The sequence below is a fragment of the Mycobacterium heidelbergense genome (assembly GCF_050205645.1).
In the GTDB taxonomy this organism is placed as follows: Bacteria; Actinomycetota; Actinomycetes; order Mycobacteriales; family Mycobacteriaceae; genus Mycobacterium; species Mycobacterium heidelbergense_A.
The window spans coordinates 55,132-137,688 of the sequence record NZ_JBNMQT010000013.1 but is presented as its reverse complement, the minus strand read 5'-3'; the positions used below and the strand labels follow the sequence as shown (position 1 = coordinate 137,688).

Annotated in this window: 80 protein-coding genes and 2 pseudogenes (1 of these 82 only partly in view); 48 read left to right on the top strand and 34 right to left on the bottom strand. The window is 67.4% G+C overall.

The features are described from left to right. The 12 genes and pseudogenes from ACQI5H_RS16695 to ACQI5H_RS16640 all read left to right on the top strand — a co-directional run. Positions 1-439 (top strand): annotated as a pseudogene (locus tag ACQI5H_RS16695) (DUF6779 domain-containing protein); the annotation flags it as partial. 113 nt (positions 440-552) lie between these two features. Beyond that, entirely contained in the window at positions 553-1,461 is a 909-nt protein-coding gene (locus ACQI5H_RS16690) for a Rossmann-like and DUF2520 domain-containing protein (RefSeq protein WP_427080448.1), read from the top strand. Positions 1,462-1,466: 5 nt separating this feature from the next. Further along, positions 1,467-2,387 (top strand): pantoate--beta-alanine ligase, encoded by a 921-nt coding sequence (gene panC / locus ACQI5H_RS16685; protein ID WP_427080447.1) that lies wholly within the window; start codon positions 1,467-1,469, stop codon positions 2,385-2,387. Beyond that, positions 2,387-2,806 carry an aspartate 1-decarboxylase gene (panD, locus tag ACQI5H_RS16680; RefSeq protein WP_427080438.1) on the top strand — a complete coding sequence of 140 codons (420 nt, stop codon included), beginning with the start codon at positions 2,387-2,389 and terminating at the stop codon, positions 2,804-2,806. Before panC ends, panD begins: the two co-directional genes overlap by 1 nt. Before the next feature lie 2 nt (positions 2,807-2,808). Further along, positions 2,809-3,633 carry a type III pantothenate kinase gene (locus ACQI5H_RS16675; RefSeq protein ID WP_427080437.1) on the top strand — a complete coding sequence of 275 codons (825 nt, stop codon included), beginning with the start codon at positions 2,809-2,811 and terminating at the stop codon, positions 3,631-3,633. Positions 3,634-3,726: 93 nt separating this feature from the next. Next, positions 3,727-5,223: a lysine--tRNA ligase gene (gene lysS, locus ACQI5H_RS16670; protein ID WP_427080436.1), complete on the top strand. Its 1,497-nt coding sequence runs from the start codon at positions 3,727-3,729 to the stop codon at positions 5,221-5,223. Positions 5,224-5,341: 118 nt separating this feature from the next. After that, positions 5,342-5,680 carry a histone-like nucleoid-structuring protein Lsr2 gene (lsr2, locus tag ACQI5H_RS16665; RefSeq protein WP_076064105.1) on the top strand — a complete coding sequence of 113 codons (339 nt, stop codon included), beginning with the start codon at positions 5,342-5,344 and terminating at the stop codon, positions 5,678-5,680. A gap of 300 nt (positions 5,681-5,980) precedes the next feature. Then, the gene (gene clpC1 / locus ACQI5H_RS16660; RefSeq protein ID WP_427080435.1) at positions 5,981-8,515 is read left to right on the top strand and encodes an ATP-dependent protease ATP-binding subunit ClpC; all 2,535 of its coding nucleotides are present in this window, start codon (positions 5,981-5,983) and stop codon (positions 8,513-8,515) included. A 69-nt stretch (positions 8,516-8,584) separates the two neighbouring features. Further along, positions 8,585-8,965 (top strand): YbjQ family protein, encoded by a 381-nt coding sequence (locus tag ACQI5H_RS16655; RefSeq protein WP_076064108.1) that lies wholly within the window; start codon positions 8,585-8,587, stop codon positions 8,963-8,965. Between the two features lie 135 nt (positions 8,966-9,100). Next, entirely contained in the window at positions 9,101-9,304 is a 204-nt protein-coding gene (locus ACQI5H_RS16650) for a CbtB domain-containing protein (protein WP_076064109.1), read from the top strand. A 9-nt stretch (positions 9,305-9,313) separates the two neighbouring features. Next, on the top strand, positions 9,314-10,099 hold the full coding sequence (locus ACQI5H_RS16645; RefSeq protein ID WP_427080434.1) for a CbtA family protein: 786 nt from the start codon (positions 9,314-9,316) through the stop codon (positions 10,097-10,099). Next, a complete protein-coding gene (locus ACQI5H_RS16640) occupies positions 10,096-10,647 on the top strand; it encodes a histidine phosphatase family protein (protein ID WP_427080433.1) in 552 nt (183 codons plus the stop codon). The genes ACQI5H_RS16645 and ACQI5H_RS16640 overlap by 4 nt, the downstream gene beginning before the upstream one ends. Positions 10,648-10,650: 3 nt before the next feature. Here the strand turns inward: ACQI5H_RS16640 and ACQI5H_RS16635 are convergent, their stop codons facing one another. Both ACQI5H_RS16635 and mhuD read right to left on the bottom strand, forming a co-directional pair. Beyond that, complete coding sequence (locus tag ACQI5H_RS16635) at positions 10,651-12,018, bottom strand: Cpe/LpqF family protein (protein ID WP_427080432.1); 1,368 nt, start codon at positions 12,016-12,018, stop codon at positions 10,651-10,653. Beyond that, on the bottom strand, positions 11,993-12,310 hold the full coding sequence (mhuD, locus tag ACQI5H_RS16630) for a mycobilin-forming heme oxygenase MhuD (protein WP_076064116.1): 318 nt from the start codon (positions 12,308-12,310) through the stop codon (positions 11,993-11,995). Before mhuD ends, ACQI5H_RS16635 begins: the two co-directional genes overlap by 26 nt. Before the next feature lie 63 nt (positions 12,311-12,373). Between mhuD and ACQI5H_RS16625 the strand changes: the two genes are divergently transcribed. Then, the gene (locus ACQI5H_RS16625) at positions 12,374-13,138 is read left to right on the top strand and encodes an alpha/beta fold hydrolase (protein ID WP_427080431.1); all 765 of its coding nucleotides are present in this window, start codon (positions 12,374-12,376) and stop codon (positions 13,136-13,138) included. 5 nt (positions 13,139-13,143) lie between these two features. Here ACQI5H_RS16625 and ACQI5H_RS16620 read toward each other — a convergent pair whose 3' ends face one another. Beyond that, on the bottom strand, positions 13,144-14,043 hold the full coding sequence (locus ACQI5H_RS16620) for an A/G-specific adenine glycosylase (protein WP_427080430.1): 900 nt from the start codon (positions 14,041-14,043) through the stop codon (positions 13,144-13,146). Here ACQI5H_RS16620 and ACQI5H_RS16615 point away from each other — a divergent pair. Further along, positions 14,042-14,659 (top strand): carbonic anhydrase, encoded by a 618-nt coding sequence (locus tag ACQI5H_RS16615; protein ID WP_427080429.1) that lies wholly within the window; start codon positions 14,042-14,044, stop codon positions 14,657-14,659. The genes ACQI5H_RS16620 and ACQI5H_RS16615 overlap by 2 nt on opposite strands. Before the next feature lie 114 nt (positions 14,660-14,773). Beyond that, positions 14,774-15,580, top strand: coding sequence for a hypothetical protein (locus ACQI5H_RS16610; protein ID WP_427080428.1), 807 nt, complete (start codon positions 14,774-14,776; stop codon positions 15,578-15,580). A gap of 6 nt (positions 15,581-15,586) precedes the next feature. Here ACQI5H_RS16610 and disA read toward each other — a convergent pair whose 3' ends face one another. The 3 genes from disA to ACQI5H_RS16595 are packed head-to-tail and all read right to left on the bottom strand — an operon-like array spanning position 15,587 to position 18,698. Further along, positions 15,587-16,669: a DNA integrity scanning diadenylate cyclase DisA gene (gene disA, locus ACQI5H_RS16605; protein ID WP_427080427.1), complete on the bottom strand. Its 1,083-nt coding sequence runs from the start codon at positions 16,667-16,669 to the stop codon at positions 15,587-15,589. A gap of 35 nt (positions 16,670-16,704) precedes the next feature. Beyond that, the gene (gene radA / locus ACQI5H_RS16600) at positions 16,705-18,123 is read right to left on the bottom strand and encodes a DNA repair protein RadA (RefSeq protein WP_427080426.1); all 1,419 of its coding nucleotides are present in this window, start codon (positions 18,121-18,123) and stop codon (positions 16,705-16,707) included. Positions 18,124-18,182: 59 nt separating this feature from the next. Beyond that, the gene (locus tag ACQI5H_RS16595; RefSeq protein ID WP_427080425.1) at positions 18,183-18,698 is read right to left on the bottom strand and encodes a hypothetical protein; all 516 of its coding nucleotides are present in this window, start codon (positions 18,696-18,698) and stop codon (positions 18,183-18,185) included. Between the two features lie 292 nt (positions 18,699-18,990). Between ACQI5H_RS16595 and carD the strand changes: the two genes are divergently transcribed. The 9 genes from carD (at position 18,991) to ACQI5H_RS16550 (ending at position 29,003) form a co-directional block, all read left to right on the top strand. Next, on the top strand, positions 18,991-19,479 hold the full coding sequence (gene carD / locus ACQI5H_RS16590; protein ID WP_003419482.1) for an RNA polymerase-binding transcription factor CarD: 489 nt from the start codon (positions 18,991-18,993) through the stop codon (positions 19,477-19,479). 15 nt (positions 19,480-19,494) lie between these two features. After that, positions 19,495-20,169 (top strand): 2-C-methyl-D-erythritol 4-phosphate cytidylyltransferase, encoded by a 675-nt coding sequence (gene ispD, locus ACQI5H_RS16585; RefSeq protein WP_427080424.1) that lies wholly within the window; start codon positions 19,495-19,497, stop codon positions 20,167-20,169. Continuing rightward, positions 20,166-20,654: a 2-C-methyl-D-erythritol 2,4-cyclodiphosphate synthase gene (gene ispF / locus ACQI5H_RS16580; RefSeq protein ID WP_427080423.1), complete on the top strand. Its 489-nt coding sequence runs from the start codon at positions 20,166-20,168 to the stop codon at positions 20,652-20,654. Before ispD ends, ispF begins: the two co-directional genes overlap by 4 nt. A gap of 93 nt (positions 20,655-20,747) precedes the next feature. Then, complete coding sequence (locus tag ACQI5H_RS16575; protein WP_427080422.1) at positions 20,748-21,008, top strand: hypothetical protein; 261 nt, start codon at positions 20,748-20,750, stop codon at positions 21,006-21,008. A gap of 99 nt (positions 21,009-21,107) precedes the next feature. Further along, positions 21,108-22,517, top strand: a complete 1,410-nt coding sequence (gene cysS, locus ACQI5H_RS16570; protein WP_427080421.1) for a cysteine--tRNA ligase — start codon at positions 21,108-21,110, stop codon at positions 22,515-22,517. 9 nt (positions 22,518-22,526) lie between these two features. Beyond that, positions 22,527-23,453, top strand: a complete 927-nt coding sequence (gene rlmB, locus ACQI5H_RS16565) for a 23S rRNA (guanosine(2251)-2'-O)-methyltransferase RlmB (protein ID WP_427080420.1) — start codon at positions 22,527-22,529, stop codon at positions 23,451-23,453. Next, positions 23,454-24,428 carry a glycerophosphodiester phosphodiesterase gene (locus tag ACQI5H_RS16560; protein WP_427080419.1) on the top strand — a complete coding sequence of 325 codons (975 nt, stop codon included), beginning with the start codon at positions 23,454-23,456 and terminating at the stop codon, positions 24,426-24,428. Positions 24,429-24,576: 148 nt separating this feature from the next. Continuing rightward, positions 24,577-27,771 (top strand): adenylate/guanylate cyclase domain-containing protein, encoded by a 3,195-nt coding sequence (locus ACQI5H_RS16555; RefSeq protein ID WP_427080418.1) that lies wholly within the window; start codon positions 24,577-24,579, stop codon positions 27,769-27,771. 2 nt (positions 27,772-27,773) lie between these two features. After that, positions 27,774-29,003 (top strand): glycosyltransferase, encoded by a 1,230-nt coding sequence (locus ACQI5H_RS16550; RefSeq protein WP_427080446.1) that lies wholly within the window; start codon positions 27,774-27,776, stop codon positions 29,001-29,003. A 3-nt stretch (positions 29,004-29,006) separates the two neighbouring features. Here the strand turns inward: ACQI5H_RS16550 and ACQI5H_RS16545 are convergent, their stop codons facing one another. After that, complete coding sequence (locus ACQI5H_RS16545; RefSeq protein WP_427080417.1) at positions 29,007-30,248, bottom strand: SLC13 family permease; 1,242 nt, start codon at positions 30,246-30,248, stop codon at positions 29,007-29,009. A 134-nt stretch (positions 30,249-30,382) separates the two neighbouring features. Between ACQI5H_RS16545 and ACQI5H_RS16540 the strand changes: the two genes are divergently transcribed. Continuing rightward, positions 30,383-31,708 (top strand): MFS transporter, encoded by a 1,326-nt coding sequence (locus ACQI5H_RS16540; RefSeq protein WP_427080416.1) that lies wholly within the window; start codon positions 30,383-30,385, stop codon positions 31,706-31,708. On the opposite strand, the gene ACQI5H_RS16535 is transcribed toward ACQI5H_RS16540, so the two are convergent. From ACQI5H_RS16535 to ACQI5H_RS16505, 7 genes are read right to left on the bottom strand one after another with little or no spacing between them, the layout of a single operon-like run. Beyond that, positions 31,610-32,527 carry an MBL fold metallo-hydrolase gene (locus tag ACQI5H_RS16535; RefSeq protein WP_427080415.1) on the bottom strand — a complete coding sequence of 306 codons (918 nt, stop codon included), beginning with the start codon at positions 32,525-32,527 and terminating at the stop codon, positions 31,610-31,612. The two genes, ACQI5H_RS16540 and ACQI5H_RS16535, sit on opposite strands and share 99 nt — an antisense overlap. After that, entirely contained in the window at positions 32,527-33,285 is a 759-nt protein-coding gene (locus tag ACQI5H_RS16530) for a LamB/YcsF family protein (RefSeq protein ID WP_427080414.1), read from the bottom strand. The genes ACQI5H_RS16535 and ACQI5H_RS16530 overlap by 1 nt, the downstream gene beginning before the upstream one ends. 57 nt (positions 33,286-33,342) lie before the next feature. Continuing rightward, positions 33,343-33,756: a Fur family transcriptional regulator gene (locus tag ACQI5H_RS16525; RefSeq protein ID WP_083667303.1), complete on the bottom strand. Its 414-nt coding sequence runs from the start codon at positions 33,754-33,756 to the stop codon at positions 33,343-33,345. A 24-nt stretch (positions 33,757-33,780) separates the two neighbouring features. Further along, positions 33,781-34,671: a metal ABC transporter permease gene (locus ACQI5H_RS16520; protein WP_427080413.1), complete on the bottom strand. Its 891-nt coding sequence runs from the start codon at positions 34,669-34,671 to the stop codon at positions 33,781-33,783. Then, positions 34,668-35,579: a metal ABC transporter permease gene (locus ACQI5H_RS16515; RefSeq protein WP_427080412.1), complete on the bottom strand. Its 912-nt coding sequence runs from the start codon at positions 35,577-35,579 to the stop codon at positions 34,668-34,670. Before ACQI5H_RS16515 ends, ACQI5H_RS16520 begins: the two co-directional genes overlap by 4 nt. After that, a complete protein-coding gene (locus ACQI5H_RS16510) occupies positions 35,576-36,460 on the bottom strand; it encodes a metal ABC transporter ATP-binding protein (protein WP_427080411.1) in 885 nt (294 codons plus the stop codon). The genes ACQI5H_RS16515 and ACQI5H_RS16510 overlap by 4 nt, the downstream gene beginning before the upstream one ends. Next, positions 36,461-37,369: a metal ABC transporter solute-binding protein, Zn/Mn family gene (locus tag ACQI5H_RS16505; RefSeq protein ID WP_427080410.1), complete on the bottom strand. Its 909-nt coding sequence runs from the start codon at positions 37,367-37,369 to the stop codon at positions 36,461-36,463. It abuts the gene before it with no gap. Between the two features lie 317 nt (positions 37,370-37,686). On the opposite strand from ACQI5H_RS16505, the gene ACQI5H_RS16500 reads away from it, so the two are divergent. The 3 genes from ACQI5H_RS16500 to ACQI5H_RS16490 all read left to right on the top strand — a co-directional run bounded on the left by ACQI5H_RS16500 (position 37,687) and on the right by ACQI5H_RS16490 (position 40,517). Further along, positions 37,687-38,589 carry a permease gene (locus ACQI5H_RS16500; RefSeq protein ID WP_427080445.1) on the top strand — a complete coding sequence of 301 codons (903 nt, stop codon included), beginning with the start codon at positions 37,687-37,689 and terminating at the stop codon, positions 38,587-38,589. After that, entirely contained in the window at positions 38,590-39,318 is a 729-nt protein-coding gene (locus ACQI5H_RS16495) for a TIGR03943 family putative permease subunit (RefSeq protein ID WP_427080409.1), read from the top strand. 119 nt (positions 39,319-39,437) lie between these two features. Then, positions 39,438-40,517, top strand: a complete 1,080-nt coding sequence (locus ACQI5H_RS16490) for a LacI family DNA-binding transcriptional regulator (protein WP_427080408.1) — start codon at positions 39,438-39,440, stop codon at positions 40,515-40,517. On the opposite strand, the gene kstR is transcribed toward ACQI5H_RS16490, so the two are convergent. Beyond that, a complete protein-coding gene (kstR, locus tag ACQI5H_RS16485; RefSeq protein WP_170874547.1) occupies positions 40,514-41,113 on the bottom strand; it encodes a cholesterol catabolism transcriptional regulator KstR in 600 nt (199 codons plus the stop codon). The two genes, ACQI5H_RS16490 and kstR, sit on opposite strands and share 4 nt — an antisense overlap. A gap of 272 nt (positions 41,114-41,385) precedes the next feature. On the opposite strand from kstR, the gene ACQI5H_RS16480 reads away from it, so the two are divergent. Both ACQI5H_RS16480 and ACQI5H_RS16475 read left to right on the top strand, forming a co-directional pair. Further along, on the top strand, positions 41,386-43,512 hold the full coding sequence (locus tag ACQI5H_RS16480) for an acyl-CoA dehydrogenase family protein (RefSeq protein WP_427080407.1): 2,127 nt from the start codon (positions 41,386-41,388) through the stop codon (positions 43,510-43,512). Positions 43,513-43,627: 115 nt separating this feature from the next. After that, the gene (locus ACQI5H_RS16475; protein ID WP_427080406.1) at positions 43,628-44,494 is read left to right on the top strand and encodes a hypothetical protein; all 867 of its coding nucleotides are present in this window, start codon (positions 43,628-43,630) and stop codon (positions 44,492-44,494) included. Between the two features lie 72 nt (positions 44,495-44,566). On the opposite strand, the gene ACQI5H_RS16470 is transcribed toward ACQI5H_RS16475, so the two are convergent. Both ACQI5H_RS16470 and ACQI5H_RS16465 read right to left on the bottom strand, forming a co-directional pair. Continuing rightward, positions 44,567-45,103 (bottom strand): hypothetical protein, encoded by a 537-nt coding sequence (locus ACQI5H_RS16470; RefSeq protein WP_427080405.1) that lies wholly within the window; start codon positions 45,101-45,103, stop codon positions 44,567-44,569. 30 nt (positions 45,104-45,133) lie between these two features. Continuing rightward, a complete protein-coding gene (locus ACQI5H_RS16465; protein WP_427080404.1) occupies positions 45,134-46,216 on the bottom strand; it encodes a 2Fe-2S iron-sulfur cluster-binding protein in 1,083 nt (360 codons plus the stop codon). A 147-nt stretch (positions 46,217-46,363) separates the two neighbouring features. Between ACQI5H_RS16465 and hsaA the strand changes: the two genes are divergently transcribed. Genes hsaA through hsaB form a run of 4 tightly spaced genes read left to right on the top strand, consistent with a single transcriptional unit; the run spans position 46,364 to position 49,892 of the window. Next, positions 46,364-47,548: a 3-hydroxy-9,10-secoandrosta-1,3,5(10)-triene-9,17-dione monooxygenase oxygenase subunit gene (gene hsaA, locus ACQI5H_RS16460; RefSeq protein ID WP_427080403.1), complete on the top strand. Its 1,185-nt coding sequence runs from the start codon at positions 46,364-46,366 to the stop codon at positions 47,546-47,548. A 3-nt stretch (positions 47,549-47,551) separates the two neighbouring features. After that, complete coding sequence (hsaD, locus tag ACQI5H_RS16455; protein WP_427080402.1) at positions 47,552-48,424, top strand: 4,5:9,10-diseco-3-hydroxy-5,9,17-trioxoandrosta-1(10),2-diene-4-oate hydrolase; 873 nt, start codon at positions 47,552-47,554, stop codon at positions 48,422-48,424. Further along, positions 48,424-49,326: an iron-dependent extradiol dioxygenase HsaC gene (gene hsaC / locus ACQI5H_RS16450; RefSeq protein WP_427080401.1), complete on the top strand. Its 903-nt coding sequence runs from the start codon at positions 48,424-48,426 to the stop codon at positions 49,324-49,326. Before hsaD ends, hsaC begins: the two co-directional genes overlap by 1 nt. Positions 49,327-49,328: 2 nt before the next feature. Next, positions 49,329-49,892 carry a 3-hydroxy-9,10-secoandrosta-1,3,5(10)-triene-9,17-dione monooxygenase reductase subunit gene (gene hsaB / locus ACQI5H_RS16445; RefSeq protein WP_076128562.1) on the top strand — a complete coding sequence of 188 codons (564 nt, stop codon included), beginning with the start codon at positions 49,329-49,331 and terminating at the stop codon, positions 49,890-49,892. 260 nt (positions 49,893-50,152) lie between these two features. Here the strand turns inward: hsaB and ACQI5H_RS16440 are convergent, their stop codons facing one another. Next, the gene (locus ACQI5H_RS16440; RefSeq protein ID WP_427080400.1) at positions 50,153-50,599 is read right to left on the bottom strand and encodes a hypothetical protein; all 447 of its coding nucleotides are present in this window, start codon (positions 50,597-50,599) and stop codon (positions 50,153-50,155) included. A gap of 124 nt (positions 50,600-50,723) precedes the next feature. After that, positions 50,724-53,891 carry a Kelch repeat-containing protein gene (locus ACQI5H_RS16435; protein WP_427080399.1) on the bottom strand — a complete coding sequence of 1,056 codons (3,168 nt, stop codon included), beginning with the start codon at positions 53,889-53,891 and terminating at the stop codon, positions 50,724-50,726. 134 nt (positions 53,892-54,025) lie between these two features. Between ACQI5H_RS16435 and ACQI5H_RS16430 the strand changes: the two genes are divergently transcribed. Next, complete coding sequence (locus tag ACQI5H_RS16430) at positions 54,026-54,856, top strand: arylamine N-acetyltransferase family protein (RefSeq protein ID WP_427080398.1); 831 nt, start codon at positions 54,026-54,028, stop codon at positions 54,854-54,856. Here the strand turns inward: ACQI5H_RS16430 and ACQI5H_RS16425 are convergent. Genes ACQI5H_RS16425 through fadD3 form a run of 5 tightly spaced genes read right to left on the bottom strand, consistent with a single transcriptional unit; the run spans position 54,853 to position 60,595 of the window. Further along, entirely contained in the window at positions 54,853-56,019 is a 1,167-nt protein-coding gene (locus ACQI5H_RS16425; protein ID WP_427080397.1) for a pyridoxal phosphate-dependent aminotransferase, read from the bottom strand. The genes ACQI5H_RS16430 and ACQI5H_RS16425 overlap by 4 nt on opposite strands. Next, positions 56,016-56,975: an acyl-CoA dehydrogenase IpdE2 gene (gene ipdE2, locus ACQI5H_RS16420; RefSeq protein ID WP_427080396.1), complete on the bottom strand. Its 960-nt coding sequence runs from the start codon at positions 56,973-56,975 to the stop codon at positions 56,016-56,018. Before ipdE2 ends, ACQI5H_RS16425 begins: the two co-directional genes overlap by 4 nt. Then, on the bottom strand, positions 56,972-57,907 hold the full coding sequence (locus ACQI5H_RS16415; RefSeq protein ID WP_427080395.1) for an acyl-CoA dehydrogenase family protein: 936 nt from the start codon (positions 57,905-57,907) through the stop codon (positions 56,972-56,974). Before ACQI5H_RS16415 ends, ipdE2 begins: the two co-directional genes overlap by 4 nt. After that, on the bottom strand, positions 57,904-59,049 hold the full coding sequence (locus ACQI5H_RS16410) for an acyl-CoA dehydrogenase family protein (protein WP_427080394.1): 1,146 nt from the start codon (positions 59,047-59,049) through the stop codon (positions 57,904-57,906). Before ACQI5H_RS16410 ends, ACQI5H_RS16415 begins: the two co-directional genes overlap by 4 nt. Before the next feature lie 10 nt (positions 59,050-59,059). Beyond that, entirely contained in the window at positions 59,060-60,595 is a 1,536-nt protein-coding gene (gene fadD3 / locus ACQI5H_RS16405) for a 3-((3aS,4S,7aS)-7a-methyl-1,5-dioxo-octahydro-1H-inden-4-yl)propanoate--CoA ligase FadD3 (RefSeq protein ID WP_427080393.1), read from the bottom strand. Between the two features lie 46 nt (positions 60,596-60,641). Between fadD3 and ipdE1 the strand changes: the two genes are divergently transcribed. The 4 genes from ipdE1 (at position 60,642) to fadA6 (ending at position 64,910) form a co-directional block, all read left to right on the top strand. Next, a complete protein-coding gene (ipdE1, locus tag ACQI5H_RS16400; protein ID WP_076128577.1) occupies positions 60,642-61,790 on the top strand; it encodes an acyl-CoA dehydrogenase IpdE1 in 1,149 nt (382 codons plus the stop codon). Then, positions 61,787-62,575, top strand: coding sequence for a (5R,7aS)-5-hydroxy-7a-methyl-1-oxo-2,3,5,6,7,7a-hexahydro-1H-indene-carboxyl-CoA reductase (gene ipdF / locus ACQI5H_RS16395; protein ID WP_427080392.1), 789 nt, complete (start codon positions 61,787-61,789; stop codon positions 62,573-62,575). The genes ipdE1 and ipdF overlap by 4 nt, the downstream gene beginning before the upstream one ends. Positions 62,576-63,058: 483 nt before the next feature. After that, positions 63,059-63,661, top strand: coding sequence for a TetR family transcriptional regulator KstR2 (gene kstR2, locus ACQI5H_RS16390; RefSeq protein WP_427080391.1), 603 nt, complete (start codon positions 63,059-63,061; stop codon positions 63,659-63,661). 88 nt (positions 63,662-63,749) lie between these two features. Then, entirely contained in the window at positions 63,750-64,910 is a 1,161-nt protein-coding gene (fadA6, locus tag ACQI5H_RS16385; RefSeq protein WP_427080390.1) for a steroid 3-ketoacyl-CoA thiolase FadA6, read from the top strand. A 72-nt stretch (positions 64,911-64,982) separates the two neighbouring features. Here the strand turns inward: fadA6 and ipdC are convergent, their stop codons facing one another. From ipdC to echA20, 4 genes are read right to left on the bottom strand one after another with little or no spacing between them, the layout of a single operon-like run. Continuing rightward, entirely contained in the window at positions 64,983-66,053 is a 1,071-nt protein-coding gene (gene ipdC, locus ACQI5H_RS16380; protein ID WP_427080389.1) for a (3aS,4S,5R,7aS)-5-hydroxy-7a-methyl-1-oxo-octahydro-1H-indene-4-carboxyl-CoA dehydrogenase, read from the bottom strand. Positions 66,054-66,102: 49 nt separating this feature from the next. Beyond that, complete coding sequence (gene ipdB, locus ACQI5H_RS16375; protein WP_427080388.1) at positions 66,103-66,849, bottom strand: cholesterol ring-cleaving hydrolase subunit IpdB; 747 nt, start codon at positions 66,847-66,849, stop codon at positions 66,103-66,105. After that, a complete protein-coding gene (gene ipdA / locus ACQI5H_RS16370) occupies positions 66,846-67,730 on the bottom strand; it encodes a cholesterol ring-cleaving hydrolase subunit IpdA (RefSeq protein ID WP_427080387.1) in 885 nt (294 codons plus the stop codon). The genes ipdB and ipdA overlap by 4 nt, the downstream gene beginning before the upstream one ends. Further along, positions 67,727-68,485: a (7aS)-7a-methyl-1,5-dioxo-2,3,5,6,7,7a-hexahydro-1H-indene-carboxyl-CoA hydrolase gene (echA20, locus tag ACQI5H_RS16365; RefSeq protein ID WP_076128591.1), complete on the bottom strand. Its 759-nt coding sequence runs from the start codon at positions 68,483-68,485 to the stop codon at positions 67,727-67,729. Before echA20 ends, ipdA begins: the two co-directional genes overlap by 4 nt. Before the next feature lie 95 nt (positions 68,486-68,580). Between echA20 and ACQI5H_RS16360 the strand changes: the two genes are divergently transcribed. After that, complete coding sequence (locus ACQI5H_RS16360) at positions 68,581-69,339, top strand: SDR family oxidoreductase (RefSeq protein ID WP_427080444.1); 759 nt, start codon at positions 68,581-68,583, stop codon at positions 69,337-69,339. 25 nt (positions 69,340-69,364) lie between these two features. After that, positions 69,365-70,270 carry an SDR family oxidoreductase gene (locus ACQI5H_RS16355; protein WP_427080386.1) on the top strand — a complete coding sequence of 302 codons (906 nt, stop codon included), beginning with the start codon at positions 69,365-69,367 and terminating at the stop codon, positions 70,268-70,270. Here ACQI5H_RS16355 and ACQI5H_RS16350 read toward each other — a convergent pair. From ACQI5H_RS16350 to ACQI5H_RS16335, 4 genes are read right to left on the bottom strand one after another with little or no spacing between them, the layout of a single operon-like run. After that, positions 70,267-70,719, bottom strand: coding sequence for a nitroreductase family deazaflavin-dependent oxidoreductase (locus tag ACQI5H_RS16350; RefSeq protein ID WP_427080385.1), 453 nt, complete (start codon positions 70,717-70,719; stop codon positions 70,267-70,269). The two genes, ACQI5H_RS16355 and ACQI5H_RS16350, sit on opposite strands and share 4 nt — an antisense overlap. Before the next feature lie 2 nt (positions 70,720-70,721). Beyond that, positions 70,722-71,177 carry a nitroreductase family deazaflavin-dependent oxidoreductase gene (locus ACQI5H_RS16345; RefSeq protein ID WP_427080384.1) on the bottom strand — a complete coding sequence of 152 codons (456 nt, stop codon included), beginning with the start codon at positions 71,175-71,177 and terminating at the stop codon, positions 70,722-70,724. Positions 71,178-71,197: 20 nt separating this feature from the next. Beyond that, positions 71,198-71,584, bottom strand: coding sequence for a hypothetical protein (locus ACQI5H_RS16340; RefSeq protein ID WP_427080383.1), 387 nt, complete (start codon positions 71,582-71,584; stop codon positions 71,198-71,200). Continuing rightward, complete coding sequence (locus tag ACQI5H_RS16335; RefSeq protein WP_427080382.1) at positions 71,585-72,748, bottom strand: steroid 3-ketoacyl-CoA thiolase; 1,164 nt, start codon at positions 72,746-72,748, stop codon at positions 71,585-71,587. A gap of 160 nt (positions 72,749-72,908) precedes the next feature. Here ACQI5H_RS16335 and ACQI5H_RS16330 point away from each other — a divergent pair, with 160 nt between their 5' ends. From ACQI5H_RS16330 to ACQI5H_RS16300, 7 genes and pseudogenes are all read left to right on the top strand, one after another. After that, the gene (locus ACQI5H_RS16330; RefSeq protein ID WP_427080381.1) at positions 72,909-74,162 is read left to right on the top strand and encodes a cytochrome P450; all 1,254 of its coding nucleotides are present in this window, start codon (positions 72,909-72,911) and stop codon (positions 74,160-74,162) included. Next, entirely contained in the window at positions 74,162-75,181 is a 1,020-nt protein-coding gene (locus tag ACQI5H_RS16325; protein ID WP_427080380.1) for an acyl-CoA dehydrogenase family protein, read from the top strand. The genes ACQI5H_RS16330 and ACQI5H_RS16325 overlap by 1 nt, the downstream gene beginning before the upstream one ends. Beyond that, positions 75,166-76,329, top strand: coding sequence for an acyl-CoA dehydrogenase FadE29 (gene fadE29, locus ACQI5H_RS16320; protein WP_427080379.1), 1,164 nt, complete (start codon positions 75,166-75,168; stop codon positions 76,327-76,329). The genes ACQI5H_RS16325 and fadE29 overlap by 16 nt, the downstream gene beginning before the upstream one ends. Continuing rightward, positions 76,326-77,288 carry a bifunctional MaoC family dehydratase N-terminal/OB-fold nucleic acid binding domain-containing protein gene (locus ACQI5H_RS16315; RefSeq protein WP_427080378.1) on the top strand — a complete coding sequence of 321 codons (963 nt, stop codon included), beginning with the start codon at positions 76,326-76,328 and terminating at the stop codon, positions 77,286-77,288. Before fadE29 ends, ACQI5H_RS16315 begins: the two co-directional genes overlap by 4 nt. Then, a complete protein-coding gene (locus tag ACQI5H_RS16310; RefSeq protein ID WP_427080377.1) occupies positions 77,285-77,686 on the top strand; it encodes a MaoC family dehydratase in 402 nt (133 codons plus the stop codon). Before ACQI5H_RS16315 ends, ACQI5H_RS16310 begins: the two co-directional genes overlap by 4 nt. Continuing rightward, positions 77,686-78,855 (top strand): lipid-transfer protein, encoded by a 1,170-nt coding sequence (locus ACQI5H_RS16305; RefSeq protein ID WP_427080376.1) that lies wholly within the window; start codon positions 77,686-77,688, stop codon positions 78,853-78,855. The genes ACQI5H_RS16310 and ACQI5H_RS16305 overlap by 1 nt, the downstream gene beginning before the upstream one ends. A 130-nt stretch (positions 78,856-78,985) precedes the next feature. Beyond that, a pseudogene (locus ACQI5H_RS16300) lies at positions 78,986-79,830 on the top strand (DUF559 domain-containing protein). Positions 79,831-79,895: 65 nt separating this feature from the next. Here ACQI5H_RS16300 and ACQI5H_RS16295 read toward each other — a convergent pair. Beyond that, complete coding sequence (locus ACQI5H_RS16295) at positions 79,896-80,843, bottom strand: FHA domain-containing protein (protein WP_427080375.1); 948 nt, start codon at positions 80,841-80,843, stop codon at positions 79,896-79,898. A gap of 159 nt (positions 80,844-81,002) precedes the next feature. Further along, positions 81,003-82,557, bottom strand: partial view of a patatin-like phospholipase family protein gene (locus ACQI5H_RS16290; RefSeq protein ID WP_427080374.1) — the 3' portion only. It continues 200 nt past the right edge of the window; the window shows 1,555 of its 1,755 coding nt (coding positions 201-1,755); the start codon falls outside the window, past its right edge; the stop codon is at positions 81,003-81,005.

Here is an 82,557-nt window from a genome sequence, read left to right as displayed (position 1 = left end):
GTGGCTGCCGCCGGGCGCGCCGGGCAGCCACTGGGCCGGTGGCGATTCGCCCGGCCCGGCCGACGCGGGAATTCGGCGTGCCCGGCATTCCCACCCGGACGAGCCCCTGGACGGCTCGCGCGTCGAACACGAACTTTCCCAGCCGTACGGCGAGCCCGGTCGCCGCGCGCGCTCCCGGCATTCGGCGGAGTACCGCGACTTCGGCATCGGGAACTATGCGGCGACGAACGAGCCGCCGGCCACGCCGCCGCCACCACAAATGGCACCGCCACAACCGCCCGCGCACGCGCCGCGGCACGGGGGCACCGACCCGTCGGCCGAAGCGCAGCAGGGCACGGGCGAGGCACCGCCGTCGGGCGGCCACTCCGTCGCCGACCTGCTGGCGCGGCTGCAGGTGGAGCCGTCCGGTGGGGGCCGTCGGCGACGCCGGGAAGGCTGAGCTGAGGGCATCGTCACATTGGGGGCGGCCCAACCAATCGACTACAGTCTTAGTGACCGTCCGGTACCCAGTTGGGACTGGAACGAACGAAGAAATCAGTGAGGTCGTCTGCGATGGTGCAGTTCGACGGTTTGCGCCCGGCCAGGCTCAAGGTGGGGATCATCTCCGCGGGCCGGGTGGGCACCGCGCTGGGCGTCGCGCTGGAGCGCGCGGACCACGTCGTCGTGGCGTGCAGCGCCATTTCCCACGCGTCGCGGCAGCGGGCGCAGCGCCGGCTGCCCGATACCCCCGTGGTCTCGCCGCCGGATGTAGCGGCCGGTGCCGAGCTGCTGCTGTTGGCGGTTCCCGACAGCGAACTCGCCGGCCTGGTTTCCGGCCTGGCGGCGACGTCGGCGCTGCGGCCCGGCACGATCGTTGCGCACACGTCCGGCGCCAACGGCGTCGGCATCCTCGCGCCGCTGGCGCCGGACTGCATACCGCTGGCCATCCACCCGGCGATGACCTTCACCGGATCCGACGAGGACATCAGCAGGCTGCCCGACACCTGCTTCGGGATCACCGCGGCCGACGACGTCGGGTACGCGATCGGCCAATCCCTGGTCCTGGAGATGGGCGGCGAGCCGTTCTGCGTCCGCGAGGACGACCGCGTCCTCTACCACGCCGCGCTGGCCCATGCGGGAAACCACATCGTGGCCGTGCTCGCCGACGCGCTCGACGCGCTGCGCGCCGCGCTGCGCGGCAGCGAACTGCTTGGCCAACAAACCGTCGACGACCAACCGGGCGGCATCGCCGAACGCATCGTCGGGCCGCTGGCGCGGGCCGCGCTGGAGAACACCCTGCAACGCGGCCAGGCCGCGCTCACCGGACCGGTCGCGCGCGGCGATGCGGCCGCCGTCGCCCAGCACCTGGCCGCGCTGAACCGGGTGGACCCCGCGCTGGCCAACGCCTACCGGGTGAATGCGCTGCGCACCGCCCAGCGCGCCCACGCTCCCGCCGACGTCGTCGAGGTGCTGGCGCGATGAACCCGATGGCGCCGACCGCGTTCACGGCGGGCGAGCTCAACCTCTATTCGACGCCGCGCGACGTCACCGAGGTCAGTCGCGCGCTGCGCCACACCGGACGCCGGGTGATGCTGGTGCCGACCATGGGCGCGTTGCACGACGGGCACCTGGCCCTGGTGCGCGCCGCCAGGCGGGTGCCCGGCTCGGTGGTGGTCGTGTCGATCTTCGTCAATCCGCTGCAGTTCGGCGCCGGCGAAGATCTTGACGCGTATCCCCGCACGCTGGACGAGGACCTGGCGATGTTGCGCGGCGAAGGCGTCGAGATCGCGTTCGCGCCGACCGCTGCGGCGATGTATCCCGACGGCCTGCGCACCAGCGTGCAGCCGGGGCCACTGGCCGCCGAACTCGAGGGCGGCTCGCGGCCAACGCATTTCACCGGCGTGCTGACCGTCGTGTGCAAACTGCTGCAGATCGTGCGTCCCGACCGGGTCTTCTTCGGCGAGAAGGATTACCAACAGCTGGTCCTGATCCGGCAGATGGTGACCGACTTGAACCTCGACGTCGCGGTGGTCGGGGTGCCGACGGTGCGCGAAGGCGACGGGCTGGCGATGTCGTCGCGCAACCGCTACCTCGATCCTGCGCAGCGCGAACTGGCCGGCACGCTGTCGGCGGCACTGGTGGCCGCCGCGCACGCGGCGCCGATCGGCGCGCGGGCCGCGCTGGACGCCGCGCGCTCGGTGCTCGACGCCGTGCCCGCGATCGAGGTCGACTACCTGGAACTGCGCGACGCCGAGCTGGGCCCGCCGCAGGTCGGCCGGCCCGGACGCCTGCTGATCGCCGCCCGGTTGGGCGGCACCCGACTGCTGGACAACATTGCGATCGAAGTTGGAAATCTCGCCGGCACCGACGGGCCGGACGAACTCGCCCAATCACATTGGAGGAACTGATGTTTCGGACGATGCTGAAATCGAAGATTCACCGCGCCACGGTCACGCAGGCCGACCTGCACTACGTCGGTTCGGTGACCATCGACGCCGACTTGATGGACGCCGCGGACCTGCTCGAGGGCGAACAGGTAACCATCGTCGACATCGACAACGGCGCGCGGTTGGTCACCTACGCCATCACCGGCGAGCGGGGCTCCGGGGTGATCGGAATCAACGGCGCCGCAGCCCATCTCGTTCACCCCGGAGATCTGGTGATTCTGATCGCCTACGGGACCATGACGGACGCCGAGGCGCGTGACTACCGGCCGCGGATCGTCTTCGTCGACGCCGACAACAAGCCGATCGACCTCGGGCACGATCCGGCCTTCGTGCCGGATGACGCGGCCGAGCTACTCGATCCGCGAATGGGTGCACGGTAGCCGTGCTGCTGGCGATCGACGTCCGCAATACCCACACCGTTGTCGGGCTGCTGTCGGGCTCAAAGGAGCACGCAAAAGTCGTGCAGCAATGGCGTATTCGGACCGAATCCGAGGTCACCGCGGACGAATTGGCGCTGACCATCGACGGCCTGATCGGCGAGGATTCCGAGCGGCTCACCGGCGCCGTCGCCCTGTCCACCGTCCCGTCGGTGCTGCACGAGGTGCGGGTCATGCTCGACCAGTACTGGCCGTCGGTGCCGCACGTGCTTATCGAACCGGGGGTGCGCACCGGGATCCCGCTGCTGGTCGACAACCCCAAGGAAGTCGGCGCCGACCGAATCGTCAACTGCCTGGCGGCCTTTCACAAGTTCGGCCGGGCCGCCATCGTCGTCGACTTCGGATCGTCGATCTGCGTGGACGTGGTGTCGGCCAAGGGCGAGTTCTTGGGCGGGGCCATCGCACCCGGGGTACAGGTCTCGTCGGATGCCGCCGCGGCCCGCTCGGCCGCGCTGCGCCGGGTCGAGCTGACCGAGCCCCGGTCGGTGGTCGGCAAGAACACCGTGGAATGCATGCAGGCCGGTGCGGTGTTCGGCTTTGCCGGGTTGGTCGACGGCCTGGTCACGCGGATCCGGGCGGACGTGGACGGCTTTTCCGAGGACCTCGGCGACGACGTCGTGGTCGTGGCGACCGGGCACACCGCGCCGCTGCTGCTGCCCCAGCTGCACACCGTCAACCACTACGACGCGCACCTGACCCTGCAGGGCCTGCGACTGGTCTTCGAGCGCAACCGCGACGCGCAGCGCGGCCGGTTGAAGACGGCACGCTGAGCGCGCTCAACGCCTGTGCGTCCAGGGCGCCCTCGGCGCACACTGGTCGCCGTCAGCGCACACTCGAAGGCCCGTCATTTAAGCTGGCACGTCGTGAACTCTGCCGACGCAGCAGACCTTCCTGAGCAGTTCCGGATCCGCCGGGACAAGCGCGCTCGCCTACTGGCGGAGGGTCGCGAGCCCTACCCGGTGGCGATCGAACGCACCCACACCCTGGCGCAGGTGCGCGCCGATCATCCCGATCTGCCGATCGACACCGCGACCGACGACATCGTCGGTGTCGCGGGCCGGGTCATCTTCGCGCGCAACTCCGGAAAATTGTGTTTTGCGACACTCCAGGACGGCGACGGCGTCAGCCTGCAGGTGATGATCAGCCTGGACAAGGTGGGCCGCGAAGCGCTGGACGCGTGGAAGGCCGACGTCGACCTCGGCGACCTTGTCTACGTGCACGGCAATGTGATCAGCTCACGGCGCGGCGAACTGTCCGTACTGGCCGACTCCTGGCGGATGGCGGCCAAGTCGCTGCGGCCGCTGCCCGTCGCGCACAAGGAGATGAGCGAAGAGGCGCGGGTGCGGCAGCGCTACGTCGACCTGATCGTCCGCCCGCAGGCTCGCTCTGTCGCCCGCCAGCGGATCGCCGTCGTCCGCGCGATACGCGGCGCATTGGAACGGCGTGGGTTTCTCGAAGTCGAAACGCCTATGTTGCAGACACTGGCGGGCGGCGCGGCGGCGCGGCCGTTCATCACACATTCCAATGCTCTTGACATCGATCTGTACCTGCGGATCGCGCCGGAACTGTTCCTCAAGCGCTGCATCGTCGGTGGATTCGACCGTGTTTTCGAGCTAAATCGCGTGTTCAGAAACGAAGGTGCCGATTCCACGCATTCTCCGGAATTCTCCATGTTGGAGACCTATCAGACGTACGGAACGTATGACGATTCGGCAGTGGTCACCCGTGAGCTTATTCAAGAGGTAGCCGACGAGGCGATCGGCACCAGACAACTACCGTTGCCCGACGGCAGCGTCTACGACATAGACGGAGAATGGGCGTCCATACAAATGTATCCGTCGCTGTCGGCGGCACTCGGTGAAGAGATCACACCCGACACCACCTTGGATCGACTGCGCGCCATCGCCGATCGGCTCGGCGTCGAGATTCCCGACAATCGCGGCTACGGCCACGGCAAGCTCGTCGAGGAACTGTGGGAGCACGCGGTGGGCAACGCCCTCACCGCTCCCACCTTCGTCAAGGATTTCCCAGTCGAGACAACACCTTTGACGCGTCAGCACCGTAGCATCCCGGGCGTCACCGAGAAGTGGGACCTCTACGTGCACGGGGTCGAACTGGCCACCGGCTATTCCGAATTGACCGACCCGATCGTGCAGCGCGAGAGGTTCGCCGAGCAAGCCCGCGCCGCGGCCGCCGGCGACGAGGAGGCCATGGCGCTCGACGAAGACTTTCTCGCCGCACTGGAGTACGGGATGCCGCCCTGCACCGGAACCGGAATGGGTATCGATCGGTTGTTGATGTGTTTGACCGGACTGTCAATTAGGGAGACAGTTTTGTTCCCGATTGTTCGTCCGCACTGAAGTTCAACTGTGCGTCGTGCTTCCGGATTGAGTATGCTGCGTTCCTATGGCAGATTGATGGCGGGGATCTATCCAATCTGCTCAGCAACTGCTCAAGAAGAAATGCGAGGGTAATCTGATGGCGAAGAAAGTGACCGTCACCTTGGTCGATGATTTCGACGGTGCGGGCGCGGCCGACGAAACAGTCGAATTCGGGCTCGATGGGGTGACGTATGAGATTGACCTTTCTTCCAAGAATGCGGCAAAACTTCGCAGTGATCTGAAGCAGTGGGTAGCGGCCGGCCGCCGCGTGGGCGGTCGCCGTCGCGGCCGTTCCGGTTCCGGCCGCGGCCGTGGCGCGATCGACCGCGAGCAGAGCGCGGCGATCCGCGAGTGGGCCCGTCGCAACGGGCACAACGTGTCCACGCGGGGCCGCATCCCCGCCGACGTCATCGACGCCTTCCACGCGGCAACCTAGAAACGCAGTCCTCACCGGCGCCCGGCCGCAACCGCCGGGCGCCGGTTTCTTTCGCTGGTGGCGAAACGATCGCACGGGGGTTGGCGGAAACGATTTGGCGGTTTGCCGCGTTTCCTCAGTTACCGCTGTGTCGGCGGCGGGGAGATCGCCGGTAAAGGCCACGCGACCCCCGAACCGCGGGGAACCGCAAGGTTAGGAACCCTGGCAGGCCGACCATTACAGTGGATGGCAGGTACGCGAGTCCGGCTCCCACTGGCCGGAACTGAGGCTGTACCGAGGTGAGGGAGAGCAGGTAACCCGATGTTCGAAAGATTTACCGACCGTGCCCGCAGGGTCGTCGTCCTGGCGCAAGAAGAGGCCCGGATGCTCAACCACAACTACATCGGCACCGAGCACATCCTGCTGGGTTTGATTCACGAAGGCGAAGGCGTCGCAGCGAAGTCGCTGGAATCGCTGGGCATCTCGCTCGAGGGCGTCCGCAGCCAGGTCGAGGAGATCATCGGCCAGGGCCAGCAGGCGCCGTCCGGACACATCCCGTTCACCCCGCGCGCCAAGAAGGTTCTCGAGCTGAGCTTGCGCGAGGCGCTGCAGCTCGGCCACAACTACATCGGCACCGAGCACATTTTGCTGGGACTGATTCGTGAGGGCGAGGGCGTGGCCGCCCAGGTGCTGGTCAAGCTCGGCGCCGAGCTGACCCGGGTGCGCCAGCAGGTGATCCAGCTGCTGAGCGGCTACCAGGGCAAGGAGGCGGCCGAAGCCGGAACCGGTGGCCGCGGCGGCGAATCCGGCAGCCCGTCCACCTCGCTGGTCCTCGATCAGTTCGGCCGCAACCTGACGGCCGCCGCGATGGAGGGCAAGCTCGACCCCGTCATCGGCCGCGAGAAGGAAATCGAGCGGGTGATGCAGGTGCTGTCCCGGCGCACCAAGAACAACCCGGTGCTGATCGGCGAGCCCGGCGTCGGCAAGACCGCCGTCGTCGAGGGCCTGGCGCAGGCCATCGTGCACGGCGAAGTTCCCGAGACGCTGAAGGACAAGCAGCTCTACACACTGGACCTGGGTTCGCTGGTCGCCGGCTCGCGCTACCGCGGTGACTTCGAGGAACGCCTGAAGAAGGTCCTCAAGGAGATCAACACCCGCGGCGACATCATCCTGTTCATCGACGAGCTGCACACCCTGGTGGGTGCCGGTGCCGCCGAGGGCGCGATCGACGCGGCCAGCATCCTCAAGCCCAAGCTGGCCCGCGGCGAGCTGCAGACGATCGGCGCCACCACGCTCGACGAGTACCGCAAGTACATCGAGAAGGACGCCGCGCTGGAGCGCCGCTTCCAGCCGGTGCAGGTGGGCGAGCCGACGGTGGAGCACACCATCGAGATCCTCAAGGGTCTGCGCGACCGCTACGAGGCACACCACCGGGTGTCGATCACCGATTCGGCGATGGTGGCCGCCGCCACCCTGGCCGACCGCTACATCAACGACCGGTTCCTGCCGGACAAGGCGATCGACCTGATCGACGAGGCGGGTGCACGGATGCGGATCCGCCGGATGACCGCGCCGCCGGACCTGCGCGAGTTCGACGAGAAGATCGCCGAGGCCCGCCGCGAGAAGGAATCGGCGATCGACGCCCAGGACTTCGAGAAGGCGGCCAGCTTGCGCGACCGCGAGAAGACCTTGGTGGCCCAGCGGGCCGAACGCGAAAAGCAGTGGCGCTCAGGCGATCTCGACGTGGTTGCCGAGGTCGACGACGAGCAGATCGCCGAGGTGCTGGGCAACTGGACCGGCATCCCGGTGTTCAAGCTCACCGAGGCCGAGACCACCCGGTTGCTGCGCATGGAGGACGAGATCCACAAGCGGATCATCGGCCAGGAGGACGCGGTCAAGGCCGTGTCGAAGGCGATCCGCCGCACCCGCGCCGGGCTGAAAGACCCCAAGCGCCCGTCGGGTTCGTTCATCTTCGCCGGCCCGTCCGGTGTCGGTAAGACCGAGCTGTCCAAGGCGCTGGCCAACTTCCTGTTCGGCGACGACGACGCGCTCATCCAGATCGACATGGGCGAGTTCCACGACCGCTTCACCGCGTCGCGGCTGTTCGGCGCCCCGCCGGGGTACGTCGGCTACGAAGAGGGCGGCCAGCTCACCGAGAAGGTGCGGCGCAAGCCGTTCTCCGTGGTGCTGTTCGACGAGATCGAGAAGGCGCACCAGGAGATCTACAACAGCCTGCTGCAGGTGCTCGAGGACGGACGGCTCACCGACGGCCAGGGCCGCACGGTGGACTTCAAGAACACGGTGCTGATCTTCACGTCCAACCTCGGCACCTCCGACATCTCCAAGCCGGTGGGCCTGGGCTTTACCCAGGGCGGTGGCGAGAACGACTACGAGCGGATGAAGCAGAAGGTCAACGACGAGCTGAAGAAGCACTTCCGGCCGGAGTTCCTCAACCGCATCGACGACATCATCGTCTTCCACCAGCTGACCCGCGAGGAGATCATCCGGATGGTCGACTTGATGATCGGCCGGGTCGCCACGCAGCTCAAGAGCAAGGACATGGCGATGGAGCTGACCGACAAGGCCAAGGCGTTGCTGGCCAAGCGCGGCTTCGACCCGGTGCTGGGTGCTCGCCCGCTGCGGCGCACCATCCAGCGCGAGATCGAGGACCAGCTGTCCGAGAAGATCCTCTTCGAAGAGGTCGGGCCCGGGCAGATCGTCACCGTCGACGTCGACAACTGGGACGGCGAAAGCGCGGGCGAGGACGCGAAGTTCACGTTCACCGGAACCCGCAAGCCGCCGCCCGAGCCGGAGCTGCAGAAAGCCGGAGCGCACGCCGCGCCCGACACGCCGTAGCCATAGCGCAAACGGGTGGTTAGTCTCTGACGGGACTAGCCACCCGTTTCGGTTGTAAGGGGCCCGCCTGTGCTGATCGTGACCACCAACGACCTACCGGGCTGGGAAATCCAACGCGTATGCGGCGAGGTCTTCGGCCTGACTGTTCGATCCCGAAACGCGTTCTCGCAAATGGGCGCGGGCTTCAAGGCCATGTTCGGCGGCGAGCTGGCCGGCATGACCAAGAACCTCGCCGAGAGCCGCAACGAGGCGATGGGCCGGCTGATCGCCGAGGCGCGCAATCGCGGCGGCAACGCGATCGTCGCGATGCGCTTCGACACCACCGAGATCGGCGACGTGTGGACGGAGATCTGCGCCTACGGCACCGCGGTCCAGGCGGTGCCGATCACCGATGCGGCGAAGTACACGGCGAATCAGCTCGGCTACGGGGCCGCGCCCCCGCAGCAATGACGGCGGTTTACACTGTCGCTTGCCAAACGAGTGACGGAATCCGGTGAAAGTCCGAAACGGTCGCGCCACTGTGAAAGTCAGACCCGAAGCTCGTCGGACCTAAGCGGGACGCGATATCCCCAGAAGGAGTCAACTGTGTCCGATTCCACCGACATCCGGTCGATTGATTTATCGGCGGCAAGCGCCGCGCTGTGGCTGGCGGCGACCGTCTTCCTGGCGCTCTTGGCGCTCTACTTCGTCGGCGTCGATCAGGGCGCGGTGTCGCTGTTCGGCAGCGACTCCCACGTGCACGAGTTTGTGCACGACGCGCGGCATCTGCTCGGCTTCCCCTGCCACTGACGGCTCCTCGTGGAGAAGCGTCTGATCGCGCGCGGTCTCTTGGCCGGCGCGCTTGCCGCGGTGCTCGCGTTCCTCTTCGGCCGCCTGTGCGCCGAGCCCGTCATCGGCCGTGCGATCGCCTTTGAGGACGGCCGAACCGATGCCGAGCACGCGCACGGCGTGCACGAGCACGGCGCCGAGTTGTTCACCCGCGCGGTGCAGGCAAACGCCGGATTGGGTTTCGGCGTGCTGATTTTCGGCGTTGCGATGGGCGCATTGTTCGCCGCGCTGTTCTGCGTTGTCGCGACCCGCGCGAGAGGCATTGGGCCACAGTCGCTTTCGTTGCTGCTGGCCGCGGCCGCCTTCGCCGCGGTCTACCTGGTGCCGTTCGTGAAGTACCCGCCGAATCCGCCCTCCGTCGGGCAGGCGGACACGATCGGGGCGCGCACCGGCTGGTATCTGGTGGCGGTGCTGGTGTCGGTGCTGCTGGCGATCGCGGGGGTGTGGTTGGCCAGCCGGCTCACCGCCCGGCTGGGCACGCCGAACGGCTGGCTGCTCGCCGCCGGCGCCTACCTGGTGACGATCACGGTGGTGATGGTGTTGCTGCCGGCCGTGGACGAGACGCCCCAGCCGTTGCGTGACGCCTCGGGCGCGATCCTCTATCCCGGCTTTCCCGCCGATGATCTCTACGAGTTCCGGTTGGTTTCGCTGGGCACGCAGGCGGTGCTGTGGGCGACCATCGGCGTGGCGTTTGCGACGCTGGCGGGGCGGCTGCTGGGGGAGCGCGTCCGCAGCGCGTCGAGCACGGCGGCGTGACCGAGGTCGTCAGGCTGACCCTGGTCTCGCACGCGATGACCGACGCGATGGCGGCCGGGCGTTTTCCCGCCGACGAGCCGCTCAACGACACCGGGCGCCGCCTTCTCGAAAGCGTTGCCGCACTTGCGATCGCCCGCGATACGCGCCAGCTCACCGCGCCCGAGCGGCGGGCCCGCCAAACAGCGCAGTTGCTGGGCTTGCAAGCCACGACGGAGCCGCGGTTGGGCGATCTCGACTGCGGGCGGTGGCGCGGCGAGGCACTGGCGAACATCGGGCCCGCAGACGTCGAGGCGTGGCTGGGCGACCCGGCCCGTGCCCCGCACGGCGGCGAGTCGATAGCCGACCTGATCGCGCGGGTGCACGGCTGGCTGGGCTCCCTGACGGGGGACATGTCGCGCGCCGTGGCGGTGACACATCCGGCGGTGATCCGGGCGGCGATCCTGCTGGCCCTCGATGCGCAGGCGAAATCGTTCTGGCGCATCGACATTGCGCCGCTCAGCCAAACCGTTCTGCACTTCCGGGACGGCCGCTGGACGCTGCGGTTGTGAGGGTTATCGCGGTGCGATCAGCGCGAAGACCTGCTTGGCCACCTGCAAGAACCAGCCGGTCGCGGTCGGGCCATGATCGCGGGGCCAGTTCAACTGGAAGCTGACCACCCACGGCTGCCCTGTCTTGTCGACGGCGTACCAGCTGAACGTCAGGTCACCCGGTAGGCCGCCGGCCTTCGCGCCGATGTACGGCCAGACGTTGCGGTCGAGCTGGATACCCGATACGGCGGAAAGGATCTGCCTTACCGGGGCGGCCGCGCCCACGGCGTCGGCCTGCAGCGCCGCGTGGACTCGGCAGATGTCCTCCGCGTTGCCGTACCACTCCGCGCCGTAGCTGGAGGCCGGGGTGTGGGCGCGGTTGGGATCGGGTTGATAGGGAGCCGAATTCGCCTGCGTGAGCAGTCGAGCCCGGTCGTCCGGTGAACCCTGCTTCCACTGGTTGCGCAAATCAGGCTGGCCCCAGCCGACCGAGAACAGCTCGTACATAGTGGGGAAAGGCGTCATGCTTCCCGGATCGTGGTGGCCGGCCGTGGCGAGCGCTTCCTCGATCGCGCGCGTGCCCATCCGCCCGATCAGCAAGTCGGTCGCCATGTTGTCGCTGGTCGCGATCATCTTCTCGGCGGCCGTGCGAACCGAAACATGTGCTCCCGGAGGCAATTCCAAGCCCGAAGAACCGACGGCCCTGCTCTTGTCCGTGACCGTCAGCTGGTCATCCCACGACACCGTGCCGTTTTTCACGGCACCCGCCAGGGCGTGCAGCACGTACAACTTGAAAATCGATGCCAGCGGCAGGGATTCGCGGGTGTTGGTGCCCTGCACCGGGTCGCAGCGACCGTTGTCGACTTTGGAGACCTCGTAGGAGTAGCGGGCACCGGTCTTGCTCAACACCGCGTCGACGTCGTGCCATGACGTGACCGTCGGGGGTTGTGTCTCGAGGTCGAACCGGTCGACACGCCCGTCGTCGTCGGTGTGGATCCGGATGTCTTGTCGCGCACCGTAAGAGGAGATGAGATGCAGCGTGGCAACGCTCGCGCCGATGTCGACGCCCCCGAGGGTGAAGGGGCGATCCCACCACAACCCCTCCATCGTGGTTTCCACCGACTCGACCTTGTCGGGCGCGGCGAGTGTGCGCACACCGACCGGGCCGATGGGCCAGTCGGAGTTCAGCATGTCCAACGTCTGCTGCGCACGGATACCGGGGGGAGTCCGGGTGTCGATCTGCCGTCCCGGGTTCGCCGCGTTCGCCTGCGGCGAGGGTGAGGGCGCGCAACCCGGCGCCAGGGTGACCACCAGTGCTGCGGCGGCGCTCACCGCCGCCGCCCGGCGCCGCGCGGATGGCCGCTTGCTAGCCGGTCTTGTCGTTGGCGGCAACGTCCAGCACAACCTCGAATTCCAGCAGTGTCGCGCCTGTCGCCACGGGGTTGGCCCGGTGGCCGGCGTGGGCTTCGATGGCAGGCCCTTTCGCCCACGCCTGGAATGCTTCATCGGACTCCCAGTGTGTCACCACGAAGTAGCGGTCCTCACCCTTGACCGGACGCAGCAGCTGAAAGCCGAGGAAACCGGGCTGGTTCTCCACCGCGTGCGCGCGATGGGCGAACCGCTTCTCCAGCTCGGGGCCAGCGTCGGCGGGTACTTCGATTGCGTTGATCTTCACCACTGGCATTCCGCTAGGCTACCGCGGCCCCTCGCCCGTCGAACTCGAGGGCGGGACACGCAAGATGGTCTCATGCCCGGCGATCTGCTGACCTGCCACGGCGGCCAAGGCGCACCGTTGGTACTGGTGCATGGCCTGATGGGCCGGGGCACCACCTGGTCGCGCCAGCTGCCGTGGCTGACCCGTTTGGGCACCGTGTACACCTACGATGCGCCGTGGCACCGCGGCCGCGACGTCGACGATCCGTTTCCGATCAGCACCGAGCGGTTCGTGGCCGATCTCGGCGACGCGGTGAGCGGGTTGGGTGTACCGGCCAGGATGGTCGGGCACTCGATGGGTGCCCTGCACTCGTGGTGTCTGGCCGCGCAGTGTCCGGATTTGGTCTCGGCGTTGGTGGTCGAGGACATGGCCCCTGACTTCCGCGGCCGCACCACCGGCCCCTGGGAGCCCTGGCTGCACGCCCTCCCGGTCGAATTCGGTTCCGCGCAGGAAGTATTCGATGAATTCGGACCCATTGCGGGGCAGTATTTCCTGGACGCCTTCGATCGCACCCCAACCGGTTGGCGGTTGCACGGCCACACGTCGCGATGGATACAGATCGCCGCCGAGTGGGGCACCCGGGACTACTGGTCGCAGTGGCAGGCCGTGCGGGCGCCGGCGCTGCTCATCGAGGCCGGCAACTCGGTAACGCCGCGCGGCCAGATGCGCGCGATGACCCAAACCGATTCCGCGACAACGTATTTGGCGGTACCGCAGGCCGGCCATCTGATCCACGACGAAGCGCCGCGGGCATACCGCGAGGCGGTCGAGTCGTTCTTCGCCCGACTCGCCTCTTGACCCCGCTACCCTTCGCCGGCCAACGCGAAGCGGCCGTCGAGCGTCCGCGTTACCAGCCCGTCGGCGAGTAGCGAGTCCAGCGCCCGGTCGCGCTGACCGCAATCGGTCAGCCACGCCACGTCCAGCTGGGCGCGTGTGACCGGGGAATCGTTGGCCCGCAACACATCCAGCAACCGTCCGCGGACCTGACGGTCCGTTCCGGCGTAGGTTTGGACGCGGCGCGCGGGCCCCTGCGCCGGCGGGTATCCGGCATGCCGCCACGCGCACCGATCGAGGGGACACAGCCCGCATCGCGGGCTGCGCGCGGTGCACACCGTCGCACCCAATTCCATCAGCGCCACCGAAAACTTCGGCGCCGTGTCGTCGCGCGGCAGCAGCGCCGCGACGTCGGCGTGGTCGCGCGCCGCGGCTGGCGCGCCCGCATCGGCCAGGCCGTGTACGGCGCGGGCCACCACCCGTCGCACATTGGTGTCCACCACCGGTACCGCCTGCCGATAGGCGAAGCAGGCCACGGCGCGTGCGGTGTAGCTGCCGATACCGGGCAGCGTCAGCAGTGTTTCGACGTCGTCGGGAACCACGTCGCCGTGGTCACGGGCGATGACCGTGGCGCATTCGTGCAGCCGCTTGGCCCGCCTCGGATAGCCCAGCTTTCCCCAGGCGCGCAGCACGTCGGCCGCGCTGGCCGCCGCCGTGGCCGATGCGGTGGGCCAGCGTTGCACCCAATCCGGCCAGATCGCGAGCACCCGGGCCACCGGCGTCTGCTGCAGCATGAACTCGCTGACCAGAATCTGCCACGCGCTGACACCGGGCTCGCGCCAGGGCAGGTCGCGGCGCGACCGGTCGTACCAGTCGAGGAGTTCCTCCGGCGGGACGTTCATTCGCTTGTGCGGCATGATGTGTGCCATGCCCAACACCAGCCCGGTAACCGCGTGGAAAGCACTCAAAGAGGGTAACGAGCGATTCGTCGCGGGCGAGCCCGCGCATCCCAGCCAGAGCGTCGAACACCGGGCCAGCCTGGCCGCGGGCCAGACGCCCACCGCGGTGATATTCGGCTGCGCGGACAGCCGGGTGGCCGCCGAGCTGATCTTCGATCAGGGCCTGGGCGACGCGTTCGTGGTCCGCACCGCCGGGCAGGCCATCGATTCGGCGGTCCTGGGCTCCATCGAGTACGCGGTGACGGTGCTCGACGTGCCGCTCATCGTCATCCTCGGCCATGACAGCTGCGGTGCGGTGAAGGCGGCGATCGGCGCGATCGACGACGGTGCGATACCGGCCGGTTTCGTCCGCGACGTGGTGGAACGGGTCGCGCCGTCGATCCTGATGGGCCGCCGCGACGGGTTGAGCCGGGTCGACGAGTTCGAGGAACGCCACGTGCGCGAAACGGTGGCCCAGCTGATGGCCCGTTCGGCGGCCGTCGCGGAGCGGGTGGCGGCGGGGACGCTGGCAATAGCGGGTGTCACCTATCACCTGGCCGACGGGCGCGCGGTCCTGGTCGACCACGTGGGCGATATCGGCGAATAACGGGCCACTTTGGGCCCGGCGGGGCGGCTTCTTACACGCCGGCCGTCCAGCTAACATCGCGACACGCCGAGGCGGGTCGGGCAAAACCACGTGACCTGGCCCTACGGTGTGAATGTGCTGGATCTGGAACCGCGTGGCCCGCTACCGACCGAGATCTATTGGCGGCGCCGGGGCCTGGCCCTGGGCATCGCGGTAGTAGTGATCGGGATCGTCGTCGCCACCGTCATCGCCTTCATGAGCAACAACGCGGGTGCAAAACCCGCCAACGCCGACAAGCCCAACTCCGCGCAAAGCAAGCCGGGATCGCCCGCACCCCAGGCGCCCCCGCCGGCGGCGCCGGAAGGGCCCGCCCCGGCGCCTGCGCCGCAGGGCCAAAACCCGGAGTCGCCGACACCGACCGCCGCCGTGCAGCCGCCGCCGGTGCTGAAGGAGGGCGATGACTGCCCCGATTCGACGCTGGCCGTCAAGGGGCTGACTAACGCTCCCCAATATTTCATTGGTGACCAGCCGAAATTCACCATGGTCGTCACCAACATCGGGCTGGTGTCCTGCAAGCGCGACGTCGGGGCCGCGGTGCTGGCGGCGTATGTGTACTCGCTGGACAACAAGCGCCTGTGGTCCAACCTGGACTGCGCGCCGTCCAACGAAACCCTGGTCAAGACCTTCACCCCGGGGGAACAGGTGACGACCGCGGTCACCTGGACCGGGATGGGTTCGGCGCCGCATTGCCCGCTGCCGCGGCCGGGGATCGGGCCGGGTACCTACAACCTCGTGGTGCAGCTGGGCAATCTGCGCTCGCTGCCGGTGCCGTTCATCCTCAACCAGCCGCCGGCGCCGCCGGGTCCGGTGCCGGGTCAGCCGGCAGTGCCGCAGCCCGAGGCGCCGCCTGGCGTTCCCCCGGGCCCCGCTCCCACGGGATAACCGAGCTCAGCTCAGGGGGTCGGCGATCGTCGACTCCGCCAGGTGGGACAACCCCTCCCGCACGTGGCGGGCCCACATCGTGCCGATGCCGTCGACCGATTGCAGGTCGTTGGCGCTGGCCGCCAGCAGGCCCTGCAGCGTCCCGAACGCCCTGACCAACAAATCCACGTGGGCGAACTGCAGCCGTGGGATACCGGCCATCGCGCGATAGCCGCGCGGGCTCAGCGCCGAGTCCTGCGCCTCGGCGGTCGTCGGATACCCGAAAACCTTTGCCAGCGAAGTGAAGTCGAGCAGCTCGGTGTCCGACAGGGCGTCCAGCTCGCCGAGGGTGGCGGTGATTTGCGCTTCGGACAGCGGTTCGGGGCTGGCGTGATAGTCGCGCACGATCAGTTCGCGGGCGATGTCGTTGCCGCCCAGCAGCTCCTCGAGCTGCAGCCGCAGCTGGCGCCCGTCGGTGCCGAGCTCGACGCAGTCGTAGTCGATCGCGAGGCCGATCCGCCGGACCAGCTCCAGCCGCTGCACCACCGTCATCGCGTCGCGCAGCGTGACGAAGTCCTCGATTTCGGCCCGCGACAGCTGCCTGCTGACCTCGTCGAGCCGGGCCTTGTAGCGTTCCAGGGTCGCGATGGCCTGATTGGCCCGCGACAGGATCGTGGCCGAGTCCGCGACGACGTGCCGTTCGCCGGCGACGTAGACGGTGACGATGTTCATCGAGTGGCTGACCGAGATCACCGGGTGGCCGGTCTGGATGGCGGCCCGTTCGGCGGAGCGGTGCCGGGTTCCCGATTCGTCGGTCGGGATGGACGGATCGGGGACCAACTGCACGTTGGCGCGCACGATGCGGCTGCCGTCGGTGGACAGCACGACGGCGCCGTCCATCTTCGCCAGCTCGCGCAGCCGGGTCGGCGCGTACCGGACGTCCAGGGCGAAGCCGCCGTCGCAGATGGCCTCGACGTTCTCGTCGTTGCCGAGCACGATCAGCGCACCGGTGCGGCCGCGCAGGATGCGCTCGAGGCCGTCCCGGAGCCCGGTGCCGGGCGCCAGCCTGGCGATGGTCTCACGCAGGGTCGGACGGGTCACAGCGTGCATTCTGCGGCCCGATTGGGCGCTGCGTCTAGCCACTTCTAGCCACTGAGTCCCGGAACCGCGTTGCCGCGGTGGTCGCCGATGTCGACCATGTGCTCCAGCGCGGCGCCGATGGTGGGTGCGCGCAGCGCCCGCATGCCCGGCGGCACGATCTCGCGTCGCGGGTCGTCGCCGTCCGGGATCAGCGCGATGTTGAAGCCCTGGCGCGCGGCTTCGGTCAGTCGCCGTTCCATGCCGCTGACGCGGCGCAGGTCGCCCGCCAGGCCCACCTCGCCGATCATCACCGCCGTCGTGGGCAGCGGTAGCTTCGCGTACGCCGAGGCCAGCGCCACCGCGACGGCCAGGTCGGACGACGGATCGGTCAGCCGCATGCCGCCCACGGTGGACAGGTAGATGTCGTTGACGGCGATGGTCAGCCTGGCGTGCTTTTCCAGCACGGCCGCGATCATCGCCGCCCGCGCGTGGTCGATGCCGCTGACGGCGCGGCGCGGCGAACCGCCGGACGGCGTCGCCAGCAGCGCCTGGACCTCGCCGATGAGCGGTCGCTTGCCGTCCAGCGTGACGGTGATCGCAGTGCCGGCGACCGGCGCGGGCCGCTGATCCAAGAACAGGTTCGACGGGTCGGCCACGCCTTCAATGCCGTTGTCGTGCAACATGAAACAGCCGACTTCGTCGGCAGCACCGAACCGGTTCTTGATCCCGCGAACCATCCGCAGCGTCCCGTTGCGGTCGCCCTCGAAATGCAGCACCACGTCGACGAGGTGTTCGAGTGAGCGCGGCCCGGCGATGGCCCCGTCCTTGGTGACGTGGCCGACGAGGATCAGAGCGATGTCACTGGCCTTCGCGGCGGCGGTCAGCCGGGCGGTGACCGCGCGCACCTGCGTAACGCCCCCGGCGACGCCGTCGGCCTCGGTGGTGGACATGGTCTGCACCGAGTCGACGATGACCAGCGCGGGCTTCACCGTCGCGATGTGGTCGAGCACGGTGTGCAGATCGGATTCGGTGGCCAGGTAGAGCTCGTCGCCGCCGCAGCCGATCCGGTCGGCGCGCAGCCGGATCTGGCCGGCGGACTCCTCGCCGGAGATGTACAGCGCGCGCTTGCCGGACTGCGCCCAGCGATGGGCGACCTTGAGCAACAGCGTCGACTTACCCACGCCCGGATCGCCCGCCAGCAGCGTCACCGAGCCCGGCACCACACCGCCGCCCAGGACGCGGTCGAGTTCATCCACGCCCGTCGACCGGTGCCGACTGACGTTGGGCGCAATGGAATTGATCGGAACGGCTTGCGAGCTCGAGCCCGAACCCAGGCCCACGCGACGGCCGTTACCGCCGACCGCGCTGAGCACCGCTACCTCGTCGACCGTGCCCCACGTGCCGCACTCCAGGCAGCGACCCACCCACTTGGCGGTGACATGCCGGCATTCCGAACAGCGGTATTGCGAGCGCACGATTGCCACGCCATGACGGTATCGGGCCGGACCGACAAGCCCGGCTGCACAGAACGGCGAGTCTTGCCTCAGGCGGGCTGTGGCCCCAGCCCGGCCGAGATCGGCACCAGCACGCTGGCCTGCCCGGCCTTCTCGAAGTTGAAGGTGAAGTTGTAGGTGAGGCCGTTGGTGATGGGCTTGGCGAGGGCGACGGTCGCCTTGGCGGCATTGCTGGAACCGAGGGGTCCCGGCGCCACCTTCGCGCCTTCGGGCGTACCGATGAACAGCATCCCGCCGGCGGGCAACCGCGCGTCGCCGCTGACCGTCACCGTCCCGATGTCGCTTGTCACGCCCACCAGCCGGTCCGCGACGTCCGGCGACTGATTGACGGCGACCAGCACCAGGTCCACCGTTCGGCCCGGCTGAAGGTAGTCGCCGGTCTGCACCGCCTGCATGCGGATGTCGCGCAGCGCCACGTTGTTGATCGTGACTTTGTTGCCGTTGACGGCGGGCTCCTGGGTGGCCATCTGCGAGATCTGCCCGGCGCCGCAACCCGTGAGCGCGACGGCGATCAAGGCGACCAGGCCGATCTTGAAGCGGTTCACTCATTGCCTCCTGCGGGGCCTCGCGCCGTCGTACGGCCGTTCCATCGTGCAACTATGCACAGTAGTAGGAAGGCCATCGGAGCGGTAGCGCAGGGCACCAGACCAGGGCCGCAGGGGTCCGGACGGGGTCCCCGGACAGGTCAGGTGAGGACGTTGGTACTGTGTTCCAGTGCACGTTCTTCTCCGCCTGTCAACCCCTAATCTGCACGTGTTGTGCCCCTGACCTGCACCGTTGTTCCGCATGCGTCGGCCCGCCGTGCTAGCATGAAGTAACGAAAGGGGCTCCAATCAGATGATCTTCAAGGTCGGCGACACCGTTGTCTATCCACACCACGGTGCTGCGTTAGTCGAGGCGATAGAAACCCGAACCATCAAAGGGGAGCAAAAAGAGTATCTCGTCTTGAAAGTGGCGCAGGGCGACCTGACCGTTCGAGTACCCGCCGAAAACGCTGAGTACGTCGGTGTCCGCGACGTCGTCGGCCAAGAAGGCCTCGACAAGGTTTTCCAGGTGCTGCGCGCTCCCCACACCGAAGAGCCCACCAACTGGTCGCGCCGCTACAAGGCGAACCTGGAAAAGCTCGCCTCCGGTGACGTCAACAAGGTGGCCGAGGTAGTGCGCGATCTGTGGCGTCGCGACCAGGAGCGCGGTTTGTCCGCGGGCGAGAAGCGCATGCTGGCCAAGGCCCGCCAGATTCTGGTCGGCGAGTTGGCGCTGGCCGAGAGCACCGACGACGCCAAGGCGGAAACCATCCTCGACGAGGTTCTGGCCGCCGCTTCCTGAAGGCCCTGAGCTCTGGTGGTCGGGGGCACAGTTGTCGCAGTGGTCCCGGCCGCGGGATTGGGGGAGCGGCTGCGGGCCGGCATTCCGAAAGCATTCTGCGAGCTCGATGGCCGCACCTTGCTCGAATGGGCCGTCTCGGGCCTGCTGAAGTCGGGCGTCGTCAATCACGTCGTCGCGGCGGTGCCCGCCGATCGCATCGAACAGGCCAAGCAAGTCCTGGGCAACCAGGCCACCACCGTGGTGGCCGGCGGGGCCGGGCGCACCGATTCGGTCAGCCTGGCATTGTCAGCGCTGCCCGGCCAGCCGGAATTCGTGCTCGTCCACGACGCCGCGCGGGCGCTGACGCCACCGGAACTGATCGTGCGGGTGGTCGAGGCGTTGCGGTCGGGCCACGCCGCCGTCGTGCCCGCGCTGCCCCTGTCTGACACCATCAAGGCCGTGGATGCCAACGGGGTGGTGCTCGGCACGCCGGAGCGGGCCGGCCTGCGCGCCGTGCAAACCCCGCAGGGCTTCGCCACCGACCTGCTGCTGCGCGCCTACCAGCGCGCGGGTACATCCGAATTCACCGACGATGCGTCCCTCGTCGAGCAGCTCGGCGGCCAGGTCCAGGTGGTCGACGGCGACCCGCTGGCCTTCAAGATCACCACCCAGCTGGATCTACTGCTGGCCGAAGCGATCGTGCACCGGTGAGCGATCTGCCGAGGGTCGGGCTGGGTACCGACGTGCACCCGATCGAACCGGGTCGGCCCTGTTGGCTGGTGGGGCTGCTGTTTGCCGGCGCCGACGGTTGTGCCGGCCATTCCGACGGCGACGTCGGGGCTCACGCGCTGTGCGACGCCGTGTTGTCGGCCGCGGGGCTGGGTGATATCGGCGGCGTCTTCGGCATCGACGATCCGCGCTGGAAAGGCGTCAGCGGCGCCGACATGTTGCGCCACGTCGTCGATTTGATCGCGCAGCACGGCTACCGGGTGGGAAACGCCGCCGTGCAGGTGATCGGCAACCGGCCGAAGATCGGCCCGCGCCGCGCCGAGGCGCAGGAGGCGCTGTCGGGTCTGCTGCGTGCGCCGGTCTCCGTGTCGGCCACGACGACCGACGGGCTGGGCCTGACCGGGCGCGGCGAGGGCCTGGCCGCCATCGCGACGGCGCTGTTGGTCCCGATCGGGGATGCCCGCTAGCCCGTCGGCTTTGCCTTCGGCCGCAGATCGGTGACGAAACGCGTGGTACGGGGCAATAATCAACGTGGGCGGGGCTCGATATAGGAGTGCAACATGAAGAAGCCGACAGCCGCGCTATTGACAGCCATGGCACTGGCGGCGGCGCCGCTGGCCCTAGCGCCGGTAGCCCACGCCGATGTCTGCGCCGGCGCCGACGGACGCCACGTGGCCGTGGGTGGATGCAGCCACGTCGCCGGTGATGTCGCGGCCGGCGCGGCTATAGCCGCGGCCACCGAGCCGTACTGGCCGGGTGAGGTGCCGTGTTACTCGGTGGAGGGCGTGCCGTATTACACGCCCGACGGCGACCCCTGCTAACGAAAGGCAGTCCGCCGCTCAATCTCGATCTGCGGAGCGCCGCCGCGGCCCGGCCCTGAGGGCCGGGGAAATCGGAACCAGCAGGTAAGCTGGCACGTCGTGACCGATCGCGCCCGCATGCGGCTCCACGACACCGCCGCCGGTGCCGTGCGTGATTTCATTCCGCTGCGCGAGGGCCACGTTTCCATCTACCTGTGCGGCGCCACGGTGCAGGGCCTGCCGCATATCGGCCACGTCCGCAGCGGGGTGGCCTTCGACATCTTGCGCCGCTGGCTGATCGCGCGCGGCTATGACGTCGCATTCATCCGCAACGTGACCGATATCGATGACAAGATTCTCAACAAGGCCGCCGCGGCATGCCGGCCGTGGTGGGAGTGGGCGGCCACGTACGAGCGCGCGTTCAGCGCGGCCTACGACGCCCTGGATGTTCTGCCGCCGTCCGCGGAGCCGCGGGCGACCGGGCACATCACGCAGATGGTCGAGTTAATCGAGCGGCTGATCGAAAAGGGTCACGCATATACGGGCGACGGGGACGTCTACTTCGATGTGCTGAGCTACCCGGAGTACGGCCAACTGTCCGGGCACAAGATCGACGACGTCCACCAGGGCGAGGGCGTGGCCAGCGGTAAGCGAGATCAGCGTGACTTCACGCTGTGGAAGGGCGCCAAGCCCGGCGAGCCGTCATGGCCGACGCCCTGGGGGCGCGGCCGGCCCGGCTGGCACACCGAATGCGTGGCGATGGCGCACGAGTACCTGGGCCCCGAATTTGACATCCATTGCGGCGGAATGGATTTGGTCTTCCCGCACCACGAGAACGAAATCGCGCAGAGCCGCGCCGCCGGGGACGGGTTCGCCCGCTACTGGCTGCACAACGGCTGGGTGACGATGGGCGGAGAGAAGATGAGCAAATCGCTGGGCAATGTGCTTGCCATCCCGGCGATGTTGCAGCGGGTGCGGCCCGCCGAACTGCGCTACTACCTGGGCAGCGCGCATTACCGCTCGATGCTGGAATTCTCCGAGACCGCCCTGCAGGACGCCGTGAAAGCCTATGTCGGCGTAGAGGATTTCCTGCACCGTGTCCGCAGCCGGGCCGGCGTGGTCGTGCCCGGCGACTGGACACCGCGCTTCGCCGAAGCGCTCGACGACGATCTCGCCGTCCCGGTCGCGTTGGCCGAGGTGCATCATGCCCGCGCGGAGGGCAACCGGGCGCTCGACGCCGGCGATCACGAAGGCGCCTTGCAGCACGCCGGCTCCATCCGCGCCATGATGGGCATCCTGGGCTGCGATCCGCTCGACGAACGCTGGGAATCTCGCGACGAAACGTCAGCCGCACTCGCGGCTGTCGGCGTTCTGGTGGAGGCCGAGCTGGAAAGCCGGCAGATGGCCCGTGAAGAGCGCAACTGGGCTCTCGCCGACCAGATCCGGGATCGACTCAAGCAGGCGGGCATCGAGGTCACAGATACCGCCGACGGGCCGCAGTGGGAGCTGCTGGCCGGTCAAGACAAGTAGGCCACGTAGATGGCCGGTAATTCGCGGCGCCGCGGAGCGATACGCAAACCCGGCACCAAGAAGGGCCCCACCGTGGGCTCGGGCGGGCAGCGCCGCCGCGGGCTGGAGGGGCGCGGTCCCACACCGCCCGCCCACCTGCGTCCGAACCATCCCGCCGCCAAACGCGCCCAGCAGCCGCGGCGGCCGGCCAAACGCAGCGACGAAACCGAAACCGTGCTCGGCCGCAACCCGGTGCTGGAATGCCTGCGCGCCGGGGTGCCAGCGACCGCGCTCTGCGTCGCGCTCGGCACCGAAGCCGACGAGCGTCTCACCGAATCCGTATCGCGCGCAGCCGATTTGGGTATCGCGATCCTCGAGGTACCGCGCACCGACCTGGACCGGATGACCAGCAACCACTTGCACCAGGGCATCGCGTTGCAAGTGCCGCCGTACCACTACGCCCACCCCGACGACCTGCTCGCCGCCGGCGCCAAATCGCCGCCAGCGCTGCTGGTCGCGCTGGACAACATCTCCGACCCCCGCAATCTCGGTGCCATCGTCCGCTCGGTCGCCGCGTTCGGTGGCCACGGCGTGCTGATCCCGCAGCGGCGTTCGGCGTCGGTGACGGCGGTGGCGTGGCGCACCAGCGCGGGCGCGGCGGCCCGCGTTCCGGTGGCGCGAGCCACCAATCTCACCCGGGCGCTTCAGAATTGGGCCGATGCCGGCTTGCGGGTGATCGGATTGGACGCCGACGGTGACACCGCGCTCGACGACCTGGACGGCACCGACCCGACGGTGGTGGTCGTCGGCTCCGAGGGCAAGGGCCTGTCGCGGCTGGTGCGGCAGAACTGCGACGAGGTGGTGTCCATCCCGATGGCCGGTGACACCGAATCGCTGAACGCGTCGGTAGCCGCCGGTGTGGTGCTCGCCGAAATCGCCCGTCAGCGAAGGCGTTAATTGACCGGGCGTCTGATCGCCGCCCTGCTGGCGCTGGCGGCGCTTATTGCGCCGTTGCCGACGGCATCCGCGCAACCCGTCACCTTCGACCTGCAGGCCCATCGCGGCGGGCGCGGCGAAACGACCGAGGAATCGCTGCGGGCATTCGCCAAATCGCTCGAATTGGGGGTCAGCACACTCGAACTCGATGTCGGCATCACCAAGGACGGGCAGCCCCTGGTGTGGCACGACGCGACGATTGAGCCCGAGAAGTGCTCCGACACCGCGCCCGTCGTCGCCGGCGACCGGGCGTATCCCTACGTCGGCAAGCTCGTGCACGAGCTGACGCTGGCGCAGATCCGCACACTCGACTGCGGGCGCCGGCTCGCAGAGTTCCCGCGGGCGGAAGTGGTGCGGGGCAACAAGATCGCGACCCTGCCCGACGTGTTCGCGCTCGCCGACTCGTATCGCGCCGACGTCCGCTACGACGTCGAAACCAAGGTGGAAGCCGATGACCCGAGCAGATCGGCGGATCCGCAGGAGTTCGTCGACGTGATCCTCGCGGCGGTGAGATCGGCGGGCAAGGTCGACCGCGTGGAGATCGAGAGCTTCGACTGGCGCACGCTGCCCATGGTCCATCGCGCCGAGCCGTCGATCCCGTTGGTGGCGTTGTACAACGAGGAAACCTGGGCGCCCGGCTCTCCATGGCTCGCCGGCGAGAACGCCGCGGCGATCGGGGACCCGATGATCGGGGCGTTGCTTGTTGGCGCCGACATCCTCTCGCCGTCCTATCAGCTGGTCGCGGGCAAGCCCTACGTCGACCACGCGCATTCGCTGGGACTCGAGGTCATTCCGTGGACCGTCAACGATGCCGACGCCATGCGTGCGGAGATCGCCTACGGCGTCGACGGCCTCATCACCGACTATCCAACGCTGTTGCGCGGTGTCCTGGCTGAACTCGGAATGGCGCTGCCGCCGCGTTCTCGCCATGTCTAGGTAGCACCGTGACCTGCTTGTATTCAGCGCGGTCTGGGGATTCGACCCGTCCGGTGCCACCTCCGGAAACGGGTTTCACGGTTAGGTACCGCCGCGCGGCCGGATGGGCGATCATGAGTGGGAATTTGACGGCGCAGGAGATCGGCGGATGGTTAGCCCGGTCAGTGAGGCCACCGCACGGTGTGGGCAGTGCGGCAATGACCTGCGCGCCAAGGCTCGCTTCTGCGATGTCTGCGGTTCCCCAGTCGCCCCGAGACCGGCCAGTGGCGAGCACAAGCAAGTAACGGTGCTGTTCGCCGACGTCGTCGGCTCGATGAAGCTCGCGGCGACGCTGGACGCGGAACGGCTTCAAGAGGTCATGCACGAGATGTTCAACCGCGCGGCCTCGGTGGTGCAGCGCTATCACGGAACCGTCGACAAATTCACCGGTGACGGGTTGATGGCACTGTTCGGGGCGCCGGTGGCCCTGGAGGACCACGCGCTGCGGGCATGCATCTCGGCTCTGGAGATCCAATCCGTCACCAGTGAGCTCGCCGCCGAGGTGCTTCGTCGCGACGGCGTTGCCCTGCAGATTCGAGTCGGACTGAACTCGGGCGAGGTCATCGCCGGCGAAATAGGCTCGGGGCAAGGGAGGTACACCGCGGTTGGCCATCCCGTCGGAATGGCGCAGCGCATGGAGGCGGCCGCCCCTCCGGGCGGAGTAATGTGCTCGCTCTCCACAGCTCGCCTCGTCGAGGATGCCGCCCGGCTCGGGCCAGTCGAGGACGTCTTCGTCAAGGGCGCCGACGCGCCCGAGCCCGCGCGGCAGCTGCTCGCCATGGAAGCCGAGCGGATGGTGCTGGGGCGCCAAGAAGGCCTGATGCTGGGCCGCGACGTCGAGATGCGTCGGCTTGAAAGTCTGTTCGAAACCCATCCCGGCTGCCTCGTCGGGATTGTCGGACCCCCGGGGCTGGGCAAGAGTCGCCTCCTCAGGGAGTTCACCGCGGTCGCCGCGAGTCAAGGCGCCGAGATTGTCGTCGCCCGCTGCGAAGCCCACACCAGCGCACTTGCGTTTCGGGCGTTGTCGCGCCTGCTGCGTGCCATGTTCAAGGTGGAAGGGCTCGGCGCCAGCGAGGCCCGCGAGCATACAAACGCACAATGCCCAGGGCTCCTCCGACCGCTCTCTGAAGACGCGCAGATCCTTTTCGAGGCCATGGGCATCGCGGACGCTACGGCTCCTCACTTGGAGATCAGCCCTGCTGGCAGGCGCCGAAGGCTGATCGAAATCATGGCGCATGCTGTTCGGGCTCGGTCCACCCGAGCCGTGTTCGCCCTCGAGGACGCCCATTGGATCGATGAGCCCAGCGACGACGTGCTTGCTGAATTCGTCACCACGCTCGGCGAGACGACGTCGATGTTCATCGTGACGTACCGACCGGAGTTCCGCGGTGCGCTGCACCAGCGGTCGAATCAGAATTTGAGCCTGCAACCACTGACCGAATCGATGTCAGTGCGGCTGGTTGGTCACCTTCTCGGGGGCGACCAGTCGATGGAGGGCCTGGCCGAGCGAATCGCGGCAGCGGTGGCGGGTAATCCGTTCTTCGCCGAAGAGATCGTTCGCGACCTTGCGGGCCGGTACCTACTCTCGGGCAGTCGCGGTAGTTACCGCCTGACGGGTGATGTGAACGAAATCGCCGTTCCCGCCACTGTTCAAGCGGTTCTTGCGGCTCGCATCGATAGGCTGCCCGCAGCCACGAAGTCGATTCTGAACGCCGCGGCGGTAATCGGTAACCATTTCGATGTAGACACCTTGCAAGATCTGTTGCCGGAAAGCATGTCCACGCGTTTGGCCGAATTGGTGTCGGCCGAGTTGATCGATCAAATCGAATTCGTTCCGCGGCAACGGTATTGCTTCCACCATCCGCTGGTGCGCACGGTCGCCTACGAGTCACAGTTGAGCGCCGTCCGCGTGCAGGCCCACCGCAGGTTGGCCGCCGCGATCGAGGCGCGCGACTCCGGCGCTGGCGACGACAACGCGGCACTGATCGCCACACACCTGGAAGCGGGGGGCGAACTCGTCCAGGCCTACCGCTGGCATCTGCGCGCTGCGGAATGGCTTCGGCCGCGCGGTATCCCCGCCGCGCGCGCAGAATGGGAGAGCTCACGCCGCATCGCTGACGGATTGCCCGATGACTACGACGGCGTTACTGAAATGCGAATCGTGCCGCGCGCCATGCTGATCTCTACTGCGCTGTACGTTGGCGACGCCGTCGGCACCGACGAGCTCTACCAAGAGCTTCGTGATCTCACTCTACGATCCGGCGACCTGCCACTGCTCGCGCTCGCCACCGCCGGACGTATCTGGTCGCTCACTGTCAACGAATCCCGGGTTCCCGAGGCCCTCCTGCTGGCATCGGAGCTCGAAGATATGGTCGCCATCACCGTGTGTGACGCGGAGACGAAAGCCATACTCCTCAATTCGCTGGCCTTTTCCCAATTCGCCGACTGCAAATTCGACGATGCATTGCGGGTCACCGACGCGATACTTGCACTGCCCGATGAGGTGCCGAAACACGAACTCGTTGCGGCGCAGGTTCTTCGCGGGGTAATCCAGCTGTGCCTAGGTGACTCCGAGGAAGGCCGACGGCAATTCCGGCAAGGCATCGAGCAAGCACGAACACTGGCCAACCTCAACTACACAATGATCTCGCATTACTCGGGAACCGTTGCGGTGCTAGGTATGTGCAAGGCTGACGACCTGATTGACGAGTCGCGGGAGGCGCTGCGCTGCGCGGAATCCTGGGGCGATGCCAACGGCATCATCGCCACGCTGTGGGCCCATGGAATGGTTCTGCTGCGCGCCGAGAACGGGTCACGCGACGAGGCGATTGATCTGATTGAACGCACGCATAACCTGGTCGAGAAGCACAGGCTGCACAGCATGTTGTCGGCGACCATCGCCGCTGATCTGGCGATCGAAGCCGCCCGCCAGGGGCGGATCGACGAAGCAATCGACAATCTTCGTCCCGCGTTCTTGCGGCAATGCGAGAGTGGTTGCCGAGTCTTCGTGGGCAGCACGGCCGAGGCGCTCGTTGAGCTGCTCGTCGGCCGAGGATCCGTCGACGACCTCATCGAAGCCCACCGAATGGTTGATCGGTGGCACGCGCGGCGGCCCGATATCGCGACGACCGATCTGTGGGGGCTGAAATCCCGAGCGCTGTTGGCCAGGGCGGACGGCAAATCCGACGACTACGTCGAACTGTCCAAGACGTATCTCGAGTGCTGCAAGAAGCTCGATGCCGTCGCTCGCATTCCCGAGGCGCACCGAATGGTCGATGAATCCCTGGCGCTGCGGCGGGGATGACGGTGGCGACGATCCTCGCGTATACCTCGCCCGCGCTAGGGCATTTGTTGCCGATGAGCGCGCTGCTGACGGAGCTGTCGAGCCGCGGACACAGCGTCAGTGTCCGCACACTTTTCGCCGGTGTCGAGATTGCGCGCGAGCAGGGTCTGGCGGCGGACCCGATCGATCCGAACATCGAGGCGATCGAGCTCGAGGACGGGGACGCGCCCAATCCCCGGGTCGCGCTCAAGCGTGGGGTTGCGACGTTTGGCCGGCGCGCCGTGCACGAAGTTGCCGATCTCCGGGATGCGGTAGCGCATGTTCGTCCAGACGCGTTGCTCGTCGACGTGAACTGCTGGGGAGCTCTGTCGGCGGCCGAAGCCGGTGACATCCCCTGGGCATGCTTCTTGCCGTACACGCCGCCGCTGCGCTCGCCCGGTGTGCCACCATTTGGCCCGGGTCTCAGACCGTTGTCCGGCGTGCTGGGCCGGTTGCGCGATGCCGCGGTTCGGACCGTGGTGGTGGGCCCGCTGGAAAGCGTGATGCTGCCACCGATCAACATGATTCGCGCAGACCTCGACCTACCGTCGGTTGCGTCCATGGACCAGTTTTTGCGCGGTGCCCCACTGGTGCTGGTCGCGAGCGGCAAGCCATTCCAGTACCCGCAGACGGATTGGGGTGACGCGGTGCAGCTGATCGGGCCCTGCGTGGTCGATCCGGGGCCGCATGCCGTTCCCGATTGGCTCGCGTCGATCGATCGACCCATAGTTCTGGTCACGACGTCATCGGAGAAGCAAGCCGACACCAATCTCGTCCAGACCGCAATGGCCGCGCTGAGTGACGAGCCGGTGCATGTGGTCGCGACGTTGCCGGCCGGCCGACCGGACGAAGTAGCCGCATCGCCCAATGCGACAGTGCTGCAATTCATCCCACATGGTTTGGTGCTGGACAGGGCGATATGTGCCGTGACACACGGCGGGATGGGTGCAACTCAAAAGGCGCTCGCACGTGGCATACCGGTGTGCGTCGTACCCTACGGGCGCGACCAACTCGAGGTTGCGCGGCGCGTCGAGGTGGCCCAGTGCGGTACCCGCCTGCCGGCGAAGAAACTGTCACCGTCGCGGCTTCGCACCAAAGTTCAAGAAGCGATGACAATGACCGATGGTGCGCAGCGGGTGGCGGCCGGCTTCAAGGCCACCGGCGGGCCGGCCCGCGGCGCAGATCTCTTCGAGCAGCGCCTGTTTGGCCTCTAGGGCCTAGAGGCCCAGCAGCCGCGCCGACCCCCACAGTGCAACGACCGCCACCGACAGCGCCGGGGGCACGGTGCATACCCCGAGGCGGGTGTACTCGCCTACGCCGGCCTCAACATCGTGCTGTCGTAAAACCCTCCGCCACAGCAGGTTCGACAGGGATCCGACATAGGTCAGGTTGGGTCCGATGTTGACTCCGATCAATACCGCCAGGATGACCACCGGGCCGCTGTGCGCGACCAGCGGCAGCAACACCAGCGTCGCCGGCAGATTGTTGACGACGTTGGCCAGCACGGCGGCCACCGCGGCGACCGCGAGCAACGCGGGCAGTCCCGAACCCGACGGCAGCACCGCGGACATCGCCCTGTCCATCCCGTTGCGCATCACCGCCTCCACGACGACGCCCAGCGCCAGCACGAATACGAGGAACGACGGCTGCGCCGAGCGCGCGATCTCCACGACCGAGGTGTGCCCGCGGCTCAGGCTGCGCACCGCCAGCACCGAGGCGCCGACCAGCGCGACCCACGCCGGGGCCACCCCCACGGATTGGCCGACGGCGAACCCGGCGAGCGTCAGCCCGACGACCACCAACACGAACACCGGCGGCCGCGGCGCCGGACCGGTGCGCCGCAGGTCGGGCTGGACGCGCAGGTCGCCAGCGAAAAACCAACGGAACGCCACGTAAAGGACGGCCACGGCCGCCACCCACGGCAACGCCATCGCCAGGGTGAACTTGGTGAACGAGAGGTTGGCGGTGTGAAAGGCCAGCAGGTTGGTCAGGTTCGACACCGGCAGCAGCAGCGAGGCGCCGTTGGCTAGGTGGGCGGTCGCATACGCGTACGGCCGCACCGGGGTCCGCAGCCGCCGGACGGCGGCCAGTACCACCGGGGTCAGCAACACTACCGCGGCGTCCAGGCTCAGCACCGCGGTGATCAGGGCCGCGATGACGAACACCCGCAGCAGCAGGCCGCCCGACCCGACGCGCCCCCGCGCGATCGCCGCGCCCGCGGCCTCGAACAAACCCTCGTCGTCGCAAAGCTTGGCCAGCACCAGCACCGCACCGAGGAACGCGACCACTCCCGACAGCCCGGCGACCTCGTCGGCCGCCTGACGCACCGATATCGCGCCGACCGCGATCAGGATTGCGGCCGCCGGAACTGCTGCGGCCGCTTCGGGCCAGCCCCGGGGCCGGACAACCGCAAAGCCGAGAACGACGGCGAGGAGCAGCAGGCCGAGGGTCAAGGCCATGCGGCAGGGCTCCTAACGCTGAATGCGGTGACGCCGCATGGTACCTGCCAGGGGCCGAATCCCGCGCGCGCTGAACGGTGGCAGGATCGGTTACTCTACGTCGATCCCTTTGACCGCCCGGGAGAGCGGAATCGATGTCGGAGCCAAATGCCGTTGCGGCGCTTCCCCGCCGGACGGTGCACGCGCTGGACCTACTCTCCTTCTCGCTGGCCGACGTTCGTGATGGGTTGGGCCCGTATCTGTCGGTATACCTCCTGCTGACCCATCATTGGGATCAGGCTTCCATCGGATTCGTCATGGCGGTCGGCGGTATCGCCGGCGTGGTGGCGCAGACGCCGGTCGGCGCGTTGGTCGACAAGACGACCGCGAAGCGGGCCCTAGTCATCGGCGGCGCCGTGGGGGTCGCCGCCGCGGCATTGGCGATGCCGCTGCTGCCCGGCTTCTATACGATCTCGTTCCTGCAAGCCGTTACCGGGATCGCCGGCTCAATCTTCAATCCTGCGTTGGCCGCCATCACGCTGGGCATCGTCGGCCCGAAACTTTTCTCCAGACGGATCGGACGCAACGAATCGTTCCGGCATGCCGGCACCGCGTCGGCCGCCGCCGCCGCGGGCGGCCTCGCCTACTTCTTCGGTCCCGTGGTGGTGTTTTGGCTACTGGCGGCGATGGCGGTGATCAGTGTTGTCGCGACGCTGCGAGTCCCGCACGACGCCATCGACAACGACGTGGCGCGCGGCATGGACAAGGCGACCGGAAAGCGGCACCGGCAGCCGTCGGGATTCGCGGTGCTGTTGCGGAATCGCCGATTGATGATCTTCGCCGCGGTGGTCTTTGCCTTCCACTTCGCCAACGCGGCGATGCTGCCGCTGGTCGGCCAGGAGCTGGCCCTGCACAACAAAGAGGTCGGGACGGCGCTGATGTCGGCATGCATCGTCGCCGCGCAGGTTGTCATGGTGCCGGTGGCATACCTCGTCGGCACCAAAGCCGATGTCTGGGGCCGAAAGCCGATCTTCTTGGTCGGCTTCGCCGTGTTGACCGTTCGCGCGTTCCTGTACCCGCTGTCGGACAACTCCTACTGGCTTGTCGGCGTGCAGTTGCTCGATGGTGTCGGCGCCGGCATATTCGGGGCGTTGTTTCCGATCGTCGTCCAGGATGTCACGCACGGTACGGGCCGGTTCAACGTCAGCCTCGGGGCGATAACCACCGCGTGGGGGGTGGGTGCCGCACTGTCGAATTTCGTTGCCGGCGGGATAGTGGTCGCCGCAGGGTACGGCACCGCGTTCATGTCGCTCGGCGCGGTCGCCGCGGCGGGGTTTGCCCTCTATCTGATCGCGATGCCGGAAACGCTGGCCGGATCCGCTTCACGCCCAAGGATTTTCGCGCCGCCACACCGTGGGCATGTGCAGCGCGACGCCGTCGCGTCCGGCCAGCTCGTCGAGGACGGCGATGGACGCGTCTAGGTCGTCGCCTGCATAGGGCAAGGCCCGCAACGGTTTAGACAACGGTTGGAAGAAATCGTCCCAGTGGATCAGGATCACCCGGCGGGCGCCGACGGCGCGCACGGTCTCATTCCAGTAGGCATCCAGGTACGAGCGCGGCTGCACGCCCAGTTGCCCGACGCTGAGGTAGACGGCGTCGGCGCGGTATCCGGCCAGCGCGCCCTCGACGTAGCCGGCGCTGCCCTGGATCAGCAGCCGCTGGCCCGACGGCAGGTGGTGCACCAGCGTCGACCATGCCTCGCCGCACCGGTAGGCCGACACCTTCACCGGCGGCGTCAGTGGCGTGTCGATTGAGCCGGGAAATCGATCGGGTGGACAGTGGTGCGACTCCACCAGCGTTACCTCATAGGCGCCCAACCGAATTGGTTCATCGGAGGCCGCGACGACGAGGCGATCTTCCGGTAGCCCGTACCCGCGCCCGACGTTGGCCGCCGACTCGCCCCCGACCAACTGCGCGCCGGTGCGGTCGGCGACCAGCGCGGAATCCATCACGTGGTCGATGTGCGTGTGCACCGGGATGACGGCCACCAGCCGCGACACCTTGGCCCGGGCCAGGCAGCCGTCCACCCGCGCCGGTGACGGCGAGAGCTTGCCGGCCGCGACGCGGACCAGGCCGGGACGGGAGAAGTAGCCGTCGGTCATCAGCGCGCACGACCCGTCGTCGAGCAGCAGCGTCGCCACGCCCATCCACGTCACCGAAAGCGAATCGGCTTCGGCGGCGGGCACGTCGAACCGATCCGAATAGCGCGCGATATCGGGCCGACCGAGCCGCAGGCGCATCAGAGGAAAGACCTGATGTCGATGCCGCCGGCCGTGAGGCGCTCGCGTACCGCGGTCGCAATCGCCACCGCTCCCGGCGAATCACCGTGCACACAAACGGATTCCACGCTGACGGGAATCTGGGCGCCGTCGATCGCGGCGACGTGGCCCGAGGTCACCATGGTCAGCACACGCTCGGCGATGGCCGCCGGGTCGTGCAGCAGCGCGCCCGGTTCGCGACGCGAAACCAGCTGGCCGTCCGGTCGGTACGCGCGATCGGCGAATGCCTCGGCCACCGTGCGCAACCCAGCGCGGGCGGCTTCGTCGAAAAACGCCGAACCCGCCATGCCCAGCACCGGCAGCGCCGTGTCGACCAGCCGTACCGCTTCCGTGACGGCGGCGGCCTGCTCACGGTTGGTCACGATCGTGTTGTACAGCGCACCATGGGGTTTCACGTAGGACACCGTCGAGCCGGACGCCTGAGCGATCGCCTGCAGCGCGCCGATCTGGTAGACGACGTCGGCGACGAGGTCCTCGGCGGCGACGTCGATGAACCGCCTGCCGAAGCCGGCCAGGTCCCGGTAGCTGACCTGCGCGCCGATGCGCACGCCGCGCTCGGCGGCCAGGCGGCACACCCGCAGCAGGCCGGCGGGATCGCCGGCATGGAATCCGCACGCCACGTTGGCGCTCGTGACGATGCCGAGCATGGCGTCGTCGTCCCCGAGGCGCCAGACGCCGAAGCCCTCGCCCAAATCGGCGTTCAGGTCGATACCGGCCATCCGCCTAGCTTATTCGGCCGTCAGCCGGGTGTCTGCCGCCGGCCTTCGCGGCTGTGTTCAGGTTTCGGTGCATCGTGGGCAGGTTCCGTAGAAGTCGATCTGGTGGGCGAGGTTGGTGTAGCGGTTTTGCTCGGCGAGTTGGCTTGTGAGGTGCTCGATTTCGCCGGCCGTGAATCCGATCGCGCGACCGCACTGCCGACACAGTAGGTAGTGGCGGTGCTCGGGCGTGGTGCGAAGCCGGTAGAGGACCTCCCCGTCTTCGGCGCGCTGGGTTTCGGCGATTTTCATGTCGGCGAACGCGCGCAGGATCCGGTAGACCGTCACCAGTCCGATCCTGACGCCGCGGCGTTGATGGAGATCAACGTGGAGTTCTTGGGCACCGCGGAAGCGGTCGCTGCGACGCAGTAGGTCCAGCACTGCTCGTTGCTGGGCGGTCACTCGGGTCTGGCGTGGCATCCGCGCCGCGGACATCGTTGCGCTCCTGGATTTCCTGCGTTATTGCGCCGCCAATGCAAGCCGCGGCTGGCGGTCTCGGCCACGTGTCACGGCAGCGACGAGGTAGATCGCGGCGGCCGTGCTCATGATGGTGAAGGTGGCCGGCGCCGCGGGAATGGCATATGCGATGGTGACCCCGATCCAGATCGCCGCCGTGGCCAAGACCGCGGACAGCCAGAATCCGCGCCAGGGCCGGGTCGTCAGCCGCGCCGCTGCGGCGGCTGGCGCAGCGAGCAGACCGAGCACGACAAGCGCGCCCATGATCTGGGTGGCTTCGGCGACTGTAGCGCCTACAACCGCCAAGAAAATCGTGCTCAGCAGCCGGCTCGGGACGCCGGCGGCTTGGGCGACGGCTGGATCGATTGTGACGAACAGCAGCGGTCGGGCGATCACAAGCAGCACGACGCCCAATCCGGCGGCGACAGCCACCGCCGTGGTCCTCGCGTGGTCATCGATCCCAAAGATGCTGCCGAACAAGACATTAACGTTCGCCGTGCCGTTATTGCCGCTGCCGTGGGTGGTGTAGTAGGTCAAGAACAGCGCGCCCAACCCGAGTATCCAGGAGAAAAACGAGCCGATCGCGACGTCGTCGGCGCCGCGCCGGTTGATTATGCCCAGGGCGACTCCGGCCACGATGGTTGCGGCGAACAATCCGACGCGGGGGTCCAGCCCGGCCACCAGCGCCGCCATGGCGCCGGTATAAGCGATGTGTCCCTGTGCGTCGGCGGCGAATACTTGGCCGCGCAGCACGAGGAAGTAGCCGACCAGCCCGCACACCACCGCCACCGCGGTCCCGGCCACCAGCGCGTGGGCGATGAAGGGCTGGCCCAGCATGTTCGCGAAACCGGGCAGCGGCCCTGACGCGCTGGCTCGCCCGTCGATGATCGTCATGCCGCCACCGGGGGGCGAGCCGGGGAGTGCCGGCGGTCGATCCGCTGGAGGTTCCGCTCGACGCTCGAGCGGTAGCCGGCGGCCAGCAGATAGATGCCGAACGCGAAACTGCTCACCCAGAACCCGATCGGATACGGCGAATAGAACGCGCAGCCGATCCCGGCCCAGGTCACGGCGACAGCGATCAGGACCGAGATGGCAATGCCCATCGCGGGACGGGCGGTGAAGTGGAAGGCGGCTGCCGCCGGGGCTACCAGCAGCGCGAACACCAAGAGGCTGCCGGTGATCTGGCTGGCACCGGCCGCGGTTACCCCGAGCACCAGCAGGAATAGCGCGGCGACGAGTCGAATCGGGACGCCGTTGGCGGCGGCGGCATCGGGATCGATGGAGGCCCACAGTAATGGCCGCCCGATCGCGGCCAGCACGGCCAAGCATGCCAGGGCGGCGATGACCATAACTTCAAGTTGCTGCGAGCTGACCCCCGCAATAGTGCCGAACAGCAGGCTGGTCAATCCAGACAAGAATCCGTGATAGAGGCTGACGAAAAGGAACCCGGTCGCTAGTGCGAGGGCTTGAATCGTGCCGATCCCAGCGGATTCCTGACCTAAGCTGCCCAGGCCGCCCGCCCGGGTCGGCAGCAGCGCAATCACTGCCGCGGCCCCGATGCAGGCCGCGAAGTAGCCGTAACCGGTGGTCACCCCGAGCCAGGCCGCCGCGGCGGCGCCGGGGAAACCGACGACGGCGAGGGTGTGCCCGGCGAAGCTTTCCTTGCGCAGCACCATCACCCACCCGACAACACCAGCGACGACGGCGACAACGGTGCCGGCGCGCAGCGCGGTGACCATGAACGGGTAGGCCAACATCTCCTGCACGTCGGTGATCAAATTCCAGGTCAACTGCGGGTTCATCCACCCGCCCCGGCGGTATGCGGCGGAATGTCGGGCTGCCCGACCACAAATACGCGCCCGGCCCCGTCACGCAGAACGTCGATCGGAACGCCGTAGAGCGCGCTGAGCTTGTCGGCGGTGATCACCTCCTCGGGCGTTCCGATCATGGCCGACTCGCGGGCGATGTACATGACGCGATCCAGGTAAGGAAGGATCGGATTCACGTCGTGGGCCACCATGACCACTGCGACGCGTTCCCGGCGGCAGATGTCGCGCACCAGAGCGCTGATGCCGGCCTGGCTGGGCACGTCGAGGCTGTCGAGTGGTTCGTCGAGTAATAGCAGTTCCGGCCGCCGAATCAGGGCCTGCGCGATCAGTAGCCGCTGCTGTTCACCACCGGAGCAGCGGCCGATCGGGCGCTGCGCGTAGTGGGTGGCGCCGACCGCCTCGATAGCGTGCTCGAGCCGTCGTTGCCGTTCGGCGAACCGTCGTGGAGCCAACAGCCGGGTCAGCCACGGCACAGGCGTTCCCCAGCGGGCGCCGTCCAATCCGAGGGACACCACGTCGATGCCGCGGATGCGCACGCTGGCGTCGAATGCACGCCGCTGCGGCAAATACCCGATCCGGTCGGTTCGTCGGCCGGGACGCTCACCGAGCACTTCAACCTCGCCGCGCGATGGCGTCAATCCCAGCAGCACCTTTAGCAGCGTCGACTTTCCGCAGCCGTTAGGTCCGAGTACCGCGACGAATTCTCCGGCGGCGACATCGAGGGACATGTTCGACCAGATGGTCTTCCCGCCAACGACGGCCGAGGCGCCGCGCATCTGGACCGCGAGCCCGTCGGTCACCGACGGTGGGGCGGCGGCTTGCTCGCTGGCATGGCCGGGAACGGTACGGGTCATCTACTTTCCTGTCGCGGCGTGCAGAGCATCGGCCAGGCCAGACAGCTGGGTGGACTGCCATTCTTGAAACGACACGTTCGCCGGCGACAACGTCTCCGTCACGGTAGCGACTGGAATGCCGCGTTTTTTGGCTGCGTCGACCTGGGCCTGCAGATCTGGGTTGCTGTTTTGGCTGTTCAATACGTATACCTTGATCGCCTTGGTCGCGATCTGCTGGTCGATGGTCGCCTTGTCGGCCGGCGATGGGTCGGTGCCCTCACTGATCGCCTTGAGGAATTCCGGTGGCGTGATCAGGTTGAGCCCCAACGCGTCCGAGAGCGGGGAGAAAATCGATTCACTAGCAGCGACTGGCGTCCCGGCGTACTTCGCTTTGATCGTGGCGATCGCGCTGCGGTAGTTGAACAGGCCCTGATTGAGGAACTGCTGGTTCTGCTGATCGAAATATCCCGAGTCATTCGGGTCGGCCTTCTTGTAGGCGGCGGTGATTGCGTTGGCCACCTTGGTGACCGCGTCAGGCGAATACCACTGGTGCGGGTTGCCGCCCCCACCGACCCCGGCCGTGTCGCCGACGTTGACCACCATGCGCTGCGGATTCGGGTCGGACGCAAGCATTTTGTCGGCCCAGGCGTCATAACCGATCCCGTTTTCGACCACGACCTTCGCGTCGGCAAACCTACGGGCGTCTGCGGCCGATGGCTCATAGCTGTGCGGGTCCGTGTCCGGGTTGGTGATGATGCTTGTCACCTGCAGCCGGTCGCCGCCGAGCTGTGAAGCGATGCTGCCCCACGCGTTAATCGTCGCTACCACGGCGAGTTTTCGGACGGGCCCCGTCGTGCTTTCGGCACTGGAACCGGATTGCGGTGTTTTGGTGCCGCTACACGCCACAGCGCTCAGCAGTACCGCGGCCATGCCCATCGCTGCCCACATCGCCGCCTTGCGCCGACCAGATTGATCTGCCATCCGACTCTCTACGGCCCCTTATTGAAAACGATTTCCATTACAATGGGTGACTGTAGCACTCGACATGACGTTGCGGAACGGCCGATCGTTCCTCGGCCGACCCACCCAACCCGGCGCCAGCGATGTCGGTGCCGCGCGTTTCCAGCGCGGCGGCAGTGGCGCTACATAATAGGACCGTGGCGACACCGAGGTTGGCGCGCAGGCTGCGCATCGGGTCGTCCGAAGTGCTGATATGCATCCTGTTGGCATGCGCCTTATCGACGACGATGTTGCGGAATGCGGTCCTCAGCAGTCAGGCATTGGCGACAGCGGGCACCGTGTTCTGTGGGGTGTTCGTCCAAGCGGTTCCCTTCCTTGCGCTCGGCGTTGTGGTCAGCGGGTTGATCGCCGTGTTTGTGTCACCGGAACGATTGGCGCGATGGCTGCCGCGTCGTCCCGCGGTAGCGGTACTGGCCGCCGGGGTAGGCGGGGCGGCGTTGCCGGGCTGTGAATGCGGGTCGGTCCCAGTGGCCCGACGATTGTTCGGCGAAGGAGGGGCCACCGGGGCCGCGGCTTTGACCTTCATGCTGGCCGCGCCGGCGATTAACCCGGTGGTATTGGTGGCCACCGCGGTGGCGTTTCCCGGTGCCCCCAGGATGGTTCTTGCTCGGTTGGGGGCGTCTCTGCTGACCGCGGTGATCATGGGCTGGGCATGGTCACGTTGGGGCCGCACGGAGTGGATCACCCGCCGACAACCCCCGTCGGGCATTCAGACTCAATCACGCTGGGTGGTCTTCGCTGAGGCGGCTCGCCACGACTTCCTTCAAGCCGCATCGTATTTGGTGTTGGGAGCCGCGGCAGCCGCGATCCTTCATGTGATGGTGCCGCGGTGGGTGTTCGAACATTTAGCGGCACACGTGATCCTCGGTGTGGTGGTGATGGCCGCCCTGGCCGTGGTTTTGGCATTGTGTTCGGAGGCCGACGCGTTCGTAGCCTCAAGCATGACGATGGTGCCACTGCTGCCCCGGCTTGTGTTTCTGGTCGTGGGTCCAGCCGTTGATGTGAAACTGTTCGCGATGCAGGCGGGCATGTTCGGCCGAGCTTTTGCGGCCCGCTTCGCTCCCACCACGTTGGTGGTTGCGACGGCAAGCGCGTGCGCTGTCGGACTTTTCGTTCTCGGTGGTGGGTGAGTGAGCCGCGAAACGGAGAACGTAGTTCTCCTGCTGGTAGGTATCAGCATCGCCGTGATCACCGTGTCGGGCGCCTTCACCCGCTACGTCAAGCCAGGCCTGCTGCCGTGGCTGGCCGCGTCCGCGCTGCTGCTGATCGCACTAGCGCTCTTCGCGATCATCGGCGATATCCGCCGCGGAGGACCGCGGCACAGTGATTCCGGCGAGGCACACGCTCACCGGAATGGCATGGTGTGGCTGCTGGTCGTCCCGATCTTGGTCTTGATCGTCGCGGCGCCGCCCGCGTTGCGGCCCTCCGGGGCCACTCCGTCTGCGACCGCCGTGTCGAATGTTGCTCTGAACCGTTTTCCATTCGCTCCGCTACCACCGGGCGACGCGCCCGAGGTGCCGCTCCCGGAGGTCCTGGAGCGTGAGGTCCAGGACTCCACCGGCTCGTTGACTAATCGAGCAATCACGGTGACCGGCTTCGTCCTTAACGAGGCACAGGGCGTCGACCTTGGTCGCGTCGTAATCGTGTGTTGTGCCGCCGACGCCCGGCTGGCCCGCATCCATCTGCGTGGTCCGGCCGCCGTGCACGCCGCCGGGCTGCCCGACAACACCTGGCTTCGGGTCGAAGGTCAAGTCAAACTCCTTGCCGGGCAGCCGAATTACCGCACCGTCCCGACGCTGGAAGCCACCAAGGTCACGCGCATCGATACCCCGGCCAACCCTTACGACTACCCCCATTGATAGAGATGACTGCCGAGAGCCGCCGCGTCGGACGCACTAATGGCAATCGTTTCCATTAGCAAATGCGGGATTGAGGTCCGCGTAGGCGCCGAGGGGAATCCGCTGTAGCGTCACCGAACGTGAGTCCCACCCCCCGCCGGCGTGCGACTCTGGCGTCGTTGGCGGCCGAACTCAACGTCTCGCGCACCACCGTCTCGAATGCCTTCAACCGCCCGGATCAGCTCTCCGCCGACCTTCGTGAACGGGTGCTCGCGACGGCCAAGCGGCTCGGCTATGCCGGACCCGACCCGGTGGCGCGATCGTTGCGGACCCGCAAAGCGGGGGCGGTCGGATTGGTCATGGCCGAACCGCTGACTTACTTCTTCAGCGATCCCGCGGCGCGGGATTTCGTTGCGGGAGTGGCGCAGTCGTGCGAGCAGCTGGGGCAGGGGCTGCTGCTGGTAGCCGTAGCGGGAAGCCGAACACTCGAGGACGGGACCGCCGCTGTGCTGGGTGCCGGGGTGGACGGCTTCGTCGTCTATTCAGTCTGCGACGACGATCCCTATCTCCAGGTGGTGCTGCAACGTCGGCTGCCCGTCGTGGTGGTGGATCAGCCCAAAGACCTGTCCGGGGTGTCCCGCGTCGGCATCGACGACCGGGCGGCGATGCGCGAGCTCACCGACTACGTGCTCGGGTTGGGACATCGTGAAATCGGGCTGCTCACCATGCGACTGGGCCGGGACCGCCGCCAGGGACTCGTCGACGCCGAGCGGCTGCGGTCACCGGCATTCGACGTGCAACGCGAGCGCATCGTCGGCGTGTGGGAGGCGATGAAAGCCGCCGGGCTGGACCCGGATTCGCTGACCGTGGTGGAAAGTTACGAACACCTCCAGGCGTCGGGAGGCGACGCGGCCAAGGCGGCGCTGGAGGCCAATCCGCGGATCACGGCGTTGATGTGCACCGCGGACATACTGGCCCTGTCGGCGATGGATTACCTTCGCGCACACGGCATTTACGTCCCCGGCCAGATGACGGTCACCGGATTCGACGGCGTGCCCGAGGCGATCAGGCGCGGGCTGACGACGGTCGCGCAGCCGAGCCTGCAAAAGGGTCGCCGGGCGGGCGAACTGCTGCTGAACCCGCCGCGGTCGGGTCTGCCGGCCGTCGAGCTGCTGGACACCGAGCTGATACGCGGGCGTACCGCCGGTCCGCCCGCTTAGCCGGATTCGGTGTCGCCGATCAGCAACCGCACGGCCAAGTCCAGCCGCTTGCTGACGTCGGTCGCCGAGGCCCGCCGGGTGAGCCACGCCAGCAGGTTCGACAGCCACACGTCGGAGATCACTCGCGCGATGTGGTACTGGTCCTCGGTCGGCTCCCCGTCGGCCATGGCGCGCGCGAACATGGAATCGATGAGCTTCTCGACCTGGTCGACCTCGCTGGCCGCGGACGCGTCGGCGAAAACATAGGCGCGCGTCATCGCCTCGGTGAGTAGCGGATTGCGCTGCATCGCGCGGTTGAGCTTGCCCACCATGAAGTTCAGCCGCTGAAACGGCGTGCCGCCGGCGACCGCGGAGCGGTCGGTTTTGGCGTCGATGCGGCTGAACTCCCGCCCCAGGGCAGACACCAGCAGATGCACCTTCGACGGGAAATAGCGATACAGCGTCCCAACCGCCACGTCGGCCCGGTCCGCCACCGCGCGCATCTGGACCGCCTCGTAGCCACCCTTCGACGCGATGGCCATGGTGGCGTCCAGGATGCGCTTGCGGCGCTCCCGCTGTGCCTCCGAGCCCAGCTCGGATTCCGCCAATACCGCCACGTTTATGACCTCGCGCGGCTGCGACTCAGAAACGCGGCCCAGGTTCGTGTTCGCTGGCGACATCTAGCCGATTCCCCCTCTTCCGGGCGGTTCGTTCGCAAACGATACGCAAGCCGATTGTGAATTTCCCACCTCCACCCCACCGGGACAACGAGCTGTCCTGCTGCAATGGCGTTCGACTTGACGCTCGATCGCTGGCACTATTAGAACACGTTCTAGTGGGCACCGGGCCCCATTTATCACCTCGAATCAACGACGCGGAGGACGCACACGTGGTAGCGACCGTCACCGACGAGCAGTTCGCGGCCCGTGAGCTGGTGCGCGATTGGGCACGCGATTCCTCCTCGGGACCCAACGGGACCAAAGCGATCCGCGAAGTCGAGCAGGGCGACGCCGATGCGTGGCGGCCGGTGTTCGCGGGCCTGGCCGAACTCGGACTGTTCGGCGTGGCTGTTGCGGAGGACTCCGGCGGGGCGGGCGGCACCGTCGAGGACCTCTGCGCGATGGTCGAGGAAGCCGCCAAGGCGCTGGTACCCGGGCCCGTCGCCACCACCGCGCTCGCAACCCTCATCGTCGACGATCCCGAAACGCTGGCCGCCCTGGCCTCCGGCGAACGCTTCGCCGGGGTCGCACTCGAGGGCTCCGTGCAGTTTGACGGCTCGCTCGCGTCCGGCACCGTCGACCTGGTGCTGGGCGCCGCCGACGGTGCTCTGTTGCTGCTGCCCGTCGGCGACACGTGGGTGCTGGTCGACACCCAGGGCGACGGCGTGCAGCTGGAGCCGTTGCGGGCCACCGACTTTTCCCGACCGCTGGCGCGGGTGGTACTGACGTCCGCGCCGGCCACCGCGATCGAAGCGTCGCGGGGGCGGGTCGAGGAACTCGCCGCGACCGTGCTGGCCGCCGAGGCGGCCGGCGTTACCCGATGGTCCCTGGACACCGCGGTCGCATATGCCAAAGTCCGCGAGCAGTTCGGCAAACCGATCGGCAGCTTCCAGGCCGTCAAGCACCTGTGCGCCGAGATGCTGTGCCGAGCCGAACAGGCCGAGGTCGCCGCCGCCGACGCCGCCCGCGCCGCAGCGGACTCCGACCCCGCCCAGTTCTCGATCGCCGCGGCGCTGGGGGCGAGCATCGGGATCGCCGCCGCGAAGGCCAACGTCAAGGACTGCATTCAGGTGCTGGGCGGTATCGGCTGCACCTGGGAACACGACGCACACCTGTATCTGCGCCGGGCACACAGCATCGGCCGCTTCCTCGGAGGCGCCGAGCACTGGCTGCGCCGCATCACCGCGCTGACGCAGTCGGGCGTGCGGCGTCGCCTGGGAATCGACCTCACCGAGGTGGAGGGCCTGCGGCCGGAGATCGCCGCGGCCGTTGCCGAAATCGCCGCGCTGCCGGAAGAGAAACGCCAGGCGGCGCTGGCCGACGCCCGGCTGCAGGCGCCGCACTGGCCGGCGCCGTACGGGCGCGCCGCATCACCGGCCGAGCAGCTGCTGATCGATCAGGAGATGGCGGCCGCCGGTGTGGTGCGGCCCGACCTGGTGATCGGCTGGTGGGCGGCGCCGACCATCCTGGAGCACGGCACGGCGGAGCAGATCGAACGCTTCGTGCCGGCCACCCTGCGCGGCGAATTCCTTTGGTGTCAGCTGTTTTCCGAGCCGGGAGCCGGCTCCGACCTGGCGTCCCTGCGCACAAAAGCAGTGCGCTCGGAAGATCCAGCGGGCGGCTGGCTGTTGACGGGACAGAAGGTCTGGACGTCCGCGGCACACAAGGCGCGCTGGGGCGTGTGCCTGGCTCGCACCGACCCGGACGCCCCGAAACACAAGGGCATCACCTACTTTCTGCTGGACATGAAATCGCCGGGCATCGAAATCCGGCCGCTGCGCGAGATCACCGGCGACTCACTATTCAACGAGGTGTTCCTGGACAACGTGTTCGTGCCCGACGAGATGGTGGTAGGCACGGTGAACGACGGCTGGCGGCTGGCCCGCACCACGCTGGCCAACGAGCGGATCGCGATGGCCACCGGCACCGCGCTGGGCAACCCGATGGAAGAGCTGCTCAAGCTCCTGGCGGGCATCGACCTCGACACGTCCCAGCAAGACCGGCTGGGGCGCTTGATCGTCATCGCCCAGACGGGAGCGCTGCTGGACCAGCGCATCGCGCAGCTCGCGGTGGGCGGCCGGGATCCGGGCGCGCAATCCAGCGTCCGCAAGCTCATCGGCGTCCGCTACCGGCAGGCGCTCGCCGAATTCACGATGGACGTCTCCGAGGGCGGCGGCCTGGTCCACAACCAAGCGGTTTTCGACTTCCTCAACACCCGGTGCCTCACGATCGCCGGCGGTACCGAGCAGATCCTGCTCACGGTGGCCGCCGAGCGACTCCTCGGCTTGCCCCGCTAAGCGCCCCGCTAGCCAGCTTTTCGCCGAGCCTGTAGTTTTGGCGGCCCTTACTCGCACTTTGTCTGCAGATTTACAGGCTCGGCGACGTGTCGGTCGCCGATGCCACTATGCGGGCGTGCAGGCGGTGTTTATCGGCAGCGAGGCTGTTGCGCGGGGAGTAGTGACCAGGCACGAAGTTCGCCGTTGGTACGAGCCGATCTACCCGGGAGTGTATGCCGCACGGGGTCAACAACTTTCGCTGCGGGACAGGACGGAAGGGGCATGGTTGTGGTCGCGACGCCGGGCGATCGTTGCGGGCGTCGCGGCTTCGGCGTTGCATGGCGCCCGGTGGGTTGACGCCGACATCCCCATCGAGTTGATCTGGTCGAGCACGCGGCCACCGACGGGGATCGTCGCGCGTGAGCAGCTGCTGGCCGACGACGAAGCCACCCGCGTCGCGGGTCTGCCTGTCACCACCCCCGCGCGAACGGCGTACGACTTGGGCCGGTATCTGCCACGCGGGCAAGCCGTCGCGCGGCTCGACGCGCTGATGCGGGCGACGCCGTTTTCGATGGAGGATGTGCTGCTGCTTGCCGAGCGATATCCCGGTGCCCGCGCGGTGCGACGACTGCGCTCGGTTTTGCACCTCGTCGACGGCGGTGCCGCCTCGCCGAAGGAGACGTGGCTGCGGCTCCTGCTTGTCGACGCGGGCTTGCCTACCCCGACCACCCAGATACCGGTCGTCGACGGCTACCGCGCGTTGGCGATGCTCGATATGGGCTGGCGAGAGTTCGGCGTGGCTGTCGAGTATGACGGCGACCAACACCGCAGCGATCGGCGTCAGTACGTGAAGGACCAGTGGCGCCTACGAAAGCTCGCCGAATTCGGCTGGATCGTCGTTCGCGTGATCGCCGAGGACAAGCCCGAGGATGTCATCGAGCGCGTCACGACGGCGCTCCTCGCTCGAGGTTGGCGATCCGGGCGGACGACGCGAGTCGCTTGACTGCCGAGCCTGTAATTTTGGCGGCCCCTACTCGCACTTTGTCTGCAGATTTACAGGCTCGACGCCTAGGAGCTAAGAAAAACCCGTCACCGCGCAGGTGCTGGGCGAGGTGATGTTGACCCCGGGATAGACCACCTGGATGTGCGTGCAGGCAATCACGTTGACGTCGGTCTTGGGCTGGCCGGTCCGCCAATCGGTCGAGTCGATGCGCCCCGTCGTCTGGTATTTGTCCGGCGGTCCCTCACCGAAGTAGACGGTGGTGATCTCGTCGTTGCCCATCGCCTTGTGGACCCGTTCGTACTGGCCGGCGGCGTGGGTATCCAGGTAGGCCAACCGGTCCGTCGACCGAACCTCGGTGGTCTGGCGGGCCCACAGGCCGGGCGGGAAACCGATCACGCCGCTGTCGGGGGTGCGCACGTCGGCCCCGGCGGTGAAGTCACAGTGACCGTCGGACTTGAAGCAATTGAGGAACATGTGCGTCTCGAGCTGGTTGGGGCCGTCGAGCGGAAACAGCGTGGTGGCGGTGTTGCTGGCCGCCGAGGACGCGGGCGCCGGCAGGAACGTCACCATCGCCCCGACCACCGCGAATCCCGTCACTAGCCGCATCATCGGCGCTCCCCTTCCCGATTCGCTACGCGACTAATCGTCGTAGGTGACTTCTACCGAATCAGATTCGGGGTGAGATTGACAGGCCAAAATCAAACCTTCGTCGAGATCCTGCTGCTCGAGCACGTCGTTGACCTCCATGTTCACCTTGCCGCTGCGCAGCGTGCAGGCGCATGCGCCGCAGTGGCCCTCGCGGCAGGAAAACGGTGCGTCCAAACCTTTCGCGAGCAAGACGTCGAGCAGCTTGGCGTTGCGCGGCCAGGAAACGGTATGCGTTTCGCCGTCCAGCTCGACCACCGCGGTGGCCGGCGGCTCGTCGCCTTCGGCGGTGTCCTCGATCTTGACCGCCGCGAAGGGATCGGAGTCCAGCGACTTGAACACCTCGATATGTACTTGCGGCGCAGGCACTTTCAGCGCTTCCAGCGCTTCACGTGAGGCGTCCATGAACGGGCCGGGCCCGCAGATGTAGACGGGCCGATCGGTGTAGGGGGCGGCCAGCTTCGCCAGCGACGTCGCGCTCGGCAAGCCCTGCAGCGATTCCAGCCAATGCAGCACGGTGAGCCGATCGGGATACTTGGCGGACAGCTCGCGCAGGGCGTCGGCGAAGATCACCGAGCGGTCGTCGCGGTTGGCGTAGAGCAGCGTCACCTGCCCACTGCCCTCGGCGAGTGCCGACTTGCAGATCGACATGATCGGGGTGATCCCGCTGCCGGCGGCCATCAGCAGGAAGTCGTCATCCAGCGTCTTGGGCACGAAGTTGCCCGACGGCGCCAGCACGTGGATGCGCATGCCTTTGTGGGCGTGGTCGCACAGCCAGTTGGACGCGTAGCCGTCCGCGGTGCGCTTGACCGTGACGGTGAGCGCGTCACCGGTGAACGGTGAGCTGCACAGCGAGTAGCAGCGCGCCACCGATCCGGTCCGGTCGCTGGGCACCCGCAATGTCAGGAACTGGCCGGGCGCGTACCGCAGCCGCTCCGGGGGAATGTCGGGGTCGCCGGCCGCGTCCGGCACCGCGAACACCAACGATCGCGCGTCGTCGGTCTCCGCGACGACCTCGGCGATCTGCAGTTCAAGGACGTGGTCGCCGAGTGGCTCGTCGGGAATTGCTTCCGTCAAGACCAGCCCTTCCTTTGATAACAACTAGAACATGTTACAGAAAACCCGATTGGTACCGCTACCAGCCGCAGGAACACCCTGCTCGACACAAATCGGAACGTGTTCTAGTCTTCTGTGTAAATCCGCACTCCCAGGAGGCAAACGTAGGTGACTTCCATTCAACAGCGTGATGCACAGTCGATTCTGGCTGGCATCGATGATCTGCTTCCGCAGATTCGGGAACGCGCTCAGGCGACGGAGGACTTGCGCCGGCTGCCCGATGAGACCGTTCAGGCGCTCGAGGACGTCGGCTTCTTCACCCTGCTGCAGCCCGAGCAGTGGGGCGGTCTGCAATGCGATCCCACGCTGTTCTACGAGGCGACCCGGCGACTGGCGAGCGCGTGCGGCTCCACCGGCTGGGTGAGCTCGATCGTCGGGGTGCACAACTGGCACCTGGCGCTGTTCGACCAGCAGGCGCAGGAAGAGGTGTGGGGCGAGGACCCCAAGACGCGGATCTCGTCGTCCTACGCCCCGATGGGCGCGGGCGTGGTGACCGACGGGGGCTACATCGTCAACGGCTCGTGGAACTGGTCGTCGGGCTGCGACCACGCCAGCTGGACCTTCGTCGGCGGCCCGGTGATCAAGGACGGCCGCCCGGTGGACTTCGGCAGCTTCCTGATCCCGCGCAGTGAATACCGCATCGACGACGTGTGGCATGTGGTCGGGCTGCGCGGCACCGGCAGCAACACGCTGGTCGTCAAGGACGTCTTCGTGCCCCGGCACCGGTTCCTGTCCTACAAGGCGATGAACGACGGCACCGCCGGGGGATATGAGACCAACACCGCCCCGGTCTACAAAATGCCTTGGGGCACAATGCATCCCACCACAATCTCGGCGCCGATCGTCGGCATGGCCTACGGCGCGTACGAGGCGCACGTCGAGCACCAGGGCAAGCGGGTGCGCGCGGCGTTCGCCGGTGAGAAGGCCAAGGACGACCCGTTCGCCAAGGTCCGCATCGCCGAGGCGGCCAGCGACATCGACGCCGCGTGGCGCCAGCTCAGCGGCAACGTCGCCGACGAGTACGCGCTGCTGTCCGCGGGTAAGGAGATCCCGTTCGACCTGCGCGCCCGCGCCCGCCGCGACCAGGTGCGCGCCACCGGCCGCTCGCTCGCCGCGATCGACCGGCTGTTCGAGGCGTCGGGTGCCACCGCGCTGGCCAATGACCAGCCGGTGCAACGCTTCTGGCGCGACGCGCACGCGGGCCGGGTGCACGCCGCCAACGACCCCGAGCGCGCGTACGTGATCTTCGGGAACCACGAGTTCGGGTTGCCGCCCGGCGACACGATGGTCTGATTCATGACGGCTACCGAAGAGCTGACGTTCGAGTCCACGTCGCGCTTCGTGGAGGTCGACGTCGACGGGCCGCTGAAGCTGCACTACCACGAGGCGGGCGTCGGCAACGACCAGACCGTGGTGCTGCTGCACGGCGGCGGCCCCGGCGCGGCGAGCTGGACGAACTTCTCGCGCAACATCCCGGTGCTGGCCCGGCAATTTCACGTGCTCGCCGTCGACCAGCCCGGCTACGGCCACTCCGACAAGCGCGCCGAGCACGGCCAATTCAACCGCTACGCCGCCCGAGCGCTCAAAGGCCTCTTCGAACAGCTGGGTCTGGGACGCGTTCCGCTGGTGGGCAATTCGCTGGGCGGCGGGACCGCGGTGCGGTTCGCGCTCGACTACCCGGATCTGGCCGGACGCCTGGTGCTGATGGGCCCCGGTGGGCTCAGCGTCAACCTATTTGCGCCAGACCCGACCGAGGGCGTGAAGCGCCTCGGCAAGTTCTCCGTCGAACCCACGAAAGAGAACCTCGAGGCGTTCCTGCGCGTGATGGTCTACGACCAGAAGCTCATCACCCCCGAGCTGGTCGACGAGCGTTTCGCCCTGGCGAGCACGCCGGAGTCACTGACCGCGACCAGGGCGATGGGAATGTCGTTCTCCGGGGCCGATTTCGAGCTCGGCATGATGTGGCGCGAGGTGTACAAGCTGCGCCAGCCCATCCTGCTGATCTGGGGACGCGAGGACCGGGTCAACCCGCTGGACGGCGCGCTGGTCGCGCTGAAGACGATTCCCCGTGCGCAACTGCATGTCTTCGGGCAATGTGGACATTGGGCGCAGGTGGAGAAGTTCGACGAGTTCAACAAACTCACCATCGATTTCCTGGGAGGTGCGTGATGAGCATCCGCTCGCTGGGCTATCTACGCATCGAGGCCACCGACATGGCGGCCTGGCGTGAGTACGGCCTGAAGGTCCTCGGCATGGTCGAGGGCAAGGGCGCGACCGAGGGTGCGCTGTATCTACGGATGGACGATTTCCCGGCCCGGTTGGTGATTGTTCCCGGCGAGCAGGACCGGCTCGCGGAAGCCGGCTGGGAATGCGCGAATGCCGAAGGGCTGCAAGAGATCCGCAACCGGCTCGACGTGGAGGGCACCCCGTACAAGGAGGCCACTGCCGCCGATCTGGCCGAGCGGCGCGTGGACGAGATGATTCAGTTCTCCGACCCGTCCGGCAACCCGCTGGCCGTCTTCCACGGCGCCGCACTGGAACACCGCCGCGTGGTCAGCCCGTACGGCCACAAGTTCGTCACCGCCGAGCAGGGCCTGGGCCACGTCGTGCTGACCACCCGCGACGACGACGAGGCGTTGCACTTCTACCGCGACGTGCTCGGGTTCAAGCTGCGTGACTCGATGCGGATGCCGCCGCAGGTGGTTGGGCGGCCCGCCGATGGGGCGCCGGCCTGGCTGCGCTTCTTCGGCTGCAATCCCCGCCACCACAGCCTGGCTTTCCTGCCGCTGCCGACCCCGAGCGGCATCGTGCACCTGATGGTCGAGGTCGAAGAGGCCGACGACGTCGGCCTGTGCCTGGACCGGGCGCTGCGCCGCAAGGTGCCCATGTCGGCCACCCTCGGCCGTCACGTCAACGACCTGATGCTGTCGTTCTACATGAAGACGCCCAGCGGTTTCGATGTCGAATTCGGTTGTGAGGGCAGGAAAGTCGACGACCACGATTGGATCGCCCGGGAAAGCACCGCGGTGAGCCTGTGGGGCCACGACTTCACCGTGGGCATGCGCGGCTAGCCATGTCGGCGCCGATCGATCCGCGGGCCTTCCGGCAGGTGCTGGGTCAGTTCTGCACCGGGATCACCATCATCACCACCGTGCACGACGAAGCACCGATCGGCTTTGCGTGCCAGTCATTCGCGGCGTTGTCGCTGGATCCGCCGCTGGTGCTGTTCTGCCCGACGAAGGTGTCGCGGTCCTGGAAGGCGATCGAGGCGTCCGGGCGGTTCTGCGTCAACGTGCTGACCGAGAAGCAGAAGGACGTCTCCGCCCGATTCGGGTCCAAAGAACCGGACAAGTTCGCCGGCATCGACTGGCACCCTTCAGAACTCGGTTCGCCGGTCATCGACGGCTCACTGGCCTACATCGACTGCACGGTCGCATCGGTGCACGACGGCGGCGATCACTTCGTGGTGTTCGGCGCGGTCCAATCGCTGTCGGAAGCCCCAAAGATCAAGCCCCGGCCGCTGCTGTTCTATCGCGGCGACTACACGGGGATCGAGCCGGACAAGACCACGCCGGCCCAGTGGCGCGACGACCTGGAAGCGTTCCTGACGACCACGACCCAGGACACCTGGCTCTAAGACGGCGGCGTCGCGATGTTTGGCGGCGGCGGGCTTCGGAAGTGCGTTCGGTATGCATTCACCGCATTCACCGACAATCGGCCGTTCGGGGGCGGACAATCAGGGATGATTCCCGGTGGCCCGCTGAGGGGGCGGGCCACCGGGTGGTCTCTAAGAGGTGCCCGTATTAGACATATATCAAACAAGCATTGGTCTGTGACGCACTTTGGCCATTTTGGGCGGCAGCAGACCTGCGCGCGGCCTCGCCAGGCTCGCCGGGCTTATTGCCGGTGGGCGGCCCCTGTGTCGGTCGCCGGTGTAGCCGCCTCCTCGCTCGCCGGCTCATCACGAGTCGACTCATCACGACCGTTTGCGGACCCAGACGCAGCTTCCTGAGTTTCCGCCTTGACTTTCGGGTCGATGCGGTCGGCACGTTGCTGCTGCTCCTGCAGTTCCTCACGCGATGTCGCCACCTGGCTCTGATGCGTGGCCGCTCGGTCCTGCAGCCTGGCGGCTTCGGCGGCCTTGACCTCAGCCTCAGCCTGCGCAGCGCGCGCCTTCGCCGCTGTTTCATCGGCTAGCGCCTGACGCCGATCGACCTCGGCCGCCTCAGATCGCGCGTGTTCGCGAATCTCTTCGGCCTGCCGTTGCCGGCGTCGCCGCGTTGCCCTGGTCGCGATGACGATCAGGGCAACGATCACGAGCACTGCCACCGCAGCGGCGATCACGATCCAGACGATATTGCTGGTGCTCATAATGGGGCTCCGTTTGCTCGGGTGTATTGGTCTGCCCGTGTACCCGGGATCCCCGTACTCGACGTATGCCAAACAGCCAATGCCGGCGCGGGCGCCGTTACATGAAGTCCAGCGCCTCGACCGTCGCGATCGGACCCTCGTGGGTCGGCCGGTTGGCCCCGCCGATGCAGTACACGGTGTTGCCGACGGTCGCCACCACCTCGGCGTGCCGCGACGTCGGCATGGGCGCCAGCGTGCTCCACTTCCCGTTGGCGATGTCATAGATCTCGACCGTGTTCAACACCATCGTCGGTTCTTCGCCGCCGACGGCCACGATGCGGCCGTCGATGTACGTGGCGCCGTAACTTCCCCGCGGCGTCGGCATGCCAACCAACCTGGTCCAGGTCCCCGCCGCGGGGTCGAACCGTTCGAGGGCCGCGGAGTTCTTGTCAGCTGAGAGGAACCGGCCGCCGACCGTGTACACGTACGTGCCGTCGGAGACCGCGGCCAGGTGTTCGCGCGGCGTCGGCATGTCGGCGGCATCGTTCCACGAAGTGCCGTCGAAGACCTCGGTCTGCGGGACGAGCTGCTTGGCGTTCTGCCCGCCGACCGCCACGAGTTTGTCACCCACTACGGCCGCGGCCGGCGCTGCCCGGGCGTGCGTGAGGCTCGGCAGCTCCACCCAGTTGCCGCCCCGCAGAGCGAACACCTTGTTGGACGCATTCGCGAGGTTGTCGCTCGCACCGCCGAGCACGACCACCTCGCCGCGGTAGGTCGCCGCCGCGGCATGGTGCAGCGGGATGGGCAACGGAGGGCCGGTTTCCCAGGCGCCGCTGCGCGGGTCGTAGCTCTCGACGGTCTGCAGCGCAACTCCGTTCTGCAGGCCGCCGAGGATCCAGATCTTGTTGTTGAGCACGGCCCAGGCCATCATCAACCGGGCCGTCGGCGCGTCCGGCAGGGAGCGCCACTGCGAGGCCGGCTGGATCTTGCGGGCCGGCAGCTTCAGCACCTCCGCCGAAGCGGTCACCTGGCCGTCCCCGACGCCGGTGGACCCCCCGATCGCGTAGACGGATTTCTCCACCGCCGCGACGGACATGCCGTGGCTCGGGGTCGTCATGTCCGGCAACCCGGTCCACGTTTTGGTCATCAGATCGAACACCGAAACGGTTTTGAGGACTTGCCCCGACGACACACCCCCGACCGCCACCAGGCGGCCGTCCGTGATGGCCACGCCGAGGTCACTGCGTGCCTGGGGAAGCGCGGGCAACGACGTCCAGGCTTTCGCGGCCGGGTCATACGCCTCGAGCGTCGGCAGGTCCGAGGTGCCGTTGGTGCCGCCCACCGCGTACACCAGCTTTCCATCCGAGGCCGCGGCCAGCATCTGCCGCGGAGTCGGAATGGGCGCGCCCAGGCTCCAGGCGTTGCCGTCGAAGACCTCGGTCGTGTTCAGCAGCGCACCGCTCGCGTCGACACCGCCGGTGACAACCAGGCGATCACCGACGACGGCCGCTGCCGCCGCCGCCCTGGGCTGCAACAGGTGCGGCATCTCTACCCAGCGACTGTTGATCACCCGCCAAACCTGGTCCGACGCAACGCTTTTGCCGCCCACTGACTTGAGGCCGCCGAGCACGACGGGGTTTCCCTGCCAGTTGACCGCGGTCGCGCGCTGGACCGCAACCGGTAGATCGTCGCCGCCCTTCCAGCTATCGATGACGGGGTCGTAGCCCTCCTGCATCGCGCTGAGGGCGCCGTCGCTTCGAATCCCGCCGAAGATCCAGATCGTGCCGTCGACCTGGGTGGTGGCCGCGGCGTCGCGGGCAACGCGCGCATTCGTTATCGGTTTCCACGCGACCGGCGCCTCCGTGCTCGGTTGGCTCGCGGCGGTCTTGTGGCCGTTGTCGCCCGGAATCGCGAAGACCGCAACGACGATCACCAGCACCACGACGGCGGCGGCCGCGCCGGCGACCAGCGCAATGCGACTCCGCTTCTTTCCCGGCTCGCCGAACCAAGCGGTGGCCCGGTCCTTCAGTGGTGGTTTCCCGCCCGGGGGCGGGACGGCGCCCGGCGGCTGCGGCTGCGCGGGGATCCTCGGTGGGGTCATTGCGTTGCCGTTTCCCGACGGCTGCGGCGGCGGAGTCGGAACCGGCCCCGTCGTTTCGCCGATGCGGCCGCCCCGCAACCTGGTCGCCGCGGCCGAGTACTCGTCGGGCCCGGACGGCGCCGGCGGCGCGGTCCCGGGGGCGGACTCGCTCGGCGGCGGTTTGGGAACGGTCGACGTCGTGCGATCCGGCGGCTGCCCCGATGCCGTGTGCCCGCCGGGGGCGGCGGAGGGAGTTGCGGTGAGGCCCGCCGTCACGTTCACCGTCTGCCCCGGCTCGACACCGACGCTGGTGATCGCCATCGAATCGGGTTTCAGGCCATTGAGGCGCTGCGCCGATTGCAATTCGCGGCCGAACTGCGCCGCGGACGTGGGCCGCTCGGCCGGATCGATGGCCATCCCATGCTCGATCGCCGCGCACACCGCGTCCGGGATCCCGTCCGGACGCATATCCGGGACCCGCGTCGTGCTGATCCGCAGATACTGCGCAATGAGGTCCTCACCGCTGCGGCGTTCGTGTGCGGCGCTGCCGGCAATGAGCGCATAAATTGTGGCGCCGAGGGAGTAAAGGTCGGAACTCACCGTTGCCGGATTACCGGTCATGACCTCGGGCGCGGTGTAGTCGATTGTGCCGGAGAAGAACCCGGTCGCGGTTTCATACCCGCCTTCAATGTGGGCGATCCCGAAATCACTCAGCTGCGGCTCGCCGTAGTCGTTGATAAGCACGTTTGCGGGCTTGATATCGCGGTGCAAAGTGCCGCTCTTGTGCGCGGTTTCCAGCGCCCCGCACAACTTCACCCCGATCCGCAATGCCTCGGGCCAAGAGATTGGCCCCTCGCGGCGCAATCTGACCGCCAGAGAATCCGCTGCGTGGTAGGGCATCACGATGTACGGCTTGCCACTCTCGGTCACGCCGACGCGCAGGATGTTGACGATATTCGGATGCCCCGAGAGGCCGCCCATCGCATAGCCCTCGCGCAGAAAGCGCTCCCTGCTGTCTTCGTCGAAATGCGATGGCAGTACCTTGACCGCGACATTTCGCCCGAGCGCCGTCTCGTAGCAGCAATAGATCACGCCGGCGCCACCCCGGGCGACTTGGCGTGCATCTTCGAATCCGGCGGAAGCCAACTCCGCAGCGAGCCCGCTCGGGGCCGGCGTCGGACCGTCGGTGGCAGGTCCTTCAGCCATTTTTGGGCGCCAATCTGTGCAATGAATGAATTAGCGAGGTCAAGAGTATCGCTCGCGATCTCCCGCGGAGAAGATTCGGCGAGGATAGTTTCCGCCGGACATATTCTGACGCCTCCCTGGGCCAGAATGGCGTCATGACGCTCGATCTGAACGGATACTTCGATCGCATCGACTACCACGGCGCCGCCGAACCGAACCTGGAGGTACTACAGGATCTGGTGACCGCCCACACTCGAACCATCGCGTTTGAGAACCTCGATCCGCTGATGGGGGTGCCGGTCGACGACCTGAGCCCGGAATCCCTCGCCGACAAGCTGGTTCGCCGGGGCCGGGGCGGCTACTGCTACGAGCAGAACGGCCTGATGGGCTATGCGCTGGCCGAGATCGGCTTTCGGGTGCGGCGATTCGCCGGTCGGGTGGTCTGGATGGTGCCGCCCGACGCGCCGGTCGGGGCACAGACTCATACGGTGTTGGCGGTGACGTTCCCCGGTTCCGCGGGTCCATATCTCGTCGACGTGGGTTTCGGCGGCCAGACGCTGCCTTCGCCCATCCGGCTGGAAACGGGCAGCATTCAGCAGACGACGCTGGAGCCGTACCGACTGCGGGACCGCCGCGACGGCCTGGTCCTAGAGGCCCAGATCCGCGGCGAATGGCAGTCGCTCTACGAGTTCACCCCGCGAACCCGGCCGGACATCGACCTGCGCGTCGGTAGCTGGTGGGTGTCGACCCACCCGTCGTCGCACTTCGTGACAAGCCTGACGGTCGCGCGGGTGACCGACGGCGCCCGAATGAACCTGGCCGGGCGCAACCTGACCGTTCACCGCGCCGACGGCAGCGAGAAGACCCGCCTCGAGGACGCCGCCGAGGTCGTCGACGCGTTGCGAGACCGGTTCGGCATCAATGTCGATGACTTCGCCGACCGCGGTGCCCTCGAGGCGCGCATCGACAAGGTCCTCGACGCCTAGCGGCTGGCCAGCCAGGGCCCCATCCGCCGCAGCGCCTCGTCGATGTCCGTGGTCGGCCCGGCGAAGGACAGCCGGACGAACGCGTTGCCCCGCGCGGTGTCGAAGTCGATGCCCGGCGCGATGGCAACGCCGGTGTCGGACAACAGCTTTGCGCAGAACCCCAGAGAATCGTCGGTGAAGTCGGAGACATCGGCGTACACGTAGAACGCGCCGTCGGTGGGCGCCAGCCGGTCGATCCCGATCCGGCGCAGCCCGTCGAGCAGCAGCGAGCGGTTGACCGCGTAGTGCCGCAGATGGCCGTCGGCCTCGGCGATCGCCTCGGGGGTGAACGCCGCCACCGCGGCGATCTGCGACAGCACGGGCGGGCAGATGGTGAAGTTGCCGGTCAGGCAGTCCACCGCGCGGCGCAGCTCCGGCGGTACCAGCAGCCAGCCCAGCCGCCAGCCCGTCATCGCGTAATACTTGGAAAAACTGTTGACCACCACCGCATTTCGCGACGTCTGCCAGGCGCAGCTGGTTTGCGGTGCGCCCTGGTAGACCAGGCCGTGGTAGACCTCGTCGCTGATCAGCCGCACCCCCGAGGCCTCGCACCACGAGGCGATCGCCGCCAACTCTGCCGGCGGTATGACCGTCCCGGTCGGGTTGGCCGGGCTCGCGACGACGACGCCGGCCACCGGCGGGTCGAGTTCGGCCAGCATCCGCGCGGTCGGCTGGAACCGGGTCCCCGGCCCGCACGGGATCTCCACCACCTCGCATCCCAGCGCCGACAAGATGTTTCGATAGCACGGGTAGCCGGGACTGGCCAGTGCCACCCGATCACCCACGTCGAAGCACGCGAGAAAAGCGAGCAGGAATCCGCCCGAGGAACCCGTGGTGATCACCACGGCGTCGGATTCGACGTAGATTCCGTGCTGGCGTTGGTAATCCGCCGCGATCGCGTCGCGCAGTTCCGGGATGCCCAGCGCCACGGTGTAACCCAACTCGTTGAGATGCAGCGCACTGGCCGCGGCCGCCCGCACCGGCTCGGGGGCGCCGACACTCGGTTGTCCTGCCGACAGGTTCACCAGATCGCCGTGACTGCGCTGGCGCTCCGCGGCCGCCAGCCAGACATCCATCACATAGAACGGCGGGATGCCGGCACGCAGCGCGACGGAGGCGTTCACGGCGGGGGTGCCACCGGGCAGATCTCTGCTTCCAGCCGGCTCAGCAGCTCTCGCGGTGAGCCGAGCAGCTGGGCACTGCCGTGTGCGCGTTTGAAGTACAGGTGCATGTCGTGTTCCCAGGTGATCGCGATGCCACCGTGTAGCTGAATGCCTTCGGCCGCCGCGGCATTAAGGGCCTCGCTGGCGGCGAGTCGCGCGGTGGCCGCGTTGGTGGGTGTGGGATCACCGCACGCGTCGGCGACGACGGCCCGCGCCGCCGCGATCGCGACGTACAGATCCGCCATCCGATGCTTGAGCGCCTGGAAGCTGCCGATGGGACGGCCGAATTGCACCCTGCTCTTGGCATATTCGACGGTCAGCTCCAGACAGCGCTCGGCGGCTCCGATCTGTTCGGCGGCCACCAGGATCGCCGCGGAGTCGGCCAGGCCGGGGTCGGGGCCCAGCGCGGTGGTCTCCTCGGGCCGCACTTGGGCCAGCCGGCGGGTGGGGTCCATGGTCGTCACGGGTTGCGCGCTGAAGCGGGTCCACCTGGCGAGTTGGCCGTCGACCGCGGCGACGACGACGTCGGCGATGTCGCCGTTGACCACGTAGTCCGCGTCGAGCACCAGCGCACCGATCGAGCTACCCTCCGCCAGCCCCGCCAATGCGTCCGCGTCCGGCTCCGGCGCCGCCAGCAGCGCCAGCTCGGCCAGCGTGGTGCCCAGCAGCGGGGAGGGCACCAGTGCGCGGCCCAGCTCCTGCAAAACCGTTGCGGCATCGGCCAGTTCGCCGCCCGCACCGCCGAGCTCCTCGGGCACCACCAGCGCGGCGGCGCCAACCTGCTCGCACAGCAGCCGCCACAGCGATTCGTCGTAGCCGGTCTCGGACTCCATCGCGGCGCGCACGGCCGCCGGGTCCGCGTGTTTGGTGACCAGGGCTGCGACGGTCTCGCGCAGCATCTCCCGTTCGTCGGTCATAGCATCTCCAGCACTCGTCGCCGGTGCTCCTCGGGCGTGCCCCAGGCCGAGCGTAATGCCTGCACCCGCAGCAGCCACAGCGACAGGTCGTGCTCCTGGGTGAAGCCGATCGCGCCGTGCGTCTGCAACGACGCCCGTGCCGCCAACAGGCCGGCCTCGGATGCCGCCGCCTTGGCGGCGCTCACGTCGCGCGACTCCAACGACAGCGCCGCGCCGTAGACCAGCGGGCGGGCCAGCTCGATCGCGATGTGGACGTCGGCCAGCTTGTGCTTGATGGCCTGATACGAACCGATCACCCGGCCGAACTGTGTGCGGTGCTTCGCGTAATCGACCGCGTCGTTCAGTAGCGCCTCCGCCGCGCCGACCAGCTGCGCCGCGGTGGCCAGCGCACCGAACCGGTAGGCACGCTCGACGTCCGCCTGCCAGGGGTCACCGGTTGCCGTCACGTCGTAGAGGCGGCGGCTGGGATCGACGGATTGGTGGCACTCACCCGCTGCGGCTTCGCTGACAGCGGAGTCGGTGGCCAGCAGCACCAGCCCGGCCGCCTCGGCGTCGACCGCGCGCGGCGTGTCGGGCGGCAGGGCGACGGTGGCGATCAGCTCACCGGATGCCAGCCCGGCGCTGCGATCGTCTTCGGCAAGCAAAACCGGTGCGACGGCGATGGATTCGGCCACCGGGCCCGGCACGCACCAACGACCGAGTCGCTCCAGCGCGACGACCATGTCCACCGGGTCCGCGTCCAGGCCGTCGTATTTTTCGGGCACGGCCAGGGCAGTGACGCCGAGGTTGGCCAGCTGCTCCCACACCTTGCGGCCGGGGGCGACGTCGCCGGCGGACCAAGCGCGCACGGCCCCGGGCAGGTCGGCCGCGCTCAGCGCGGCGTCGATGCTGGCCGCGAAGTCGCGCTGCTGATCGTCGAGCGCAAATTTCACTTCTTGCCTCCGGACTTTTCGCGCGGCAGGCCCAGCAGCCGCTCGGAGATGATGTTGCGCTGAATCTCGTTGGTGCCGGCATAGATCGGGCCGCCGAGCGCGAACAGCAGGCCATCGGTCCACGGCCCTACGAGCTCGCCGTCGGCACCCCGGAGGTCGATCGCGGTCTGATGGATCGCCACGTCGAGATCGGACCAGAACACCTTGGTCACCGACGATTCGGCGCCCAGCTCGCCGCCGGCAGCCAGCCTGGTCACCGTGCCGAAGGTCTGCAGCCGATAGGCCTGCGCCTTGATCCAGGCGTCGGCGACCCGGTCGGCGAGTTCGGTGGGGGAGCCGGTGTCCTTCCACAGCCGCACCAGCCGCTCGGCGGCCGCCAGGAAGCGGGCCGGGCTGCGCAGCGACATGCCGCGCTCGTTGCTCGACGTGCTCATCGCGGCGCGCCAGCCGTCGTTCGGGGTGCCGATGACGTCCTCGTCGGGCACGAAGACGTCATCGAGGAAGATCTCACCGAAGCCTGTGTCGCCGCCCAGTTGGACGATGGGCCGCACGGTGATGCCCTTGGCCTTCAGGTCGAACATGAAGTACGTCAGCCCGTGGTGTCGCTCCGCCGACGGGTCGGATCGGAACAGCCCGAAGCCCATCTCGGCGAACGGCGCCCGCGAGCTCCAGATCTTCTGCCCGCTCAGCAGCCAGCCACCCTCGGTCTTGGTGGCAGTGGACCGCAGCGACGCCAGGTCGCTGCCGGATTCGGGTTCCGACCAGGCCTGCGCCCAGATCTGTTCGCCGCTGGCCATTTTCGGCAGTATCCGGTCGAGCTGTTCCTCGGTGCCGTGGGCGAACAATGTCGGGGCCAGCATCGAGGTGCCGTTGGCGCTGGCGCGCCCCGGCGCCTCGGCGTGGAAGTACTCCTCTTCGAACACCACCCAGTGCAGCAGCGGCGCGTCGCGGCCGCCGTATTTCTTCGGCCAGGTGATCACGGACAGGCCCGCGTCGAAGAGCACTTTGTCCCAATTCCGGTGTTGTGCAAAGCCTTCCGCGTTGTCGTAGGACTTCGTCGGGATCGCCTCGGCGTTGGCCGAGAGGAAGTCACGCACCTCGGCCTGAAAAGCCAATGTCTCTTCGTCTAGTGCTAAGTCCATCTAGGTCCAATCAGCCTTGCTCTCGAAGTTGTGGTTTGACCACCTTGCCGCCCGCATTGCGCGGCAACGCGTCGACGAACCGCACCGACCGGGGTGCCTTGAAGTTCGCCAAATGTTCACGGGCATAAGCGATTACCGATTGCTCGTCGAGGTTGGCGCCGGGCCGGGCCACCAGGAATGCCCGGCCCACCTCGCCCAGGCGCTCGTCGGGAACCCCGATCACGGCGGCGTCGGCCACGCCCTCCATCCGGGCCAGCACCTGCTCGACCTCGGCGGGATAGACGTTGAAGCCGCCACAGATGTACATGTCCTTGAGCCGGTCGGTGATGCGCAGGTTTCCGGCCTTGTCGACGGCACCGATGTCACCGGTGTGCAGCCAGCCGTCGGCGTCGATGGCCGCGGCGGTGGCCTGCGGGTCGTCGAGATAGCCCAGCATCACATTGGGCCCGCGCAGCAGCACCTCTCCCGATTCACCGGATTCCGTTGCGTCGATGCGCAATTCGAAGTCCGCGAACGGGCGGCCGCAGGTGGTGGCGACGGTCACCGCGTCGTCGTCGGCGCGGCACATGGTGCCCATGCCGTTGGCCTCGGTCAGGCCGTAGGCGGTCAGCACGATGTCGATGTCCAGCTCGGACTGCATGCGTTCCACCAACACCACGGGAACGGTGGCCGCGCCGGTCACCGCGAATCGCAGCGAGCTCAGGTCGTAGTCGTTGCGGGCCGGGTGGTCGAGCAGGGTCTGGTAGATCGTCGGCGGGCCGGGCAACACGGTGATGCGGTGTTGCTCGATGGCCTGCAGCGTGCGCAGCGGATCGAAGGTCAGGTGCGGGATCAGTGTCGCGCCGGTCTGCAGGCAGGCCAGAATGCCGGCCTTGTATCCGAAGTTGTGAAAGAACGGGTTGATGCACAGGTAGCGGTCGTCGCTGGTGATCTTGCCGTTGGCGGCCCACGAGGCCGACGCCGAGAGCGATTGCCGGTGTGCGCACAGCACGCCTTTGCTGCGGCCGGTGGTGCCTGAGGTGAACAGGATGTCGCTGACGTCGTCGGGTGACACGGCCGCGGCGCGCTCGGAGACGCCCGCCGACGCCGCACCCTGGGCGATGAAGTCGTCCCAGGTGCCGTCCTCGGCTTCGATCGGTATCCGCACGATGTGCCGCAGCGCGGGCAGGGCCGCGCGGTCGAGGTCGGCGAGCCGCTCGTTGCCGAGGAATCGGCCCATCCCGAAGAGCACCGGCGCCTCGGTGCGGGCCAGGATATCGGCGGCTTCCGAGGCGGTGTAGCGGGTGTTGAGCGGCACCATCGCGGCTCCGGCGTGGTGAATCGCCAGGCAGGCGACGACCCAGTGCCAGGTGTTCGGCGACCAGATGGCCACCCGGTCGCGGTGTTGGACGCCGAGTGCGATCAGTGCGGCCGTCGCGCGGTGCACCTCGTCGCGCAGCTCGGCCGCGGTGAACGAGCGGTCGTCGGTGATCAGCGCGGCGTGGTCGGGGAGCTGATCGGCGAAACGGTCCAGCGCCGCGGGCACGGTGCGCGGATCGTCAGTCATCGATGCTCCTAACAAAGCAAGTGCTTGGTAGGTTAGCCTACAGGGCATGCAGGACGTCGAGGAGTTCCGGGCGGAGGTCCGCGGTTGGCTCGCCGACAATCTGGTCGGCGAATTCGCAGCGCTCAAGGGCCTGGGCGGTCCCGGTCGTGAGCACGAGGCGTTCGAAGAGCGCCGGGCCTGGAATCAGCATCTGGCCGCCGCGGGGCTGACCTGTCTGGGGTGGCCGGTCGAGCACGGCGGCCGCGGGCTTTCGACGGCGCATCGGGTGGCCTTCTACGAGGAGTACGCCCGCGCCGACGCCCCGGACAAGGTCAACCACTTCGGCGAGGAGCTGCTCGGCCCGACGCTGATCGCGTTCGGAACACCCGAGCAGCAGGAGCGGTTCCTGCCGCGGATCCTCGACGTCACCGAGCTGTGGTGCCAGGGATATTCGGAGCCCGGCGCCGGCAGCGACCTGGCCAACGTATCGACCACCGCCGAGCTGGACGGCGACCAGTGGGTGATCAACGGCCAGAAGGTATGGACGTCGCTGGCGCACCTGTCGCAGTGGTGCTTTGTGGTGGCGCGCACCGAGAAGGGCTCCAAGCGGCACGCCGGGCTGTCGTATCTGCTGGTGCCGCTGGACCAGCCGGGCGTGCAGATCCGGCCGATCGTCCAGATCACCGGCACCGCGGAGTTCAATGAGGTGTTCTTCGACGACGCCCGCACCGACGCGTCGATGGTGGTCGGCCAGCCGGGCGACGGCTGGCGGGTCGCCATGGGAACGCTGACGTTCGAGCGTGGCGTCTCGACGCTAGGGCAGCAAATCCGTTATGCCCGTGAGCTTTCCAACCTCGCGGAACTCGCACAGCGCAACGGCGCCGCGGACGATCCATTCATTCGGGAGCGGTTGACGCGGGCGTGGACGGGGCTGCGGGCGATGCGTTCGTACGCGCTGGCCACCATGGACGTCGAGCAGCCCGGCCAGGACAACGTGTCGAAGTTGTTGTGGGCCAACTGGCATCGCGACCTAGGCGAGCTGGCGATGGACGTCATCGGCAAGCCCGGCCTGACGCTCTCCGATGGTGAGTTCGACGAGTGGCAGCGGCTGTATCTGTTCACTCGCGCCGACACCATCTACGGCGGATCCAACGAGATCCAGCGCAACATCATCGCCGAGCGGGTGCTCGGCCTACCGCGAGAGGTTAAGGGATGAGTCTGGCCGACGCACCGAAAGAGGTTGCCGGACACGGGCTTCTGGCTGGCAAGGTGGTCATCGTGACGGCCGCTGCGGGCACCGGCATCGGATCGGCGACCGCACGGCGGGCGCTGGCCGAGGGCGCCGACGTGGTGATATCCGACCACCACGAACGCCGGCTCGGGGAGACCGCCGACGAGCTGTCGGCGCTGGGCCAGGGCCGCGTCGAGAAGGTGGTGTGCGACGTTACGTCCAGCGTCCAGGTCGACGCGTTGTTCGCATCGGCCCATGCCCGGATGGGCCGGATCGACGTGCTGGTCAACAACGCCGGGCTCGGTGGGCAGACACCGGTGGTCGACATGACCGACGAGGAGTGGGATCGCGTCCTGAACGTCACCCTGACTTCGGTGTTCCGCGCCACCCGGGCGGCGCTGCAGTACTTCCGCGACGCCCCGCACGGCGGGGTGATCGTCAACAACGCCAGCGTCCTGGGCTGGCGCGCGCAGCACTCGCAGTCGCACTACGCGGCCGCCAAGGCCGGGGTGATGGCGTTAACCCGTTGCAGCGCACTCGAAGCCGTCGAGTACGGGGTGCGCATCAACGCGGTGTCGCCGAGCATCGCCCGGCACAAATTTCTGGACAAGACCACGTCGGCGGACCTGCTCGACCGGCTGTCCGCGGGCGAGGCGTTCGGGCGAGCCGCCGAGCCGTGGGAGGTCGCGGCCACCATCGCGTTTCTGGCCAGCGACTACTCCAGCTACCTCACGGGCGAGGTCATCTCCGTCTCGAGTCAGCATCCGTGACATGAACGACGGAGGCCGCCAAGGAGGAGCGCAGCTACCTGCAGATATCACGGAGCCACGCCAGGCGCCGTGGGCGTGCGTCGGCGTCGCTGGCGAGGCGCTCAAGTGCGTCCGTGATCGGTAGGTGCCGCAGCTTTCTCGCGCGTTTGACATGGACCCGGCAGAACGTTCCGACTCCCGGCGGCAAGCTCACGCCAGCGGAGTTCGTATACCCGAGCGTCGGCAAGCCGTCGGGACCGAGGGGGAAATCCCACGATGCGGAGTAGTCGGCGAATTTGACCGGCCAGACATCCGGGCCCCAGTAGTTGCACAGCGAGTAGCGGAAGAGGACGCAATGCGGGCCAACTGCCACGTCCCACGTATAGCACGCGGCTACGACGGCGTAGCTGCACGATCCTGCCGCGCAGGCGCCGGCCGCGTCTGGTCAAATCAGGTGGTACCAGGCGACTGGCCAAGCAAGCGCTTGGTTGATACTCTGATCCGGTGGACCGAGTGCCCGGTCAGGCGAACAGCCGGCGAGACGAGCTGCTGGACCTCGCCGCGACCATGTTCGCCGAGCGGGGCCTGCGCGCCACCACCGTGCGCGACATCGCCGACGGCGCCGGCATCCTGTCCGGCAGTCTGTACCACCACTTCTCCTCGAAAGAGGAGATCGTCGACGAGTTGCTGCGCAGCTTCCTGGACTGGCTGTTCGCCCGATACCGCGAGATCGTGGACAGCGAGGCCAACCCGCTCGAGCGGCTCAAGGGCCTGTTCATGGCGTCGTTCGAGGCTATCGAGGATCGCCACGCGCAGGTCGTCATCTATCAGGACGAAGCCAAACGGCTGCTGTCGCAGCCCCGGTTCTCCTACATCGAGGACATGAACCGCCAGCAACGCAAGATGTGGGTCGAGGTGCTCAACCAGGGCGTCGACGAAGGCTACTTCCGGCCCGACCTCGACGTCGACCTCGTCTATCGATTCATCCGCGACACCACCTGGGTGTCGGTGCGCTGGTATCAACCCGGCGGGCCGCTCACCGCGCAGCAGGTGGGTCAGCAATATCTCGCCATCGTGCTCGGCGGGATCACCAAAGAAGGAGTCTGAAAGATGCCTCGGGTCGGCGACGATGCAGTGGGGGTCCCCCCAGCCGCGCAGCGGCGAGGGGGGCGAAGCGATGAAGAGGAGCGACACCATGCCTGAGGCGTACGTCATCGACGCTGTGCGCACCGCGGTCGGCAAGCGCGGCGGATCACTGGCCGGGATACATCCCGTCGACCTGGGCGCGCTGGGGTGGCGCGGACTTCTGGACCGAATCGACGTCGACCCCGCCGCCGTCGACGATGTGATCGCCGGTTGCGTCGACGCCATCGGGGGACAGGCGGGCAACATCGCCCGGCTCTCCTGGCTGGCCGCCGGCTATCCCGAAGAGGTTCCCGGTGTCACGGTGGATCGCCAGTGCGGCTCCAGCCAGCAGGCGATTTCCTTTGGCGCGCAAGCGATCATGTCCGGCACGGCCGACCTCATCGTGGCCGGCGGCGTGCAGAACATGAGCCAGATCCCGATCTCGTCGGCGATGACCGTCGCCGAGCAGTTCGGGTTCACCTCACCGACCAACGAATCCAAGCAGTGGCTGCACCGGTACGGCGATCAGGAGATCTCACAGTTCCGCGGCTCGGAGCTGATCGCCGAGAAGTGGAACCTGTCGCGCGAGGAGATGGAGCGCTACGCGCTGACCAGCCACGAGCGCGCGTTCGCGGCGATCCGCGGCGGCCACTTCGACAACGAAATCCTCACCGTCGAAACCGAATCCGGGCCGTTCCGCGTCGACGAAGGCCCACGCGAGTCGTCGATGGAGAAGATGGCCGGCCTGAAACCGCTCGTCGAGGGCGGACGGCTGACGGCCGCGATGGCCAGTCAGATTTCCGACGGCGCCAGCGCGGTGCTGCTGGCCTCCGAGCAGGCCGTCAAGGACCACGGATTGAAACCCAGGGCCCGCATCCACCACATCAGTGCGCGCGCCGCCGACCCGGTGTTCATGCTGACCGGCCCGATCCCCGCCACCCGCCACGCCCTGGAGAAGACCGGGCTGTCCATCAGCGATATCGATACCGTCGAGATCAACGAGGCGTTCGCGCCCGTTGTGATGGCCTGGCTCAAGGAGATCAAGGCCGACCCCGAGAAGGTCAACCCCAACGGCGGCGCGATTGCCCTCGGTCATCCGCTGGGCGCCACCGGGGCCAAGCTGTTCGCCACCATGCTCAACGAGCTAGAGCGCATCGGCGGCCGCTATGGGCTGCAGACGATGTGCGAGGGCGGCGGGACGGCCAACGTCACCATCATCGAGCGCCTCTAAGCCGCGACGCCTCGCCCGCCTGGCCGCGACACATAACCACGCACACGACACGCCGGAAAGGGTGTGCGTGGTTTATGTTTCGATGAAAGAAGACGCCGCCTGGAGGTGTTCGATCGCGTCGCGCACTATCGATTCGATCAGCTCGGCGCACGACGGCAGGTCGTCGAGGATGCCGGCCACCTGTCCCGACGCCAGCACCCCGGCGTCGGTGTTGCCCTCGACGAGGCCGGCCTTCAGCAGCATCGGCGTATTGGCCGCCATCACCACCTGCGACCAGGTCAGCTCCTTGCCGTGCCGCATCGCCAGCCCGTCGCTGATCATCGACCGCCAAGTCATCTGCGACATTTTCTTGAACTTGGCGGCATTGCGCATTGCCGCGGTGAAACCCCTTGCCCGTGAGCCGCTTTCCAGCTTCTCGACCAGCCCGGTGCGCAGCACCCGATGTGGCATGCCGTCGACGCGCGTGGTGACCACCGTGCCGTCCAGCGCCGCCTCGAGATACCGCCGCTTCACCGCGTCGGGCACGGTGGAATCCGAGGTGAGCAGGAACCGCGTGCCCATCGCCACCCCGGCGGCCCCGTAGGACAGGGCCGCGGCGAGGCCGCGCCCGTCGAAGAATCCGCCCGCCGCGATCACGGGGATGCCGGTGCCCTTGACCGCATCCAGCACGGAAGGCAACAGCAGCGTCGTGGCGACTGGCCCGGTGTGCCCGCCGCCTTCGCCGCCCTGGACGATCATCGCGTCGGCGCCCCAGCCCGCGACCTTGCGCGCGTGCTTGGCCGCGCCGATGGAGGGGATGACCACCGCCCCAGCATCTTTCAGCCGCGCTATCAACTCCGGCTTAGGCGCCAGCGCGAACGACGCCACCTTCACGCCCTCGCGGATCATCAGCTCGACCCGGTCGCCGGCGTCGGCCGCATCGGCGCGGATGTTCACGCCGAACGGCTTGTCGGTGGCCGCCTTGACCTTGCCGATCGCGCTCGCCAGCTCGTCCAGGGTCATGGTCGCGGACGCCAGGATGCCGAGCCCGCCCGCGTTGGCCGTGGCGGACACCAGCCGGGCACCGGCCACCCAGCCCATTCCGGTCTGCACCACCGGATGCTCGACGCCGACCAGTTCGGTCAGCGGCGTGCGCAATCTCATAGCCACCGCCGACGATGCAGAGCGGAGCGATGAGGAGGAGGCGGAATAATCATGACCGTATCTCTCTGTCGCGCAGCGACTTCGGGTCGATGACCGAGCGGATCAGGCTCAGCTCGTCGTCGGTCGGCAGCCTCGTCTCCTCGGCGCCGTCAAGGCCGTGCACCTCGAACGACGTGTTCTCGCTGACCTCGTCGGGCGATACGCCGGGGTGCAGGGACACCGCGCGCATGGTCTTGTCCGGGCCGCCGAAGTCGAACACCCCGAGGTTGGACACCACCCGATACGGGTTGGCGAACCTGAACGCCGGGTTTGTCTCGTCGATCTTGTCCCAGCCGATGCCGCAGACGACGTCGACCGCCTCGCAGAACACCCGCGTCGAGTGGTTGCCGACCCAGTAGCTGGTCGCGTGGTTGATCGCGTTGCCGGGTGCGCCCCGGAGGCCGAACATCTGTCGGGTCGGATGCTGCAGCGGCCCGAACGCCGAGATGTTCTGATTGCCAAAGCGATCGACCTGATTTGCGCCCATGATCACATGCCGCCGCCCCCAGGCCAGCGTCTCGAACACCCGGCCGAACGGCATCCAGCCTTCGACCGCTCCGGCCTTGCCCAGCGCCGGGGTGTCGGCCAGGAGCTGGGCCTCGCCATCGGTGAGCAGGATGTCCGGCGAGAACGTCAGCCGAGCGAGGCGAGCGCCGACGGAGGCCATGTTCGTCATTGGGCTGACCATGATTTCGCCTGCGTCCCTGAACAACTCGGCGCAGGCGACCGCGCAGATTTCGGCTCGGGTACTGCTCACTTGGAAGCCTCCTCCGCGAACGTGCGCACGGCCGCTTGGTATTCGTCTTCGCCGCCCGAGAGGTAAGTCTGGACGAAGCGCTGCCAGCCGTCTTCGGTCGAGGCGGCCTCGGCGTAGTGTCGCTGGAACTTCTCATCCCGGCCGTAATCCGGTGCGGCGGTGGTGAAGTGGGCCCCGCCGGGCGCCTCGACCACCGCGTCGACCATCATCCGGTTCACCAGCAGCGCCTGCGGCGGGACCGCCTTGATCAGCTCTTCGGTCGGCACGACACGTTCCACCGACAGGTAGCGCTTCTCGGCGGCCATCAGGAAGAGATCGTCGAAGTAGGGGTCGATGCCGGTATAGGCCGCATTGCCTTGGCTATCACCGAGATTGAGGTGCACGAACGCGGCATCCAACCGCAATGCGGGCATGGCGATCAGCGTCTCGTGTCCGCCGCCCGGCGCGGGATAGGGGCTGGTTACGGTCTGCAATTCGCCTTCCCAGAAGTCGGGCACCGAGCTGCCCAGCCCCGCCCGGATCGGCAGGAACGGCAGCCGCTGCGCCGCCGCCTGCAGCCCGCAGCGCAGCATGCCCTCGTCCATTTCCCGTGCTTCGATCGCGCCGCCGGTACGTGCCTTCGCGAACCACGGATCGTAGAAGGGCGGCGAATCCAACGAGACAAACCCGTAGTAGACGCGCTTGACCTTGCCCGCCGAGCACAGCAGCCCGAGGTCGGGGCCACCGTAGGTGACCACCGTCAAGTCCGTGATGTCGGTGCGCAGCATGGCGCGCACGAAGGCCATGGGCTTGCGCCGCGATCCCCAGCCGCCGATGCCGATCGTCATGCCGCTGCGCAGCTGCGCGACCGCGTCGTCCAGCGTCGTCCTTTTGTCGCTCACTCCTTCTTGCCCTTCGCTGTCCCGGCGAACGCGTCGCGGTGCTCGTCGGACACCCCGGCGAGGTTGAGCTCGAACGTAAAGCCTTGCTCCATGCGATAACTCGAGTTGACGCGTTGCACGTCGATCAAGTTGAGCGCCTCCTTGGCCGCCCGGATCACCCGGGTGTCCTTGGCGGCGATGTCGCGCGCCACCCGCAGCGCGGCCTCGTCCAATTCCTCGCGCGGCACCACCTCATGCACCGAACCGAAGTGGTGCAGGGTGGCGGCGTCGACGGTGGCCGCCGTGAAGAACAGGCGCCGCATCAGGTGCTGGGGCACCAGCCTCGACAGGTGGGTGGCCGCCCCGAGCGCGCCGCGTTCCACCTCCGGGAGCCCGAAGGTCGCGTCGTCGGAGGCCACGATGACGTCGGAGTTGCCGACGAGCCCGATGCCGCCGCCGACGCAGAATCCGTTCACCGCCGCGATCACCGGCACCGCGCATTCATAGACGGCGCGGAACGCGGCGAAGCAGCCGCGGTTGGCGTCGATGAGCGCGGTGAATCCCTCGGTGCGCTGCATTTCCTTGATGTCGACGCCGGCGTTGAAGCCGCGACCCTCGGCCCGCAGGATCACCGCGTGCGTGGCGCTGTCGGCGCCGGCGGCCGTGATGGCATCGGCGAGTTCGAACCAGCCCTGCGAAGGGATGGCGTTGACCGGCGGGTAGTCCACGGTGACGGCGACTATGCCCGGTTCCGTGGTGGTGGATGTGATCGTCATTGGCACTTCCTGGTGGGCGGTTACCTAAGCAAGCACTTGCTTGGTACGCTAGCACAGTGACTCATGCCGGCGGAGGCCCACCTTCTGGTGAAGGCATCAATTTGGGATTGGCCGGGCGGGTGGTGTTGGTCACCGGCGGCGTCCGAGGCGTAGGCGCCGGTATCAGTTCGGTTTTCGCCGCACAGGGCGCGACCGTGATCACCTGCGCGCGCCGCGCCGTCGAGGGTGTGCCTTATGAGTTCCACTCCTGCGACGTCCGCGACGACGAAGCCGTCAAGAACCTGATCGACTCCATCGTGGACAAGCACGGCAGGCTCGACGTCGTGGTCAACAACGCGGGAGGTTCGCCGTACGTCCTGACCGCGGAGTCCAGCCCGAAGTTCAACCGCAAGATCATCGAGCTCAATCTGATTGGTGCGCTGCTGGTTTCGCAGTGCGCAAACGACAAGATGCAGGACCAGCGGGGCGGGGGATCGATCGTCAACATCTGCAGTCTCAGCGGCCGGCGGCCAAGCCCCGGCACCGGCGCGTACGGGGCGGCCAAGGCCGGCCTGGAAAGCCTGACGCAGACGCTGGCGGTGGAGTGGGGACCGAAGGTCCGGGTGAACGCCTGCGTGGTCGGCATGGTGGAGACCGAACAAGCGGACTTGTTCTACGGCGACGCCGATTCGATCGCCGCCATCTCCAAGAATGTGCCACTGGGCAGGATGGCCACGCCCGAGGACGTCGGTTGGGCCGCAGCTTTTTTGGCCTCGGATGCCGCGTCCTACATCAGCGGCGCCTCGTTGGAGGTGCACGGCGGCGGCGAGCCGCCGCACTATCTGGCCACCACGAACGCGAGCTCGATCAAGTAGCGATCCAGTAGAGGGGATAAGGCATATGGGAGTTGTCGACGGCCGTGTCGTCATCGTCACCGGAGCGGGCGGCGGTATCGGGCGCGCGCACGCGCTGGCCTTCGCGGCCGAGGGCGCGCGCGTCGTCGTCAACGACATCGGTGTCGGTCTGGACGGGTCACCCGCCGGAGGAGGCAGCGCCGCGCAGGGCGTGGTCGACGAGATCACCGCGGCCGGTGGCGAAGCCGTGGCCAACGGATCCAACATTGCCGACTGGGACCAAGCGGCCGGCCTCGTCCGGACCGCCGTCGAAACCTTCGGCGGGCTCGACGTTCTGGTGAACAACGCCGGCATCGTGCGCGACCGGATGATGGCCAACACCAGCGAGGAGGAGTTCGACGCCGTCATCGCCGTACACCTCAAGGGCCACTTCGCCACGATGCGGCACGCGGCGTCGTACTGGCGAGGGCTGTCCAAAGAGGGCAAAACCGTTGACGCGCGGATCATTAACACCAGCTCGGGCGCCGGCCTGCAGGGCAGCGTCGGGCAGGGCAACTACAGCGCCGCCAAGGCCGGCATCGCGGCAATGACGTTGGTCGGCGCCGCCGAGATGGGTCGCTACGGCGTGACCGTCAACGCCATCGCACCGTCGGCCCGCACCCGCATGACCGAGACCGTCTTCGCAGAGATGATGGCGACGCAGGACCAGGATTTCGACGCCATGGCGCCGGAGAATGTCTCGCCGCTGGTCGTCTGGCTGGGCAGCGCCGAATCACGCGACGTCACCGGAAAGGTGTTCGAGGTCGAGGGCGGCAAGATCCGCGTCGCCGAGGGCTGGGCCCACGGACCGCAGATCGACAAGGGCGCCAGATGGGAGCCCGCCGAGCTGGGGCCGGTTGTGGCCGACCTGCTCGCGAAGGCGCGGCCGCCGGTCCCCGTCTACGGCGCCTAGCGCGGTTCGCACACCACCAACGGGATCACCCGGTCCGCGGCCTCGCGGTACTTCCGGTAGGGCGGATACATCCGCATCAGGGGCGGCCAGTAGCGGTCGCGTTCGGAGTCCGTTGCGTCGCGGGCGACCAGGTCCAGGCGCTCCGCGCGAATCTGCACCCGCACCTCGGGGTCTTCTTTCAGATTGCGGTACCACAACGGGTTCTCGTCGCGCCCACCGAACGACGCCGGCAGGATCACCCGATCACCGTCGCGCACGTACAGCGTCGCGGTGGTTCGCGGCTCGTTGGATGCGCGCCCGGTCGTCGTCAGCAGCGCCGCCGGAAGCCACAACAGCTTCGCGCCGATCCTGCCGTCAGTCCGGCGATACACCCAAATATGGGCACGCGCAAAGTATTTGAGCAGCAGCGCGACTGGACGGGAATTGCGGATCCGATGTCGGCTCGGCAACGTTAGGGGTCGCAGATGACGATCGGGATGGTCCGGTCGGTCCAGGACTGGTAATCGTCGTACGACGGGTACATGTCGACCAATTTGGGCCAGTACTTGGCGCGCTCTTCGTCGGTGGCATCCCGCGCCGTCAGGTCGAGCACCTCTTTTTTGATCTGCACCTGCACCTTGGGGTTGGCCTTCAGGTTGAGGTACCACATCGGGTTTTTCGCGGAGCCGCCCTTCGACGCCGCGACCACCACCCGGTCACCGTCACGCAGAAAGTACAGCGGGCTCACGCGGGGTTCGCCGGACTTGCGGCCGGTGGTGGTCAGCAGGGCGACGGGAATCTTCTGGAATGTCCCACCAAGGCCCTCTCCGCCGTTGCGGCGGTACATGAACGTGTTGAGGCGTGACATCCACTTGATCAGGAAGTCGGTGTAGGGCGTATTCAGAAACCGCGGCGGTGATTTTGGCATGACGTCATCCTAGAGACCCGTTAGCGCTTGATGAACGGACGGAAGCGAACCCTGATGTGGTGTATTTCGGCGTGGCCGCTCGCGCTTTCGGCGGGGATCACGAACGTTTCGTCAACCCGCGCGGCGAGCCGCCTGCGGCCGAACCCCGCCTTGGTCAGCACGTCGTAGGCCGCGTGCACCTCGTCGCCGCTGATTCGGTAATCGGGTGGCGTGGTGTCGGCGATGACCCAATATTGAAGTCCGCGATTTAGGCTGCGCCGCAGGTGATTTCCGGAGAATCCGTTCTTCACTCCCTGCTCGATGCGGGTGCACCGGGCCGCAAACGGAACGCTATCGCCGTCATGGCTGACGAGCGCGTCGATGTACGCCTGCGCCGCCGCGATGCGGTCGGCCTCCGAGACGCCCAACTAGATCCGCTCGATGATGGTGCCGGTGGACAGGGCGCCCCCGGCGCACATCGTGATCAGGGCGGTGCTCTGATCGGTGCGCTCCAGCTCGTGCAGCGCGGTGGTGATCAGCCGGCTGCCGGTGCTGCCCACCGGGTGGCCGAGCGCGATCGCGCCGCCGTTCACGTTCACCCTGGCCATGTCGGGTTCGTGGACCCGTGCCCAGGACAGCACCACCGAGGCGAAGGCCTCGTTGATCTCGGTGAGGTCGATGTCGCCGATCTTCATGCCGGCTTTCTCCAGCACCTTCGCGGTCGACTGCACCGGTCCGTCCAGGTGGTAGTAGGGCTCGGCGCCGACAAGCGCCTGGCTGACGATCCGGGCACGCGGCCGCAGCCCGAGCGCCTTGGCCTTGTCCTCGTCCATCCACAACACCGCGGCCGCACCGTCGGAAATCTGCGACGAGGTGCCCGCCGTGTGGATCCCGCCCTCGAGGACCGGCTTGAGCTGGCTCAGGCCCTCCAGGGTGGTGTCGCGCAGGCCCTGGTCGCGGGAGACCATGTGGCGGTCGCTGGTGGGCTGCTTTTGCTCGTCGAGCACCGGCGCCTCGATCGGGGAGATTTCCCGGTCGAAACGGCCCTCCTCCCAGGCCCGCTTGGCGCGCAGCTGCGACTCGAACCCCCACGCGTCGATGTCCTCGCGGGTGATGCCGCGGCGCTTGGCGATCCGCTCGGCGGCGGTGAACTGGTCGGGCAGATCGATGTCCCACGACGCGGGCCGCAGGATGGTGCGGTCCGGACCCGCGTTGGCGCCCAGGCCGACGCGGCTCATGGCCTCGATCCCGCACGCGATGCCGACGTCGATCGCGCCCGCCGCGATCAGGCCGGCGACGAGGCCGTTGGCCTGCTGGCTGCTGCCGCACTGGCAGTCCACGGTCGTGGCGCCCACATGCTCCGGCAGCCCGGCGACGAGCCAGCTCACCCGGGTGATGTTGTTGGACTGCTCGCCGTACTGGGTGACGCAACCCCCGACGACCTGCTCGACGTCGCCGGCGTCGATCCCGGCTTTGTCCACCAATGCCTTCTGCACCGCGCCCAGCAGCTCGGTGGCGTGCAGTCCTGACAGCCATCCGTTGCGCTTGCCGATCGGGCTGCGGGTGGCTTCAACGATTACCGGGTTACCCATGGGGCCAGGCTAGAACACGTTTCATTACTCTGACAAGCGAGGATGCTTGGGCGCCTTTTGTCTGCGGTGGAGGCATGTTTTACTGGCACCAGAGCATCACTAGGACAGCTAGTGTCCTGGGATCGCAGGTCATCGAGGACTGCAGTGAAGGAGAATTAGCGTGCCCAGCCCCAATCTTCCGCCCGGGTTCGATTTCACCGACCCGGACATCTACACCGAGCGGATTCCCGTCGAGGAGTTTGCCGAGCTGCGGGCGACCGAGCCGATCTGGTGGAACGAACAGCCCCCGGGCAAAGCCGGCGGGTTCAACGACGGCGGATTCTGGGCGATCACCAAGCTCAACGACGTCAAGGAGATCTCGCGGCGCAGCGACGTCTTCTCCAGCTACGAGAACTGCGTGATCCCGCGATTCAACGACGACATCGCGCGTGAGGACATCGAGCTGCAACGGTTCGTCATGCTCAACATGGACGCGCCGCATCACACCCGGCTGCGCAAGATCATCTCGCGCGGCTTCACGCCGCGCGCCGTCGGGCGCCTGGAGGACGAGCTGCGGGAGCGCGCCCAGAAGATCGCCCGGGACGCGGCGGCCGCCGGTTCCGGCGACTTCGTCGAGCAGGTGTCCTGCGAGCTACCGTTGCAGGCCATCGCCGGCTTGCTCGGGGTGCCGCAGGAGGACCGCGAAAAGCTCTTCCGCTGGTCCAATGAGATGACCGGGAATGACGATCCCGAGTATGCCGACATCGATCCCAAGGCATCGTCATTCGAGGTGCTCAACTACGCGATGCAGATGGCCGCGGTCAAGGCCGAGAATCCCGGCGACGATATCGTCACCACGCTGATCAACGCCGACATCGAGGGTGAAAAGCTCTCCGACGACGAGTTCGGTTTCTTCGTCATGATGCTCGCGGTGGCCGGCAACGAGACCACGCGTAACTCCATCACGCAGGGGATGATGGCCTTCGCCGACTTCCCCGACCAGTGGGAGCTGTTCAAGAAGGAGCGCCCGGAGACCGCCGCCGACGAGATCGTCCGCTGGGCCACCCCGGTCACGTGTTTCCAACGGACCGCGCTCGAGGACTACGAACTCTCCGGCGTGCAGATCAAGAAGGGTCAGCGGGTGGTGCTGTTCTACCGCTCGGCCAACTTCGACGAGGAAATCTTCGACGATCCGTATACCTTCAACATCCTTCGGGATCCCAACCCGCACGTCGGTTTCGGCGGCACCGGCGCGCACTACTGCATCGGCGCGAACCTCGCCAAGCTGACGATCAACCTGATCTTCAATGCCGTGGCCGATCACATGCCCAACCTCAAGCCGATCTCGGAGCCCGAGCGGCTGCGGTCGGGCTGGCTCAACGGCATCAAGCGCTGGCAGGTCGACTACACCGGCAAGTGCCCGGTGAAGCACTGATGGACTTCGACCTCAGCGCCGAGCAAAACGCGGTTGCCGATGTCGTCACGTCGGTGCTCGACCGCGAGATCTCATGGAGCGCTTTGGTTGACGGCGGCGTGATGGCGTTGCCGGTGCCGGAACGACTGGGCGGTGACGGCGTGGGCCTGCCCGAGGTCGCGACGGTACTCACCGAAGTCGGTCGCCATGGCGCCATCACCCCGGCGCTTGCCACGCTGGGCCTGGGCGTGGTGCCGCTGCTCGACCTGGCCTCCGACGAACAGCAGGGCCGGTTCCTGGCTGCCGTCGCCAAGGGCGGTGTGTTGACCGCGGCGCTCAACGAACCCGGCGCCGCGCTGCCCGACCGGCCGACCACCACCTTCGTGCATGGGCGGTTGTCTGGCACCAAAGTCGGTGTGGCCCATGCCGAACAGGCGGATTGGATCGTCGTCACATCCGACAGCGCCGTCGTGGTGGTGTCGCCGAAGGCCGATGGGGTGCGGCTGGTTCGCACGCCGACGTCGAACGGTTCCGACGAGTACACAGTCACGTTCGCCGACGTCGCCGTTCCCGACGGCGACATTCTGGCTGGCGCGACGGCGCGCCGAGTGAATCAGCTGGCGTTGGCCGCGATCGGCGCATACGCCGACGGGCTGGTCGCGGGGGCGCTGCGGCTGACCGCCGACTACGTGGCCAACCGCAAGCAGTTCGGCAAGCCGCTGTCCACCTTCCAGACCGTTGCGGCGCAGCTGTCTGAGGTCTATATCGCCTCGCGCACCATCGATTTGGCCGCCAAGTCGGTGGTCTGGCGACTGTCCGAGGGTCGCGATGCCGACGACGACCTCGACGTGCTCGGGTACTGGATCGCGTCGCAGGCGCCAGCGGTCATGCAGACGTGTCATCACCTGCACGGCGGGATGGGAATGGACATCACGTACCCGATGCACCGCTACTACTCGACGATCAAGGACCTCACCCGGCTGGTGGGCGGGCCTTCTCATCGTCTCGACCTGGTGGGAGCGCAATGTTCATCGAACTGACCCCGGAGCAGCGGCAGCTGCAAGCCGAGATACGGCAATACTTTTCGAATCTCATCTCCTCCGACGAGATGAAGGAGATGGAAAAGGACCGGCACGGCGCCGCCTACCGCGCGGTGATCCGGCGGATGGGCCAGGACCGCATGCTCGGTGTCGGATGGCCAAAGGAGTTCGGCGGCCACGGTTTCGGGCCGATCGAACAGCAGATCTTCGTCAACGAAGCACACCGGGCCGACGTGCCGTTGCCGGCGGTGACGCTGCAGACCGTCGGGCCGACGCTGCAGGTATTCGGCAACGAGATGCAGAAGAAGAAGTTCCTGCCCGCAATCCTGGCCGGCGAGGTCCACTTCGCGATCGGCTACACCGAGCCCGAGGCGGGAACCGACCTGGCTTCCCTGCGCACCACCGCCGTCCGCCACGGCGACGAGTACATCGTCAACGGCCAGAAGATCTTCACCACCGGCGCACACGACGCCGACTACATCTGGCTGGCCTGCCGCACCGACCCCGAAGCCGTTAAGCACAAAGGCATTTCGATCCTCATCGTCGACACGAAGGATCCCGGCTACTCTTGGACGCCGATCATCCTGTCCGACGGCGCCCACCACACCAACGCCACGTACTTCAATGACGTGCGCGTGCCCGCGGACATGCTGGTCGGCGAGGAGAACGGCGGATGGCGTCTGATCACCACCCAGCTCAACAACGAGCGGGTGATGCTCGGGCCGGCGGGCCGGGTCGCCGGTATCTACGACCGCGTGCACGCCTGGGCGTCGAAGCCCGGCGGCGACGGCGTCACGCCGATCGATCAACAAGACGTCAAGCGGGCGCTCGGCGAGATCCACGCGATGTGGCGGATCAACGAGCTGCTCAACTGGCAGGTGGCCGCCGCGGGCGAGGACATCAACGTGGCCGACGCCGCGTCGACGAAAGTCTTTGGCACCGAGCGCATTCAGTACATCGGCCGGTTGGCCGAGGAGATCGTCGGGAAGTACGGCGATCCAGCGGACTCCGACACGGCCGACCTGCTCAACTGGCTCGACTCGCAAACCAAACGCAATCTGGTGATCACCTTCGGTGGCGGCGTCAACGAAGTCATGCGTGAGATGATCGCGGCCGCTGGCCTCAAGGTGCCGAGGGTGCCCAGATGACCGACATCCAGGAAGCCGTCGCGCAGATCAAGGCCGCCGGCAGCAGTAAACCGCGCGCGGCCCGCGATCCGGTGAATCAGCCGACGATCAACAACTGGGTGGAGGCGCTGGGCGACCGCAACCCGATCTACACCGACGAGGCCGCCGCCCGGGCCGCCGGTCACCCCGGAATTGTCGCACCGCCGGCGATGATTCAGGTCTGGACGATGTTCGGCCTGGGCGGAGAACGTCCGAAGGACGATCCACTCGGCCCGATCATGCAACTGTTCGACGACAACGGCTACATCGGCGTGGTGGCCACCAACTGCGAGCAGACCTATCACCGCTATCTGCAGCCCGGCGAGGAAGTCAGCATCACCTCCGAGATGGGTGACGTGGTCGGGCCCAAGCAGACCGCCCTGGGCGAAGGCTTCTTCGTCAACCAGCACATCATCTGGCGGGTCGGCGACGAGGACGTCGCCGAGATGAACTGGCGCATCCTCAAATTCAAGCCGCGCGAGTCGACGGAGTCCTCCGGCTCGGTGCCTGAGGACCTCGATCCCGACACCATGATGCGCCCCTCGATGTCGCGGGACACCGCGTTCTTCTGGGAGGGCGTCAAGGCGCACGAGCTGCGGATCCAGCGCCGGCCCGACGGCAGCCTGCAGCACCCACCGGTGCCCGCGGTGTGGCAGGACAAGACCGAGCCGATCGACTACGTGGTGGCCAGCGGTAAGGGCACGGTATTCAGTTTCGTCGTACACCACGCGCCGAAGGTGCCCGGCCGCACGCTGCCGTTCGTCATCGCGCTCGTCGAGCTCGAGGAAGGCGTGCGGATGCTCGGCGAACTGCGCGGCGCCGACCCGGCCGCGGTGGCGATCGGAATGCCCGTTCGCGCAACGTATATCGATTTCCCGGCTGGCGACGCCGGACCGGAGTGGACCCTATACGCCTGGGAGCCCGTGGGAGATTCAGCATGAGTGCTCCGGCGATTGAGGTGGGCACGAAGCTGCCCGAGCTGAAGCTGCACGGCGATCCGACGTTCATCATCTCGACGGCCCTGGCCACCCGCGACTTCCAGGACGTGCACCACGACCGCGACAAGGCGCAGGCCAAGGGCTCGAAGGACATCTTCGTCAACATCCTCACCGACACCGGGCTGGTGCAGCGCTACATCACCGACTGGGCTGGCCCGTCGGCGCTGATCAAGTCCATCGGACTGCGGCTGGGTGTCCCGTGGTACGCCTACGACACGGTCACGTTCTCTGGCGAGGTGACCGCCGTGGACGCCGGCCTGATCACCGTAAAGGTGGTGGGCAGCAACAGCCTTGGCGATCACGTCGTCGCCACCGCCACGCTCACGATGGGGGACGCCTAGTGTTGTCGGGTAAAGCTGCGATCGTCGGCATCGGGGCCACCGACTTCTCGAAGGATTCCGGCCGAAGCGAGCTGCGCCTGGCCGCCGAGGCGGTGCAGGACGCCCTCGACGATGCCGGCCTCAGCCCGGCCGACGTCGACGGGCTGACCACGTTCACGATGGACACCAACACCGAAATCGCCGTCGCGCGTGCCGTCGGCATCGGCGAGCTGAAGTTCTTCTCCAAGGTCCACTACGGCGGCGGGGCCGCGTGCGCGACCATCCAGCACGCGGCGATGGCCGTCGCGACCGGCGTGGCTGACGTCGTGGTGGCGTACCGGGCATTCAACGAGCGTTCTGGCATGCGGTTCGGCCAGGTTCAGTCGCGGTTGGTGGGTGATGCTGGCGCCCAAGCCGATTCGACGACGGCGGACAACTCCTTCTCCTACCCGCACGGGCTTTCCACGCCGGCCGCGCAGGTGGCGATGATTGCCCAGCGGTACATGCATCTGTCCGGCGCGACCAGCCGGGACTTCGGTGTCATCTCGGTGGCCGACCGCAAGCACGCGGCCAACAATCCCAAGGCCTACTTCTACGAGAAGCCGATAACCATTGAGGATCACCAGAATTCGCGATGGATCGCCGAGCCATTGCGGTTGCTGGACTGCTGCCAGGAAACCGACGGCGCGGTTGCGATCGTGGTGACGTCCGTTGAGCGCGCGCGGGACCTCAAGCAGCGGCCGGTCGTCATCGAGGCGGCGTCGCAGGGTTCCAGCCCGGACCAGTACACGATGGTGAGCTACTACCGCCCGGAGCTGGGGCTGCCCGAAATGGGTCTGGTCGGCCGGCAGCTGTGGCAGCAGTCCGGGCTCAAGCCGTCGGATATCCAGACCGCGGTCTTGTACGACCACTTCACGCCGTTCACGCTGATTCAGTTGGAGGAGTTGGGATTCTGCGGCAAGGGTGAAGCGAAGGACTTCATCGCCGGCGGTGCCGTCGAGATCGGCGGCCGGCTGCCCATCAACACCCATGGCGGCCAACTCGGTGAGGCCTACATCCACGGCATGAACGGCATCGCCGAGGGTGTGCGGCAGTTGCGCGGCACCTCGGTGAACCCGGTTCCCGACGTCGAGCACGTGTTGGTCACCGCGGGGACCGGCGTCCCGACGTCGGGCCTCATCCTCGGCTAGGTATTCGCTGTCCGTGCCGAACGTGCGGCCAGCCCCACACTCGACGCCCAACGTGCGGCCAGCCGCACGTTCGTCGGAGTGTGTATAGCTGAAGTGACGACGGCGGCGCCTCATGCGACGCTGCGGAGTCATGACAGAGCCGTTTATGGGCAGCGAGGCCATCGCGTCAGGGGTGATGTCGAAGTCCCAACTGGCGAAGCGCTTTCGCCGATTGTTCCCAGGCGTCTACCTGGAGCGTGAAGTAGATGTCACCGCCCAACTACGTGCCAAAGCCGGGTGGCTCTGGACCGGGCGCCGAGGCGTTGTCGCGGGGTTCGCCGCGGCCGCTCTGCATGGCAGCAAGTGGGTCGATGATGTGCAGGTCTGGAGCTGATTCATGACAATCGGCGCAGTCCACCGGGGATCCAGGCACGCCAAGAGCGGATCGAGGAGGACGAGATCGAGCTCGTGGCCGGTATGCCGGTCACCTCGCCGGTCAGGACTGCACTGGACTTCGGCTGTTGGTACCCGACCATGACGGCCGTGGCGGGGATCGACGCTCTCGCCAGAGCAACGGAAATCAAAGCGGCTGATGTCGAGCTGCTGGCTCGCAGGTACGCCGGGCGCAGGGGCATCGTGCGAGCACGCCGAGCGGTAAACCTGTTCGATCCGGGTGCACAGTCGCCCAAAGAGTCTTGGTTGCGCATCGTCTTGATCGAGGCGGGCCTGCAGAGACCGCAGACACAGATTCCGGTACGCGACGAATTCGGCAGTGCGATCGCATATCTGGACATGGGTTGGGAGGACGTCAAGGTGGCGGTCGAGTACGACGGCGAGCAACACCGCAGCGATCGACGGCAATACACGTGGGATGTCCGGCGATTGGAAACACTCGAGCGACTCGGGTGGATCGTCATCCGGGTGGTGGCTGGAGATCGGCCCGCTGAGATCGTTGGCCGTGTTCGCAACGCGTTGGCCCGGCGAGCGTGCGGCTAGCCGCACATTCGACGCCCAACGTGCGGCTAGCCGCACGTCCGGCGCAAGGGGAGGAGGCTGCCCAGCTAGCGGCGGCCGACAACCGGAAAGACGGTCTCCGTCCCGCGCCGGCCCTTGATCTCCACCTGCTCCGAGTGACCCCACACGTATTGCGCCTCAACGGCAGCATGCACGCCGGCGCTGACCATCACGTCGGCATACCCGGCGCGCCCGGCAATGCCGGCCAGCCGGAACGCCACGTTGGTCGCATCGCCGATGACGGCCGTGACCGTCCTTGTCATCGCCGCGATCGCGGCCCGGCCCTGCACCACGCCCCAACCCATGCGAATCGGAGAGCCGTCCGGCGCGCGCAGCGGGAGCGTGGGCCCGAGCTCCTCGACCCTGCGATTCGCCGCAAGCGCGAAGTCGATCGCGAGCTCATTGGCCGCCGGAATCGTCCGCAGTTCCCAGACCGCGTACAGCGCATCGCCGGCGTAATGGTTGAGCGTGCCGCGGTGGGCGCGCAGGACGCGGCCGAGCTCGTGCCAAAGGTAGTTCAGGCTGCGGGCGATCACCTGGTTGTCGGTGACTTCCGAGATCGTCGAGTAGTTGGTGATATCCCCGACCACCATCACCATGGTCTCCTCGACGATCCGCGTCAGGGTCGGGCTGGTGTTGGTCACCCCGACGGCGTTGAACCGGTCCGACCGGAAGGTGAGCACGACGTCGCCCACCGAGATCCGGTCGTCGGGCTTGAGAGGGACCTGCACGGCGCGCTCCAGCGGCATGCCGTTGAGCAACGTCCCGTTGGTGCTGGTGTCGATGAGATAAGCCCGGTCGGTGCTGACGTCCAAGCGGATCTCGAGGTGGTTACGCGAGATGTTCGGATCGGGGATCACCAGCCGGCGTTGATCGTCGATACCCGCGCACTGGCGGCCGACGAACAGTTGATCGAAAATCGGCACGCTCACGTCGGCGCCGTTTATGCGCATGTCGAGATGGGCCTGTGGCTTGTCCCACCAATCGGAGCGCATCGATTACCAACCTAGCCGCGCTGGAACCGCCGCGTGCGGTGTCGCGAGCGAGACCCCGTGTCTTCTGCCCCGCCCGGCTTGACGAGCTTGTGCACACACGAAGCGTCCATCTGAAGAGCCGTTGGCTGCAAGAGGTAATGGTACAAGTAGGGCCGACGCTCAGCGAACAAGCTCCGGCTGCGCTTCCAGGGCCGCCCGGGTTGCGATCCGACCGGCATCGAGGGCGGCATCGATGTTTTTGAAGTCCAATGGGCCGATCGCCGAGACCTCCGGCTCGATGATCGCCGCAACCCGGGGAAGCTCGCGCAGGTTCCCCTTCGGGGCGGCGAGTTCAACGCTGCGAAGCAACGTCTCCTGCAGCGGGGGCAGGGCCGCATCGGTGCCGGTCAGCAGCCGCCGGACGAACGCGGGAGGCCGTAGCATTTCCGGCAGCGGACCAAAGCCCTTCGACGGCACGTACGTAGTCCGCAGATCTACGCAGATGACTTCGCCATCCGGGTCGGCGCACATGATGTCGGCCGGCAGAATGTTAATCAGTCCACCGTCGACCAGGAGCCGCTCGCGGTGTTGCACCGGCGGCAGGAGACCGGGGATCGAAATCGATGCGCGCACGGCGACCCACAGCAGCCCACGCCGATGGATGATCTGATCGCCCGTGATCATGTCCGTGGAGACGGAGAAAAACTCCCTCGGCAGGTGCTCGATCATGGTGGTGCTGCCGAAGAACCCTTCGATCAGACGATCGACACGCCGACCTCGGGTAAGGGCTATCGCCGGGATCGTGTAGTCGCTGACTGGCCTGGTTTCGGCGATGTGCTCTCGTGCCGCGGCGGTCGCCTCTCGGGCGTCGATCCCCAGCGCGAAGGTTGCCGCGGCGAGAGCACCGGCGCTGGTTCCGCCGAACCTGTCGATGACAATGCCCGCCCGGGTGAGCTCTTCGAAGACGCCGTAATGCGCGAGCCCCCGAGCGCCACCACCGCCCAGCACCAGACCCAGCGATCGGCCGGCGATTCTGCGGGCCAGGGCACCGATTCCGCCGTCGTCGGCCTGGTGATGGGAGACCGGCTGCAGCAGGTCCCACCAGCTGGGATCCGGCACCACGTCGCACGTGAGCAGGTGGACCGGCTTTTGCGTGACGGGTGGGACGAGCGCTTCCGGCGGATGGGATTGATCCGCGAGGACCACGAGTCGGTCGCTTTGCGCGACGACATATCGTCGCCAGTTCTCGCCCGAGCCCCGATCGGCCACCAGCAAGACCCAATCGTTGCTTCGCTCCATCCGATCGACGGTCTCGCTAAACGCTTCGACGAGCTCGCCGTAGTGATTGGCCGCGGCCGTCGTGTCGACGGGTGGTGCGACCACCGCGGCCTGACCGTGCGGGCCCAGGCGAGTCACGATCGTGTCGACGATCGGGGCCGCGGCCATATCGCCTGTCGACAGCACGCCGACCACCCGGCGACCCCGAGAGACGTTGGCCGATCGCGACTCGCGAAGCATTCCCGCCATCGCCCGGAACATCGCATATTGCAGTGACGGAGCCTTCGCGAGCACCTCGGTGAACGTGTCGGCGGCGATCTTCCAGACGACGCCGTCCCGAAGGGCTCGTATTCCGGCCGAGCGAGCGGCACCGGTGATGACGCCCAGGTCTCCGACCGACTCGCCGGCCGCCATCTCACGAAACACCTGCCCATCCGGACCGACCGCCGCGAATCGT

What these genes read in the sequence shown, in the direction of transcription:
- ACQI5H_RS16690 (WP_427080448.1), top strand. Translation starts at nt 553, where the DNA reads ATGGTGCAGTTCGACGGTTTGCGCCCGGCCAGGCTCAAGGTGGGGATC.
- panC (WP_427080447.1), top strand. Translation starts at nt 1,467, where the DNA reads ATGGCGCCGACCGCGTTCACGGCGGGCGAGCTCAACCTCTATTCGACG.
- panD (WP_427080438.1), top strand. Translation starts at nt 2,387, where the DNA reads ATGTTTCGGACGATGCTGAAATCGAAGATTCACCGCGCCACGGTCACG.
- lsr2 (WP_076064105.1), top strand. Translation starts at nt 5,342, where the DNA reads ATGGCGAAGAAAGTGACCGTCACCTTGGTCGATGATTTCGACGGTGCG.
- clpC1 (WP_427080435.1), top strand. Translation starts at nt 5,981, where the DNA reads ATGTTCGAAAGATTTACCGACCGTGCCCGCAGGGTCGTCGTCCTGGCG.
- mhuD (WP_076064116.1), bottom strand. Translation starts at nt 12,310, where the DNA reads ATGCCAGTGGTGAAGATCAACGCAATCGAAGTACCCGCCGACGCTGGC.
- ACQI5H_RS16625 (WP_427080431.1), top strand. Translation starts at nt 12,374, where the DNA reads ATGCCCGGCGATCTGCTGACCTGCCACGGCGGCCAAGGCGCACCGTTG.
- ACQI5H_RS16615 (WP_427080429.1), top strand. Translation starts at nt 14,042, where the DNA reads ATGCCCAACACCAGCCCGGTAACCGCGTGGAAAGCACTCAAAGAGGGT.
- ACQI5H_RS16620 (WP_427080430.1), bottom strand. Translation starts at nt 14,043, where the DNA reads ATGGCACACATCATGCCGCACAAGCGAATGAACGTCCCGCCGGAGGAA.
- disA (WP_427080427.1), bottom strand. Translation starts at nt 16,669, where the DNA reads ATGCACGCTGTGACCCGTCCGACCCTGCGTGAGACCATCGCCAGGCTG.
- carD (WP_003419482.1), top strand. Translation starts at nt 18,991, where the DNA reads ATGATCTTCAAGGTCGGCGACACCGTTGTCTATCCACACCACGGTGCT.
- ACQI5H_RS16575 (WP_427080422.1), top strand. Translation starts at nt 20,748, where the DNA reads ATGAAGAAGCCGACAGCCGCGCTATTGACAGCCATGGCACTGGCGGCG.
- rlmB (WP_427080420.1), top strand. Translation starts at nt 22,527, where the DNA reads ATGGCCGGTAATTCGCGGCGCCGCGGAGCGATACGCAAACCCGGCACC.
- ACQI5H_RS16555 (WP_427080418.1), top strand. Translation starts at nt 24,577, where the DNA reads ATGGTTAGCCCGGTCAGTGAGGCCACCGCACGGTGTGGGCAGTGCGGC.
- ACQI5H_RS16545 (WP_427080417.1), bottom strand. Translation starts at nt 30,248, where the DNA reads ATGGCCTTGACCCTCGGCCTGCTGCTCCTCGCCGTCGTTCTCGGCTTT.
- ACQI5H_RS16540 (WP_427080416.1), top strand. Translation starts at nt 30,383, where the DNA reads ATGTCGGAGCCAAATGCCGTTGCGGCGCTTCCCCGCCGGACGGTGCAC.
- ACQI5H_RS16535 (WP_427080415.1), bottom strand. Translation starts at nt 32,527, where the DNA reads ATGCGCCTGCGGCTCGGTCGGCCCGATATCGCGCGCTATTCGGATCGG.
- ACQI5H_RS16530 (WP_427080414.1), bottom strand. Translation starts at nt 33,285, where the DNA reads ATGGCCGGTATCGACCTGAACGCCGATTTGGGCGAGGGCTTCGGCGTC.
- ACQI5H_RS16525 (WP_083667303.1), bottom strand. Translation starts at nt 33,756, where the DNA reads ATGTCCGCGGCGCGGATGCCACGCCAGACCCGAGTGACCGCCCAGCAA.
- ACQI5H_RS16520 (WP_427080413.1), bottom strand. Translation starts at nt 34,671, where the DNA reads ATGACGATCATCGACGGGCGAGCCAGCGCGTCAGGGCCGCTGCCCGGT.
- ACQI5H_RS16515 (WP_427080412.1), bottom strand. Translation starts at nt 35,579, where the DNA reads ATGAACCCGCAGTTGACCTGGAATTTGATCACCGACGTGCAGGAGATG.
- ACQI5H_RS16510 (WP_427080411.1), bottom strand. Translation starts at nt 36,460, where the DNA reads ATGACCCGTACCGTTCCCGGCCATGCCAGCGAGCAAGCCGCCGCCCCA.
- ACQI5H_RS16505 (WP_427080410.1), bottom strand. Translation starts at nt 37,369, where the DNA reads ATGGCCGCGGTACTGCTGAGCGCTGTGGCGTGTAGCGGCACCAAAACA.
- ACQI5H_RS16500 (WP_427080445.1), top strand. Translation starts at nt 37,687, where the DNA reads ATGTTGCGGAATGCGGTCCTCAGCAGTCAGGCATTGGCGACAGCGGGC.
- ACQI5H_RS16470 (WP_427080405.1), bottom strand. Translation starts at nt 45,103, where the DNA reads ATGATGCGGCTAGTGACGGGATTCGCGGTGGTCGGGGCGATGGTGACG.
- hsaD (WP_427080402.1), top strand. Translation starts at nt 47,552, where the DNA reads ATGACGGCTACCGAAGAGCTGACGTTCGAGTCCACGTCGCGCTTCGTG.
- hsaC (WP_427080401.1), top strand. Translation starts at nt 48,424, where the DNA reads ATGAGCATCCGCTCGCTGGGCTATCTACGCATCGAGGCCACCGACATG.
- hsaB (WP_076128562.1), top strand. Translation starts at nt 49,329, where the DNA reads ATGTCGGCGCCGATCGATCCGCGGGCCTTCCGGCAGGTGCTGGGTCAG.
- ACQI5H_RS16435 (WP_427080399.1), bottom strand. Translation starts at nt 53,891, where the DNA reads ATGGCTGAAGGACCTGCCACCGACGGTCCGACGCCGGCCCCGAGCGGG.
- ACQI5H_RS16430 (WP_427080398.1), top strand. Translation starts at nt 54,026, where the DNA reads ATGACGCTCGATCTGAACGGATACTTCGATCGCATCGACTACCACGGC.
- ipdE2 (WP_427080396.1), bottom strand. Translation starts at nt 56,975, where the DNA reads ATGACCGACGAACGGGAGATGCTGCGCGAGACCGTCGCAGCCCTGGTC.
- ACQI5H_RS16410 (WP_427080394.1), bottom strand. Translation starts at nt 59,049, where the DNA reads ATGGACTTAGCACTAGACGAAGAGACATTGGCTTTTCAGGCCGAGGTG.
- fadD3 (WP_427080393.1), bottom strand. Translation starts at nt 60,595, where the DNA reads ATGACTGACGATCCGCGCACCGTGCCCGCGGCGCTGGACCGTTTCGCC.
- ipdE1 (WP_076128577.1), top strand. Translation starts at nt 60,642, where the DNA reads ATGCAGGACGTCGAGGAGTTCCGGGCGGAGGTCCGCGGTTGGCTCGCC.
- ipdF (WP_427080392.1), top strand. Translation starts at nt 61,787, where the DNA reads ATGAGTCTGGCCGACGCACCGAAAGAGGTTGCCGGACACGGGCTTCTG.
- fadA6 (WP_427080390.1), top strand. Translation starts at nt 63,750, where the DNA reads ATGCCTGAGGCGTACGTCATCGACGCTGTGCGCACCGCGGTCGGCAAG.
- ipdC (WP_427080389.1), bottom strand. Translation starts at nt 66,053, where the DNA reads ATGAGATTGCGCACGCCGCTGACCGAACTGGTCGGCGTCGAGCATCCG.
- echA20 (WP_076128591.1), bottom strand. Translation starts at nt 68,485, where the DNA reads ATGACGATCACATCCACCACCACGGAACCGGGCATAGTCGCCGTCACC.
- ACQI5H_RS16355 (WP_427080386.1), top strand. Translation starts at nt 69,365, where the DNA reads ATGGGAGTTGTCGACGGCCGTGTCGTCATCGTCACCGGAGCGGGCGGC.
- ACQI5H_RS16345 (WP_427080384.1), bottom strand. Translation starts at nt 71,177, where the DNA reads ATGCCAAAATCACCGCCGCGGTTTCTGAATACGCCCTACACCGACTTC.
- ACQI5H_RS16335 (WP_427080382.1), bottom strand. Translation starts at nt 72,748, where the DNA reads ATGGGTAACCCGGTAATCGTTGAAGCCACCCGCAGCCCGATCGGCAAG.
- ACQI5H_RS16325 (WP_427080380.1), top strand. Translation starts at nt 74,162, where the DNA reads ATGGACTTCGACCTCAGCGCCGAGCAAAACGCGGTTGCCGATGTCGTC.
- fadE29 (WP_427080379.1), top strand. Translation starts at nt 75,166, where the DNA reads ATGTTCATCGAACTGACCCCGGAGCAGCGGCAGCTGCAAGCCGAGATA.
- ACQI5H_RS16315 (WP_427080378.1), top strand. Translation starts at nt 76,326, where the DNA reads ATGACCGACATCCAGGAAGCCGTCGCGCAGATCAAGGCCGCCGGCAGC.
- ACQI5H_RS16310 (WP_427080377.1), top strand. Translation starts at nt 77,285, where the DNA reads ATGAGTGCTCCGGCGATTGAGGTGGGCACGAAGCTGCCCGAGCTGAAG.
- ACQI5H_RS16295 (WP_427080375.1), bottom strand. Translation starts at nt 80,843, where the DNA reads ATGCGCTCCGATTGGTGGGACAAGCCACAGGCCCATCTCGACATGCGC.